At 30.2% G+C, this 96,576-nt stretch carries 91 protein-coding genes and 1 tRNA gene (1 of these 92 cut by a window edge); 36 read left to right on the top strand and 56 right to left on the bottom strand.

Annotated elements, in window-relative coordinates; genetic code table 11:
* Positions 1-444: 444 nt before the first annotated feature.
* Positions 445-930: a hypothetical protein gene (locus ABDX67_RS12370; RefSeq protein ID WP_347175347.1), complete on the bottom strand. Its 486-nt coding sequence runs from the start codon at positions 928-930 to the stop codon at positions 445-447.
* A 30-nt stretch (positions 931-960) separates the two neighbouring features.
* A complete protein-coding gene (locus ABDX67_RS12365) occupies positions 961-3,195 on the bottom strand; it encodes an endonuclease MutS2 (protein WP_347175346.1) in 2,235 nt (744 codons plus the stop codon).
* Positions 3,196-3,295: 100 nt separating this feature from the next.
* On the opposite strand from ABDX67_RS12365, the gene ABDX67_RS12360 reads away from it, so the two are divergent.
* Positions 3,296-3,961, top strand: a complete 666-nt coding sequence (locus tag ABDX67_RS12360; protein WP_347175345.1) for a uracil-DNA glycosylase — start codon at positions 3,296-3,298, stop codon at positions 3,959-3,961.
* A gap of 272 nt (positions 3,962-4,233) precedes the next feature.
* Here the strand turns inward: ABDX67_RS12360 and ABDX67_RS12355 are convergent, their stop codons facing one another.
* The 11 genes from ABDX67_RS12355 to rlmD form a co-directional block, all read right to left on the bottom strand.
* A complete protein-coding gene (locus tag ABDX67_RS12355; protein ID WP_347175344.1) occupies positions 4,234-4,398 on the bottom strand; it encodes a hypothetical protein in 165 nt (54 codons plus the stop codon).
* Positions 4,399-4,430: 32 nt separating this feature from the next.
* Positions 4,431-5,291 carry a substrate-binding domain-containing protein gene (locus tag ABDX67_RS12350; RefSeq protein WP_347175343.1) on the bottom strand — a complete coding sequence of 287 codons (861 nt, stop codon included), beginning with the start codon at positions 5,289-5,291 and terminating at the stop codon, positions 4,431-4,433.
* Positions 5,292-6,158, bottom strand: a complete 867-nt coding sequence (locus tag ABDX67_RS12345; protein WP_347175342.1) for a nucleoside phosphorylase — start codon at positions 6,156-6,158, stop codon at positions 5,292-5,294. It lies immediately after the preceding gene.
* The gene (locus tag ABDX67_RS12340; RefSeq protein ID WP_347175341.1) at positions 6,155-7,102 is read right to left on the bottom strand and encodes a DUF1835 domain-containing protein; all 948 of its coding nucleotides are present in this window, start codon (positions 7,100-7,102) and stop codon (positions 6,155-6,157) included. Before ABDX67_RS12340 ends, ABDX67_RS12345 begins: the two co-directional genes overlap by 4 nt.
* A 60-nt stretch (positions 7,103-7,162) precedes the next feature.
* A complete protein-coding gene (locus ABDX67_RS12335) occupies positions 7,163-7,486 on the bottom strand; it encodes a translation initiation factor (RefSeq protein ID WP_347175340.1) in 324 nt (107 codons plus the stop codon).
* Positions 7,487-7,556: 70 nt separating this feature from the next.
* On the bottom strand, positions 7,557-8,504 hold the full coding sequence (locus tag ABDX67_RS12330; RefSeq protein WP_347175339.1) for an isopenicillin N synthase family dioxygenase: 948 nt from the start codon (positions 8,502-8,504) through the stop codon (positions 7,557-7,559).
* A gap of 59 nt (positions 8,505-8,563) precedes the next feature.
* A complete protein-coding gene (locus ABDX67_RS12325; protein ID WP_347175338.1) occupies positions 8,564-9,250 on the bottom strand; it encodes a DUF6048 family protein in 687 nt (228 codons plus the stop codon).
* Positions 9,231-9,713: a DUF6452 family protein gene (locus ABDX67_RS12320; RefSeq protein WP_347175337.1), complete on the bottom strand. Its 483-nt coding sequence runs from the start codon at positions 9,711-9,713 to the stop codon at positions 9,231-9,233. The genes ABDX67_RS12325 and ABDX67_RS12320 overlap by 20 nt, the downstream gene beginning before the upstream one ends.
* A gap of 180 nt (positions 9,714-9,893) precedes the next feature.
* Positions 9,894-10,196, bottom strand: a complete 303-nt coding sequence (locus ABDX67_RS12315; protein WP_347175336.1) for a type II toxin-antitoxin system RelE/ParE family toxin — start codon at positions 10,194-10,196, stop codon at positions 9,894-9,896.
* A gap of 1 nt (position 10,197) precedes the next feature.
* A complete protein-coding gene (locus ABDX67_RS12310) occupies positions 10,198-10,422 on the bottom strand; it encodes a type II toxin-antitoxin system ParD family antitoxin (protein ID WP_347175335.1) in 225 nt (74 codons plus the stop codon).
* 63 nt (positions 10,423-10,485) lie between these two features.
* The gene (rlmD, locus tag ABDX67_RS12305; protein WP_347175334.1) at positions 10,486-11,937 is read right to left on the bottom strand and encodes a 23S rRNA (uracil(1939)-C(5))-methyltransferase RlmD; all 1,452 of its coding nucleotides are present in this window, start codon (positions 11,935-11,937) and stop codon (positions 10,486-10,488) included.
* 142 nt (positions 11,938-12,079) lie between these two features.
* Between rlmD and ABDX67_RS12300 the strand changes: the two genes are divergently transcribed.
* The 3 genes from ABDX67_RS12300 to rocD all read left to right on the top strand — a co-directional run bounded on the left by ABDX67_RS12300 (position 12,080) and on the right by rocD (position 14,462).
* Entirely contained in the window at positions 12,080-12,643 is a 564-nt protein-coding gene (locus ABDX67_RS12300; RefSeq protein WP_347175333.1) for an RNA polymerase sigma factor, read from the top strand.
* Complete coding sequence (locus tag ABDX67_RS12295) at positions 12,633-13,010, top strand: DUF6768 family protein (RefSeq protein WP_347175332.1); 378 nt, start codon at positions 12,633-12,635, stop codon at positions 13,008-13,010. Before ABDX67_RS12300 ends, ABDX67_RS12295 begins: the two co-directional genes overlap by 11 nt.
* Positions 13,011-13,223: 213 nt before the next feature.
* Positions 13,224-14,462, top strand: a complete 1,239-nt coding sequence (gene rocD / locus ABDX67_RS12290; RefSeq protein ID WP_347175331.1) for an ornithine--oxo-acid transaminase — start codon at positions 13,224-13,226, stop codon at positions 14,460-14,462.
* A gap of 57 nt (positions 14,463-14,519) precedes the next feature.
* On the opposite strand, the gene ABDX67_RS12285 is transcribed toward rocD, so the two are convergent.
* The 4 genes from ABDX67_RS12285 to ABDX67_RS12270 form a co-directional block, all read right to left on the bottom strand.
* The gene (locus tag ABDX67_RS12285) at positions 14,520-14,843 is read right to left on the bottom strand and encodes a CCC motif membrane protein (RefSeq protein WP_347175330.1); all 324 of its coding nucleotides are present in this window, start codon (positions 14,841-14,843) and stop codon (positions 14,520-14,522) included.
* Between the two features lie 14 nt (positions 14,844-14,857).
* Complete coding sequence (locus ABDX67_RS12280; protein WP_347175329.1) at positions 14,858-15,163, bottom strand: DUF2752 domain-containing protein; 306 nt, start codon at positions 15,161-15,163, stop codon at positions 14,858-14,860.
* A gap of 4 nt (positions 15,164-15,167) precedes the next feature.
* A complete protein-coding gene (locus tag ABDX67_RS12275) occupies positions 15,168-17,678 on the bottom strand; it encodes an AsmA family protein (RefSeq protein WP_347175328.1) in 2,511 nt (836 codons plus the stop codon).
* A gap of 86 nt (positions 17,679-17,764) precedes the next feature.
* Positions 17,765-18,088, bottom strand: coding sequence for a YbaB/EbfC family nucleoid-associated protein (locus ABDX67_RS12270; protein WP_347175327.1), 324 nt, complete (start codon positions 18,086-18,088; stop codon positions 17,765-17,767).
* Between the two features lie 64 nt (positions 18,089-18,152).
* On the opposite strand from ABDX67_RS12270, the gene ABDX67_RS12265 reads away from it, so the two are divergent.
* The 3 genes from ABDX67_RS12265 to capB all read left to right on the top strand — a co-directional run bounded on the left by ABDX67_RS12265 (position 18,153) and on the right by capB (position 22,653).
* On the top strand, positions 18,153-20,318 hold the full coding sequence (locus ABDX67_RS12265; RefSeq protein WP_430438132.1) for a S9 family peptidase: 2,166 nt from the start codon (positions 18,153-18,155) through the stop codon (positions 20,316-20,318).
* On the top strand, positions 20,318-21,316 hold the full coding sequence (capA, locus tag ABDX67_RS12260) for a cysteate synthase (RefSeq protein ID WP_347175325.1): 999 nt from the start codon (positions 20,318-20,320) through the stop codon (positions 21,314-21,316). Before ABDX67_RS12265 ends, capA begins: the two co-directional genes overlap by 1 nt.
* Positions 21,317-21,399: 83 nt before the next feature.
* A complete protein-coding gene (gene capB, locus ABDX67_RS12255) occupies positions 21,400-22,653 on the top strand; it encodes a cysteate-C-fatty acyltransferase (protein WP_347175324.1) in 1,254 nt (417 codons plus the stop codon).
* A gap of 29 nt (positions 22,654-22,682) precedes the next feature.
* On the opposite strand, the gene ABDX67_RS12250 is transcribed toward capB, so the two are convergent.
* The gene (locus ABDX67_RS12250; protein ID WP_347175323.1) at positions 22,683-23,201 is read right to left on the bottom strand and encodes a hypothetical protein; all 519 of its coding nucleotides are present in this window, start codon (positions 23,199-23,201) and stop codon (positions 22,683-22,685) included.
* Positions 23,202-23,319: 118 nt separating this feature from the next.
* On the opposite strand from ABDX67_RS12250, the gene lplA reads away from it, so the two are divergent.
* Complete coding sequence (lplA, locus tag ABDX67_RS12245; protein WP_347175322.1) at positions 23,320-24,330, top strand: lipoate--protein ligase; 1,011 nt, start codon at positions 23,320-23,322, stop codon at positions 24,328-24,330.
* A gap of 32 nt (positions 24,331-24,362) precedes the next feature.
* Positions 24,363-25,337 (top strand): hypothetical protein, encoded by a 975-nt coding sequence (locus ABDX67_RS12240; protein ID WP_347175321.1) that lies wholly within the window; start codon positions 24,363-24,365, stop codon positions 25,335-25,337.
* Between the two features lie 119 nt (positions 25,338-25,456).
* Here ABDX67_RS12240 and ABDX67_RS12235 read toward each other — a convergent pair whose 3' ends face one another.
* From ABDX67_RS12235 to ABDX67_RS12225, 3 genes are all read right to left on the bottom strand, one after another.
* Positions 25,457-26,161, bottom strand: coding sequence for a hypothetical protein (locus ABDX67_RS12235; RefSeq protein WP_347175320.1), 705 nt, complete (start codon positions 26,159-26,161; stop codon positions 25,457-25,459).
* Between the two features lie 176 nt (positions 26,162-26,337).
* Complete coding sequence (locus tag ABDX67_RS12230; protein ID WP_347175319.1) at positions 26,338-28,185, bottom strand: DEAD/DEAH box helicase; 1,848 nt, start codon at positions 28,183-28,185, stop codon at positions 26,338-26,340.
* 168 nt (positions 28,186-28,353) lie between these two features.
* Complete coding sequence (locus ABDX67_RS12225; RefSeq protein WP_347175318.1) at positions 28,354-29,745, bottom strand: TlpA family protein disulfide reductase; 1,392 nt, start codon at positions 29,743-29,745, stop codon at positions 28,354-28,356.
* 216 nt (positions 29,746-29,961) lie between these two features.
* On the opposite strand from ABDX67_RS12225, the gene ABDX67_RS12220 reads away from it, so the two are divergent.
* On the top strand, positions 29,962-31,581 hold the full coding sequence (locus ABDX67_RS12220) for an ABC-F family ATP-binding cassette domain-containing protein (protein ID WP_347175317.1): 1,620 nt from the start codon (positions 29,962-29,964) through the stop codon (positions 31,579-31,581).
* Between the two features lie 117 nt (positions 31,582-31,698).
* Here the strand turns inward: ABDX67_RS12220 and ABDX67_RS12215 are convergent, their stop codons facing one another.
* A complete protein-coding gene (locus tag ABDX67_RS12215) occupies positions 31,699-32,640 on the bottom strand; it encodes a hydrogen peroxide-inducible genes activator (protein WP_347175316.1) in 942 nt (313 codons plus the stop codon).
* A 106-nt stretch (positions 32,641-32,746) separates the two neighbouring features.
* Here ABDX67_RS12215 and ABDX67_RS12210 point away from each other — a divergent pair, with 106 nt between their 5' ends.
* Positions 32,747-33,220 carry a Dps family protein gene (locus ABDX67_RS12210; protein ID WP_347175315.1) on the top strand — a complete coding sequence of 158 codons (474 nt, stop codon included), beginning with the start codon at positions 32,747-32,749 and terminating at the stop codon, positions 33,218-33,220.
* 65 nt (positions 33,221-33,285) lie between these two features.
* Here the strand turns inward: ABDX67_RS12210 and ABDX67_RS12205 are convergent, their stop codons facing one another.
* From ABDX67_RS12205 to ABDX67_RS12195, 3 genes are all read right to left on the bottom strand, one after another.
* Positions 33,286-34,092: a lysophospholipid acyltransferase family protein gene (locus ABDX67_RS12205; RefSeq protein ID WP_347175314.1), complete on the bottom strand. Its 807-nt coding sequence runs from the start codon at positions 34,090-34,092 to the stop codon at positions 33,286-33,288.
* Between the two features lie 65 nt (positions 34,093-34,157).
* A complete protein-coding gene (locus ABDX67_RS12200) occupies positions 34,158-34,784 on the bottom strand; it encodes an NUDIX hydrolase (protein ID WP_347175313.1) in 627 nt (208 codons plus the stop codon).
* A complete protein-coding gene (locus ABDX67_RS12195) occupies positions 34,784-35,098 on the bottom strand; it encodes a DUF6787 family protein (RefSeq protein WP_347175312.1) in 315 nt (104 codons plus the stop codon). Before ABDX67_RS12195 ends, ABDX67_RS12200 begins: the two co-directional genes overlap by 1 nt.
* A 143-nt stretch (positions 35,099-35,241) precedes the next feature.
* Here ABDX67_RS12195 and ABDX67_RS12190 point away from each other — a divergent pair, with 143 nt between their 5' ends.
* From ABDX67_RS12190 to ABDX67_RS12170, 5 genes are read left to right on the top strand one after another with little or no spacing between them, the layout of a single operon-like run.
* Positions 35,242-36,549: a dicarboxylate/amino acid:cation symporter gene (locus tag ABDX67_RS12190; protein ID WP_347175311.1), complete on the top strand. Its 1,308-nt coding sequence runs from the start codon at positions 35,242-35,244 to the stop codon at positions 36,547-36,549.
* 23 nt (positions 36,550-36,572) lie between these two features.
* On the top strand, positions 36,573-37,607 hold the full coding sequence (gene gshB, locus ABDX67_RS12185; protein WP_347175310.1) for a glutathione synthase: 1,035 nt from the start codon (positions 36,573-36,575) through the stop codon (positions 37,605-37,607).
* A 5-nt stretch (positions 37,608-37,612) separates the two neighbouring features.
* Positions 37,613-38,455, top strand: coding sequence for a sulfurtransferase (locus ABDX67_RS12180; RefSeq protein WP_347175309.1), 843 nt, complete (start codon positions 37,613-37,615; stop codon positions 38,453-38,455).
* A 4-nt stretch (positions 38,456-38,459) separates the two neighbouring features.
* The gene (locus ABDX67_RS12175; protein WP_347175308.1) at positions 38,460-39,290 is read left to right on the top strand and encodes an N-formylglutamate amidohydrolase; all 831 of its coding nucleotides are present in this window, start codon (positions 38,460-38,462) and stop codon (positions 39,288-39,290) included.
* A 29-nt stretch (positions 39,291-39,319) separates the two neighbouring features.
* Positions 39,320-40,480: a peptidase MATCAP family protein gene (locus tag ABDX67_RS12170; RefSeq protein ID WP_347175307.1), complete on the top strand. Its 1,161-nt coding sequence runs from the start codon at positions 39,320-39,322 to the stop codon at positions 40,478-40,480.
* Here ABDX67_RS12170 and arsB read toward each other — a convergent pair whose 3' ends face one another.
* The 6 genes from arsB to ABDX67_RS12140 all read right to left on the bottom strand — a co-directional run bounded on the left by arsB (position 40,481) and on the right by ABDX67_RS12140 (position 44,589).
* Entirely contained in the window at positions 40,481-41,518 is a 1,038-nt protein-coding gene (arsB, locus tag ABDX67_RS12165; protein WP_347175306.1) for an ACR3 family arsenite efflux transporter, read from the bottom strand.
* A 1-nt stretch (position 41,519) separates the two neighbouring features.
* A complete protein-coding gene (locus ABDX67_RS12160) occupies positions 41,520-42,137 on the bottom strand; it encodes a low molecular weight phosphatase family protein (RefSeq protein ID WP_347175305.1) in 618 nt (205 codons plus the stop codon).
* A gap of 16 nt (positions 42,138-42,153) precedes the next feature.
* The gene (locus ABDX67_RS12155) at positions 42,154-43,041 is read right to left on the bottom strand and encodes an arsenite methyltransferase (RefSeq protein WP_347175304.1); all 888 of its coding nucleotides are present in this window, start codon (positions 43,039-43,041) and stop codon (positions 42,154-42,156) included.
* 32 nt (positions 43,042-43,073) lie between these two features.
* Entirely contained in the window at positions 43,074-43,406 is a 333-nt protein-coding gene (locus ABDX67_RS12150) for an ArsR/SmtB family transcription factor (protein WP_347175303.1), read from the bottom strand.
* Positions 43,407-43,483: 77 nt separating this feature from the next.
* On the bottom strand, positions 43,484-44,131 hold the full coding sequence (locus tag ABDX67_RS12145) for an HAD family hydrolase (protein WP_347175302.1): 648 nt from the start codon (positions 44,129-44,131) through the stop codon (positions 43,484-43,486).
* 32 nt (positions 44,132-44,163) lie between these two features.
* Entirely contained in the window at positions 44,164-44,589 is a 426-nt protein-coding gene (locus tag ABDX67_RS12140) for a thiol-disulfide oxidoreductase DCC family protein (protein ID WP_347175301.1), read from the bottom strand.
* 203 nt (positions 44,590-44,792) lie between these two features.
* On the opposite strand from ABDX67_RS12140, the gene ABDX67_RS12135 reads away from it, so the two are divergent.
* From ABDX67_RS12135 to ABDX67_RS12120, 4 genes are read left to right on the top strand one after another with little or no spacing between them, the layout of a single operon-like run.
* Complete coding sequence (locus ABDX67_RS12135) at positions 44,793-45,485, top strand: ABC transporter ATP-binding protein (protein WP_347175300.1); 693 nt, start codon at positions 44,793-44,795, stop codon at positions 45,483-45,485.
* A 3-nt stretch (positions 45,486-45,488) separates the two neighbouring features.
* On the top strand, positions 45,489-46,721 hold the full coding sequence (locus ABDX67_RS12130; RefSeq protein WP_347175299.1) for an ABC transporter permease: 1,233 nt from the start codon (positions 45,489-45,491) through the stop codon (positions 46,719-46,721).
* A gap of 1 nt (position 46,722) precedes the next feature.
* Positions 46,723-47,967, top strand: coding sequence for an ABC transporter permease (locus ABDX67_RS12125; RefSeq protein ID WP_347175298.1), 1,245 nt, complete (start codon positions 46,723-46,725; stop codon positions 47,965-47,967).
* Between the two features lie 13 nt (positions 47,968-47,980).
* Complete coding sequence (locus tag ABDX67_RS12120) at positions 47,981-49,096, top strand: efflux RND transporter periplasmic adaptor subunit (protein WP_347175297.1); 1,116 nt, start codon at positions 47,981-47,983, stop codon at positions 49,094-49,096.
* Positions 49,097-49,352: 256 nt separating this feature from the next.
* Here the strand turns inward: ABDX67_RS12120 and ABDX67_RS12115 are convergent, their stop codons facing one another.
* The 6 genes from ABDX67_RS12115 to ABDX67_RS12090 form a co-directional block, all read right to left on the bottom strand.
* Positions 49,353-49,568, bottom strand: a complete 216-nt coding sequence (locus ABDX67_RS12115; RefSeq protein ID WP_347175296.1) for a hypothetical protein — start codon at positions 49,566-49,568, stop codon at positions 49,353-49,355.
* 3 nt (positions 49,569-49,571) lie between these two features.
* The gene (locus tag ABDX67_RS12110; protein ID WP_347175295.1) at positions 49,572-49,976 is read right to left on the bottom strand and encodes a hypothetical protein; all 405 of its coding nucleotides are present in this window, start codon (positions 49,974-49,976) and stop codon (positions 49,572-49,574) included.
* Positions 49,977-49,981: 5 nt separating this feature from the next.
* A complete protein-coding gene (locus tag ABDX67_RS12105; protein ID WP_347175294.1) occupies positions 49,982-51,436 on the bottom strand; it encodes a zinc metalloprotease in 1,455 nt (484 codons plus the stop codon).
* A 73-nt stretch (positions 51,437-51,509) separates the two neighbouring features.
* A complete protein-coding gene (locus ABDX67_RS12100; RefSeq protein WP_347175293.1) occupies positions 51,510-52,154 on the bottom strand; it encodes an acyloxyacyl hydrolase in 645 nt (214 codons plus the stop codon).
* 2 nt (positions 52,155-52,156) lie between these two features.
* Entirely contained in the window at positions 52,157-53,044 is an 888-nt protein-coding gene (locus ABDX67_RS12095; RefSeq protein WP_347175292.1) for a 3-hydroxyacyl-CoA dehydrogenase family protein, read from the bottom strand.
* 322 nt (positions 53,045-53,366) lie between these two features.
* Positions 53,367-54,326 (bottom strand): Gfo/Idh/MocA family protein, encoded by a 960-nt coding sequence (locus ABDX67_RS12090; RefSeq protein ID WP_347175291.1) that lies wholly within the window; start codon positions 54,324-54,326, stop codon positions 53,367-53,369.
* Between the two features lie 135 nt (positions 54,327-54,461).
* Between ABDX67_RS12090 and ABDX67_RS12085 the strand changes: the two genes are divergently transcribed.
* The gene (locus ABDX67_RS12085) at positions 54,462-55,103 is read left to right on the top strand and encodes a protein-L-isoaspartate(D-aspartate) O-methyltransferase (RefSeq protein ID WP_347175290.1); all 642 of its coding nucleotides are present in this window, start codon (positions 54,462-54,464) and stop codon (positions 55,101-55,103) included.
* On the opposite strand, the gene ABDX67_RS12080 is transcribed toward ABDX67_RS12085, so the two are convergent.
* The 3 genes from ABDX67_RS12080 to ABDX67_RS12070 form a co-directional block, all read right to left on the bottom strand.
* Positions 55,100-55,525 (bottom strand): DUF2147 domain-containing protein, encoded by a 426-nt coding sequence (locus ABDX67_RS12080; protein WP_347175289.1) that lies wholly within the window; start codon positions 55,523-55,525, stop codon positions 55,100-55,102. The genes ABDX67_RS12085 and ABDX67_RS12080 overlap by 4 nt on opposite strands.
* Positions 55,526-56,053: a KdsC family phosphatase gene (locus tag ABDX67_RS12075; RefSeq protein ID WP_347175288.1), complete on the bottom strand. Its 528-nt coding sequence runs from the start codon at positions 56,051-56,053 to the stop codon at positions 55,526-55,528.
* Between the two features lie 84 nt (positions 56,054-56,137).
* Positions 56,138-56,839: a Rossmann-like and DUF2520 domain-containing protein gene (locus ABDX67_RS12070; protein WP_347175287.1), complete on the bottom strand. Its 702-nt coding sequence runs from the start codon at positions 56,837-56,839 to the stop codon at positions 56,138-56,140.
* 180 nt (positions 56,840-57,019) lie between these two features.
* Here ABDX67_RS12070 and ABDX67_RS12065 point away from each other — a divergent pair, with 180 nt between their 5' ends.
* The 6 genes from ABDX67_RS12065 to ABDX67_RS12040 all read left to right on the top strand — a co-directional run bounded on the left by ABDX67_RS12065 (position 57,020) and on the right by ABDX67_RS12040 (position 62,205).
* Positions 57,020-58,429: an MATE family efflux transporter gene (locus ABDX67_RS12065; protein WP_347175286.1), complete on the top strand. Its 1,410-nt coding sequence runs from the start codon at positions 57,020-57,022 to the stop codon at positions 58,427-58,429.
* 36 nt (positions 58,430-58,465) lie between these two features.
* Positions 58,466-59,620: a trans-sulfuration enzyme family protein gene (locus ABDX67_RS12060; RefSeq protein ID WP_347175285.1), complete on the top strand. Its 1,155-nt coding sequence runs from the start codon at positions 58,466-58,468 to the stop codon at positions 59,618-59,620.
* Positions 59,621-59,624: 4 nt separating this feature from the next.
* A complete protein-coding gene (locus ABDX67_RS12055) occupies positions 59,625-60,209 on the top strand; it encodes a TMEM175 family protein (RefSeq protein WP_347175284.1) in 585 nt (194 codons plus the stop codon).
* Entirely contained in the window at positions 60,206-60,922 is a 717-nt protein-coding gene (bshB1, locus tag ABDX67_RS12050; RefSeq protein ID WP_347175283.1) for a bacillithiol biosynthesis deacetylase BshB1, read from the top strand. Before ABDX67_RS12055 ends, bshB1 begins: the two co-directional genes overlap by 4 nt.
* A 55-nt stretch (positions 60,923-60,977) precedes the next feature.
* Positions 60,978-61,053: transfer RNA gene (locus ABDX67_RS12045), tRNA-His, on the top strand.
* A gap of 222 nt (positions 61,054-61,275) precedes the next feature.
* Positions 61,276-62,205 (top strand): threonine/serine dehydratase family protein, encoded by a 930-nt coding sequence (locus ABDX67_RS12040; RefSeq protein ID WP_347175282.1) that lies wholly within the window; start codon positions 61,276-61,278, stop codon positions 62,203-62,205.
* Here the strand turns inward: ABDX67_RS12040 and ABDX67_RS12035 are convergent, their stop codons facing one another.
* The 3 genes from ABDX67_RS12035 to ABDX67_RS12025 are packed head-to-tail and all read right to left on the bottom strand — an operon-like array spanning position 62,206 to position 66,563.
* A complete protein-coding gene (locus tag ABDX67_RS12035) occupies positions 62,206-62,955 on the bottom strand; it encodes a LytR/AlgR family response regulator transcription factor (RefSeq protein WP_347175281.1) in 750 nt (249 codons plus the stop codon). It lies immediately after the preceding gene.
* The gene (locus tag ABDX67_RS12030) at positions 62,956-63,801 is read right to left on the bottom strand and encodes a metallophosphoesterase (protein ID WP_347175280.1); all 846 of its coding nucleotides are present in this window, start codon (positions 63,799-63,801) and stop codon (positions 62,956-62,958) included.
* 5 nt (positions 63,802-63,806) lie between these two features.
* Positions 63,807-66,563: a sensor histidine kinase gene (locus ABDX67_RS12025; protein WP_347175279.1), complete on the bottom strand. Its 2,757-nt coding sequence runs from the start codon at positions 66,561-66,563 to the stop codon at positions 63,807-63,809.
* Between the two features lie 125 nt (positions 66,564-66,688).
* Between ABDX67_RS12025 and ABDX67_RS12020 the strand changes: the two genes are divergently transcribed.
* Positions 66,689-69,823 carry a S41 family peptidase gene (locus tag ABDX67_RS12020; protein WP_347175278.1) on the top strand — a complete coding sequence of 1,045 codons (3,135 nt, stop codon included), beginning with the start codon at positions 66,689-66,691 and terminating at the stop codon, positions 69,821-69,823.
* A 51-nt stretch (positions 69,824-69,874) separates the two neighbouring features.
* On the opposite strand, the gene ABDX67_RS12015 is transcribed toward ABDX67_RS12020, so the two are convergent.
* The 3 genes from ABDX67_RS12015 to uvrA all read right to left on the bottom strand — a co-directional run bounded on the left by ABDX67_RS12015 (position 69,875) and on the right by uvrA (position 75,033).
* Positions 69,875-70,948 (bottom strand): hypothetical protein, encoded by a 1,074-nt coding sequence (locus ABDX67_RS12015; protein ID WP_347175277.1) that lies wholly within the window; start codon positions 70,946-70,948, stop codon positions 69,875-69,877.
* A 119-nt stretch (positions 70,949-71,067) separates the two neighbouring features.
* Positions 71,068-72,165: a MauE/DoxX family redox-associated membrane protein gene (locus ABDX67_RS12010; RefSeq protein WP_347175276.1), complete on the bottom strand. Its 1,098-nt coding sequence runs from the start codon at positions 72,163-72,165 to the stop codon at positions 71,068-71,070.
* Between the two features lie 75 nt (positions 72,166-72,240).
* Positions 72,241-75,033 carry an excinuclease ABC subunit UvrA gene (gene uvrA, locus ABDX67_RS12005; RefSeq protein WP_347175275.1) on the bottom strand — a complete coding sequence of 931 codons (2,793 nt, stop codon included), beginning with the start codon at positions 75,031-75,033 and terminating at the stop codon, positions 72,241-72,243.
* Positions 75,034-75,250: 217 nt separating this feature from the next.
* Here uvrA and ABDX67_RS12000 point away from each other — a divergent pair, with 217 nt between their 5' ends.
* Entirely contained in the window at positions 75,251-75,835 is a 585-nt protein-coding gene (locus tag ABDX67_RS12000) for an RNA polymerase sigma factor (RefSeq protein ID WP_347175348.1), read from the top strand.
* Between the two features lie 58 nt (positions 75,836-75,893).
* A complete protein-coding gene (locus tag ABDX67_RS11995; RefSeq protein ID WP_347175274.1) occupies positions 75,894-76,037 on the top strand; it encodes a hypothetical protein in 144 nt (47 codons plus the stop codon).
* 106 nt (positions 76,038-76,143) lie between these two features.
* On the opposite strand, the gene ABDX67_RS11990 is transcribed toward ABDX67_RS11995, so the two are convergent.
* Positions 76,144-76,812: an endonuclease III domain-containing protein gene (locus ABDX67_RS11990; RefSeq protein WP_347175273.1), complete on the bottom strand. Its 669-nt coding sequence runs from the start codon at positions 76,810-76,812 to the stop codon at positions 76,144-76,146.
* A gap of 117 nt (positions 76,813-76,929) precedes the next feature.
* Between ABDX67_RS11990 and bcp the strand changes: the two genes are divergently transcribed.
* Positions 76,930-77,382 (top strand): thioredoxin-dependent thiol peroxidase, encoded by a 453-nt coding sequence (bcp, locus tag ABDX67_RS11985; protein WP_347175272.1) that lies wholly within the window; start codon positions 76,930-76,932, stop codon positions 77,380-77,382.
* On the opposite strand, the gene ABDX67_RS11980 is transcribed toward bcp, so the two are convergent.
* The gene (locus ABDX67_RS11980; protein ID WP_347175271.1) at positions 77,379-78,005 is read right to left on the bottom strand and encodes a response regulator transcription factor; all 627 of its coding nucleotides are present in this window, start codon (positions 78,003-78,005) and stop codon (positions 77,379-77,381) included. The genes bcp and ABDX67_RS11980 overlap by 4 nt on opposite strands.
* A complete protein-coding gene (locus tag ABDX67_RS11975) occupies positions 77,998-79,818 on the bottom strand; it encodes a sensor histidine kinase (protein ID WP_347175270.1) in 1,821 nt (606 codons plus the stop codon). The genes ABDX67_RS11980 and ABDX67_RS11975 overlap by 8 nt, the downstream gene beginning before the upstream one ends.
* 187 nt (positions 79,819-80,005) lie before the next feature.
* Here ABDX67_RS11975 and ABDX67_RS11970 point away from each other — a divergent pair, with 187 nt between their 5' ends.
* Positions 80,006-85,477, top strand: a complete 5,472-nt coding sequence (locus ABDX67_RS11970) for a T9SS type A sorting domain-containing protein (protein ID WP_347175269.1) — start codon at positions 80,006-80,008, stop codon at positions 85,475-85,477.
* Between the two features lie 240 nt (positions 85,478-85,717).
* Here the strand turns inward: ABDX67_RS11970 and ABDX67_RS11965 are convergent, their stop codons facing one another.
* The 4 genes from ABDX67_RS11965 to ABDX67_RS11950 form a co-directional block, all read right to left on the bottom strand.
* A complete protein-coding gene (locus tag ABDX67_RS11965; RefSeq protein ID WP_183490593.1) occupies positions 85,718-86,521 on the bottom strand; it encodes a DUF6090 family protein in 804 nt (267 codons plus the stop codon).
* A 136-nt stretch (positions 86,522-86,657) separates the two neighbouring features.
* Positions 86,658-87,356 carry an SGNH/GDSL hydrolase family protein gene (locus ABDX67_RS11960; protein WP_347175268.1) on the bottom strand — a complete coding sequence of 233 codons (699 nt, stop codon included), beginning with the start codon at positions 87,354-87,356 and terminating at the stop codon, positions 86,658-86,660.
* An 11-nt stretch (positions 87,357-87,367) separates the two neighbouring features.
* The gene (locus ABDX67_RS11955; protein WP_347175267.1) at positions 87,368-89,815 is read right to left on the bottom strand and encodes a TonB-dependent receptor; all 2,448 of its coding nucleotides are present in this window, start codon (positions 89,813-89,815) and stop codon (positions 87,368-87,370) included.
* A 26-nt stretch (positions 89,816-89,841) separates the two neighbouring features.
* On the bottom strand, positions 89,842-91,539 hold the full coding sequence (locus ABDX67_RS11950; RefSeq protein WP_347175266.1) for a M23 family metallopeptidase: 1,698 nt from the start codon (positions 91,537-91,539) through the stop codon (positions 89,842-89,844).
* Between the two features lie 168 nt (positions 91,540-91,707).
* Here ABDX67_RS11950 and ABDX67_RS11945 point away from each other — a divergent pair, with 168 nt between their 5' ends.
* The 3 genes from ABDX67_RS11945 (at position 91,708) to rny (ending at position 94,105) form a co-directional block, all read left to right on the top strand.
* Positions 91,708-91,998 (top strand): hypothetical protein, encoded by a 291-nt coding sequence (locus ABDX67_RS11945; RefSeq protein WP_347175265.1) that lies wholly within the window; start codon positions 91,708-91,710, stop codon positions 91,996-91,998.
* Between the two features lie 15 nt (positions 91,999-92,013).
* Positions 92,014-92,307, top strand: a complete 294-nt coding sequence (locus ABDX67_RS11940; RefSeq protein ID WP_347175264.1) for a cell division protein ZapA — start codon at positions 92,014-92,016, stop codon at positions 92,305-92,307.
* A 229-nt stretch (positions 92,308-92,536) separates the two neighbouring features.
* The gene (rny, locus tag ABDX67_RS11935; protein ID WP_347175263.1) at positions 92,537-94,105 is read left to right on the top strand and encodes a ribonuclease Y; all 1,569 of its coding nucleotides are present in this window, start codon (positions 92,537-92,539) and stop codon (positions 94,103-94,105) included.
* Between the two features lie 153 nt (positions 94,106-94,258).
* Here the strand turns inward: rny and xerD are convergent, their stop codons facing one another.
* Positions 94,259-95,167: a site-specific tyrosine recombinase XerD gene (xerD, locus tag ABDX67_RS11930; protein ID WP_347175262.1), complete on the bottom strand. Its 909-nt coding sequence runs from the start codon at positions 95,165-95,167 to the stop codon at positions 94,259-94,261.
* A gap of 42 nt (positions 95,168-95,209) precedes the next feature.
* Between xerD and aroQ the strand changes: the two genes are divergently transcribed.
* Positions 95,210-95,623: a type II 3-dehydroquinate dehydratase gene (aroQ, locus tag ABDX67_RS11925; protein WP_347175261.1), complete on the top strand. Its 414-nt coding sequence runs from the start codon at positions 95,210-95,212 to the stop codon at positions 95,621-95,623.
* Here the strand turns inward: aroQ and ABDX67_RS11920 are convergent.
* The gene (locus ABDX67_RS11920; RefSeq protein WP_347175260.1) at positions 95,618-96,079 is read right to left on the bottom strand and encodes a GNAT family N-acetyltransferase; all 462 of its coding nucleotides are present in this window, start codon (positions 96,077-96,079) and stop codon (positions 95,618-95,620) included. The genes aroQ and ABDX67_RS11920 overlap by 6 nt on opposite strands.
* Positions 96,080-96,082: 3 nt before the next feature.
* On the bottom strand, positions 96,083-96,576 hold the final stretch of the coding sequence (gene ftcD, locus ABDX67_RS11915) for a glutamate formimidoyltransferase (protein ID WP_347175259.1). Its footprint extends 1,201 nt past the window's final position; 494 of the gene's 1,695 nt are visible here — the last part of the coding sequence; the start codon falls outside the window, past its right edge — the gene reads right to left on this strand; its stop codon occupies positions 96,083-96,085.

The raw sequence follows: 96,576 nt of genomic DNA, 5'->3' as shown, positions 1-96,576 counted from the left end.
TGCTCCATCAATAGAATAACCATTATTAAATTCAATATAATTTTCATTGACATTATAAATTTTAATGTCAATTATCGTTTGATTTTTTATGTTTTCTTCCATCTCTGCAATTTTCGCTAACGTGATTTCGTATATGACCGAGTCTTAATTAGTTATATACGAAGTTGATAGGCAATATGCCTTCGGCACGTACTTTTCCGCTTCAAAAAAGAAGCTGTACAAAGCCCTATATTCCCTATCAACGCAAATGCCTACGTCATTAGTTTTAACCTTGTTATACGGCATACTGCCTACAACTACGATTAAAACGAATGTCTAAAGGCTAACGTGCCTTTTGAGCAAGCTCAACGCCACTCGCCTTAACCTTTTGCGTTAGCGAAGTTCGTTTTTTATATTGGTAAAATCAATAAGTAAAAACACTTGTTTTATCAATTACAAAGCAAATCATTTTACTTTATAAACAATTTTATCGTTACACTCGGTCGTTTCTTTTTTTCTAAAATAGCTAATGTTCCGTTCGTCGCCTTCACTTTTTATTGAGTAACTATTTTTGCAGTAAATATTTATGTAACGTGTTTTCTCTAAATATTTGTTGTTGTCTTTCTTCTTATATTTATAAAAATAAACATTCAATTTCTTTCCCCAAATACCTTCAAAAACAGGTGTGTCTCCATAAAATTCGGTAAAAGTTCCGTCTTCATAAAACTCAATAAAAATTCTAGAATCATTATGATTATTACTAAACCATTTGTCTTTTCTTGTAAAAGTAGTTCCTGTCCATTGATCTATTACAGAAGTTAATGCTTCTGTCTTATACATTTGCCAATGACCAACAATTTCATTTTCTACAACAAAATCATCGTTTTTTGTACAAGAGGATAAGTTAAATAAGAATACTAAAAGTAGGCTACGTAGAAAGTGTTTTTTCATTGTTTTTTTTAGAATTATAAATATAGCAAATTATTTTTTAGCTTTTTCAACCAATTCTAATTGCTCAACTTTGGCTTTTGTAGTAAATATACCATAATTGATAAACACGTTTTTCTTCTCAATTTTATCAATAGTTCCAACTGCGTTCCCGTCTAATAAACGCACACGGTCGTTTACTTTAAAAAGATAATCTGCTTTTGCTTTTGCGATTTTTGTTGCTTCAATTTTCTTTTCTTTACGTACTTCAACTACTTTTTTTAGTACTTCTTTTTCTACTTTTTTAATAGTTTCTTGTTTTTTCTCAGCAACAACTTTAGCCGTTTTCTTTTCTGATTTGGTCTTAGGTTTCGCTGGGTTTTTCTTTAAGTATTTAGTTTTTTCAGCTGCAATCCATTTTTGCAACTCGGCGTTAAACTTCTTTTTATTGTTAGTCTGTAAATAATGATTTAAGAGTTCATTTACTTTTCTACCAATAGTTAGCATTTTCTGATTGCTATCATACAACTCTTGAAAGTCAGCTAGTTTATCTTGCACTTTTTGTTCTTTTTCTTGCAAACTATCAACATGTTCTTTTCCTTTTGAAACTTGTTTTTCTAGGTTGTCAGAATTTTTTTGCAAGCGATTGCGCTCTTTTTGTAGTTTAGAAATGGTTTTATCTAATCGGATTTTCTCTGTCTCAACTCGTTTTTTTGCTTGGTTGATTAAACTAAACGGAATGCCATTTTTCTGCGCAACTTCAAAAGTAAAAGAGCTTCCTGCTTGTCCAACATACAATTTATACAAAGGTTCTAAAGTACGTTCGTTAAACTGCATATTTGCGTTGGTTACATTCTCTAATTCGTTTGCCAACACTTTTAAATTAGAATAATGTGTGGTAATAACTCCAAATGCTTTTTTATTGTAAAATTCTTCTAAAAAAATTTCTGCCAAAGCACCACCTAATTCAGGATCAGAACCCGTTCCAAATTCATCAATTAGAAACAAGGTGTTTTTATTACATTTTCGTAAAAAATTACGCATGTTTTTTAAACGATAACTATAGGTGCTTAATTGATTTTCTATGGATTGGTTGTCACCAATATCTGTAAGAATTGTATTAAAAATATAAGTTTCGCTACGTTCATCAACCGGAATTAACAAACCACTTTGCAACATTACTTGTAATAAACCAATGGTTTTTAAGGTAATACTTTTTCCTCCAGCATTTGGGCCAGAAATTACAATTATTTGTTGATTCTCATTTAAAATGATGGATTGTGGAACCGTTTCAATCTTTTTTTCTTGATTCTTTTTCCAAAGAATTGGATGATATGCTTTTTTAAAATCTATCTTCTTTTCAGAAGTTATTTTTGGTAAAATTGCATCTAAACTTTTACCATATTTTGCTTTTGCAGCAATAACGTCTAAATGCGTTAAATAGTGTAAATACAAATGTAATAACGGAACAAAAGGTTTAATTTCTGCTGCTAACTTTTTTAATATTCTGGTAACTTCTTGCTGTTCTTCGTAGGTTAAATTTTGTAATTCTCGATCGTAATTTAGTGTTGCTTGCGGAGCGATATAAACAATATTTCCAGATTTTGAAGATCCTAAAAAGTTTCCTTTTACTTTACGTCTATGCATTGCTAATACAGCCAAAACTCTGTGATTGTCAACAACCGATTCTCTAATGTCATCTAAAAATCCAGCAGCAGCATATTTGCTTAAATCTCTTGTAAAACTTTCGCCAATTTTACCACGAATTTTAGCAATCTCTTTTCTAATTTCTTTTAATTGTGGCGATGCAGTATTGGCAACTTCTCCGTAAGAAGTTATAATCTTATTAATGGCATTTATAATTGCTGGCGTATATTCAATTTCTTGACTAATACTTTGTATGGTAGTGAAATAAGTTTCAAATTTTGTAAAGAATTTTAGTAATTCATTTACCGTTTCAGAAACGGTGGCAATTTTTAAAAACGCACTTGCTTCTAAAAAACTATTTTCAATATTTAACGTAAATATTTCTTTAGAAATATCTTCAAAACCATGATTCGGAATTTTATTCTCACTAATAAATGATGATAAATATTCGTTTACCAAATATAATTCTTGCTGCAATAATTCCGCATCTTCAATAGGTTTGATGCCTAGAACTTCGGATTTTCCTAATTCAGAAATACAATATTCCGCTACATGTTGTAAAACTGTAGGAAACTCTAAATCTTGCAATGTTTTTTCTGAAATATTCTTAGCCAAACTAGTATCTTTGATTTTCGCTGTCATTCCTACAAAAGTAGAAGAATCTTACAATACAGATCTCTCAACTCCGCTAGAGATGACATTTAATTAAATGAACAAACAACGAAAGCAAAAATAAGAAAGTATGCATCTAAATATATCGGATTCTTGGAAAAATATTTTACAAACAGAATTTGGGAAACCGTATTTTATTAACCTAATTGATTTTGTGAAATCAGAATATCAAAATTCTACTTGTTATCCTGAAAAAAAGGACATTTTTGCTGCTTTTAAAGCGTGTTCTTTTAATGCTATAAAAGTGGTGATAATCGGTCAAGATCCATATCACGATGTCGGTCAAGCAAATGGTTTGTGTTTTTCTGTTCATGATGGAATTAAACATCCGCCATCATTACAAAATATTTTTAAAGAATTAGCAACTGATTTACAAATTCCAATTCCAGTTTCAGGAGATTTATCTCGTTGGGCAGCACAAGGCGTTTTGTTATTAAATGCAACATTAACTGTTAGGGCACACGAAGCAGGAAGTCATCAAAAACAAGGTTGGGAAACATTTACAAATGCTGTAATTTCAAAAATATCGGAAGAAAAAGAAAATGTCGTTTTTTTACTTTGGGGCGGATTTGCACAAAAAAAAGGTAAAAAAATTGATAAGAAAAAGCATTATGTGTTAACATCTGGACATCCATCGCCATTAAGTGCTAATCGAGGTTATTGGTTTGGTAACAAGCATTTTACTAAAACAAATAAAATTTTAGAAAATTTAGGAACTTCAAAAATTGATTGGTAATTTTAATATTTACATACCTTTTGTGTGAAGTTTCAGAAATATTTTCAACTTATTAACATATGTTAATAGTTTTGAGCTTAAAGTAATGTATTTTGAGTAGTTAGATATTCCCTAAAATGTCTAATGAATTACCCTCAATTTAATTTATTTAAAAAAGACTTATCATAAAAGGTGAGTCTTTTTTTTTGTTTGCTATAAAAGATAAAAACATTTTAGAAATAAAAAAAATCCGCTATAAAAGCGGATTTATTGAATTTGAATAAGACAGTCAACTACTTAACCGTTGCTTCTGCAACAATGGTTGTTTGTTGAAAGTTTTGTTGAGTTTGTTTCGTTGATGTGTTTTCAGCTAAACCACAGCTTGCTGATGTACTTCTACAAGAAGTGATACTCAGAATTCCTAATGTACAAATTGCAATAAATACTACTTTTTTCATTTCGAACTAATTTTGAACTAAAATTTAAAAGTTTAAATGTACATATTTTTAATGAACTTTGAAGCATCAATCTTCGAGTCTATAACGTTAAAGGCAATCATTTTATTTTGTATATCTTCAATTAATTCTTCAGAAATTGGTTTTTCACTTTCCCATTCTGTAATTGACAACCATTTTTGAACATCTTCTAACTTTTGTTGATATCGTATAGAAAGTATTGAATCGATATTTTCTATGGTTTTAAAAGTTGCTGTTTTAGAATTGATACAATCTAAAATTACTTTAATTTCTTCTGGATAATTCTCTAGAATTTCATCTCTAACTGCAATTACAAAACACGGCCATGGAGTAGGGCAATTTCCAATCCTTCTAAAAGTATTTTCATCAACTAAAGGTTTTGTGGTAAAATGTTCCCACATAAAATAATCTGCTTCACCATTTGTAAGTGTTTCAATTCCGCCTTCTAAATCGCCAACAACTTTAAATTGTAATTTGTTAATATCCCAACCATTATTATAAGCGTTTACAATTGCCATTAAATGCGAACCAGAACCAAATCTACTGATAGCAATTGTAGCATTTTCTAAATCAGAAATGTGCTGAAAAGTAGAATTGTTTGCAACATGAATTCCCCAAACTAACGGACTTTTAACAAAGGTTTGTACAATTTTAGACGGATTTCCTTCTCCAATATCTTTGATAATTCCTTCTGTTAAAATTATGGCAATATCAATATCAGAATTCCGAAGAGCAGCATTCATTTGTCCAGTGCCACCAGGAAAATCTTTCCAACGTAAATTGATGTTGTGTTTCGTGTATTCTTTATTTTTTAGCGTTAAATACCAAGGATAATTAAAATGTTCTGGAACACCGCCAATTGTTAGGTTTATCATTTATTCTACCAATTTTTCCAACGTATACAAAATCAAATCATCAACAACTTTTCCGTAATCTTTACTAAAAGTTCCGTTAGCTCTGTTTGCAATAATTGCATTCATAGAACATGCATTGTGTCCTAATAATTTTGACAAACCATAAATTGCTGATGTTTCCATTTCTAAATTGGTAACTCTAATACCGTTGTAGTTAAAACAATCAATTTTAGAATTTAAATCTGGATCTTGAATTGCCAAACGTAAAACCCTTCCTTGAGGTCCGTAAAAACCAACAGCCGTTGCAGTAAAACCGATTTTAATAATATCACTAACTAGTTTTTTTTCTAATTCAGCACTGTTATTTACAACATAAGGTCTTGCTTTTCTTGGCGACCAATTTGTATGTAAAATAAAAGCATCTTCAATTTCTTTTTCTAGAATATTTTCACAATCGTAAGAGTGTATCATTCCATCGAAACCTAAACCGTATTTTGCAAGCACAAAACTATCAACAGGAATATCAGATTGCAAAGAACCAGAAGTACCAATTCTTACAATATTTAGTTTTGTGTGATTTGGTTTTATGGTTCTTGTTTTTAAATCAATATTCACCAAAGCGTCTAATTCATTAATAACAATATCAATATTATCTGGTCCAATTCCGGTTGAAATAACCGTCAAACGTTTTCCTTTATAAAAACCAGTTGACGTTTTAAACTCTCGTTTTTGTGTTGTAAATTCTACAGAATCAAAATGGTTTGTAATTTTATCTACGCGATCTTGATCACCTACAAAAATAATATCTGTAGCAATGTTTTCTGGAAGTAAGTTTAAATGATAAACGCTTCCATTTGGGTTTAAAATCAGTTCTGATTCTTGTATCATAAAGAGGTAATTTTCAATAACTTTTGTGTTGAGTTATCGTATAAGAAATTGTATTTTTTTGCGCCACCTAAAAACGAAAAATCATCTCGCATATTGGCATAAGTATTTAATACTTGTTGTTGGACTTTTACACCTGTTTTGTTCAGTTTTACAGGAGAAAAAGAAGAAAAATAATCTTTTAAATCTGTTATTTGTTTTTTGTATTGAAGATCACCAAAACCATATTGATTTTCTTGTTTTAAAACAGCATTAATTAATTCTTCTTGCGAATTTAATTTAGAACTTACAGCAATATCTAGAATACTATTTTCAACTTTATTTAGCCCGTTTCCAATTGAAGGAAAACGTTGTAAATGCGCTAATAAACTATCCATTAAATAAGTAAAAGTTGTGTTTTGTTGATATTGATACAAGTTTTGTAATTTTATTGGATTGTTAGAACAATACAATTGCCAAACATAATCTGCATATGCAATATCGTCTATAGTTAATTCTATTTTGTTTTTATAATGTTCTTTAAGTTGATTTTCTGATAATTCTGATAAACCGTGTAACTTGCTACTTCCTTTAATTTTGCCGCTACAAACCAATGATATTTTTCTGCCTTTTCTATATCGTTTTAACCAACTGATAACGGCAATCATGTTTATTTGACAAAACAAATCGTACTCAAACCACAAAACAATTTCTTCTTGCGATTTTTGATTACATAAGTTTCTATATTCTTTTAGCGTTAAATCTATAAATTGCTTTTTGGTAACTTTATAAGATTGTTTTAAAAACTCGAATCTAGCTTTCCAAAAATGTTCGCTACCAACATGTACATTCGTTTTACCTTCACACAACATTTCTCTCCATGTAATAAAATCACCTTTAAAGTTTAACTTTTTTAAATAATCGGTTGTACTATCACCATTTGTGATGTGTAAAATTGAAGTTTTCATAATTAAAAAACGAAGCTAAGTTTTATTTATTTTTTAGTTGCTATACTTTAACGTTTTGTGTTAACCACCAACGCGTTTTACCTTAAATCCTTTATCCTTTAACATCGTCATTATTCTATCTCTATAATCACCTTGAATAATAATTTTTTCATCTTTAAAACTTCCACCTACAGACAGTTTGGTTTTAATTTCTTTAGCTAATATTTTGAAGTCTGATGTTGCTCCTGTATAGCCTTCTAAAATAGTAATTGGTTTTCCTTTTCGTTTTTCATATTTACAAATTATTGGGTCGTCTTGTAACCAAATAGTTGATTTTTCTTTCACTTTTTCTTTCACTTCTTCGTGCTCAGGAAATAAGTTTTTAAGTTGATCTTTTAAATCCATTTTTTCAGTATTCAGTATTCAGTCTTAGTTGGCAGTCAGTCTTATACTGAAAACTGCAACTGTAAACTGTTTACTTCTTTAATCCTAATTCTTTTAAACGTTCATCTAAAAATTCGCCAGCTGTAATATCATCAAACTGTTTTGGGTTTTCAGCATCAATACAATTCTCTAATACATCTAATTTCATATCGCTAATTGGATGCATAAAAAATGGAACTGAATAACGTGATGTTCCCCACATTTCTTTTGGCGGATTTGTAACTCTGTGAATAGTTGATTTTAGCTTGTTATTAGAATGACGCGATAACATATCGCCAACATTTATCATCAATTCATCTGGTTCTGCAACAGCGTCAATCCAATCTCCATTATGATTTTGTACTTGCAATCCTTTTCCTTGCGCGCCCATTAATAAGGTAATTAAATTAATGTCTCCATGAGCTGCAGCTCTTTCTGCTCCTTTTGGCTCCGTTTTTATTGGCGGATAATGAATTGGACGTAAAATACTATTTCCGTTTTTGATATAATTATCAAAATAGGTTTCTTCTAATCCTAAATGTAATGACAAAGAACGCAATACAAATTTTGCGGTTTTTTCTAACATTTGATAGGTTTGTTTACCAACTTCATTAAACTTTGGTAATTCTTCTACAGTAACATTTGCTGGGTATTCTTTTGCATATTTAGAATCTCTATCTACATATTGACCAAAATGCCAAAACTCTTTTAAATCTCCTTCTTTTTTACCTTTTGCAGATTCTTTACCAAAAGAAACATATCCTCGCTGACCACCAATTCCTGGGATTTCGTATTTCTCTTTTACTTCTGTAGGTAAATCAAAGAAGTTTTTAATTTCAGTATATAAATCATCAACTAATTTATCGTCTAAAAAATGACCTTTTAATGCAACAAAACCTATGTTTTCGTATGCATGTCCAATTTCTTTTATAAACTGTTGTTTTCTTTGAGGATCATCCGATAAAAAATCGGCCAAATTTACGCTAGGTATTTTGTTCATTTTTAATAAATTTTAATAAAGGAAGATAAAGTTACTAAAAACAAGTAATAAAATTGGTATTACTTGCTAATAAATGGAATTGTATAAGAAATGGTATAATTAAAACCAAAGCCAGTTTCTGTATCAAAAACCCTGTTAAACCCTGGAACATAGAGTGTTTTAAAATTTGTTGGATGCTCTAAACTCAACATTATTTTATAAGAAAAACTAAAACCTAAAAACAAGTTTTTAAAGGTTTCTACTTTTATACCCAATACAAATTCTGTCCAATGTGCATTTAAACCTTTTGTTGTTAAAGGAGTTGAAATTATATTTCCAGCAAAATAATCACTTCCTGTGTTAGATTTATAACTGTTTAAGGTTTGCTCAAAAGCACTTGTTGCATATCTAAATCCAACAAAGATTTCGTTATTCATATCTAGCCAATTGTCATACGCATTGTAATTTATTCCGATTTTATAAAAAGACCCTTTTGATGTTGAATTTGTGTAGTCTTCTACAGTAATTTCTTCTTGAGCTCCAAATTCAGTTGCAATGTACCAGTTTTTAGAAATTCTGTAATCTGCAACAAATTCTATTCCGCTAGAATTAGAATCAATCATTCCCATAATTGGTTTGCTGATGTCAATTCCTAAACGTAATCCGTAAGCAGTTTTATTAGAAACAGAATCGATGACTTGTTTTTCTTGCCCAAAATTACTTAGCGAAGTAAGTATCAAACAAAAACTAATGAAATATTTGAACATGCGCGCTTGTTTGAGTATCAATTATTGTTAAAGAAGTTGGCGTAAAGGATTGAATCCAACCATTCGTAGAAGTTATTGTTACGTTGTTAAAAATGGTTTTAAAACCACAAGAACGCGAAACGTATTCTTCTGTTGTTGTGTAATTTATAGTAAAAGTATCGGTAATGTCATTTGCGGTATTCCCATCAATTTTATTCATTTTAAAATGATAAATAGTTTGAGTTGCATTAACATTTAAAGGAATTGCAATAGAATCTAGAGAAACACTTATATAGTTTGAAATCGTGTCTTTTCCATCTGCCCAAATAGACAATCGTTCTGCATTTTTTAGTGTAGCTGGATTTGCAGCATCGTATAAACGCAATACTAGTTTAGGAGTTGTTGGTAACAAACAAATATCATCTTTTTCGCAAGCGCTGAAAATAAGCAGACTTAAAAGAAGAATAAAAATGTTTTTTTTCATATTGATAAAATTCAATCTCAAAAGTAAGTATTTTCTTTTGTAAGCAACGTTAAAATACAGCTATTATTTTTCAAATAAAATCACAGTTTTATATGAAAAGAGCACTGAAATTGTTTTACTAAACTATTTTTTTTGCAATGTTTTTTGATGTAATTCTTATTTTTGCAGAATCTAAAATAATTATTTTAAATGTTTTGGCATATCTCTGCTGCTATGTAAAACTCTAATAATAATTAATTTATTTGTATCAATTTTATAAAAGATAATATGTTTTTGAATAGGGAAGCTAAAAATATTCTCTTTAATTTCATTTCTTAATCTACCTAAATTTGGCTGTTTACATAATTGAAAAAATACACCTTCAATAGTTGATAAATATAGTATTGCTTGATCTTGGTTGTGTCTTTTTTCTGTGTAATCAAAGATGTCTTCTAAATCAGTATCTGCATCATTAGTTAATTCATAGTTTGTGATAGTAATCATACTATTTATTACGTTTCGATGCTATAATTTCCTGAACCGATCGTTTGCTAATTCCACTTTCAAGCCCTTTTTCAATCTCTGCTTTTAAGTCATTTATAACTTTATTCCTATAAATTGTATGAAGACGTAACGCATCTCTAATAACTTCACTATTATTTTGATATTCTCCAGACTTTACTTGAGTAGTTATGTATTCTTCCTGTTGCTTTGTAAAACTAATATTCATAATTATCTTCTTTTAAAATATAAATATATAGATTTTATCCATATTTAGCAATTATGGACATAATTATTTTTCAAATAACACCACAGTTTCTATATGAGAAGTATGCGGAAATTGATCTACCAAACTAATTTTTTTAATTTGATAACCAGCTTCTCTTAATAATTCTGTGTCTCTTGCTTGTGTTGCCGGATTACAAGAAACATATACCATTCTGTCTGCATTTAAGTTGATGATTTTTTGTAATGTTTTAGGTGCAATTCCTACTCTTGCAGGATCTAAAATAATGGTTTTTATTTTTCCTTTATATGCTGGATGTGCTGTTAAAAATTTACCAACATCAGCAGCATAAAATTGTAACCCGTTAATGTTATTTCTTTTGGCATTTTCTTTTGCGTCTTCAATTGCAGACGCAACAATATCTACACCAACAATTTTTGCGTTTTCACTTTTAGAAGCAACAATTTGTCCGATGGTTCCGGTTCCACAAAATAAATCCATAACCACAGTATTGTCAACTTTTGATTTGTCTTCTAACACATATTCTACCACTTTGCTGTATAATTTTTCTGCACATTTCGGATTCGTTTGAAAGAAACTTTTCATGCTGATTTCAAAGTTTAATCCTAATAACTCTTCAACAATTTTGTCTTTTCCGTACACCAATTCTAAACTACCAGAAGTTGCAATGGTTCTGTCGCCAGTTTCGTCGTTTATGGTATGTAATAATCCGGCAAGTCTATTGCCAAATAATTCAATTAAAAATGCTGCAAATTTTTGTAAGTCGAATTTCTCTAGTTCTGGTGAAGTAGTTACTAAATTGAATAATAATTCGTTGGTTTTATATGATTTTCGAACTACAAAATAGCGAAAGAAACCTTCTCTTTTTGGTCCGTGCCAAGGTTGTAAACCTGTGTCTTCACAATATTTTCTGATTAACTTTAAGTTGTCTTCTACTTGTGCATCAAACAAGCCAGAATCTTTTTCTAAATTGTCTCCCATCCACCAAACTCCACGTCTTTTAAAACCTAACGTAAACTCGTCTTTATCGTGCTTTGCAACTCTATCATAACCAATTGCAGAAAAACCATATTCCATTTTATTTCTGTAATGAAACACATTTGGTGATGTAATAAATTCGTCAAATAAATCTTCAATATTTTCTACTTTCCCTATTCGTTTAAATAAAGATAAGGTGCTTTCTTTTTTATATTGATGTTGTAAATCGATTGGTAATTTGATATAAGGTGCGCCCGGAATATCTTGAAACGGAACTTCAACTTCGTTTTCTGACAGTTCTAAAACATCTATCAATTTAGCTTCAGCATATTTTTTGCTCGATTTCTGAATTTGAACTTTTACCACTTGTCCAGGTAAAGTATTCGGAACAAAAACAACAAAACTACCTTCTTCAGATTTTATTCTTGCAATTCCTTTTCCGCCAAAGGCATAATCTTCGATTTTTAATTCTAAAACCTGATTTCTCTTCACAAATTTATTTCGTTCTCTACGTGGCATTTGATGTGTTTTATGGTTCGCAAAATTAGGAAAAGATATGGTTTCAATTGATTAAAAACTGATATAAATTAGAATATATCCGTACTTTTAAATAAAAAATGAACCTTTTCTCAAATTGTACGTCTATAAGATGTAATTAATTATGAAGGATACAAATAATTTATCAGATTGTGAATTGGTATTGTCGTATCAATCAGGAAATACAGCAGCACTTTCTGGTTTGGTTAAAAAGTGGCACGTTCAGTTTTGTAAACTCGCTTATTGGTATGTAAAAGATGCAGATGTTGCTAAAGATATTGCACAAGAAAGTTGGGTGATTATTTTTAAAAAACTAGACACTTTAAAGAATCCGAAGCAATTTAAAAGTTGGAGTATTAGTATTGTAAATAGAAAAGCAATTGATTGGATTAGAGCAAATAAAAGAGAAAGCAATAAACTGAATACTTTTTATGATGAAAAAGACAAAAACATAAATATTGATAAATCTGAAGATAATAAAACAAAATTGTTATCCATTTTAAAAATGGAAATTGATGCATTGCCAGTAAATCAAAAAATGATTATCAAATTATTTTACACAGAAAACTATTCGTTGAAACAAATAAGTGAAGTCTTAGAAATTTCAGTTGGTACCGCAAAATCGAGATTGTTTCACGCAAGAGAAAAATTAAAAAAATCATTAAAACAAAGAACTTATGAAGAATAACACAGAAGAAATAGACAAATTAATAAAAGAAACACTTACGCAGGAAGAAGCAAAATTTTACGATGAATTAGAACAACAAAATATTTTTGAAATGATTATTGGATTGTTTCAAGGGAAAAATAAATGGATTATGTATCTAATGAATTTTATGACCTTAATTTTCTTCGGATTGTTTGTGTATTGCACCGTTCAGTTTTTTAATACAACAGAAACAAATGAACTTATTAAATGGGGCGTTGGCGGATTGGTATTCTTATTTGGAGTTAGCATGTTAAAGATTTTTGCATGGATGCAAATGGATAAAAATGCAATTCTTAGAGAACTAAAACGATTAGAATTGTTGATTAGTTCCACTTCAACAAAATAGAAAACTCTAAAATAAAACTTCATAGATTATTATTAATCTGTGAGGTTTTTAAATTGTGCTTCGTTTTACTTAATAATTTTTATTTCAAAATATAATTTTACTACTTTTGTAAAACTTCGGGGATGATTTCTTTCCCACGCTGAATTTTCGAAACTTTCGAAAGGATAAAGGTAGATAAGGAATGGTTATTATATAAATTTAAAATTATTAAAAATGGCTGTTTTAGACCAATTAACTTCGCAACAAGCGATCGAATTAGAAAACAAGTATGGAGCTCACAACTATCATCCACTTCCTGTGGTGTTGAGTAGAGGAGAAGGCGTATATGTTTGGGACGTAGAAGGTAAAAAATATTACGATTTTTTATCAGCGTATTCTGCAGTAAACCAAGGGCATTGTCATCCAAAAATTGTTGGTGCAATGGTGCAACAAGCACAAACATTAACATTAACTTCTAGAGCATTTTATAACGACATGCTTGGTAAGTATGAAAAATTTGCAACAGAATTGTTTGGTTTTGACAAGTTATTACCAATGAATACTGGTGCAGAAGCTGTAGAAACAGCATTGAAAATCTCTAGAAAATGGGCATACGAAGTAAAAGGAATTGCAGAAAATGAAGCACAAATTATTGTTTGTGAAAATAATTTTCACGGAAGAACAACCACCATTATTTCTTTTTCAAACGACCCTGTAGCACGTAAAAATTTCGGTCCATATACTGATGGATTTATCAAAATAGAATATGATAATTTACAAGCTTTAGAAGAAGTTTTAAATTCTAGCAAAAATATTGCAGCATTTTTAGTTGAACCAATTCAAGGTGAAGCAGGCGTTTACGTTCCTTCTGAAGGGTATTTAACCAAAGCAAAAGCATTGTGTGCAAAACACAATGTATTGTTTATTGCTGATGAAGTACAAACAGGAATTGCAAGAACAGGTAAAATGTTAGCGGTAGATCACGAAAATGTAAAACCAGATATTTTAATTCTTGGAAAAGCACTTTCTGGCGGAGCGTATCCTGTATCAGCTGTATTAGCAAATGACAACATTATGAATGTTATTAAACCAGGAAATCACGGTTCTACTTTTGGAGGAAATCCAGTTGCAGCTGCTGTTGCAATTGCTGCGTTAGAAGTTGTAAGAGAAGAAAATTTAGCAGAAAATGCTGAACGTTTAGGACAAATTTTTAGAGCAGAAATGTCAGAATTTGCAAATCAAAACGATCTGGTAAAAATGGCAAGAGGAAAAGGATTGTTAAATGCTATTTTAATTAACGATACAGAAGATAGTTCAACTGCTTGGGATATTTGTATCAAATTAAGAGATAACGGATTGTTAGCAAAACCAACTCATGGAAACATCATTCGTTTTGCGCCACCTTTGGTAATGAATGAAGAACAATTAAGAGATTGTATTGCTATTATTAAGAAAACTATTTCTGAGTTTTAGAAAAAAGTATTCAAGTTTATATATTAAAAAAGCCTGCATTTGCAGGCTTTTTTAATTTTAAAGTTCTAACATTCTTTCTTGGAATAGTTGCGGGTCTTGCAATGCAGCCCAACCAAAAGCAGAAATAAGAATTATAATCATTATTAGATATAATGCATTTAAAATAATACCAATAATCCCTAAAATTTTTCCAGTATTCGCATTAGAATATCCTGTGTAATTTTCTGGAGCTTCTAAGTATATTTTTTTAGCTTTATTTGCTAAAACTACTGCTGCAATTCCTAAAGGTAATCCTATGATTCCATAACAACAGCAAGTAACAATAGATACGATTCCTAAAATAAGTGAAGTTGTTGCATTTGGTAATTTTTGTCTTTCCATAATGTATTAATTGGTTAAAATAATTGATTCATTTTTATAAAATAGCTAATCACAATGATTAAAATATTTAATGAGGCTAAAGTAATAATAATTTTTCTTCCGTTTTTGAATTTATATTTCCAATGTACTATTGCAAAAATAGCAAGAATTAAGATTGTATAAATTGCAGGATACATTTTAAAAGCTTCAACAAAATCGCCTTTTATTAAATATAAAAATGAACGCTGAAAACCACAACCTAAACAATCTACTCCAAAGAGTTTTTTGTTTAAGCAAGGAAGCATATAATCTTCTGTTTGAAGTATGAGTTTAGTTAACAATTGGTTAGTTTTTATTGTTTTTTAATAAATTATTTAACAAGCCTTTTCCTTTATTAATTAAGTTGTTTTTTTGTTGTTCTATCAAATTGTCAACTAGTTTTTTTGTTGCTTGTTTTAAATCTGTTTTAATTGCAGGATTTTTAAAATTACCCGAGACATCAATATTTACAGGAACGTTTTTTATTTCTTTAGCATCTTTATCCGACAATTTACTCAAATAACCAACAACTTCCTTTCCTAAATATTTTGCAGGAATTTCCGCTTTAACATCATAGTTCATTGTTTGATCAAAACCATGTGTTCCAGAAATTGAATATACAATGTCTTTGTGTTTTAATTGAAATGGTTTTATCGTTACTTTACTGTCTTTAAAAGCGATGTAGGTTTTTACATCATCTAAACTTAGTTTTTCAAAATCTAAAAAATTTGCTTGCGCATTTAAACTCGATAATAATTTCGATTTATCGGCATTTATTTTACTATCAACCAATTGTCCAAATAAATTTCCTGTTAATTTAGACAGATCTGGCGTCATATTATTCTTTAAAAATCCAGACAACTCTATCGTTGCATTTAACTTTCCATCAATAGTGTTTGCAATCGGAGCGATGGCAGAAAGCATTTCAATTTGAGAAAACGAATTCGAAATATTTAATTTATCCAAGCCTAAATTCATGTTAAAAGTCGGTGTGTTTTCTTTTGTAGAAACAATTCCTGATAAAAGAATATTTCCACCGAAAAGATTCATTTTTAGCTTGTCAAGATTTACTTTTTCATCTTTCACAATCAAATTACCTGATACATCAGACAAAGTTAAATTGTCGTAGCGAACTTCTTTTGCTTTTGCATTGATTGTGCAATCTAAAAAAGACGGAATTTTAATTGCTTCAATCGTTTTCTTTTCTTTAGTAACAACAGTTGTTGGCGATAAAAAATCTGATACCTCTATATAATTTGATTCCAAATTAAAAGCACCTTTTAATACTTGATTCTGAAATAAAAATCCATAAAAATTATCTAATGCTCCTTTAATTTGAAGATCAGATTTTCCTGTTTTAGCATCAAACTGATTCAGCTGTATTTTACTCGTTGTAAAAGCAATTGTTGCTTTGTCAATTAAAAAAGGTTTGGCAACTTCTTTTCCTTCATATTTAAAATTGCTAAGACTAATATTTCCTGAGTTTTTAATATTTTGATAATTTCCTTTTTCAACAGAATTCATATCAAAAACTGTTGTAACATTAGCTTTTAAAATTCCTAAAAGTTGTTTTTCTAACTTTATGGGATAGGCTTTTGCAATATTTTCTAAATTGATTGTTCCGTTTGCAGTTAAGCTAATTTTTGGGTTTTTATGGATGTTTTTTACGTTTCCTTTTGCATTAAAAACATCTTCATCTATGCGAAACGACAAATCATTTACAGTAACATAGGTATCGTTTATCTGACCAGTTTTATTACTGATTGTAGCATTTATATTGATGTTTTTTACCGTTTTTGGTAAATTATCATATTTGAATAATGAATTTTTTGAATTGAATGAAATATCAAAAGTCGGAATTGTATTTTCAGAATACGTTCCTTTTAAAATCCCGTTGATATCAAAATCACCTTCCGTTTTAACTGCATCTAAGTTTCCAGCATATTGAGCCGGAATTAAACCTAACATGTTTTTAAACGAAGAAGTTGGCGTTTTAAAATTGATATCGTACAACTGTCCCGTTTCTACTAACTGAATAGATCCGTCAAATTCTAAAGGCAATTGATTGATAAAACCTTTATTTTCTTTAAATGTAAAAATGTTGTTTTTTAAATCGATTCCTAAAACGGCATCTAAAGAAATAGCAATAGCATTCAAGTAATTTGTTCCGTTTACATCCGCAGAAAGATTTGCTTTCGAAGTTGTTTTTAAATCTAAAATGTCTTTGTTAAAATTGCCTTTTCCAGAATGCACAATATTGCTAATTCTAATCTTAGAATTAGAAGCTTTATCACTATAATTTACCTCTAAATTAGCAACAGCATATTCCTCAATATTTAAAGAAAAAGGTTCGCTTTTTGTTGAAGTAGTTGCTGTTGTAGCTTCTTTTGCAATGTCAAAATTTTTGTTTCCATTTTTATCAAAAATGATGTTTAAAAAACTTTTATCAAGATAAAAACTTTTGATATCCATAGCTTCAGAAGCATCTTTAAATAATTCTCCAATATTCATTTTTAAATGAATTTCGGATGCATAAAAAAGTGTGTCGCCTTTAAAAGGTGCGTTGTTTAAAATATGCAATTTAGAAATGGATAAATTAGCCAACGGAAAACTTCTTAATAAACTTAGATCTACATCATCAAATGATACAGTTGCATTTACTTTTTCGTTAATGCTTTTTGTAATTATTGCATTTATTTTATCTTTAAATAAATACGGAGCACTTGCTAATAAAAGGATTAGAAGTAAAACAATTCCAAAAAACCACTTTGCAATTTTTTTAATGACGGATGTCGATTTCGTTTTTTTCTTATTCATGTTTTTTGTTTGTGTATCAATATTGATAACAAGGATTTGTACTAATTTATTACATATTAATAGGATTAATATGTAAAAGAACTGTTTTATTTAAATAAATCCATTCCAGGAATATTTGGCATTCCACTTTTAGCAGCAACAGCTAATTCTTGTTCGTTTATTTCAGTTGCTTTTTTAATGGCGTTATTTAATGTAACAATTAAATAATCTTCTAATTCTTCAGCATTGTTGAGTAAACTATCGTCAATTTTAATCGCTTTTAGCTCTCTATTTGCTGTAACTGTAACTTGTATTTTTCCGTTTGATGAGGTTTCATCAATCAACACATAATTTAAACGAGTTTTTGTTTCTTCAACTTTTTGTTGTGCTTCTTTTAATTTACTCATCATACCAGACATATCTCCAAACATAATTCTCTAATTTAATATTTCACGCAAATTTACTACTTTAACAGCAAGAAAAAAATTTATAAAAATGAAGAGGATATTGTTTTACACTACAGCATTTAGCCTTATTTTTGCAAGCGCTTGTAAAAACGATTCCATGAATACGAAAGATATTACACCACCAATAGCAGATAAAATTCCTGCAGAAATTGAAACGCACGGTGATATTAGAATTGACAATTATTTTTGGATGCGTTTGTCTGATGAGCAAAAAAATGCTAAAGTAAAAGACGAACAAACTACTAAAGTTCTCGATTATTTAAACGCAGAAAACGATTATTACGATCAAATAACGTCTCATACAAACAATTTTCAAACATCTTTATTCGAAGAAATGAAAGCTCGAATTAAAGAAGATGACGAATCTGTTCCGTATAAAAAGAACGGCTATTTTTACATTACAAAATTTGAAAAAGGTCAACAATATCCAGTTTTTACTCGTAAAAAAGGATCTTTAGATGCTAATGAAGAATTGTTATTTGATGTAAATGAATTAGCAAGAGGTCACGAATATTTTCAATTAGGCGGATTAAACATCAGTCCAAATAATGAACTGGCAGCTTTTTCTGTTGACACAGTTAGTAGAAGACAATATGTGCTTCATGTTAAAAATTTAAAAACAGGAGAAATTTATAAAGATGCAATTACCAACACAAATGGTGGTTCGGTTTGGGCAAACGATAATAAAACCTTGTTTTATACCAAAAAAGATCCTGTTTCTTTAAGAAGTTATAAAATTTACAAACATGTTTTAGGAACTGATGCATCTGAAGATGTAGAGATTTTTCATGAAAGTGATGATACTTTCAGCACTTTTGTAACCAAATCAAAATCAAACAAATACATCATCATTAGTTCGTATAGTACGGTTTCTTCCGAATATCAATTTTTAGACGCAGATACACCAAATAATACGCCTCAAATCATTCAGAAAAGAGAGCGTAATCTAGAATACGATATTGCACATTATAAGAATCATTTTTACATAAGAACTAATAAAGACGGAGCAACAAACTTTAAGTTGATGAAAACTCCGGTTACAAAAACATCACAAGAAAATTGGATAGATGTAATTCCGCACAGAGAAGATACTTTGCTAGAAGACATGTCTATTTATAAAGAATATTTGGTTTTAGAAGAACGCACAAATGGCTTGAACAATGTAAGAATTATGCGTTGGGACAATACCAAAGATTATTATTTACCTTTTGATGAGGAAACGTATTCGGTTGGCGTTTATGCGAATCCAGATTTTGACACGAATATAATTCGTTATTCATACAATTCAATGACAACACCTAGTTCTGTGATTGATTTTAACATGGATGACAAATCAAAAGAAATCAAAAAAGAACAAGAAGTTCTTGGTGGTACATTTGATAAAAAAAATTACACAAGCAAACGTATTTGGGTACCAGCAAGAGATGGCAAAAAAGTAGCTGTTTCTTTGGTGTACAGAAAAGATACAAAACTAAATGAAGATACTCCGCTGTTATTATATGCCTATGGCTCTTACGGCGCAACGGTTCCAGACGGATTTAGCACAGTGCGATTAAGTTTGTTAGACAGAGGATTTGTGTACGCTTTAGCACACATTAGAGGAAGCGAATATTTAGGAAGAAATTGGTACGAAGACGGAAAGTTATTACACAAGAAAAATACTTTTAACGATTTTGTAGATTGCTCTAAGTTTTTAATTGTAAACAACTATACATCAGCAAAACACTTATACGCAATGGGCGGATCTGCTGGCGGATTGTTAATGGGAGCAATTGTAAATATGAACCCAGAATTGTACAACGGAATTATAGCGCAAGTTCCTTTTGTAGATGTAATTTCTACGATGTTAGATGAAAGTATTCCGTTAACAACCGGAGAATTTGACGAATGGGGAAATCCGAAGGATAAAGAATATTACGAGTACATAAAAAGTTACTCGCCTTATGATCAAGTTAAAGCAAAAGCATATCCAAATATGTTAATTACAACTGGTTATTGGGATAGTCAAGTACAATATTGGGAACCTGCAAAATGGGTTGCAAAATTAAGAGAATACAAAACAGATGATAACATTTTGTTATTAAATACAAACATGGAAGCTGGTCATGGCGGAGCATCAGGAAGATTTAATGCTTTAAAAGAAGTTGCCAAAGAATATGCGTTTATGTTAGATTTAGAGAATAAAACTGAATAATGACAAGGAATCAAGAAACAAATAAAAACATCTTAGAACTTGTTGGACAAACGCCAATGGTTCAATTAAACAACATTACAAATCATTTAAAAGGTTCTTATTTTGCAAAATTAGAATCATTCAATCCTGGCCATTCTGCAAAAGACCGAATAGCAACGTATATTATAGAAAATGCAGAAAAAAAAGGGATTTTAAAACCAGGAAATACTATTGTAGAAACAACTTCTGGTAATACAGGTTTTTCGTTGGCAATGATTTCTATGGTAAAAGGCTACAAATGTATTTTGGCAGTAAGTTCTAAAACATCACAAGATAAAATAGACATGTTAAAAATAATGGGAGCAGAAGTGCATTTATGTCCAGCAAATGTTGCTGCAGACGATCCTCGTTCGTATTATGAAGTCGCAAAAAGAATCCATAAAGAAACTCCGAATTCAATTTACATCAATCAATATTTTAACGAATTAAATAGCGAAGCACATTACCATTCTACAGGTCCAGAAATTTGGAAACAAACCGAAGGAAAAGTAACGCATGTTGTTGTGGCAAGCGGAACAGGAGGAACGATTTCTGGAATAGGAAGATATTTAAAAGAACAAAATACTGCTATCAAAGTTTTAGGAGTTGATGCCTATGGATCAATTTTAAAAGGATTTCACGAAACAGGAGAAATTGATGAAGATGATATTTATCCCTATAGAATAGAAGGTTTGGGTAAAAATTTAATTCCGACTGCAACCGATTTTGATATTATTGATGACTACGAAAAAGTCACAGATAAAGAAGCTGCACTTAAAGCAAGAGAAATTATTATTAAAGAAGGCATTTTTGCAGGTTATACAAGCGGCGCTGTAATGCAAGCTGCAATTCAGTATAACGATAAAAATATGTTTGTAGAAAACAGCATTATTGTATTGGTTTTTCCAGATCATGGTTCTAGATATATGAATAAAATTTACAGTGATTCTTGGATGCATCAACAAGGATTTTTAGAGTAGCTGTTGTTATATAGATGCATTTTAATTTGATTTAATGCCAAAAAAGCGGTTAATTTGCACTCTCAATTTTGAAGATAAAAAACATGACGAAAGATTTATTTGAAAGAATAAAAGGTGATAAAGGACCATTAGGAAAATGGGCCGATAAAGCGGAAGGATACTATGTTTTTCCTAAGTTAGAAGGACCCATTTCTAACAGAATGTTTTTTAACGGAAAGAAAGTTATTACGTGGAGTATTAACGATTATTTAGGATTGGCTAATCACCCAGAAGTTTTAAAAGTTGATGGAGAAGCTGCAATGGAGCACGGAATGGCGTATCCGATGGGCGCAAGAATGATGTCTGGTCATACTATTTTTCACGAACAATTAGAAAAAGAATGTGCAGAATTTGTTGAAAAAGAAGCTGCTTATCTGGTAAACTTTGGGTATCAAGGAATGGTTTCTGCAATTGATGCATTAGTTACTAAAAACGATATTATTGTTTACGATATGGATACGCACGCTTGTATTATTGACGGTGTACGTTTACATGCAGGAAAACGTTTTGTATACAAACACAACGACATGGAAAGTTTTGAAAAAAACTTACAACGTGCAACTAAAATGGCTGAAACAACCGGAGGCGGAATTTTAGTGATTTCTGAAGGTGTTTTTGGAATGCGTGGTGAGCAAGGTCGTTTAAAAGAAATTGTTGCTTTAAAAGAAAAATACAGCTTCCGTTTATTAGTTGATGATGCGCATGGTTTTGGTACCTTGGGTAAAGACGGAAAAGGAACTGGATTTGAACAAGGTGTTCAAGACGGAATTGACGTTTATTTTGCCACTTTTGCAAAATCGATGGCAGGAATCGGAGCTTTCTTTGCGGCCGATAAAGATATTATACAGTATTTACAATACAATATGCGTTCTCAAATGTTTGCAAAATCATTACCAATGGCAATGGTTAAAGGAGCATTAAAACGTTTAGATATGTTGCGTACAATGCCAGAATTAAAAACAAAACTTTGGGAAAACACCAATGCTTTACAAAGTGGTTTAAGAGATGCTGGTTTTGATTTAGGAACTACACAAACCTGTATAACACCAGTGTTTTTAAAAGGAGAAATTCCTGAAGCAATGGCAATGGTAAATGATTTACGTGAAAATTACGGAATCTTTTGTTCTATTGTTGTGTATCCAGTAATTCCAAAAGGATTGATTATCCTAAGATTAATTCCAACTGCAACACACACACAAGACGATATTGACGAAACCATTGCGGCTTTTTCTGGAATTAGAACTAAATTAGAAAACGGAACCTACAAAAAGATTGCTGCTTCTATTATGGAAGAATAGTTTTTCTATAGCTTTTATTTTTTAATTACTTAATTGTTTGTAAGTCTTATAATTTCGTCTAAATCATAACCTGCTCTTGTCATAGCTCGTCTTGCAGCTTCTATTGCAATTGGTGCAGGATTAGGAGGATGAACAGGAACTTCTTTTGTAGCGGCAAGTTGCTTTAAAATTTCTAGAGTTTGATTACTAGTCAATGTTTCACAAATTTCGTACAATCCTCCAGGTTTTTCTTCTTCTACATCATGTTTTGCTAATACATATTGTATCACTTTTATTAGAGATAGCGTTGGAGGAGGAACTAGTAAAGCCGTAATTGCTCCATGATCTAGTCTAAATTTTGGAAGGAGTTTTTGCATTACAGCTGGATTTACTTTTTTAGCTGCCGGGAAAAATATTTTTTCCTCCATTTTAATATGTCGTAATATTTGAGTTCGAAATTGATGATAATACTTCATGTCAATTTCATTTGGGTTTTCAACGGCTTTTTTTAATAATCCATCAATTCGGTGATGATCTTTTGTGAAAAACTGATGTATAGGTTTGTTCATTTGGTTCTTAAATTGCTGTATATTTTCGACATAAAGTTACTTAATCTTTTTAAAAAGGACTAATTTGTCCGTTAAATAATTCTTAACTTTGTTCCTTTAAATTTAAACTTTTCTACACATGATTTTTATAGAAAATGAAGGAAATACCAATCCAAGATTAAATCTTGCTTTGGAAGAATATGTACTTCGAAATTTTGATAAACAATCTGATTATTTATTGTTTTATATCAACGAACCTTCTATCATTATTGGTAGAAGTCAAAATACCTTAGAAGAAATCAACCACGAATATGTAGAGGAAAACAAACTTCATGTAGTGCGTAGAATTTCTGGAGGTGGAGCAGTTTATCATGATAAAGGAAACCTAAATTTTAGTTTTATCACCAATCACGATGTTAAAAGTTTAAACAATTTTAAAAAATTTACAGAACCGGTCATCAGTTCACTTTCAAAAATTGGAGTAGAAGCAGAGCTGATAGGTAGAAATGACATTCTAGTAGATGATAAAAAAATTTCTGGAACCGCTCAATTTTCTACAGGAAAAAGAATGGTAAGTCATGGAACTCTTTTATTTGACACAGATCTTAATGAAGTTGGCAATGCACTTCAAGTAAAAATGAGTAAAATCATTTCTAAAGGACACAAATCTGTTCGTAGCCGCGTTGCAAATATTAGCGAATATCTTAACAATCCGATGAAAATAGAAGAATTTAGAGCACTTTTATTAGAAGGTTTGTATGCAGAAAGAGAAGCTTTTGAAACCTATCATTTAACGGAAGAAGAATGGAAAGCTGTCCATCAATTAAAAGAAGAAAAATACGATTCTTGGGATTGGAATTATGGTCGTTCACCAAAGTTTAACATCCAACGAAGCAAACGTTTTCCTGTGGGAGAAATTGATGTAAGAATGTTTGTAGAGAAAGGATATTTAACAGAAATTAAAATTTTTGGTGATTTCTTCGGAAAAGAACCATTAGAAACTATAGAAAATCTTTTAATTGGCGTTGCGTACGATAAAGAAGAAATTACAAAAAAGTTAGCCGACATCAATTTAGAAGACTATTTTGGAAACATTACAAAATCAGAATTTATAGAGTTGTTATATGGCGCTGATGAGGTAAAAGAATAAGTATCTTTGCAAAAAAATAAATCCAAAAAATTATGTCCCAATCACTTTATAACCCCTTTAAAGAATTGATTTTTGACGAACATTTCTGTTTTCTAACAGGAGTTTTAACAACCGAAAGCATGACCGTTTTTCCGCAATGGTTGATGGATCATTTTAAATTTGGTGATGAAAAAATTGAGATGATGGACAAAGCAAAATCATATCATTACGAAGATCTTAGATTGCCATGTTCTGTTGAAGTAAAAAATGCTTTCGAAGCACTAGATGTTAAGATTAAGGCCGCATATAAAAAAGGTTTTGAAGGAATGGACGCATTGGATGAGGAACTACTTTTTCAATGGACAGGCAGAATGGTGTATGGCTTGTTGTATTACGAAATGATTTACGAAAGAGATACACAACTTGCGCAAGACAAAGAATTTGCCGTTGCTGATATTCTTAAAGAGCGTTTTGGAAATTTCCATTTAATGTTGCAATCTGTTGTAAAACCGATTTCTTTTGTTGGACAAAAACCGTGGAGTATTGCGGTTTTTCCGCTTAAATATTCTTCGGATATTTTTAGCTATCGCGACGATCCTATCAATTTAATGTTTTCATTTGGAGTAAATGGTTTTGGTTTTATTGCCTGTTTGCAAGACAACGGAATTCTCGGAGAAAAGCACAAAGAAATTCTCGATAAAATGAAAGGACACGTGTTGCATCCTGTGCAGTTTGAAGAATTATATGCACGCTTTCATTATTCAGATTATATCTTACAACACCAACCAGAATATAACGTTGAAATCATCGAAGAACACATTAGCATAGCAATTAAAAACAACGAAGTGCAACCTGTTTTTGGGTTTTGGGATGAAAATATATTTGCGCAATTGCTTTCTAATTATTGGCAAGTGTACGGAATAGAAAAAGAAGATATTATCCAATTTCAAAAGCCGCCAGTGAGTTTTCTTGAAAATCCGTATTCTAAGGATTTTATACAACCAGAAGCTATTAGTTTGCCTTTTTAAGAAACGTGTTTAAGTATGATTTTTTACGTTTGATAAATATATACTGAAAATAAAATCCGAGTGGATTTTCATATGTAGGAGAGAATCAGCCATTAATTATGCACGGTGTTAGCTGTAGTTTATTTTATGCTTTTTAATTTTTCGATGAATTTTTCAATTGTTTCATTATTCATTCTTATTGCTAATTTAGCGGTTATTTCATCTAATCTCTTCTCATCGAATTCATATAAATCTTTGTCAATTTTATCGGATAATGATAATATGAATTTATATGGGCTATTCTCAATACGATTATAAAAATCAATTAAACTTTTATAAGTTATTTCCGTTTGACCACAAAGTTCTCTTATATTTTTGGTTTTATCATTTATAATATTCCGAGAATGCTTTATCGAATTATTTAATTCTCGTAATTCATTAATTTCTTGAAAATCATCAATTTCATTAATAGTAATTCTCTTTGTTTTCAAATATTCTTTAACAAATTCCCATTTGAATAATTTACTTTCCTTGACACCTTGATAAGATGCTCGAATTAAGAATTTTAAATGTGTATCAAAATGCTTATAAGCGTAAATTATTTTCATTTCTGCGATTGCAAAAAGTTCCTTTTCAAGGAAATAGATATTCATTCCACAATCTCCTTTTTCAATGCCTAAAAGATTATCTTTTTTTATATTTAAATCAATTAATTCTTTTTCAAGTTTTAGAATGATTTTATCATTTACACTATCATAATGATTATTTTCAAGATTTAAGAAGAATGTCTGTAATCCCATTCTATTCAATTCCCTTTTTTGGTAATATGTTTCTTTATCTTTCAATTTTGGTCGTAATTACACACAACTCGTTATAAAGTAATTAAAGTTCTCATTATCAATTTTTACAACACAAATAAAACAAGCTGCCTTTTTGTTTAGCAACTCAAATATAACAAAATAAAGGCATAAAAAAAGCGCATCCAAGATGGATGCGCTTTTGTAGTATCGTTTACACTATTTTATCTTTCTCTACGTCTTCTTCCGAAACCGCCAGATTTTCTGTCTGCAGAACCTCTATCTGGTCTGTCTCCGCCAGCTCTTGGTTTACGATCTGAAGAACCGCTTCTTCTTGGAGAAGATGAATTCCTGTCGCTACGTTTTCTTCCAAATCCACCACCATCAGATTTTGGTGATCTTCTTCCGCTTCTATTTCCACCACGACCTCTTCCGCCGCCAGAACGTTCTTTCTTTGTAATTTCTATATTTACGCCACGTCCGTTAAATTCTGGATCGTTTTCTTCAAAAGCACTCAATGTTTGTCCTTCAAAGTTTTTATCCAATTCAAAGAAAGAAAAAGTGTCTAAAATATCAATGGCACCAATTTCTATATTGTCTGTTATACGTTGGTCGTTAATTAAACCAATTAATCGAGCAGGATTTAAATCGTCTTTTCTACCTAAGTTGATAAAGAAACGCGTCATGTTTTCGTCTCTTGGTCTTCCTCTTCCGCCAGAATCCCTAGCATCTCCTCTAGTTGCTGCTAAATTATTTAAATCTTTAGCATTTTCGTAGTATTCTAAAAAAGTATTGAATTCTAAAGAAACAAATTTCTGAATTAACTGTTCTCTGTCTAAACCTTCTAATTTTTCGTAAATGCTTGGTAAAAATTCTTCAATTTGACTGGTATTTACTTCTGCATTTTGCACTTTATCAATTAAATGCATTAATTGATTTTGACAAATTTCTTTTCCGCTAGGAATATTCGCTTGCACAAATTTCTTATTGATAATTCTTTCAATTGGGCGTAATTTTCCTTTTTCTTTATTGTTAACCAACGCAATCGAAACTCCTTTTTTACCAGCTCTACCAGTTCTTCCAGATCTGTGTGTGTAGTTTTCTATTTGGTCTGGTAATTTATGGTTGATAACGTGTGTTAATTCTGTAACATCCAAACCACGCGCCGCAACATCTGTTGCTACTAAAATTTGAATACTTTTCTTTCTAAATTTATCCATCACACCATCTCGTTGTCCTTGCGATAAATCTCCGTGCAACGCATCTGCGCTATAACCATCTTTTATTAAGTTGTTTGCAACTTCTTGTGTTTCTCTACGAGTTCTACAAAAAACAATTGCGTAAATGTCTGTATTTACATCGGCAATTCTTTTTAATGCTTCGTATCGTGTACGTTCGTTAACTACATAATATTCGTGACTAACATCATCAGAACCTTCGTTTTTTTGCCCAGAAGTAATTTCTATCGGTTTGGTCATGTAGTTTTTTGCAATCGCTTCAACTTCTCTTGGAAAAGTTGCAGAAAATAACAAGGTTTGTTTTTTAGCCGGAGTTGCTTCTAAAACTTTGTCTAATTCATCTTTAAAACCCATGTTTAACATTTCATCGGCTTCGTCTAAAACGATCCAACGAATGTTTCCTAATTTTAATGCTCTACGATTAATTAAATCTACTGTTCTACCAGGAGTTCCAACTACAATTTGAGAACCTTTTTTTAAAGAACGAATTTGTTCTTCAATATTTGCTCCTCCATAAACAGTTGTAGTTCTTACACCTTTTATATATTTAGCAAACTCTTCAATGTTTTTACCAATCTGAACTGCTAGTTCTCTTGTTGGAGATAAAATGATTGCTTGTGTGTCTTTACTATTTACATCTAATTGCTGTAAAATTGGTAAACTAAAAGCAGCAGTTTTACCAGTTCCGGTTTGTGCAAATGCTTTTAAATCTTGTGTGGATGCAATTACTTGTGGAATTGCTTTTTCTTGAATTACTGTAGGGTTTTCATAACCCAAATCTGTTAGCGCTTTAGAGATTTCTTCTCTAAGCCCCAACTCTAAAAATGTTGACATGCTGTGAACAATTGTGAACTCACAGACGCCAGTATCTGTAAACTCGGTTTATAAACGCTTTAGAATTTGTTACTTATTAAACTGGGTAACAACTATCTAATCTTCTTAATTCTTATAATTAAGAGCGTGCAAAGGTACGTTAAATAATATGAATTAACCTAAGAAGGTTTAGTCTTTCTGTAAAGTCTTTAACTGCTTGTGGATTCTAGAACTACTGATAGAAGCATATCCGTTAACAATCTTACCTTTTTTATTTAACAATAAAACTCTTGGCAGTTGGCTTGTTAAAAATTCGTTTGCTTCGCTTTCTGAGTCGATAAAAAATTGTTGTTTGATGTCGATTCCTTTAATAGGTATTTCATTTGCAGAGGAAGAAGAAATTTTTACACCAATAAAATTAAGTTTTGGAAACTCTTTTGATAGGTAATTAATTCTTGATGATAAATACTCGCCACTGATGTAATTAGGATTCCAAAGGTAAATTACACTGTTTTTATTTTTTGTTAACTTTTTGATGTTGTGTTTTGCATTGGTAAAATCTAACACATCAAATGCAGGTAATAAACTTCCAGAATGTAAACTTTTTACATCGTTTATTAAACGCTGAATTTCCTTTTTATCCTCAATATCAGTGCTTAATTTAAAATACGTATAAAACGCTTCTTTATTAATACTACAAGTAGATTTGTCTAAAAAATCATTCACAACCATTTGTCGTAAAAAAGTATTTTTTAATTTCTCACTAGTAATACTTTCATCAATAGTATTTAATAATGCAACCGTAAATTCGTTTGATTTATTTGATAAACCTTTTGCATACACATTATTATAAAATCTATTTACAATGTATTGAGTATATGAACGTAAATACATTAAATCGCTATTGTTTAAGTCGATATTATTTCTGTAAGAATAAAAATCTGTATCTAATTTAGGAAAACCATCAGTTTTATTGATGTCTCTATATTTTGCGGGATATCTTTCAAATCTATTATAAATAGGATATTTAGCAACAATTTCTAAAATTTTAGAATAGTTTTCTGGTAATTCGGTTTGTCTAGCTTTAAAGTCATCAATTTTTACCTGTCTTAAATGCAATAAAGAATCTATTTTAGCTTTAAAGTCAGATGGTTCTAAGCCATAAAAAGAATAAATACGATGATTGTAGCGTTCTTTTTCATTATCTAAAAAACAATCAATTAAGATGTTGTTTTTTTCTGCACCAAAACCACTAAAAACTAAAGATTCATCAAAATCCCACGTATTTAAACGAATAGAAATACTATCCTTTGGTTCAATATAGATATATTGATTTTCGTTACCGTGAATAAAATAGTAGAAACCTTCATTAAAATCTTTAAACGATCCTATAAATTTATCTTCTTTGTCTAAAAATAAACTATCAATAAGTTTATCGTTTTGAAATAGCAGTACAAAATCTGTTTTTGGATGTATAATTTTACCTCCAAAATAAGTTAGATTTTCTTTATTAGAAGTTGTGCAGCTTCCAATTAGAATAAGTGCTACAAGAGAAAAACAATATTTTAAAAATCGATTCATTTATTCATTTTAAACTACAAGCAAAATTACATATACATCTTTCAATAACTTGTTAATACGTTGTTAAAGTATTAAAAAAAGAGCTCCTTTTAAATCTTTCTTTAACTTTTGTAATTTGTACTTTTATAAAAGGCAAGTATTCCATTTTTAAAGCTAAAAACAGCCAAAACTCCCTATAAATTTTATACTTTTGCAAAAATTTAAAATTATAGAAAAATGCTTACAGTTTCAAATTTATCAGTTCAGTTTGGTAAAAGAATATTATTTGATGAAGTAAACACAAAATTTGTTCAAGGAAATTGCTACGGAATTATTGGTGCAAATGGTGCAGGAAAATCTACTTTTCTTAAAATAATATCTGGAGAACAAGAACCAACTTCTGGGCATGTACATTTAGAGCCCGGAAAAAGAATGTCGGTTTTGTCTCAAGATCACTTTGCTTTTGATGAAATTCCGGTGTTAGAAACTGTAATTATGGGAAACAAAGAATTGTTTGCCATCAAAAAAGAAATGGATGCTTTGTATGCTGATTATACAGATGAAAATGCTGAAAAAATTGGTGAATTACAAGTAAGATTTGAGGAAATGAATGGTTGGAATGCAGATTCTGATGCTGCAGCAATGTTGTCTAACCTAGGAATTAAGGAGGATTTACATTATACGTTGATGAAAGATTTGGACGGAAAACAAAAAGTACGTGTGTTATTAGCACAAGCAATTTTTGGAAATCCAGATGTATTAATTATGGATGAGCCAACAAACGACTTAGATTTTGAAACCATTAATTGGTTAGAAAATTTCTTAGCAAATTACGAAAATACAGTAATTGTTGTTTCACACGATAGACACTTTTTAGATGCAGTTTGTACTCATATTTCTGACATTGATTTTGGTAAAATAAATAACTATTCAGGTAACTATACTTTTTGGTACGAATCTAGTCAGTTAGCTGCAAAACAAAGAGCGCAACAAAACAAAAAAGCAGAAGATAAAAAGAAAGAATTAGAAGAATTTATTCGTCGTTTTTCGGCAAACGTTGCAAAATCTAAACAGGCAACTTCTCGTAAAAAAATGATTGAGAAATTAAATGTTGATGATATTAAACCATCGAGCAGACGTTATCCTGCAATTATTTTTAAAAGCGAACGTGAAGCTGGAGACCAAATTTTAAATGTAGAAGGATTAGCGAAAAAGTTTGAAGGAGAATATTTGTTTAGCGATGTTCATATCAACCTAAATAAAGGCGATAAAGTTGCTATTATTTCTAAAAACTCTAGAGCTGTTACTGCTTTTTATCAAATTTTAAACGGAAAAGAAAAAGCAGATGCAGGTTCTTTTGATTGGGGAGTAACCACAACACAATCTTATTTACCGCTAGAAAATGCTGAGTATTTTACAAATGCAGAATTAGATTTGGTAGATTGGTTACGTCAATATGCACAAACAGAAGAAGAAAGAGAAGAAGTTTTTCTAAGAGGATTTTTAGGGAAAATGATTTTTAGTGGAGAAGAAGCATTAAAGAAATGTAACGTATTGTCTGGTGGAGAAAAAGTACGTTGTATGTTATCAAAAATGATGATGACAAGAGCAAATATTTTAATGTTAGATGAACCAACAAACCACTTAGACTTAGAATCGATTCAGGCTTTAAATAATTCGTTAATTAATTTTAAAGGAACTGTGTTGTTTTCTACACACGATCATGAGTTTGCACAAACAGTTGCAAATAGAATTATAGAAATTACTCCAAAAGGTGTAATTGATAGATATGCTACTTTCGATGATTATTTATCTGATCCAAAAATTAAAGAGCAACGAGAAAAAATGTATTTATAAAACAAAAAAAAGGAAGTTAATTAGCTTCCTTTTTTTATACTTATTTTTTAAATGTCACCTCGAGCGGAGTCGAGAGGTTTTATGAGTTCTCGACTCAGCTCGAACAGACAGGAATATTTATTTCTTTTGCAACGGACTAATAATTTTTACATCAGAAAAAGAAATAGCACCTCTAACAATTCCATCAATCGTTGTTTTTAGCGCTTCAATTAATTGCATTTTTAATTGCGATTTATGATAAATTAAACTGACTTCTCTAGCTGGTGGCGGACTTGTAAATTCGCGCAAATGACTTTTATCCACATCGTTTAAATCTAACGTATGTAAATAAGGAAGCAATGTCATTCCTAAACCTTCTTTAGTTAATTTGATAAGTGTATCAAAACTTCCGCTTGCCAATTGAAACGATTTTTTATTGTCTGCTTTGTATGTTCTACATAAATTGATAACACTTTCTTTAAAACAATGTCCGTCTTCTAACAACAAAATATCATCCATTTCTAACTCATCTGTATTGATTACTTTTTCTTTAAAAAGACGATGATTCTCTGGAATTAAACCTACAAAAGGTTCGTAATATAAAGGGCGTTCTTTAATGGCTTCGTTTTCTAACGGAGTGGCAGCAATTGCAGCATCAATATGTCCGTCTGTTAATTTTCGTATAATTTCTTCGGTAGTTAACTCTTCAATAATCAATTTTACTTTCGGATATTTTTTAGTAAAATTATTTAAGAACATCGGCAATAAGGTTGGCATAATTGTAGGAATAATTCCTAATTTAAATTCGCCGCCAATAAACCCTTTTTGCTGATGCACAATATCTGTAATTCTATTACTTTCATCTACTATAATTTTTGCTTGTTCTACAATTTTCTTTCCAATATCTGTCAACTCAATTGGTTTTGTAGATCGATTAAATATTTTAGCACTTAATTCGTCTTCTAGTTTTTGTATTTGCATGCTTAAAGTTGGTTGGGTAACAAAACTATGTTCAGCAGCGATTGTGAAATTCTGATATTCTGCCACAGAAAGCACGTATTTTAATTGTGTAATTGTCATTTCATCAATATTTTTGATAAAGATATTAAAACTATCAATTAAACTTATGGTTTTTAACTAAAATCTTATTGTAACTTTGATTTGAACATAAAAAAACACACTAAAAATGAATAAAACAGTATTAGGATTAGACAAAAAAGAAACAAAAGATTTGGTGAATGAATTAAATGTTTTGTTGGCTAACTTTCAAGTATATTATCAAAGTTTAAGAGGTTTACATTGGAATATTAAAGGGAAAAATTTCTTTGAATTACATGTAAAGTTTGAAGAGTTGTATGACGATTCTCAAATAAAAATTGATATGATTGCAGAACGAATATTAACTTTACAAGGAAGACCATTACATACTTTTAGCGAGTATACTTCTTTAGCAACAGTTCCTGTAGCTAAAGATATTTCTAACGATAGAGAAGCAGTAGAAGTAGTTGTAAATTCACTTAAAGAGTTGTTAAAAATAGAACGAGTAATTTTAGATAATTCTGGTGATGCAAATGACGAAGGAACAAATGCTATGATGAGTGATTTTATTGCAGAACAAGAAAAAACTATTTGGATGATGAACTCTTGGTTGGGAAAATAATTAAGTTTCAGTTATCAGTTATCAATATATATTGATAACTGATAATTTTTTCATTGTATTTTAAATTAACTCCAAAACTCACGTTTCTTGTTTAATTCTTCTTCTTGTTTTGCGTATTCTTCTGGTGTTAATACTTTTAAAAATGAAGGATGTTGTTCAATAGCAAGCTCAATTTTACTAACAATATCTGCTACAGATTCATTTTCATAGTCTATTTCTAAAGGTTCTTTAATAACCATAGATTGCAACACATTTCGTTTTTTTATAGCCAAACCTTTTTTATCAAAAGAGCGTCTAAAACCGTCAATAACCACAGGTACAACTACAGGTTTATACGTTTTAATTAGATGGGCAGTTCCTCTTCTAATGGGTTTAAAAGGCGTTGTTGTTCCTTGAGGAAATGTAATTACCCAACCATCATTTAAAGCTTTACCAATATTAGAAATATCAGAATTTTTTACTTGTCTGTTTACATTTTGTCCATTACTTCTCCAAGTTCTTTCTATTGAAACAGAACCAGCATACGCAAATATTTTAGGTAATAAACCAGAGCGCATGGTTTCGCCAGCGGCAACATAGTAAATATTTAACTTAGGTTGCCAGATATAACCAATGTTTTTAATATTATTATCTCTACCTTTTAAAGCAGCATTAAATACATGAAACATAGCAGTTACATCTGCAAAATACGTTTGATGATTAGAAACAAACAGCACGTTGTTTTCAGGTAAATCTCTTATAATTTCTGAACCTTCAATTTGTAAGTTGTTAAATCGTCTATATCTACCATGAGAAACGGCAGCAAAAATTCTAATAATCCATTTTTTCACAAACAGAATATGTCCAAAAGGATTTCTTTTGAATAGAGGCATTAATAGTTGGTTTTAATTTTACTAGTTAGTTACTTGCTAAAATACAAAAGAATATAGTAACACAGCTATTTTAATAATTCTTTAATTTCATTTAAAATCATAGCTGTTGCTCCCCAAACGATGTAATTATTTAGTTTAAAGCAAGGTACGTCAATATTTTTAGCGTAAGAAGTTGTAATATTTATTGTTGTTATGTTAGCATCGTCTAAAAGATCTTTTAGTAAAACATCAAAAGCAACCTCTACTTCATAATTTGTTTTAAAATCAGGTTTTTCTTCAGTAAATGCAATAAAAGGAGTCGCTAAAAAATTACTTGGCGGAATGTAGACATCGGTTATTTCTCTTACAACAGTAATGTTTTCTTTTAAAACGCCAACTTCTTCAAATGTTTCTCTTAAAGCAGTTTCTTTTAAGTTTTTATCCGATTTTTCTATTTTGCCGCCTGGAAAACTAATTTGAGCAGAATGTGTTCCTTTATAGCTAGCTCTTTGAGTTAGTAAAAAACAAGTTTCTCCTTTTTGATTAGGATAAAACAATGCTAAAACAGCCGCTTTCTTTGGGTTACTAGCAGCAATTTTTTTTGCATTATAGCTTAAACGCATTTTTGGAGCCAATCTAAACTGAGATTCCAATCCACCAATTTTTGCAGTTTGTATATGGTTTATTGAATTTATAAATGAAGTAAATTTCACTAGTTTCCTACATTTTTAAAACATCTTTTAAATCCAATTTTACTTAACATCTTTTTTTCAAAAGCCCAGAAAAAAGCAAACTGACCAAAAAGCCAACCATAAAAAACAATTAAGACTTGATAAAACGGAAAAATCAATAAAATTCGTAAAGGTCTATATATCCAAGGGTTTGTAGTTGCTTGTTCTAAACCAATAAGATTTAAAATAGGTTTTGCAATATATAAAGATGTAAATCCTGTTATAGAAAATACCAATAAAATGACAAAAACTTGCCAATTTGAAGTTAAACCCCAACGTTTTTTTAATTTTTCCATTTTTAAAAAATATGCAGCAAAAATACAACATGATTCTAGTTATTTAAAATTTAAACGAGTTGATTTCTAAAATAACGCTAAGAAATTTGGATGGAGGATTTTATTTTTTTTACCTTTCAAAACTTTAATTATAATTTTATTAAATGAAAAAATTAGCACTACACTGGAGAATACTATTAGGAATGTTGTTAGGAGTTATTTTTGCTCTGATTATGACAAACTTTGATTTTGGAAAAGATTTTATAAAAGATTGGATAAAACCATTTGGAACCATCTTTATCAATTCACTAAAACTAATTGCAATTCCGCTTATTCTAGCAGCACTAATTAAAGGAGTTTCGGATTTAAAAGATATTTCTAAGCTTTCTAAAATGGGAGGAAGAACTATTGGTATTTATATTGTTACTACTGTAATTGCTGTTTCTATTGGGTTAATGTTGGTTAATATTATTAATCCTGGAAAACAAATTACCGAATCTACAAGAACAGAAATGGTAGAAAGTTATAGTACAGATACCACAAAATATAAAGAGGAAGCTGCTAAACAAAAACAAGATGGACCTTTACAAGCTTTAGTTGATTTAGTACCAGAAAATATTTTTGCTGCAGCAACAAGTAATAGAAATATGTTACAAGTAATCTTTTTTGCAATGTTTTTTGGAATTGGATTGATCTTAATTCCTGAAGAAAAAGGAGAAACTGTAAAGAAATTTTTCGACGGATTTAACGAAGTCATTCTTAAAATGGTAGATTTAATAATGTTAGCTGCGCCATACGGAGTATTTGCTTTGTTGGCTGCTTTGGTTGTAGAATCGCCAAGTTTAGATTTATTTAAAGCATTAGGTTGGTATGCAATTACAGTTGTTGGTGGTTTAATGTTAATGATTGTAGTTTACAATATATTAGTTCTTGTTTTTACAAAAAAATCTCCAAGTTTTTTTATGAAAGCGATGGCACCAGCACAATTACTAGCATTTTCAACAAGTTCAAGTGCTGCAACTCTTCCGGTTACAATGGAAAGAGTTACAGAACATATTGGAGTAGAAGAAGAAGTAGCAAGTTTTGTTTTACCAATCGGAGCCACAATTAATATGGATGGAACAAGTTTATATCAAGCGGTTGCAGCTGTATTTATCGCTCAAGCATTTGGAATGGACTTAACTTTTGGAACTCAATTAGGAATTATTGCCACTGCAACGTTAGCATCAATTGGTTCTGCTGCTGTTCCAGGAGCAGGAATGGTAATGTTAGTTGGAGTTTTAGGTTATGCCGGAATTCCGGAAGCTGGTTTAGCATTAATTTTTGCAGTTGATAGACCGTTAGATATGTGTAGAACAATTGTAAACGTTACTGGAGATGCTGCTGTTTCAATGTTAGTTGCAAAATCTGTTGGTAAATTAGGTGAACCAAATATCCAAAATTGGGATGACAATTACGATGCGGTTAAATAAGTTAGAACCTTTAATTTTATAGAATGAATATTTGTTTTTTAATGTATCCTTGGGAAGATATTAAATCTCCTGAAAATGATACTTCGCTAGCGATCATTCACGAATGTGCAAAAAGAGGTCATGGTGTTGCTATTTGTACACCTGCCAATTTAACAATTAGAAATAGTGTTACAAATGCGTTTTGTACTATTATAAACAGAATGGATAAAATTCCTACAAATCTTAAATCATTTTATAATAAAGCTACAACAAGAGAAGAAATGCTTCCGTTAGCTGGTTTTGATGCTATTTTTATGAGAGCAGAACCGCCTTTAGATCCATTAATGTTAAACTTTTTGGATTCTGTTAAAGATGATGTCTTTATTATCAATTCTGTTCAAGGAATGCGAGAAGCAAATAATAAATTGTACACAGCAGTTTTTGAAGATCCAAATAATGAAATAATTCCTGTTACACATGTTTCAAAAAACAAAGATTATTTAGTCAAAATGATTGAAGAATCTGATTCTGATAAAATGATTCTAAAACCATTAAACGGTTTTGGTGGTTCTGGAGTTATTTTAATCGAAAAAGCGGCAATGGGAAACATCAATTCTTTATTAGATTTTTATATCAATAAAGGCGATGGAACATCAGATTATGTAATTTTACAAGAATATATAGAAGGGGCTGAATTAGGTGATGTTAGGATTTTATTATTAAATGGTTTACCAATCGGAGCAATGAGAAGAGTTCCTGGAGAAAAAGATCATCGTTCTAATGTTTCTGCGGGCGGAAGTATTCAAAAGCACAAACTAACAAAACAAGAAAAAGCACTTTGCGAAAAAATTGGACCAAAATTAGTAAAAGATGGTTTGTATTTTGTCGGAATTGATGTAATTGGTGGTAAACTAGTTGAGGTTAATGTTATGAGTCCGGGCGGTGTTACCTATATAAATAAAGTATATAAATTAAAACTTCAAGAAAAAGTTGTTGATTTCTTAGAAAGCAAAATTTTAGAAAAAAATGCAGCTTTTAGAAGAATGACTGATTTAAAAAATAAAGTAGAACAAGCTTAAAATTAATGGGTAATTTATTACAAATAGAAAAACCATTGGTTTCTGTAAATTGGTTGTATCAACATAAAGATGCAACCAATTTAGTAGTTTTAGATGGTACTATTCCTAAAGTTTCTCAAATAAATAATAGTGTAGAAAACCAAATTCCTGCAGCTCTTTTTTTTGACATTAAAAAAGTGTTTTCTATACAAGGTGCTGCTTTTCCAAATACGGCAATCAAACCAAATGATTTTGAACGAGAAGCTAGAAAATTAGGAATCAATAAAGATTCTTGCATAGTGGTTTATGATACGCATGGTATTTATTCTTCGCCAAGAGTTTGGTGGTTATTTAAATCGATGGGTTTTAACAATATTGCTGTTTTAGATGGTGGATTTCCAGCTTGGAAAAAAGCAAATTATCCAACAGAAAAAAAACAAAATCACATGGTTGAAATTGGTGATTTTGAAGTAAGGTATCAACCAGAAAAAATAGTTACTTCTGATGTTGTTTTAGAATCTGTTTTTAACAGAAACAAACAAATTGTTGATGCTCGTTCTTCAGGAAGATTTCATGCAACAGAATTAGAACCAAGAAAAGAAATAAGAAGCGGTCACATACCGACTTCTACTAATTTACCGTTTACTTCACTTTTAAACAATTTGGAATTTAAAAATCAAGAAGAATTAAAGCAAGAATTTCAAAAAATAAATCCTGAAAACAAAGAATTAATCTTTTCTTGTGGTTCAGGAATTACGGCTTGTATTTTAGCTTTGGGAGCAGAAATTGCAGGTTTTAAAGAAGTCTCTGTGTATGACGGATCATGGACAGAATGGGGAAGTTTAGCACATTTACCAATTGAAAAATAGCGAGATGTTAAAATTATCTATTGAAGAAATTATTCAGAAAATTCAGCAAGAAGAAATATTTGAAGCTGTTTCTAGCGACTATTCGTTTACCATAAAAATTGATGCATATGTTTATTATGCTTGTGGTGCTATTCACGACGGACATCAATTTAGAAAAGAATTATGGGAAAATTGTTTGCATACAGCATACGAACGTTGGTTTGAAGAAGATCCGGCAACGAAAGAAATGATTCAATCACATCCAATTGTAATTGCAGGAATGGATTCTAGATTTGAATACGATTTAAATCGTGCGCCAGAAACTGCAATTTATGATGATGCTTGGGGAAAACAATTGTGGAAAGCTGAATTGCCACAAGAAATGAAATTAAAAAGCCTTCAAAAACACACAAATTTTTATAAAGTTGTAGATGCTTTAATTTCTAAATTAGAAGAAAAATTTGGAGTTTGTGTTGTGTACGATATGCATTCATACAATTGGAAACGCTGGAGTAGAGAAGTGCCAACGTGGAATTTAGGAACTGGAAATGTTGATGAAAATCGTTTTGGAAAAGAAATAGAATCTTGGAGATTAATTTTAGAAAAAACGCCATTACCAAACGGAATTAAATCAACTTCAAAAATTAATGATACGTTTCAAGGAAATGGATATTTCTTAAAATATATTACTCAAAATTTCGAGAATACATTAGTGTTGGCAACAGAAATAGCAAAAATTTATTGCGATGAATTAAAGCAAATTATGTATCCAGAAGTTGTTTCTGCAGTAGAAAATTATTTAAAAATCGAATTAAAAAACCATGCAGAAACTTTTTATAAAGCACATAAATTGTAAATTTGTTGTTTCTTTTTAGATATTGAGTAATGATGAATGATACGCAAGTAAAAAACAAAACACTTTTTGAGATTGACAATCACATAGATGAGCTTGTAAAAAAAATTGAGCTCTTAAATTATGTGAATCCAACTAATATTGAATCTGAAAAAGAAAAGTTCTTCAATTCCAAATATTTAACAGATCCAAAGTTTAAATATCCGAAAAGAGATTTTGATAAATTTAAGCTTCACAAAGAGTTTTTTGCACAGTCAATTCATAAAATTGAAGACGAACGTTTAAGAGATTTGTATGAAGATATTATCTATTTTTATTCAGGTTTAATTCAATGTATAGAAACTATTGGCAAAGGTAAAAAGTTTTACTACAATAGCTTGCATTCTTTTGGAACACCAACTGAACAAGATGTTGAAAATGCAAAATTTATTCTTCATTTTGATAGTGAAGACATTAATTCTGATATTTTTAAACCAAAATATACAGCCAAAGAATCTGAACATTTTTTTAGAGAGTATTCTAAGAAATACGACTTTTCGTATGAGATAAAAAACTCATCAACTATGGGAGCAGTTGCGATGGTTTCTAATAGTATAAAAGCGTTGGTTTTGAATAACAATCATGTGTTTTCTGATAATGAAATAAATGTTTTAACTAACCATGAAATTGGTGTTCACATGGTAACAACTATGAACGGTTTATTGCATCCGTTAAAAATATTTTCTCACGGTTTCCCAAATAATGAAGAAACTCAAGAAGGTTTAGCAGTTTTTAGCGAATATATGTCTGGAAATTTAACAGTAAAACGTTTAAAAGAATTGGCATACAGAGTGTTGGCTGTAGATAGTTTGGCAAAAGGATATTCTTTTTCTAGGACATTTAGAATGTTGCATAACGATTATGATTTAGGAAGAGAAGAAGCTTTTTATATTTCGATACGTGCACACAGGGGTGGAGGTTTTACCAAAGATTACTTGTATTTAACGGGTTTAAAAAAGATTTATAGTTATCATAAAAATGATAAAGATTTAAGTTTATTGTTAACAGGAAAAGTATCGTTAGAATATGTTGATGATATTCAATATATGATTGACAACGGTTATGCTGTAAAATCAAAACACATTACAGATTCGTATTTAAAAAATAAAAATACCAGTAAAACGGTAGACTTTATTTTAGAGAGTTTAAAATAGTTATTTGTAATATTTTTTTCGCAGCCAAAACGAAACTCTAACCAATATAATTAATGCAGGAACTTCTACTAAAGGACCAATAACTCCTGCAAAAGCTTGTCCAGAATTCAGACCGAAAACAGCAATTGCAACTGCAATTGCTAATTCAAAATTATTTCCTGCTGCTGTAAAGGCAACAGAAGCTGTTTTATCGTAGGTAGCTCCCATTGCTTTTGTGACGAAAAAACCTATGATAAACATTAAAATAAAATAAATCAATAGCGGAATGGCAATGATTAAAACATCCATTGGAATTTCTACAATCAATTCTCCTTTTAAAGAAAACATGACAACAATAGTAAATAATAAAGCAATTAAGGTAATTGGAGAAATGGTCGAAATAAATGTTTCAGTATACCATTTTTCACCTTTTAGTTTTACCAAAATTAATCTGCTCAAAATTCCTAAAGCAAACGGAATTCCTAAATAAATAGCAACACTTTCCGCAACTGTATTTATAGAAATATCAACGATGGCTCCATCAAACCCAAAATAGGGCGGAAGCACGGTAATAAATATCCAAGCGTAAAAAGAATATGCAAATACTTGAAAAATACTATTTAATGCGACTAAACCTGCGCCATATTCACTGCTTCCCTCAGCCAAATCATTCCAAACCAACACCATTGCAATACAACGAGCTAAACCAATTAAAATGAGTCCAACCATGTATTCTGGATAGTCTTGTAAAAATGTAATTGCCAACACAAACATTAAAACAGGACCAATTACCCAATTTAATAATAATGAAATTGATAAAATTTTTGTGTTTCTAAAAACTTTTGGCAATAAAGCGTAATTAACTTTTGCTAAAGGTGGATACATCATTAAAATCAATCCAATTGCAATGGGAATATTGGTAGTTCCGCTATTAAATGAGTTGATGATGTTTGGAAAAGTAGGAATAAAATATCCAATTCCAACTCCAAAAGCCATTGCGATAAAAATCCACAATGTTAGGTAACGATCAAGAAAACTTAGTTTTTTAGTAGTTGGCATATTATGAGTTTATTTGAGTAAAAACAAAGTACATTTCTGTAGCAATTTGTATACTTCTTTCATTGTATTTTTCTTTCAGGATAGAAGTGTTATCATATTCTTTTGGATCATCAAACGGAATTGAAATTCTTTTTTCTGCTCCGACAACAAACGGACAACCTTCATCAGCTTGTGAACACGTCATAATTGCTGCAAATGCTGATTTTGGATTAAAATCAGAATCCAATGTTTTTGAAAAACCAATAATTGGTGCAGCTTCTTTTGAAAAAGAAATGTTGTAAACAGGATTTTTATTTTCAGTTTCCTTTGTGATTTTAAAACCTGAGTTTTTCAATGTTTCAACAATCATTGGAAAAAGAGCTGTTGTTTCTGTTCCTGCAGAATAACAATGCACATTTTTAACATTCAAATAATACGAAATTGTTTGTGCCCACACTTGTGCTAAGTGACTTCTACGAGAATTATGAGTACAAATAAAATTTAAACGAACTTCTTTATTTTCAACCTTTTTAGTTTTAATAAATTCAATTAAAGGTTGTAAAACTTCTTTTCGTTTACTTGAAATTTCATCAACATTTAATGTTGAAATAACTGTTTTGATAGTTTTAAAAATGTGCATTCTAGTAATCAATTAATTAACAACAACTTGTGTTTGGAGTGCAACAGTTTGAAGCTTCTATTTCAGAAAGACTTACTTTTGGTTTTTTGTTTGTTGTTCCTGGTTTTTCAGCATATACTGTTATACTAAAAATTCCGGTTGTTCCTTTATTAAAATTGGTAACTTCTTCATCACTTAAATATTTACTTAGAATATCATCAGGAATTGTAATTGGTTTTTCTTTCTGAATGATGATGTTTTGAAAACCGTTATTTTCAATCATTTGTAAATAATCTGCTCTTTGAATGGCCCCAGCAACACAACCTGCATACATTTCTGCATCTTCTTTTAAAGATTCTGGTAGATTTCCAATTAAAACAATATCAGAAATACTAAAATGTCCACCAGGTTTTAAAACTCTAAAAACTTCACTAATTACTTTTTGCTTGTTGGGAACTAAATTTAAAACACAATTACTTACAATGACATTAGCAATAGCATCACTAACTGGCATTTGGTCAATATCTCCTTCTCTAAACTCTACATTATTAATCCCAAGTTTATTGGCATTTTCTCTTGCCTTTTGAATCATAATTGGTGTAAAATCAATTCCAATTACTTTTCCTTCTGCACCAGTTTCATGCCTTGCAACAAAACAATCATTTCCTGCACCAGAACCTAAATCGATTACTGTATCACCTTTGTAAATTTTTGCAAACTGAGTTGGTAATCCGCAACCTAAACCTAAATCTGCATCTTCAATATATCCTTCGGTTTCAGAATAATCATCCATCATAATATTATATACTTTGTTTGATGGAGTAGTTGCACCACAACAAGATGCAGCATTTTCAGTTTTTCCCTGTTCTGCAATTTTTGCGTAACGTTCTTTAACGATATTTTTTAATTCTTGCTCATTATTCATTGTATGTGTTTTTATAATTTTTTATTTGTTTTTTAACAACAGTTTTCATTTTCTGTACTATCTTGATTTAAAAATTGAAACATAATTTCTTTCATCTTTTTCCAATTTTCTGAATGAATACAATAACAAACACTTGTTCCTTCTACATTCCCTTTTATCAACCCTAAATTTTTTAATTCTTTTAAGTGTTGAGATATTGTTGGTTGTGCCAATTTTATTTCGGTTACTAAATCACCACAAACACAAGCATCAATTTTAAATAAGTGTTGTAAAATTGCTACCCTTGCTGGATGACCAAATGCTTTTGCAAACAAGGCTATTTCATTTTGTTGATCTGTAAATATTTCTGTTTTTGTAATTCCCATTTATCTATGTATTTATACATTGCAATATTACGATTAATAATAATGCAATCAAACATTTTTTTATTTTTTTTAAAAAATTAAATGAACTCTTTTAATTCACTAAAGTCAGTAATTACTTTATCAGCATTTTCTAAGGTTTGATCTGCAGCTAACGGGTTTCTATATCCAAATACAAAGATGCCAGCGTCATTTGCTGCTTTTACGCCATTATCAGAATCTTCAATAACAATGCAGTTTTCTCTCGGAGTATTTCCTAATATAGCTGCTTTTTCAAAAATTTCTGGATGTGGTTTTGATTCTTTTAAATCGGCTCCACTTATTTTAGCCGTAAAATATTGATTTAAATCAAAGCGATTAAAAACACGATCAATATTAACCATGGCAGAAGAAGAGGCTAAAATTAAGGTGATTTCTTTCTCATAAAAATATTTGATGATGTCTTCTACACCTTTTACCAAATGTAATGTTGGGTCGTTTTCAAAAAAATTAACATAACGCTTTCTTTTTTGCAAAACCAATTCATTTGGGTCTTCATTTAAATTAAAATGCGCAATTAATCTTTGAAATGCATTGATGGTTGATGAACCTGTTAAGGTCTTATACAATTCTTCAGAAACATTTAATCCTAAAGAGATAAAGGTTTCGTAATAGGCTTTTTTATGGAGCAATTCAGAATCGATGATAACTCCATCCATATCAAAAATTACACATTTAATTTCTTTCATTTTACTTGCTTAGATGGTGCGAAAATACATTTTTATTCTAAAAACTTACTTTTTAATTCAGGAGTTGGTATCATGCAGCTCTCTTTTTTGCCAAACCATTTATAACGATTTTTTGCAATATAATCATAAAAGAAATCTCTAAACGCTTTTGGTAAAATCCAAAAAATTTGAAAAAGCATCCAGAATCTGCCAAAATGTTTTGCAATTTTTAAAGCTGCACTAGATTTACTATAATAGTTGTCTTTAGAAGTAACTAAAATAATAGAATCGGTTTTTTTTGTATCAATCTTAAAATGATTTGTTATTTGTTTTCCAATTTCTGATTGTAGAGAAGCAAATAAAAATAGATTTTGAGTATCTTTTTTTATAATTTTTAAAACAGAAGCATTACAAAAGTTGCAAACTCCGTCAAAAAGTACTAGTTGCTTATTTTTTAGGAGTTTATCAAGTAGATCCATCAGAAAAAATTATAATTAAAAAATTATCTTTTACAAATTTCCATAAAATTTATGAATTTCATGTAACAAATTTTGTTTTAAGACGTCAGATACACAGAAGTAATTAAAGAAATAGAAATGTTCGGTTAGATTAACCTTTAACATAACATTAATAGCTTTAAAAAAGCACAGTAATTACTTTCGCTAAAAATGAACTAATTAAGATGATAGAAATTAAAAAGCTACACAAATCTTATCCGATCGGAAAAGATTCATTGCATGTTTTAAAAGGGATTGATTTGCATATTAAAGAAGGTGAATTTGTTTCAATTATGGGATCTTCTGGTTCAGGAAAATCTACATTATTAAATATTGTTGGTCTTTTAGATGAACACGATGATGGAGAATACTTTTTAAATGGTCAGTTGATTAAGAACTTGAACGAAAAAAAAGCAGCAATTTTAAGAAATAAATTTCTAGGATTTGTTTTTCAATCATTTAATTTAATTTCATATAAAACAGCATTAGAAAACGTTGCATTGCCATTATATTATAAAGGAATTCCTAGAAAAGAACGTTTAAAAACGGCAATGGAATATTTAGATAAAGTAGAATTAAAAGATTGGGCAAATCATTTACCAAATGAATTATCTGGTGGACAAAAACAACGTGTGGCAATTGCAAGAGCATTGGTAACACAACCAAAAGTTGTTTTAGCTGATGAACCAACAGGAGCTTTAGATTCTACAACTACAGATAATGTTATGGATTTGCTAAGAGATATTAATAATGAAGGAATGACTGTTTTTGTAATTACGCATGAAGAAGAAGTTGCTGCACAAACCAAAAGAGTTGTTAGGTTAAAGGATGGTGTTATTATTAGTGACGAATTAACTAATCAAGCAAAAGCTGTATAATTTATGTTTGATTTAGATCGTTGGAGAGAAATTTTTCAAAGCATTAGTAAAAACAAATTACGTTCTGTAATGTCTGGATTTACCGTAGCTTTTGCAATCTTACTTTTTACATTGTTATTTGGTATTGTAAGTGGACTTAGTAATACTTTTAAAGATGCATTTGCTGATGATGCTGCAAACTTTATGTCTGTTAGAGTATGGAAAACAACCAAACCTTATAAAGGTTTACAAACAGGCAGAAGAATTCAATTAAAAAATAAAGATTTTAATTTTGTTAAAGATGAATATGATGCTAAAATTCAGCACTTAACAGCTAGAGTTAATAGAAATGTAAATATATCGTATAAAAACAAACAAGATAACTATAGCTTACAAGCAGTACATCCAGATCATCAGTTTTTAGAAAAAACTATTATTGAAGAAGGTAGATACATTAATGATAGAGATTTAAGAGAAAGAGCAAAAGTTATTGTTATTGGTCGTTTGGTTAAACAAGATTTATTTGGAGAAAAACCAGCACTAAGCAAGCGCATAAATGTTAGTGGAATATCATATCAAATTATTGGTATTTTTTCTGACGAAGGTGGAGATAACGAAGAACGTAAAACTTTTATGCCTGTAACTACTGCTCAAATGATTTATGGTAATAATGATAATATTAGTCAGATTGTTATTGGTTACAATCCGGATTTGAGCTTAGATGAAGCTATTGCGTTTGGAAATAAAATGGAACGTGATTTAAGAAAACAGTTAGATATCCACCCCGATGACCAAAGTGCTTTATCAATTCAAAATATGGCAGAAGCAAATCAAGGTGTTGGTGTTTTTGTAATAGCATTATACTTTATTGTAATTTTTATTGGTTCTGGAACATTAATAGCAGGAATCATTGGAATTAGTAATATTATGATTTTTGTAATTAAAGAACGTACCAAAGAATTTGGAATTCGTAAAGCTTTAGGAGCAAAACCATCATCAATTGTTGGTATGGTTGTGCAAGAATCAGTTTTAATAACAACTATTGCAGGTTATTTAGGACTTTTGCTAGGAACATATATTTTAACTTTAATAGGAGACAGTTTAGAAAAAGATTATTTTATAAAAGACCCAAGTGTAAGTCCAGGAATTGTAATAGGAGCAACTATTGTTTTGATTTTATCAGGATTGATTGCTGCTTATGTTCCGGCCAAAAGAGCAGCGAAAATTAAACCAATTGTAGCATTAAGAGCAGATTAAGATGAAATTTTTATTTGATTCAGATACATGGCAAGAAATTTACGGAAGTATCCGTAAAAATAAAATGCGTACAGCAATTACAATTATTGGTGTTTTATGGGGAATCTTCTTGTTGGTTGTATTGTTAGGAGCGGCAAGAGGAATAGAAAATAATTTTAATAAAATATTTGGAAGTTTTGCTACTAATAGTGTTTTTGTTTGGACACAAGCCACTGACACACCATTTAAAGGATTTCAAAAAAATAGAAGATTTAGTTTAACCTTAAGAGATGTTGAGATTTTAAAAAGTGAGTACAGCAATGAAATCAAGTTATTAGCTCCAAGAAATCAAACATCTAATTTAATTATTAAAGGATTTAAAACTGGTACTTTTCAGGTTAGTGGAGATTACCCAGTATTAGACAAAATTCAGAAAAAAGATTTAATGTACGGTCGTTTTTTAAACGAAAATGATATTTTATCCTACGCAAAAGTTTGTGTAATTTCTGAAGAAATGTACAAGCAATTATTTGAGAAAAATGAGTTTCCGATTGGTCAACTTGTTAAGATAAATAGTATCAATTACAAAGTTGTTGGGGTTTATAAACGATCAAACGGAATTAGTTTTGATGGCGATTCTGCCTACATTCCGTTTACTACTTTTCAAAAAGTATACAATACAGGAAATAAAATTGATTGGATGATGATTACTGCCAATGAAGGAATTGACATTGAGCAAATGGAAACAGATGTTTTATTAACCTTAAAAAATCTACACAAAGTACATCCAGAAGATAAAAGAGCATTTGGTAGTGTTAATCTTGGTGTAGAAATTGGAAAAGTAACAGGGTTTTTATCTGGAATGCAATTTTTAACATGGTTTGTTGGTATTGCAACACTAATTGCAGGAGTTTTTGCTATTGGTAATATCTTATTAATTACAGTTAAAGAACGCACAAAAGAAATCGGAATTAGGCGCGCACTTGGTGCAACACCAGTTAGTGTAAGAAGACAGATTGTATTAGAATCAATATTTTTAACTACAGTTGCAGGAATGTTAGGAATTGTCTTTGGAGCATTAGTCTTATTTGGATTGGATAAATTGGTAGGAAATGGAGATGATGCAGTATTGATAAATCCAACAGTAAATATCCCAATTATTTTAATAGCATTTTTAACATTAGCTGTATTAGGAACTTTAATAGGATTAATACCAGCATATATGGCAACAATAGTAAAACCAATAGAAGCATTAAGAGAAGAATAAACAAATAACAATTATGAGTAAAAGAGCAAAAATTATTTTAGCAATTATAGCAGTATGTTTTATAGCTGCACTTATTTGGTTCGGTAAAAAGAACAAAACAAATATTATAGAATTTGAAACTGAAACAGCTTTCACTACTACAATTGTTAAAAAAACTGTAGCAACTGGTAAAGTTGTACCGTTAGAAGAAGTAGAAATTAAGCCTCAAATTACAGGAATTATTGACGAAGTTTTTGTGTTAGAAGGAGCAATTGTAAAAACAGGAGATTTAATTGCAACAGTTAGAGTTGTACCAAATATAGCTTCTCTAAACAGCGCTACAGGTAGAGTTAAATCTGCAAAATTAAGTTATAACAACGCAAAAATTTCTTACGATAGAAATAAGAACTTACTGAATAAAGGTGTAATTTCTCGTCAAGAATTCGAAACTACAGAATTGAGTTTCAACAACGCAAAGTTAAATTTAGCGAATGCTGAATCTGATTTAGAAATTATTAGAAAAGGTTCTACTTCTGGATTAGGAAAAACAACAAATACAAACATTAGAGCTACAGCATCTGGTATGATTTTGGAGATTCCTGTTAAAAAAGGTTACCAAGTTACACAAACAAACGACTTTAATGCTGGTACTACAATTGCAAGTATTGCAGACATGACAAAAATGATTTTTGAAGGTAAAGTTGATGAGTCTGAAGTTAGTAAACTAATTGTTGGTACAGAAATTGAGGTTTCTTTAGGAGCGATTGAAGGAAAGAAATTTCCTGCAAAATTAAATTTTGTTGCACCAAAAGGAACAGAAGAAGGAGGAGCAGTACAGTTTAAAATTAAAGCAGATGTTACCTTAGATAAAAACAATTTTATTAGAGCTGGTTATAGTGCAAATGCTGATATTGTTTTAGAAAAGAAAGAAAATATTTTAGCAATTAAAGAAGCATTATTACGTTTCGATAAAAAAACAGAAGAACCTTATGTTGAAGTAAAAGTTGGAGATAAATTTGAAAAGAGAACTGTAAAATTAGGAACTTCTGATGGTGTAAATGTTGAAGTACTTTCAGGAATTACTAAAGAAGATCAAATTAAAATTTGGAATAAAGCTTCTAAGAAAGATGATGAAAATAAAAATGACTAATTCTTAAATTAGTATAAATAAAAAGAGGAAATTTCGAAAGAAGTTTCCTCTTTTTATTTTTGATATTATCTTTTTAATCTGAATTCCTTACATACCTTCTCCAAAATCCATCAGCGTCAGTATCTCCATAAATTTCTAAATTATTATTATCAATAAATATATACCCAGCTTCTCTTCCATTTGTGATAATTTTGTTATTATTTATATCAGTACTAAAAGAATAAATACCATTAGGTTTAGGCTTAAATGTTATTGATTAATCATTAATAATTTTTAAAAAGCCATCCTTTTGAAACTCCCAAATAATTTTCCTTTCGTCAAATTTTAAGGAAGGTATAAATGTTGCACCTAAAGTATATTCTACTAAACTCCATTTCCCATAAAAACGAGAATCTTTAGTGTCTTCAATTTCATTTTTTGTACATGAAAAAAATAAAATAGTAAAGCTTAAAAAAAGAGATAGTTTTTTCATGTTTTAATCTGAATACCTTACAAATCTGTACCATGGGCCATCAGAAGCCATGTCTCCAAAAATTTCAAGATTGTTTTCACTTGTGAATTTAAAACCAAAAGCAAAGTCATTAATTATAAATTGATTAATGGTATTATTACTATATGTTGTATATGGAAATACTCCATTACGCCTAGGGATTACCTTAATTCCTGGAGCATTTGTCACTATAAAACTATCATCATCTTTAAACTCCCAAATTATTTTGCCTTCATCATATTTTAATGGAGGAATATAAGTTGCTCCTAAAGTATATTCCACTAAACTCCATTTCCCATAAAAACGACTGTCTTTAGTATCTTCAATTTCATTTTTTGTACATGAAAAGAATAAAATAGTAAAACTTAAAAAGAATGCTAATTTTTTCATAATAGTTATTTTTCAATTTTAGTATATCCTTGCCCACCACTTGGAAATTGTGTAACATAGTAATTAGTACTCAACCATTCTCCACAACCACATTCATTAGATCTTCTGGCTTTTACAGTGATATAACCAGTAATATAAGGTTTAATTTTAACTTGTGAACTACCATTTTGACCTTGGATTAAAGAATAATTGACAGACCATTCCCAATTTGGCTCACTACTTGAATATTGAGGAATCCACATTGGTGTCCAATTGTTTAAATACAAACCACCACTTATATTCCCTGGATATGGATGAATTCCAATAACTCCATTACTATACCCAAAAGGTACGCCAACATCAAAATTAATCATCTCTAATTCTATACCATTAACAGTTGCTTTTACAAAGCCAGAACCAAAAGAGCTCGAAGTTAAGGCTCTAATAGTGATAGCATTATTAGAACTCGAAACAATTTCTACGTTATCAGATTTTTCCCATACAGTAGTATAACTAGAAGCGTTGTATTTATTATTTATTGTTACAGTTTTTGTGTTAGTATTACACAGCCTATCTGTAATGGTGGTTGCATAGCTAAACGGAGTACAGGTATCAGAAGACACATGTTTTAAATGAGCAAGGTTTAATAATGCTTCTCGCATTCGTTTTCCTTGAAGAGGAGAAAAACGAGTTCTGCAACCATATCCGGCATACGACATAATCAATGTTCCATCCGGCTCATACTTATCTCCAACAGGATCTTCTTTGTACTCAGCCCAAGTACAAGTTACATTATCTATTGGAGTTATAAAATACGGATCAGCTGGTGTATCAGCAATATAATCACCACAATTCTCTCTATTTACTTGTGAACCATTTACATATTCTGTACATTGATTTGGGTCACTTCCTGTAGAGCTATTCTCAGTAACCGTACCATGAAAAGTATGGTATAAATTTAAAACATGCCCAATTTCGTGCGAAACAGTATGGGTTCTTACCAATGGACCCGAAACCCATACTTCCGTATTTTTTCCAATTCCGATTGATTTTCCAGCTCTAAAATGATAATTATCGTCAAACAAGTAAATATCAATACCATCTTCATTATTATTAATTTCAAAAACATCAGTTGTTTTTTCCCAAACTTCATTACCATAAATAGCATTGTTTTTAATGATATCAATAGTATTGTCCCAATTAAAAAAAATATTGTGTGGATTAAAGGCTTCATTTATTAGTCGAAAAGCTTCGTTGGCATCATCTGTGGTTTTTCCGCCAGAACCATCACTTTTTTTAATAATATGAAAATAGACTTTTACACAAAATGTATCATTAGCCGTAGATTCTATTACGGGGTTTAACATTTCATAAATTTCTAACTCAGTTTTAGTATTAGAAGGTGTTAGGCATTCTTCTGTCTGAGACAGTACAAAGTTGCTAATAAACAATACGACAAGGAAAGTGATTTTTGTTTTCATAATTCATAGATTTTAATTTTCTTTTTTATAAATATATAAAAAAGAATTGAATTACAATGTAACTAAAACAAAATCAATGATTTAAAAAAGAAAATCCAATACCAATATTAAAAATGTTATAACCACTATTTGGCATTTGAAAATTAAAATTTGAAACATGTCCAACTCCGCCAAAAAACTGAATAGAAATTTTCTCGTTAAACTGATAATCCAATCCTAAATTTCCATTTTCTATAAAAGTAAAACCTTTTGCTAGTCGCTCTGTTTCTGTATCAATAAAGCTAAATCCTAAACTAGCTTGTAAAAAAACACTTAGGTTTTTATAGAGTTGTTGCTTTGCCTCTAAACTAAATTCTATTGCAGTTATTGTTAGATTTTTTAACTGTGTAAATCGTTGTCGTTTTTCGAGATAATTGTCTTCTTCAGGTCTTACAAATTGTTCATTATACAATTGGTGTTTTACAAATTGAATTTGAGGTTGAACAACTAAAGAAATTTCAATTGTTTTGAGTTTTGTTATTGGAAAGTATAATTGTCCTTTTAGGGTATTTGTTCTGTAGAAATAATCGGCATCATCAAACAAAAAGTTGTTTTCGTTTCCTTGCGATACTTGTATTCCGTATTTAGTTATAGTAAAAAAACTCTTAGTTGATTTTTGTCCGTAAGATTTGGCAATCAAACAAACAAAAATCAAAAATATAAAGAGTTTTTGTTTCATTATTAAGCAAATTGCTTTGCTACTTTTTCAGCGCGTCTGTTTTCAGAATAATCATAAAAGCCTTCGCCAGATTTAACGCCTAATTTCCCAGCTCTAACCATATTAACTAATAACGGACAAGGAGCGTATTTTGGGTTTTTAAACCCGTCGTACAATACATTTAAGATGGATAAACAAACATCCAATCCAATAAAATCTGCCAATTGCAAAGGGCCCATCGGATGCGCCATTCCTAACATCATTACTGTATCAATTTCTTTAACTCCAGCAACATCGTTGTACAATGTTTCAATAGATTCATTAATCATCGGCATTAAAATTCTGTTGGCAACAAAACCAGGATAATCGTTTACTTCTACCGGAATTTTATTGATTTTTTTTGTCAAATCAACAGTAAATTGCATCACTTCATCAGAAGTATTATAACCTCTAATAATCTCTACCAATTTCATAATTGGCACTGGGTTCATAAAATGCATTCCGATTACTTGTGCTGGTCTTTTTGTTACCGCAGCAATTTGAGTAATAGAAATCGAAGAAGTATTTGTTGCTAGAATTGTATCTTCTGGACAAACTTCATCTAATTCTCTAAAAATATTTAATTTTAAATCTACATTTTCTGTAGCAGCTTCCACAACCAAACTAGCATATTGAACTCCTTCTTTGATAGAAGTGTAAGTGGTAATATTATTTAATGTATTGTTTTTATCAGCTTCAGAAATTTTTTCTTTGGCAACCATTCTATCTAAATTCTTGGTAATAGTTGCAATTCCTTTTGCCAAAGCAGTTTCAGAAATGTCTATTAATTGCACTTGAAACCCAAATTGAGCAAAAGTATGTGCAATTCCATTTCCCATTGTTCCTGATCCAATTACAGCGATGTTTTTCATGTATGTATTATTTAAAAATTTGTTATTCAAAGATTAAAAATACTCTTGGAGTTTTTCAGTTTTTCAATCTTTTAATCTTTTATTTTTTTTTGGGCGTTTTAACGGGCTTTACGTTTCAATCTTTTTTTGTTTTGTCATTGCGAAGAAAGTTTTTACTTTCTGTAATAATCTCTTTATTATTAAGAGATTACTTCGTCATACTTCCTCGTAATGACGTAATGTTTCAAAAAAAGGATTTCCACTACAATCCCTAACGCGCTTGTTTATTTTATTATTTGCAAAAACGATAAACTTTGTCACTTTTAGACTTTACAACTTCCTTTTAAAAACAATCAATAATTCGTTGAGCAATTCGCAAAGCTTCGGTTCCTTGTGACAAAGAAACAATCGGAGTTGTATCATTATTAATCGCATCAGCAAACGATTCTAATTCGTCTAAAATGGCGTTATTTTCTTTTACTTCCGGATTGTCAAAATAAATTTGTTTTTTAACACCTTCTGCATTTTGTAAAATCATGGCAAACTCATCTGGAGTTTCTGGAACATCTTTCATACGAACTACTTCTGATTTTTTCTCTAAAAAATCAACTGAAATATAAGCATCTTTTTGAAAGAATCTCGATTTACGCATATTCTTCATTGAAATTCTACTTGCTGTTAAATTGGCAACACAACCATTTTCAAATTCGATTCTTGCATTGGCAATATCAGGCGTTTCACTAATTACCGAAACACCACTTGCGTGCACATTTTTTACAGGCGATTTTACAACACTTAAAATAATATCAATATCATGAATCATTAAATCCAATACCACCGGAACATCTGTTCCTCTTGGATTAAATTCTGCCAAACGATGCGTTTCTATAAACATAGGCGATTCGATCATATCTTTTACCGCAGTAAAAGCAGGATTAAAACGTTCTACATGACCAACTTGTCCACGAACATGTTTCTGACTTGCTAATGTTCTTATTGCTTCTGCTTCTAAAACTGTTTTTGTAATTGGTTTTTCAATAAAAATATGACAACCTTTTTCTATGGCTAATTTTGCACATTCGAAATGTGATAAAGTCGGAGTTACAATATCGATGACATCAACTTCGTCAATTAAACTTTCTACAGAATCAAACAATGTATACCCAAATTCTTCGGCAACTTTTTGTGCATTTTCTGTAAAAGGATCGTAAAAACCTACTAATTCGTATTTATCTGATTGTTGTAATAAGCGAAGATGAATTTTCCCTAAATGGCCAGCGCCAAGAACACCTACTTTTAGCATATACATATGGTTTTGTGTTAAATGTTGATTTTCAGCAAAGAAAAAAGCCAAAAATAAATCGTTAACAAAGATACACTTTTATAGCAATTTTTTTAGATTTATTACTACTTTTAGAACTCCAAACTAAAGATAGAATTGAAAGATACACATAAACATCAAGGACTTAGAAAACAGTTAGCTAACGTGTTAGAAGCAAAAGGAATTACCGATAAAAACGTGTTAGATGCTGTGTGCAAAATTCCACGACATTTGTTTATTGATTCTAGTTTCGAGGCGCATGCATATCAAGATAAAGCATTTCCGATTGCTGCCGAGCAAACCATTTCTCAACCTTATACAGTTGCATTTCAATCGCAAACTTTAGCAATAAAACCAGGAGATAAAGTCTTAGAAATCGGAACAGGTTCGGGGTATCAAACTGCCGTTTTATTAGAAATGAAAGCTGAAGTATATTCAATTGAGCGTCAAAAAGAATTGTTTAAAAAAACCTCTTTATTCTTGCCAAAATTAGGATACAGAGCTAAAAAACTTATTTTTGGTGATGGTTATAAAGGTTTACCAGAAGTGGCTCCTTTTGATAAAATTATTGTAACGGCTGGCGCGCCTTTTGTTCCGAAACCTTTATTGAGTCAGTTAAAAGTGGGAGGAAAGTTATTAATTCCTGTCGGAGAATCCACACAAATAATGACGTTGTTTATCAGAAAATCAGCCAAAGAATTTGAAAAACACGAATTAGGAGATTTTGCTTTTGTACCAATGTTAGAAGAGAAGAATTAATTTTTTACTCGATACCAATATGCAGTTCTACCAAAAACTGAAAAACCAATATAACCACGAAGTTTCATCGTATCATTATCTTTTAACGTAATGTAGCATTTGTATACTTTTCCATTTTTTGGATCTAAAACTTTTCCGCCAGACCATTCGTTGCCATCTTTTTTTAACCCATTGATAATAACCAATCCTTTTATTGGTTTATTTTTGTTTTCTCCTTTGCAATTTTCACAAACAGCATTTTTTGTTTTTGGGTCTAAAAGCTGAATAATCTTCCCGTAGAATTTACCATTCTCTTGATAAATTTCAATAATAGATTCATCTTTATTGGTTTCCTCATCTACAGATTTCCATTTCCCTAAAATAGATTGCGAATAGGCAATTGTAGTAAATAACAAGAAAAAAAGAAAAATAATTTTTTTCATTTAATCGTATTTCGCATCAAAATTTCCATCCCATTTTCCTTGAACGCGTAATATTTGCTCGATGATATCACGTACACAACCTTCGCCACCTTTTTTGTAGGAAATGTATTTTGAAATTCCTTGAATTTCTGGAGCAGCATCATTAGGGCAACACGGCATTCCAACTAATTTCATTACTGGATAATCTGGAATATCATCGCCCATATACAATACGTTTTCTGGTTGTAAATTGTATTTTTCAACCAATTCGCTGTATTGTTTTATTTTATCATGTGCGCCTAAATAAATATCTTTAATTCCCAAGCCTTTTAAACGAGTTCTTACACCTTCGTTATTTCCACCAGAAATGATACATACATTTAAACCAGCATCAACAGCCGTTTTTAATGCATAGCCATCTTTAATATTCATGTGTCTTACCAATTCTCCATTCGGAAAAACGGTAACCATACCGTTTGTTAAAACGCCATCAACATCAAAAATTAACGTGTTTATTTGAGATAGATATTCTTTATAACTTTTTTCCATATTTTAATTAAATTTGTCTGTTCGAGCGGAGTCGAGAACTTATATAACCTCTCGACTCCGCTCGAGGAGACATTTTATTTTAATTTATTCAATTGAGTTTTGAATTGACTTTGTAAGCAATTCATAAATTTTTTGCTGCTGCAAATTTAAATTTTCTAAATGATTTTGTATCGTTTGCACATCGTTTCTTTTAGCTGGACCTGTTTGGGCATCTTTTGGTAAAATTGACTGAATTTTCTTTGCAGTTTCTTCGATTAGTGGATATAAAAATTCAAAAGGAACGTTATTTTTCTCACAAATATCACTCGCAATTGTATACATATGATTGGTAAAATTATTAACAAAAACAGCCGCAACATGTAATTTTTTACGTTGTTCTGAATCAATTTGATAGATTTTATTTCCAATTGATTTTGCTACATTTTCTAACAAAATAAAATCCTCTTTATGTGAAGTTTCTAGACAAAACGGAATCTCATTAAAATTGATGATTGCATTTTTTGTAAACGATTGCAACGGATAAAAAACACCTTTTCTGTTTCCTGCAATTGCATTGATGTCAACTGCACCAGAAGTGTGAACAATCAAACCATTTCTATTTTTAATTTCTTGAGAAACTTGCTGAATTGCATCATCAGAAACCGCAATAATAGTCACGTCAGAACTAGTAATAGTCGATAATTTTCTAGAATTAAATTGCGTCACACTAATATTTGCTGCTTTAGAAAAAGCAGTGTATAAATGCGTTGCCACGTTTCCGCTACCAAGAATTGCTACTGAAATCATAGATAGCGAAGATATTGAAATTAATTTTCAACAATTAGATAATTAAAAATATTTTTGCATATTTGTAGCCTTATGATTGTTTAAATAGACTTCAGTTTTGTCGTTTCTTACACGACCCAAAATTATCAGTATTGAAATTCCTTCAACGCTGTTTTCATATATATATTTAAAAAATAAAAAATGTCAAAAGACAATCAAACTTCAATAAAAAATATTTTTCAACTTTTTATAGACGCCGTTAGCGGAAAAGAACAAGATTTTACAACAGGAAGCATTAGAAAAGCAGTTTTTTTATTATCCATTCCGATGATTTTAGAAATGCTGATGGAATCAATATTTGCTTTGGTTGATATTATCTACGTTTCTCAAGTTAGTGTAAATGCTGTGGCAACCATTGGTTTAACAGAATCTGTAATTACCTTAGTATACGCAGTCGCCATCGGATTGAGTATGGCAGCAACTGCTGTTGTAGCAAGAAGAATTGGAGAAAAAGATGCTGTTGGAGCAAATCAAGCTGCCATACAAGTGATCATTTTAGGAGTAGCTATCGCGATGATAATTAGTGTTATCGGAATTATTTATCCGAAGGAAATCCTTGCTTTAATGGGCGCAGAACCTGATTTAATTGAAGAAGGTTTTGGGTACACAAAAATTTTATTAGGAGGAAACATTACCATTATGTTACTGTTTTTAATCAACGCTATTTTTAGAGGCGCAGGAAATGCTTCGATTGCAATGTGGACGTTGATTTTATCAAACGGATTAAACATTATTTTAGATCCAATTTTTATCTTCGGATTTGGTCCGATTCCTGCTTATGGAGTAGAAGGAGCAGCAATTGCAACAACAATTGGTAGAGGAACTGCTGTGGTTTGGCAATTAATTGCGTTGTTTTATGGATTTGGAAAAATTAAAATTGCCGTAAAAGATGTGGTAATTCGAATTTCTGTAATGATTAATTTGATCAAAGTTTCTTTAGGCGGAATTGGTCAGTTTTTAATCGGAACTTCTAGTTGGGTTTTCTTAATGAGAATCATGTCAGAATTTGGTAGTGAAGTGTTAGCAGGTTACACAATTGCAATTCGAATAATGATGTTTACTTTAATGCCAGCTTGGGGAATGAGCAATGCAGCAGCAACATTAGTGGGTCAAAACCTTGGAGCAAAAAAACCAGACAGAGCAGAAAAATCAGTTTGGAAAACTAGTAAATATGCAGCATATTTTATGGGATTTGTTTCCATTATTTATATGGTTTTTGCCTCTACTTTTTTAAGTTGGTTTAGCGATAATCCTGAAGTGGTAAAAAACGGAGCTTTATGTTTACAAATTATTGCAGCAGGTTATGTTTTTTATGCATATGGAATGGTTGTGATTCAATCTTTTAATGGTTCTGGAGATACAAAAACACCAACCTATATTAATTTTGTTTGCTTTTGGTTGTTTCAATTACCGTTTGCTTACATTGTTGCAATTACCTTTGAAGCTGGTCCTATTGGTGTATTTTTATCCATTACAATTGCAGAAATCTTAATAGCAATCATCGGAATTTGGTTCTTTAAAAAAGGAAAGTGGAAAACGGTACAAGTGTAATTGTTTTCTTAATTTAGCTAAACTAATTTTTACACAATGAAGAAAAATAACAACTTAGGAATCAATACCATTTGCACACACATTGGAGAAGTTAAAGACGAGCAATTTAAAGGCGCAATTTCGCCAATTTATATGTCAACTTCTTATGAGTTTGATAATGTGGATGTAAAACGATATCCACGTTATTTCAACACACCAAATCAAGAAATGTTATGCAAGAAAATTGCAGCCTTAGAAAAAACGGAGAACGCTTTGATTTTCGGATCTGGAATGGCGGCTGTTAGTACAACCTTGTTAGCTTTTTTACACAAAGGAGATCATATCGTACTTCAGCATACATTGTATGGAGGTACTTATAACTTTGTTGTTGAGGAGTTTGATAAATTCGGAATTGAATATTCATTTACCAAAGATTTATCCATCGAATCTTTTCAAAAAGAAATCAGAAAAAATACAAAGGTATTGTATATTGAAACTCCGTCCAATCCACTTTTAACGATAACTGACATGCAATTGGTTGCTAGCTTGGCAAAGCAAAACGGCATAGTAACGATGATTGACAATACGTTTGCATCGCCTATAAATCAGACTCCAATTGATTTCGGAATTGATATTATGTTGCACTCTGCAACAAAATATATGGGCGGACATTCAGATATTTTAGCCGGAGCAGTTGCTGCTTCTAATGAACATATTGATAAAATTTGGAACATTGCAAAAAACTTAGGCGGAAGTTTAAGTGATTTTACCGTTTGGATGTTAGAGCGTAGTTTAAAAACGATGAATTTGCGTGTAAAACGCCAAAGTAAAAATGCGTTGAAAATGGCAAAATATTTGGATAAAAATGAATCAGTTGCCAACGTATATTATCCAGGATTAAAAACGCATTCAGATTATAAACTAGCAAAAAAGCAAATGAAATATTTTGGAGGTATGTTGTCTTTTGAATTGAAAGAAAACATCAATGCAATGGATTTTATGAATAATTTATCGCTGATAAAACCATCGATGAGTTTAGCTGGTGTTGAAAGCACGATGTTAAGTCCAACTCAAACTTCCCATGCATTATTATCTCCAGAAGAAAGAGAAAATCAAGGAATAAAAGACGGATTGATTCGTTTTTCAGTCGGAATTGAAGAAACAAAAGATTTAATTGATGATATTGAACAAGCAATTTTAAAAGTAAAATAAAACGATGGTTAAAGGAAGATTAGAGGCTTTTACAGATGGCGTTTTAGCCATTATTATTACCATAATGGTGTTAGAGTTGAAAGTGCCACATGGCGGAGAGTTTAAAGATTTACAACCGTTGTTTCCTGTTTTTGGTAGTTATGTTCTAAGTTTTATCTATGTTGCCATTTATTGGAATAATCATCATCATATGATGCAAACCGTAAAACATGTTACCGGTAAAATTATTTGGGCAAACATGCATTTATTATTCTGGTTGTCTTTAATTCCGTTTGTTACTGGTTGGATGGGAGAAAATAATTTTACAACTGCTACTGTATTTTCTTATGGAATTGTTCTACTCGGAGCAGCAATTGCTTATTTTATATTACAAAGTTTAATTATAAAAAGTCAAGGTAAAACATCAATTTTAGCAAAAGCGTTAGGTAAAGATTATAAAGGAAAAGCTTCACTAGTTTTATATATTATTGGTATTGTTTCCTCTTTTTTTAATATTTGGATAAGTGGAGTTATTTTTATCCTCGTAGCTATTATGTGGTTAATTCCTGATCGTAGAATTGAAAAAGCACTTAAAAAAGAAGAAAAATGAAATTAGATATATTAGCGTTTGGTGCACATCCAGACGATGTTGAATTAGGTTGTGGGGCAACAATTGCTAAAGAAATTTCTTTAGGAAAAAAAATCGGAATTGTAGATTTAACACGTGGTGAGTTAGGAACCCGTGGTTCTGCGGATTTAAGAGATAAAGAAGCTGCAAATGCGGCAAAAATATTAGGAGTTTCGGTTCGTGAGAATTTGGGTTTTGCAGATGGATTTTTTATCAACGATAAACAACATCAATTAGAAATCATAAAAATGATTCGTAAATACCGACCAGAAATGGTGTTGTGTAATGCGGTTGATGACCGTCATATTGATCATCCAAAAGGAAGTAAATTGGTTTCTGATGCGTGTTTTTTAAGCGGATTGATGAAAATAGAAACGGAATTGAACGGAGAAAATCAACAAAAATGGCGACCAAAACTAGTATGTCATTATATCCAATGGAAAAATAGTGAACCTGATTTTGTGGTTGATGTAACTGGTTTTATAAATGCGAAAATTGAATCTGTAAGAGCGTATAGCTCACAGTTTTTTGACCCAAAAAGTAAAGAGCCAGAAACGCCAATTACAAGTAAAAACTTTACTGATAGTATAGAATACAGAGCCAAAGATTTAGGGAGATTAATTGGCGTAGAATACGCAGAAGGTTTTACCACAGAACGTTACGTTGCTGTAGAAAATTTAGGAAAATTAATTTAGGTTTTCTTTTGTTGTAAATTAAAAAATGAATTATATTTGCACCCGCAAGTTACATGGTGGTTGTAGCTCAGTTGGTTAGAGTATCGGTTTGTGGTACCGAGGGTCGCGGGTTCGAATCCCGTCTTCCACCCAAAAGCAAAAGCTTCTCTTTTTTAGAGGAGCTTTTTTGTATGTTACATTTATGAAGAAAAGGGATGAGAAGTTTATCTTGAGCGGAGTCGAAAGGAATCCCGTCTTCCACCCAAAAGCAAAACCTTTTCAGAAATGAAAAGGTTTTTTTGTGCTTCAATTTTTTATTCTTTCATCATATTTTATAGTTCTTATTTTTTACATTTGGATAAATACTTATTTCTATGCAACATTTATTGAACGTTTATAAACGAATACAACCACACATTCACAAAACTCCAGTATTACAATCAAGATTATTAAACGAAGCAACAGGTGCACACGTATTTTTAAAATGTGAAAACTTTCAAAAAACGGGATCTTATAAAACTAGAGGAGCAAGCAATGCTATTTTAAATTTAACTGAAGCACATAGAAGTAAAGGTGTTTTAACACATTCTTCTGGAAATTTTGCACAAGCATTATCTTTAGCCGCTAAAAACTTAGGTGTAAAAGCTTATATTGTAATGCCTTCTTCAGCTCCAGAAATTAAAAGAAAAGCTGCGTTAGATTATGGCGGAATCATAACAATCAGCGGACCAACTTTGGCAGAAAGAGAAATGGCTTCAAAGAAGATTGAAAAAGAAACTGGAGCAACTTTTATTCATCCTTCTAATGATATTGATGTAATTGACGGACAAGGAACTGCATGTTATGAATTGCTTCAATCAGCATCAGATTTTGATTATATCATTGCGCCAATTGGCGGCGGCGGTTTAATTGCAGGAACTTGTTTATTTGCAAATGCTTTTTCTCCATCTACAAAAGTAATCGGAGCAGAACCTTTTGAGGTTGACGATGCGTATCGTTCATTAAAAAGCGGTAAAATAGAAACCAATGAAACAACAAATACGGTTGCAGACGGATTGAAAACACAACTAGGAAATCATAACTTTCCAATCATTTTAAAACATGTAGACCAAGTAATTAGAGTTACTGAAGATGAAATTATCTCGGCCATGCGTTTTGTTTGGGAACGCATGAAAATCACGATTGAACCTTCTAGTGCAGTTGCTGTTGCCGCAGTTTTTAAAGAACCAATATTGTTTAAAAATAAAAAAATTGGTGTTATTATTTCTGGTGGAAATGTAGATGTTAGCAAATTACCTTTTTAACTAAAATTGATGAAGTGCTTCAATAACTTCTGCTCGCTTACGAACAGAAACAGGAACCGAACTTTTATCTTTTAAAACCAAATATCCACCATCAGATTTTATAAATTCTTTGATGTATTTGGTATTTACCAAATGACTTTGATGCACGCGTAAGAAAGAATTGTCTTTTAACAAATCGGCATAAAACTTTAAGGTTTTGGTAACCATAATTTTTGTGCCATTTTCAAAATAAAAAGTGGTGTAATTATTATCAGATTTACATCGAATAATTTCATCCAAAGAAACCACTACAATTTTATCTAAGGTGTGTAATGATATTTTTTTTGGCAATTGATTTGGAGTAGCAATAGATTCTTGCAAGACTGATAATTGCTCATTTTTTGGCTGTATTTGATGCATTGCTTTATCAATTGCATTTTTCAAATCTTCATCAGAATAGGGTTTTAAAATATAATCAATGGCGGCAAATTTAAATGCTCTGATGGCAAACTCGTCACTTGCTGTTACAAAGATAATTTTTGAGCTTAAATTCGGAATGATTTCTAATAAGTCAAATCCTGTTCCGTCTCCCAACATAATGTCTAGAAACAAAATGTCTGGTTGCTTTTTTTGTAAGATTTTAGCAGCAGAAACCACACTATTTGCTGTGCCAATAATTTTTATGATTGGATGACTGTTAGAAATATCTTGTGCTAACATTTCTAATGCTTGCGGCATATCATCTACTAAAATGGCTGTTTGTTGTTGCATTTATAAGAGTTTTTCTAATTCAAAAATGGTGATTTCCGGTCTAACATTAAAACGAACTTGCCAAAGATGTCCTAAAGCTCTATTGATATACAAAGTTCTTCCGTCATTTAAATCTATTTTTCCAGAGGAATATCTTTTGTTTTTTACTGGTAAAATTAGCGGATCTAAAAATGGAGGTTTTACTTGTCCGCCATGCGTATGACCAGATAAAATCCAACCTTTATAATTATTCCAAATAGCTAAATCGCAAACATCTGGATTGTGGCATAAAACCAAATTTGCATTATTATGATCTATTTGATTCATTATTTTCTGCGGATAAAAATTCAATCCCCAATAATCATCCAATCCAACAATATGCAATCCGTTGATGTTTTTTTGTTCATTATTTAAAATTGATATTCCAGAATTTTCAAGAATAGCAGTAATTTCATTTGCAACTTCTTGTTCTGACCAATTCTTTCCATAATCATGATTTCCGAGTATTCCTACTGTTCCTAGTTTACCTTTTACAGCTTTATTTAAAACTTCCTTTAGTTGCGTAAATTGTTCTTTATTTTCATAAGAAACATAATCACCAGTATAAACCACAAAATCTGGATTTAATTTCTGAGCTTTTTGAAATGAATCAATAATGTATTGATAATCAAAACGATTGCCAACATGAATATCGCTAATCTGCATCAATGTTTTACCAACTAAATGATCTGGTAAGTTTTTAATAGGCATTTTTTTATTTACAAATTCTAACCAAAAAGGTTCAATTTGCCAAGAATAAATTCCGCTAAGAAATGCGGCACCTAAAGCACCAAAAAATGATTTTTTAATAAATTTTCTTCTTTTCATAGTTATTAATAATCTGTTTTTAACGGAATTTTAAATTCAACTTTTGTTCCAATTACATAACTGTTTTTAGCGAGTTCTTTGATTTCTAATGTACTCGTTTTTGATAAATTTTCTATCCGTTCTTTGGTTACTTTTAAAGCAATAGAAGTATGCTTTGAAGCTGCTTTTGCTTTTTTTGATTGCTCAATTCCGATTCCGTTATCAATAATTGTACAAACTAAATGATTGTTTTTTGTTCTAAAATGGATTGATACTCTTCCGTTTACATTTTTAAAACCATGTTTGATGCTGTTTTCTACAAAAGGTTGTACTAACATTGGAGGAATCAAAATTTCTTCTGTTGCAATATTATCAACTTCGGTTGTAATTGTGTACTCGAAATTTCCGTTCATTTTTTGTTCTAAATCTAGATAATTCTTTAGCGTTTCAATTTCTTCAGAAAGATTGATTTCTTCTTTTCTAGAATTCTGTAAAAGTGAACGTAATAAGGTTGCAAACTGACTAATTGTAATGTTTAATTCTTTTGTATTTCCGTTGTTTCCAAATGCTTTAATTCCGTTTAAAACATTAAAAATAAAATGCGGATTCATTTGTAATTGTAAGGCTTTTTGCTCTAAAGTAATTAAATGATTTTCTAAGGTTAGTTTTTCAATTTTTTGTTGATTTTTTAATTGTTTTCTTCTAAAGAAAGAGAAAATAATTAAGAAGAAAATCAATATTACTAATGCAATAATTCCGGCAATAAACCACGTTTTTTGATACAAAGGTTTATCTATAAAAAAGGTAAAAACTGTTGGTTCGCTTTCAAATTTTGATGCATTTCTAGATCTTACAGAAAAGGTGTAATTCCCTGATGTTAAGTTTGCAAAATTGATTGAATTATTCGATGTCCAAGAGCTTTTAGTTTCATTTAAAGTATACTGATATTCAACTCTTTTCGGTTGATTGATATCCACCGTTTTAAAGCTAAATGAAATATTATTTTGCGCTGGAGAAAGTTGTAAAACGGCATTTTTAAATTGCTTTTGAATACTATCAATAGATTGATTTGAAACTTCGATGTTTTCAAAATGAATCGTTGGTTTTATAAGCGTTTTTTTGTTTTCGTTTGGTGTATATCTTGTAATTCCATTTTTTGTTCCAAACCAAAGATTTCCAAATTGGTCTTCTAAAGAAGTGTTTTTTGTGGTTTCAATTCCGATAAAACCATCATTTGCATTGTAATGTGTCGATTTTGAAATTTTATTGTTTTGAAATTCAATTTTATCAACACCTTTTTCTGAACCAATCCATAATTGATTTTTTGCATCAACCATTAATTGATAACTATTTTTTGAACTTAAAAATTCACCTTTTATCGGTTTTGGAGAATTCAATTTCGGAATTGTGGTTTTCCAAATCCCGTTTCCTAAAGTTCCGATATACAAATAATCAGCAGAAAAAGACAAACTACTAATTGTGGTGTTTTTATTTAGAAATCTTGAATAATGAGTTACTGTATTGTTGGCAATAAAACCGATATCGCCTTGTAAAGTTCCGTACCAAATCTTATTATTATGGAGCAGAGAAGTAGTTATCAATTGATTTTTTAATCCGTTGTTTTGATTGAAAACAGAAATGCTTTCTACAAAATTTTGCTGAAAATTATAGGCTAATTTTAGGATTCCAATTTTTTCTGAAACCAACCAAACTGTATTATTTTCAATGATAATATTTTGAATATTATTGGTTGACAAACCATTCTCTGAGTGTAATCTTTCGATGTCAAAGCCTGAAAAGTTTAAAGAATCATTGGATTTTCTAAAAATATAAACTCCTTTGTTTTGTGAACCAAACCAAAGATTGTCATCACTGTCTGATTTAATTGCTGTTGTTTTAAAATTGTTTTTTCTAACAAACCGAATTCCTAAACTATCAATTGTAAATAAGTTTCTATTTGTATCAGTAAACCAAATGCTATTGTTCTTTTGATGAACTGCAGTAATTTCTTTAATAGCTTGATTTTCTATAGTATTAAAATGCTTAAAATTACTAGAAGCGGATTTGTAAACGCCATTTTCGTTGGTTAATAACCAGGTATTTTGCTGTCTATCTGTAAAGGTTTTATGTGTGATTAATTTTATTGAGTTATCAATTTCTAAATTATTTATGATTAATTTTTGTTCATTAAAATTTGCTTCAAATTCTTTTAAAGAACTAGCCTTAATTTTTGATTTTGTATTTAATGTTGTTGATTTCCAGATTTTATTTGAAGTCTTTATCCAGTAGAAATAGTTTTTATATTGGATGTCTAACACATTAGATAAATCAATTTTTAAATCAATTTGTATTGGAGTTACATACTCTTTTTTAAATTGATAAACGCCTTGATTTGTTGCTAAATAAAGTTTTTTATCAAGCCAAATTAACTTATTGATTTTTGGCGTTTTAAAATTTGTAATCTTGTTTTTAGTTTTAATGGACAAACCATTATTTGTACCAATAAACAAACTGTCTTTGTGTATGTAAAAGGAATTTACAAAATTAGAAAGTAAACCGTATTCTTGACTAAAAACTTCAAAATCATTTCCGTCAAAACGAGCAATTCCGCCACCTTGAGTTGCAAACCAAATATATCCAACAGCATCTTGAACTGCATCAGTTACATCAGATTGTGGCAATCCGTTTGCAATTGAGTAGTTTTTAAAATTTACTTTTTGAGCATTAATCGTTATTGCAAAAAGGAAACAAAACAAGAAAAGTGTGAGTCTAAAAAAAGGCATTATTACAGTACTTGAACACACTAAAATAAACATTTATTGTGCCATAAAATTATTTTAACATTTTAAGAAGAAAGATAGTATTTATTATTTAGTAAATTCACATTTTAAAACTAAACTTTAGAATTATGAAATCTTTTATGAGTGCATTTTTATTGCTTTTTTCTGTAGCAATATATTCGCAAAACGGAACCGTACATTTTACTTTAAAACCAACTTTAACTCCAGACGCTTCGAATGTAATTTTTAGTTACGAAGGCGATTTATGGAAAGTTTCTTCAAATGGAGGAGAAGCATTTCGATTAACGGCTATGGATGGAGTAGAAACAGATCCAAGTGTTTCTCCAGACGGAAAATGGTTGGCTTTTACGAGTAATCAATACGGAAATAATGATGTTTATATTATGCCGTTAAATGGAGGAAAAATTAAGCAATTAACTTTTCATCAAAGTAACGATGCAGTTTCTTCTTGGAGTTGGGATAGTAAGTCTATTAATTTTACATCAAACAGGTTTAATTCGATGACAAATTATGCTGTTCATATTGATGGTGGAACACCAAAAAGAACTTTTGAACATTATTTTAATACGGTTCATAATGTTGTTGAGCATCCAAAAACGGGAGATATTTATTTTAATGAATCTTGGGAAAGTTCAAGGTTTACACATAGAAAAAGATATAAAGGAGATTACAATCCAGATATAAAATCGTACAATAAGAAAACAAAAAAATACACACAACACACCACATATAGAGGAAAAGATTTTGCCGCTACAATTGATAAAAACGGAAAAGTTTATTTTCAATCTGATGAATATAAAGGAGAATACAATTTATATACGTTCGAAAACGGAACTAAAAAAAGATTGACGAATTTTTCTACATCAATCATGTGGCCAAAAGTAAGTGCGAACGGTAAAAAAGTAGTTTTTAGAAAAGATTATCAATTGTATGTGTATGATGTTGATAGAAAATCTTCGAAAAAACTAAAAATTGATATCAATAATAATTCTACAACACAACAAGAGCAATCTTTTGATGTTAAAGGAAATATCACCTTTTTTGATGTTTCTGAAGACGGAAAAAAAATGGCATTTGTTTCTAGAGGAAAATTATTTGTTTCTGATGTTGAAGGGAAGTTTGTGAAAGAAATTGAAACAAATCCTAAAGAAGCTGTTAAAGAAGTAAAATGGTTAAAAGATAATAGCTCTTTAATATTTTCTAGATCTGTAAACGGTTATTATAATTGGTTTGTAACAAGTGCAAATGGTGCATTTAAAACCAAACAAGTAACAAAATCAAAAGAAAATAACAGACAACTTACATTAAATAACGACAGAACAAAGGGTGTGTATTTAAGCGGAAGAAATGGTTTGCACATTATTGATTTAAACAATTATAAATCTGAAGTAGTTGTAAAAGATGAATTTTGGGCCTTTTATAGCTCTAATCCTTATTTTTCTCCAGACGGAAAACACATTTTGTACAGCGCACGAAGAGATTTTGAAGAAGATGTTTTTGTGTATACAATTGCTACAAAAAAATCGGTAAACTTAACAAAAACAAAGGTTTCTGAATCTGATCCACATTGGTCTCCAGACGGAAGATATGTTTATTTTTCGTCAGAAAGAACGGCACCAAGTTTTCCAAGCGGAGGAAATGGAGCTTCTAAAGTGTATCAAATGGCTTTAGACAAATACGAAAAACCATTTAAGATTGATAAAGTAAATGAGTTGTTTGTAGAAAAAAGCAAAGATAAAAAAGATGCTAAAGATAAAAAGGAAGAAATTGAACCAATTGTAATAAACGAAAAAGGTTTAATGGACAGGTTAACAGCAATTAGCCCAAGATTTGGTGGTCAAGGAAATATTTCGATTATAAAAGACGGCGCAAAAACACATGTAATTTATATCTCTAATCATGATCAAGGAAGAAATAAATTATGGAAAACAACAATTGAGCCTTTTGAAAATAATAAAACAGTAAAATTAAGCGATTCTCCAACTTTTGGATATCAACTAGTAAGTGCTGGTAAAAAGCATTATTTATTATCAAGAGGAAATATCAGCTCAATCAATTTAGGAGCTAATAAGTTAAAAGCAATTGCAATCAATCATAGCTTCAATAAATCATTATCTGATGAGTTTGAGCAAATGTATTACGAAGCTTGGGCAGGAATGGAAGAGAGTTTTTATGATGAAAATTTCCATGGAGAAAATTGGCAAAAGCTAAGAGATTCTTACGCAGAATTTTTACCAAAGGTTTCTAGTAGAGCAAATTTACGTTTAATTTTTAACGACATGTTAGGAGAATTAAATACTTCTCACTTTGGATTTAATTCTTTCGGGAAAGAAGAACAAGTTTTTTACGGATCACAAACATTAGCAACAGGAATTTTATTTGATAATGAAAATCCATACACAATTGAAAGAATAGTTTCTGAAAGTCCAACCGATGTTAGAGGTAAAAACCTTAGAAAAGGAGACAAATTAATTGCAGTAAATGGTAAAAAAGTAAACACAAAAAACAATAGAGAATCGTATTTTACAAACCCGAAATTTGCATCAGAAATTAGCTTGACTTTTTCTAGAAACGGTTCAGAGTTCGATGTAAATATTCATCCAACGAGTTACAGAGCAATTAGCACTTTATTGTATGATGAATGGCAAGATGAAAATCAATCTTATGTAGATAAAAAATCCAACAACAAGATTGCTTATGTGCACATGAAAAATATGTCTGGTGGCGAATTGACAAAGTTTTATCACGATTTAGTTAGTGATGAAGCTTATAAAGAAGGTTTAATTTTAGATTTACGTTTTAATACTGGTGGAAATGTACACGATGCCGTTTTAAACTTCTTAAGACAAAAACAATATTTAAATTGGAAATACAGAGAAGGAAAATTAACAAGTCAATCTAACTTTAGTTATGGCGATAAACCAATTGTATTGTTGATCAACGAGCAATCATTATCTGATGCAGAAATGACTGCAGCAGGATTTAAAGAACTTGGAATGGGAACAATTGTTGGAACAGAAACGTATAGATGGATTATTTTTACAACAAGTGGTTCTTTAGTAGACGGTTCTAGTTATCGTTTGCCAGTTTGGGGTTGTTATACTTTAGACGGAAAAGATTTAGAATTAACAGGAGTTTCGCCAGATGTGTATGTTGGTAAAAACTTTAAAGACAGATTAGAGAATAAAACTCCGCAATTAGACAAAGCGATTGATATTATTTTAAAGAAATTAAAGAAGTAATATTTAGATTAAAATGATAAAGGCTGTTCAATTTGAACAGCCTTTTTTTGTTTAGTTTACGTTGTACAAACGCAAGTTATCAATTTCTGGTTCTACGTGTTGTAAATCTCCGTAAGGTTTAATGATTGGTTTTAAAACACATAATACAGTTGTAATTCCTTTAATAATTAATTTGTCTTCTTTTTCAACAGTTTTCCATCTAAACTTTTCAATCGGAATGTTGTAACTTTTAAATTCGTTTAAAAGATTTTCATCAGCTTCAATAAAATCCATAATAGCGTCTTGAGAAGTTAAAGTAGGAATTCCGTTATCAGAATCTGTATAATCTACTTCGATTTTTATTGGAAGATTAAATTGTGTTGTAAACGGATCTCCAACATAACGCTCACTTTCATTATACAAAGTTTCTAACCAATCAATATCTTCTTGCGGATATTTTTTAGCAAATGCTTTTGACAAATCTACTTTTCCTGGAGAATGTGCCGTTGGATAAAATCCGTAGAAAGGTTTAGCTAAATGATATTTAGAAAACTCACCACCAAAAACTGTGTAAAACGGAGTAGCAACAATATTTGGTTGTTTGTTGCTGCTAAAAACAGTTTTCATAGCTTCAATTAAATTGGTGTTATTTGCCAAAGCCGGAACATGGAAAACAACATTTGTGTCATCTGCAATTCCTTTTTCTACTTTTGGAAGTTCATTATTTAGTAAAGCGTTTCTTAGTGTATTTTCATTAACAATTTCCCCGTTTATTGCTGTTTCTAAATGCATTCCTTTCCAAGGATTATTTTCGCTTACAATATGAATGTCAGAATACAATCTGTCATCATAATTGTTGTTTAACCAAGAAATGATTTCTTGTAGCGAAAAAGCTTCTGTGATGACTTCAAATTGTTTTTCTTCAAAATACATTTTTGCACTTGTGTAATAATTTGAATGTTCAGAATCTACTCCGGTAATAAAAACGATAGCTTCTCTGTAAATTGGAACTTCTCTAATTTCTTCAGCAAGTACTGTTGGAGTGATGGTTGCAGTTGTTTTCTTTTTTCTGTTACAACTAGTAAAAGAAATACTTAAAGCTAGCAAAACGATTGCGATAACTTTTGTGTTTACGATTTTTTTCATGATACTTAGGTTTTAGATTAATAATTATGGTTAATCAAATCTAGTATCAGAAAGCAGTTAAATTTGGTGCGTTTTAGAATTCGTAAGAAAGTAATTAGAATTCGTAAGTAAACAAGTTTTTATTTATTATAAACTACCAATTTTGTTGGATTTTTAATTGTGGTTTCATCCGCAAAAGACAAAATATATTGTTCTACTTTCTTTACAACTCTTGGTTGTGGATAGAGTAGTACTTTGTTAATATCTCCAGCCCATTCGTTTAAATATAAAACGGTCATGTGTTCGTTTGTTCTGTAATATTTCTGTACATTTTCTGGTAGTTTATCTTTTAGAGAATCATCAATCTGAACGTAGTAATAATCTAATTTAGAGGTAAAAAAACTAAAGGACAACAAATGATCCCAACCACCAAATAAATTGCTAAAAGGCAAGATGAATGTGAAGATGAAAATCAATCCTTTTTGATATGAAATAGAAGCTGTAAAAATCTCAGTAAACGAAGTTGTTTTTAACGTCCAGAAGATAATTAACACACTTAAAATATTTTGTAGATTCCACGGAATTACGTTAAAACCATATCCTAAATACAACAACATTACAATAATAATTGAATGCATCAATACAATTCCGTAAATGCCTAATTTTCTTGTTTTATTTGATAAAATAAAAATTCCTAAAATGGCTTCTAACCACGGAACAGCATAGGTAAATGCTAACAATAATTTCTCAGGAATAAAACTAAAATGCTTTAGTAAAGCGTGCATCCATTGTTCGTAGAAAATTCCGTTTAATTTTTGTACTCCGCTCCAAAAATAAGTCGCAACAAAAATTAATATAATGGTAAATAATAATTTTTTAGCTTCTGTGTTTTTAGGATAAATTACAATTGCAAAAATGGTCAAAAAACTTTGATAAAAATACGGTTGCAACCTGTTCTGATCTACAAAAGCTAAGTAAACATACAGTAACAAAACAAACCAACCTAAGAAACGTTTAGGTTTAAAAATATAGACAACTTGACTTACAAAAAAGATCCCTGCAAAAATCGAGTCAAACGGAGAACTCGGAATTGGAATCCAATCAAATAACGGAATCACAGGAAAGTTTTTGTCTGTAATCCAAAGTTCTGGAGCGTACAACATCATTGACAATACAGATAGAATTGCAAGAATTCTAACCGCGTTTACTTTTTGATGATCTGTTAAGTTTGTTATCACTTTTTAAAACTTTATGTCAGTTCGAGCGGAGTCGAGAACTAATAAAAAACCTCTCGACTCCGCTCGAGGAGACATCTAAAATACTAATTTCTCTTTTAAATATTTTGAAGTGTACGATTTTTTATTCAAAATTAATTCTTCTGGTATTCCTTGAAAGATTAGATTTCCTCCTTTTTTTCCGCCTTCTAAACCTAAATCAATAATGTAATCGGCACATTTTATCAATTCTATATTGTGTTCAATTACAATAATAGAATGTCCGCGTTCAATTAAGGCGTTAAACGACGCTAATAATTTTTTAATATCATGGAAATGCAAACCAGTTGTTGGTTCATCAAAAATAAATAACGCTTTGTCTTTTGTGTTTCCTTTCACTAAAAACGACGCCAATTTAATTCGCTGCGCTTCTCCGCCAGAAAGTGTAGAAGAAGATTGTCCTAATTGTACATAACCTAAACCAACATCTTGCAACGGTTTTAATTTCTGAACGATTTTTGTTTGCTCATTTTCTGTAAAAAATGTAACAGCATCATCAATTGTTGACGTTAAAATATCATCAATAGATTTTCCATCAAAAGTAATTTCTAAGACTTCTTTTTTGAAGCGTTTTCCGTTGCACGCATCGCATTCTAAATGCACATCTGCCATAAATTGCATTTCAATAGTAACTTCTCCATCTCCTTTACAAACCTCGCATCGTCCGCCTTCAACATTAAAAGAAAAATGTTTTGGTTTGTAATTTCTAATTTTCGCCAACTTCTGATTCGAAAATAAATTTCGGATATCATCATAGGCTTTTATATAGGTTACAGGATTTGAGCGAGACGAGCGCCCAATAGGATTTTGATCGATAAATTCGATGTGTTTTAAATTCTCAAAAGAACCTTTTATTTCTGTAAATTGACCTAATTTATCTCCGTAACCAAACAGTTTTTTTTGCATTGCTGGATACAAAATCTTTTTAACTAAGGTGCTTTTTCCGCTTCCAGAAACTCCAGTAATTACGGTTAGATTGTTCAATGGAAAAGTAACATCAATATTTTTTAGATTGTGTTCTCTTGCGCCGATCACTTCAATAAAATTGGTAGATTTTCTTCGAGTTTTAGGAACTTCAATTTTTAATTTTTCATTCAAATATTGAGCAGTTAAAGAATCGGATTTTAAAATATCTTTAAAGTTTCCTTCGGCTACAACATTTCCTCCAAAAGTTCCTGCTTCTGGACCAATATCAATAATATAATCTGCAATTTTCATGATGTCTTCATCATGTTCAACTACAATAACTGTATTACCTAAATCGCGCAAATCTTGCAAAACTCCAATCAAACGTTCTGTATCTTTTGGATGCAAACCAATACTTGGTTCATCTAAAATGTACATTGAACCAACTAAAGAGCTTCCCAATGAAGTTGCTAAATTGATACGCTGACTTTCTCCACCAGAAAGTGTGTTTGAAGTTCTGTTTAAGGTTAAATAACTCAAACCAACGTTCAATAGAAACTGCAATCTGTTATTGATTTCTGTCAACAAACGTTTTCCTATTTTTAATTCTTGATTATTTAGGTTGATGTTCTTAAAAAATTCTGCTAATTCATCAATGGGTAACGTAACCAAATCAGAAATTGTTTTGTGATCAATTTTCACATAATTGGTTTCTTTTCGCAAGCGTTTTCCGTTACATTCTGTACATTTTGTTTTTCCTCGATATCGAGAAAGCATTACTCTATTCTGAATTTTATAACTTTTTTCTTCTAATTTTTTAAAGAAATGATTGATTCCGTCAAATTTTTTGTTTCCAGTCCAAACCAATTCTTTTTGTTTTTCTGTTAACTCAAACCAAGGTTTGTGAATCGGAATGTCAAAATCGATGGCGTTATGCACTAAATCGTCTTTGTATTTTCTGAAAGATTCAGATTTAAAAGGAACAATCGCATCTTCGTAAATTGATAAACCTGTATTTTGAATCACCAATTCTTCATCAATTCCGATAACATTTCCGTAACCTTCGCAAGATGGACAAGCTCCGTATGGATTATTAAAACTGAACAAATGTGTGTTTGGCTCTAAAAATGTAATTCCGTCTAACTCAAATTTATTGCTAAATTCAACTGTTTTATTTGTATTTAAATTTTCTAAAAAACAGGTTCCTTTTCCTTCAAAAAAAGCAGTCTGAATAGCATCTGCCAATCTGTTGTAAAAATCTTCATCATCTTTTAAAATAATTCGGTCTACCACCAATTGCAAGGTTTCTTCTTTATAAGCGTCAAAAGGAAAATCTTCAATTCTTAAAATTGAATCGCTCATTTTAATTCTTGCATAACCTTGTTGAGAAAAAATATTCAACAGTGTTTTTAAATCTCTTGTTTTGTCTAAAAAAACAGGAGCTAACAATAATAATTTTGAACCAATTTCATAGGTTTTTACATGCTTGATAACATCTGCTACCGTATCTTTTTTTACTTCTTTATTAGAAATAGGCGAATAAGTTTTACCAACTCTGGCAAACAACAACTTCATATAATCGTAAATCTCTGTTGATGTGCCAACGGTAGATCTTGGGTTTGTAGCATTTACTTTTTGTTCAATAGCAATTGCAGGTGCAATTCCTTTGATGTACTCTACTTTAGGTTTGTGTAGTTTTCCTAAAAACTGACGCGCATACGAAGACAAACTTTCTACATAACGTCGTTGTCCTTCAGCATACAACGTATCAAAAGCTAAAGATGATTTTCCTGAACCAGATAAACCAGTAATTACAACTAATTTATTACGAGGAATAACAACATCTATATTTTTTAAATTGTGCAAACTTGCACCTTTAATAATGATATTTTCTTTCGGATTTACGCTGTTTAAATCTAACTTCATTTGTAAAAAAAGTAAGCGTTAAAAATACCATTTTTTAAGAGAAGAAAAAGAGAATTTTCATTTAAAAAATAGCAACTTATTTGTTTTTGTAAAATATTATCATCATATTTGAATCATTAATTCACTAAAAATCACGTGCGTATAGTTTAAAATTACTTTAACTGTTTATAAACAATAGGAACCAGAAGGCAAACTTGCTTTCTAAAAGTAATTTATGATGCGTGATAACAGAACCCCAGATAGCAATTTAGTTAGCGATTACATTAATGGTAATGAATATGCTCTTGAAATTTTAATTAAGAGACATCAACAACGTTTATTTAGCTTTATTTATAGTAAAGTTAAAAACCGTGATATTACCGAAGATATTTTTCAAGACACATTTATTAAAGTAATTAGAACATTAAAGAAAGGAAACTATAACGAAGAAGGTAAGTTTTTACCTTGGGTTATGCGAATTTCTCATAATCTTGTGATCGATTATTTTAGAAAATCGAATCGAATGCCAAAATTCAGAAATACAGACGAGTTTGATATTTTTTCTGTTTTGGGTGATGATGTGTTAAATGCAGAAAGAAAAATTATCAAAGAGCAAATTCATGCAGATGTTAGAGAACTAATAAATGAATTGCCAGAAGAACAAAAACAAGTATTGGTAATGCGTATGTATAATGATATGAGTTTTAACGAAATATCTGAAAATACAGGCGTTAGTATTAATACTGCGTTAGGTAGAATGCGATATGCATTAATTAATTTAAGAAAGCTAATAGAAAAAAATAAAATAATTTTGGTGAACTAATAATAAAAGTAAAAAAGTATCGTTATGTGATTAACAATCAAGTATTAAAACACATTATATGATGCAACTTTACTCTAAAAAGTCTCCCGATTTTAGGGAGCAGCCAAAACAAGAAACAATTCAATTTTTAATTAATTTTTCTAAATCATTAAAAGTAATTAAAACAGGACCAGACCAAGTTATTGAATTGGATTTGAATTAAGAGGGAAAAGCCTTAACTACCAGAGTTGAGGCTTTTTTGATGCCATATTTTTGTTCAAATATTTTGCAAAACAGAAATTAAACATAATTTTATTTTCTAAATTTATTTAGATTCTAGTCTTGTCTCTGTTTTTGTAATATTCATCTAAAACAGCTTGTCGTCCAATAGTTTTTGTGATGATGTCTTTTTCTAAATCCCAACCACGAGCTGGAGAATATTCGCGTCCATACCAAATAATTTGTAAATGCAAGTCGTTCCACAATTCTTTTGGAAACAATCGCTTTGCATCCTTTTCTGTTTGTGTAACGTTTTTTCCGTTGGATAAATTCCAACGATACATCAATCTGTGAATATGTGTATCAACCGGAAAAGCGGGAACACCAAAAGCTTGACTCATAACAACACTTGCTGTTTTGTGTCCAACTGCTGGTAATTCTTCCAATCCTTCAAAACTTTGCGGAACTTCTCCGTTGTATTTTTCAATCAAAATTTTAGACAAACCGTAAATGCCTTTGCTTTTCATTGGCGATAAACCACACGGACGAATAATTGCCTTAATCTCTTCTACCGTCATTTTTACCATATCAAACGGATTATCTGCTTTAGCGAACAAAATTGGCGTGATTTTATTCACACGAACATCGGTACATTGTGCAGACAATAACACCGCAATTAACAAAGTATACGGATCTTTATGATCTAACGGAATCGGAATTTCTGGATAGGTTTCTTGAAGTGTGTCAATTACAAATTGTACTTTTTCTTGTTTATTCATTTAAATGAGTTGCAAAGTTTAAGAGTTTCAAAGTTACAAAGTTAAAATTGAAATGAATTTTAATGTATCCTAAAAATTACTTTGCTACTTTGTATCTTTGTTACTAAACTACAAAAAATGACCACACTAAAAATAGGAGACAACGCACCAAATTTCGAATCGATAGATGAAAAAGGAAACATTGTAAAATTGTCTGATTATAAAGGGAGAAAATTAGTTTTGTTCTTTTATCCAAAAGCAAGTACACCAGGTTGTACTGCCGAAGCGTGCGATTTAAGAGATAATTACCAAACATTTTTAGCAAAAGGTTATGCGATTATAGGGGCTAGTGCAGACTCTGCCAAACGCCAACAAAATTGGATAAATAAACACGATTTACCTTTTCCATTATTAGCAGATGAAGATAAAACGGTTATCAACGCTTTTGGAGTTTGGGGACCAAAGAAATTTATGGGACGCGAATATGACGGAATTCACAGAACTACTTTTGTAATTGATGAAAACGGAATTATAGAAGACGTGATTACGAAAGTGAAAACGAAAGTACACGCTTCTCAAATTTTAGATTAAGCAACAATTAATCCTTTTTGAATTCCGAATTTAATCAATTCGGGTGTGTTTTTTGTGTTTGTAATTTCAAAAAGATCTCTTTTATGAGATTTTAAAGCACTTTCTGTAATGTTTAAAATTACGGCAAGTTCTTTTTCTTTTTTATCTGAATGTTGATATAATGCTTCTAAAATTTCTAATTTTCTTTTTGTAAACACTAAATTATCAATAGTAACTTTAGATGATTTGCTAGTGTTACCATTTGTATTTGTTATAGCACATTCTAAAATTACATCTTTAAAGCTGGTAAAATCAGTATCTTTTCCAATAAAAACATCAACACCATTTTCTAGAGCTTTGTCTTTTATATAATTATTGTTCATTGTTGTTAATGCAATGATTTTAAATGGTTTATTGGTGTTTCTTATTTCGGAGATAAAATCTAAAGAACTATTTCCATTAAAATTTACATCTAAAATTAATACATCTAATGGGTGATTTTTTGTAAAGTTAATTACTTCTTTAATTGTACAAAAGGTTGCAACAATATTGAGTTCTGAATGCGTATTAAGACTGCCTTTTAATGCTTCGCAAAAAAAACGATTGTCGTCTGCAATAACAACGTTTAGTTTTCTTTTATTCATCTATAGGAATACTAATTTTAATTTCTGTGCCTTTATTTTTCTCAGTTTCTATAGTAATTTTTCCGTTAATATCTTTTACGCGTTTTTCTATATTACTTAAACCGTAAGAGTTTTTAGCAATATTACTTTTATCAAAACCAATGCCATTATCACTAATTTTTAAAAGAATGTTTTTATTGTTTTCTTGCGATAAATTAATATTGATTTCTGATGCATTTGCATGTTTAATTGCGTTTGTAGTAAGTTCTGAAATTATACGATACAAATGCACACATTTTTTTTGAGAAAATTGTGTATTGTCAATAGAAAATTGATGTTGAATGCTGTTGCTATTTGTAAGTTGATTTAGCTTGTCAAAGAAATCAATTAAACTCTCAATAAAGTTTTCAGAATTTATTTTCGGTGCATATAAACTGTTTAATAAATAGCGATATTCTTTATAAAATGCATCTAAAATTTCCTGTATTTTTTCTGGTGTATTTTCTGCTTTTGTTAATAAACGAAGTTTTAAAGCTTCTAAATATCCACCAAAACTATCGTGTACATTTCCTAATAATTTATTGCGTTCTTGCTGTTGCATATTTAAAACAGAGTCTTGAAAATCACTACGCAATGTCAAGTTTTCATTTTTTAAACTAATTGCTAAAAACTCTGACTTTACTAATTGACTAATAATATAAAATAAAATTAAAGCTGTTTCTATTGCAATGGTAATGTAAAAATGATTGTCAATAAAAAAATAGGATGCTAACGATAAATCTAAACCAGGATTGCTATATAAAAAACGTATGTAAATAAGTAGTGTAGCTAAAAAACCAATACTTAAATAAAAAGGAATTACTTTTTTTCTAATCAAAATTAAATGCCCAATAATTATAAAAAATACCATAATTCTTTGTGGTAGCCATAAAAATATTTTTGGTAAATAAATGTCATTTACTAAAATAAACGAAAGCAAAATGATAACGCTTAAAAAATAAAAGCCTGTTATATATTTAAAAGCTTTTCTAATGTATTTAGTTTCTTTTGTAAACGGATAAAAAGAAATGTAAAACATACCAATACAAGCAGCACCAATGCTTTGAAACAATAATCTTTTTACAGAATGTTCTGTTGGAGTAGAGAAGATTTGAAGTTGTAAATCTATTCCGTGACTATTAATTAAATCAAAAGCAAAAGCAAAAACATAACCAGCATACCATAATAAACTATATTGTTTTTTTACAATAAATAAAGATGAAATAGCAACAAGCATTGCTAAGAAAAAAGCAAGTAGTAAGGCAATAATTGTACTGTCTTTTTGTGTGTATTTTATAAATTCTGAACTATTGAAAAGTAATAATTTTAAACTTGTAGCTCTTTTAGTGTCTCTCACTTTCACAAAAACATGTGTAGTTGTGTTCGTTTGGTTTAATTTCCATGTTGGAAACCTATATTCTGAGTTATAATCTTTGCTATTATTTAAATCTAAAGCATTTAATTCTTTAATTGTATTGTTGTAATATAAATACACTTTACCATATTCTAAAAACGGACTCCAAATAGAAAAGTATTTATCTTCATTTAAGTTGTCTATTTTAAAATGAAACCAAGATGTAGGTAAGTCTTTTAAATTAAAGATAATTTTATTCTCCATGGCAATATTAAAATCGCCTTTTTTATATAATTTAATTACATCGTTTATAGATAAAGAATCATTTTTTTGATTTAAAAAAGTAACGGATTTATATAATTCCTGCGAAGCATCATTCTTTGTAGAAGAACAAGAAATGAGAATAAAAACTAGAAAAATAAGACTTAAAAATTTATTCATTAAGGGCTTAAAATAATATAAAACTAAGGTAGCTTTTTTTTTGAAAAATAGAAAGCTACTTTTTGTTAAATATTTAGATTTAATTGTAATATGTTAAAGTTTAAATCCCATACTAAAGTATGGTGTTTAAGTTGGCCTTTCATTTTAATTTTGTTGTAATCCCCAATTTTACTTAAACATTATTATTATGAAGACAAAATTACTTTTACTATGCTCAGTTTTTTTAACACTGAGTACATTTTCTCAAGAAACAATAACCATTCCGGATGGAAACTTTGAGCAAGCTTTAATAGATTTAGGTTTTGATACTAATGGGTTAAATGGAAACATTTTGAAAACCGATGCCGAAGCAATTGATAGTTTAAAAATTTCTGATCCTGTTAACAATGCCTTATTACCAAATGTTTCTTCAAAAATTTCTGATTTAACAGGAATTGAAGCGATGACAAATTTAGTTTCTTTAGAAGCTGGGGTAAATGCAATTTCTTCTATAAATCTTTCTAAAAACACAGCGCTAACAAACCTGTTTGTAAATGAAAATCAGTTAACAGCCATAGATGTTTCTGCAAATACAGCATTAGAACGTTTTGGAATTATGCGAAATCAGTTTACTACAATTGATGTAAGTATGCTAACAAATTTAAAAGAATTATATTTTCATGAAAATGCGTTAACAACAATAGATCTATCTAATAATGTGCAATTATGGCATGTTAGATTGTATAATAACCAACTAACTTCTATAGATGTTAGTGCATTAACTTTATTACAAGATTTAAGAGTTGCTAATAATCAATTAACTTCTTTGGATGTTTCTGCAAACACCAATTTATTTGCTTTTAGTTGTAATGATAATTTACTAACTACGTTAAATGTTAAGAATGGTAATAATGCTAATTTTACGTATTTCGATTCAAGAAATAATCCAAACTTAAATTGTGTTCAAGTAGATGATGTTACTCACGCTACTAGTTATTGGGCAAATATTGATGGGCAAACAAGTTTTAATACAGATTGTGTAAATCCTGTAGTTTCTATACCAGACACAAACTTTGAGCAAGCTTTAATAGATTTAGGTTTTGATACTAATGGATTAAACGGAAACATTTTAAAAACCGATGCAGAAGCAATTACAGAGTTAAAATTAGAAAATACAGCAGATAATAGTACGTTACCAAATGTTTCAGCTAAAATTATGAGCCTTAGCGGAATTGAAGCAATGATAAACTTAACGTATTTAGATGTATATAATAATAGTTTAACTGGAGTAGATGTATCTAAAAATACAAAATTAGTTACATTATATATAGGAGCTAATCAGCTAACAGGTTTAGATATTTCTAAGAATTTAGATTTAAAGAAGTTATATGCAAGTGAAAATAATATTGAAGCTTTTGATGCAAGTAATAATACTAAATTAGAAGTTTTAGATTTAAATCAGCAAGCAAATAAATTATCGTCTTTAAATATTGTTGGTGCAACTGCTTTACGACAATTATATTTATGGAAAAACGAATTAGGAAGCATTGATTTAAGCAGTTTACCAAGTTTAGAAGAATTTGGAACCAGCGATAGCGAATTAACAGCTTTAGATGTTTCAAATAATGTATTGCTTAAAAAGCTTTGGGCAATAAATAATAAACTAACAGCTATTGATTTATCTAAAAATAAAGCTTTGTTAAGTTTATATTTAAGAGCAAATCAATTAACAACTATTGATGTTTCTAACAATACCGATTTAGAATATTTAGAAGTTCCAGAAAATCAATTAACAACTATTGATGTTTCTAAAAATACATTATTAGAGCGTTTGTATTTACACACAAATCAAATTACAGCTATTGATGTTACTAATAATCCGTTGTTAGAAAGATTGTATTTGTACGAAAATAAATTAATAACAATTGATGTAACAAAAAATCCGTTATTAAAAATTCTTTGGTTAGAAAACAACCAACTTACTTCTGTAGATTTAAGTAATAATCCAAATATTGATAATTTAGCAATGGGTACAAATCCGTTAACAACTTTAGATGTTTCTAATCAAGTTGCAATGCGAGTTTTAACCACAGAAAAAACACAAATTTCTTCGATAGATTTATCGGCAAACACAAAATTACAACAACTTTGGGTTGCAGAAAATCCTAATTTAACAGCGTTAGATTTAAGTAATAATCAAAAAATCTGGAATTTAGGTGCTAATGCAACTGGAATTACAGAATTAGATTTATCTAAGCAAAAAATTAAACATTTACACGGACAAGATAACTCTGCGTTAACTAAAATAAATTTAGCAAGTGGATTTAATGGTTTGGTAGAAACCATGAATTTAACAGGAAACACCAATTTAACTTGTGTGCAAGTAGATGATGTTAATTACGCAACTATTAATTGGACGAATGTTGATAGCGCTTCAATTTTTAATACAGATTGTGGATACAATCAACCAGATTTAGTAACCATTACAGACACAAATTTTGAACAAGCCTTAATCGATTTAGGTTTTGATACTAATGGTTTAAACGGAAATATTTTAAAAACCGATGCCGAAGCAATTACAGAGTTAAATGTTGCTTCAAAAAATATTGCCAATTTATCAGGAATTGAAGCAATGATTAATCTAACAAAACTAATAGCAAATGGTAATGCTTTAACAGCAATAAATGTAACAACATTATCAAATTTAACTTGGTTGTATGTGCAAGATAATCAGATCATAACATTAAATGTTTCAAGCAATTTACAATTAGATAGATTGTATATGTGGAACAATAAAGTAGCCACAATAGATCTTTCTTTAAACGTAGCATTAACAAGGTTTTATGCAGATACAAACTACTTTACAAATGTAGATTTATCTAAAAACGTAAACTTAATCAATGTTGCAATAGCAAATCAGCAATCGGCAAATAAATTAACTAGTATAGATGTTTCAACTTTAACAAATTTAAGTTATTTGTCATTAGAAAATAATGCTTTAACAGCAATAGATTTAAGTAAAAACACAGCGTTAACCAACGTAATAATTTTTAAAAACCAGTTAACAGCTTTTGATATTTCTAACAACACCAACTTAAAATATTTATGGTTTGGTGGAGATGAAGATGATTTAGGAGGCGATAATGAAACTAACAGATTATCAAGTTTAGATGTAACTAATAATCCGCTATTAAAAGAAATAATTATTGCTGGAACACAAAATGTTTCGAGTTTAGATCTTAGTAATAATAAAGACTTGTATTTATTAAACGCAAATAGAAATAATATTTCAAATTTAAATGTTAATGCAAATACAAAATTATCTGTTTTGGCTTTTGGTGATAATCCAATTTCAAATATTGATTTAACTTCTAATACAGAACTAGTTGAGTTATATGCTTGGGATGTAAGCGGTTTAACAAGTTTAGATTTATCTAAAAACACAAGTTTAAAGTCGGTACAAGTTTCTGGAACATCGTTAGTAGAATTAGATTTAGGATTGCAACCAATTATAAAATTGCATGCATCTAACATGCCAGAATTAACAAAGTTAAATTTAAAAAACACCAACAATGTTAATGTTAACGAAATGTTTTTAGAAAACAATTCAAAATTAACTTGTATTCAGGTTGATGATGTTTCGTATGCAACATCAAATTGGACAAATATTACAGACAATTCAGTTTTTAATGCAGATTGTGGATTTACAACTTCGGCAGCAGTTGTGTACATTCCGGATGCAAATATGAAAAATGCTTTGTTAGCAGATCCGTTTATCAATTCAAATGGCGATAATGAAATTCAAGTGTACGAAGCAGAAGCAATACATGATGATATTACAAGAGGAAACGATTTAGATATTACAGATTTAACAGGAATTGAAGCGTTTATCAACATTACTGGTTTAAACCTAAAAGGAAATAATTTAACAACGGTAGATTTATCTAAAAACACCAAGTTAAAATGGGTAAATTTAGAAGGAAACAAATTAGCATCAGTAGATTTTACTGCAAACACAATGCTTGAAGCAATTTATGTTGGGAACAATAATTTAACCGCTTTAGATGTAAGTATGTTGCCAAATCTAAAAACTATTTATGCGTTTCAAAATAAAATTACTGCAATAAATGTTTCTCAAAACAAAAATTTAGAAACATTATGGTTAAGCGAAAACGAATTATCTGCCATAGATTTATCTGCTAATACAGAATTAAAACAAATCAATTTAGATTGGAACTATAACATTTCTGCAATCGATTTTACAAACAACACAAAATTATGGAGAGTTCATTTATGGAAATTAAAACTAACTTCTATAGATGTTTCTATGTTGCCAGAGTTAGCACGTTTTTATATATCAGAAAACAGTATTACTGCTTTAGATATTACTAAAAATACCAAATTAACAGATTTTAGAGCAAGTAAAAATCCTTTAACATCGTTAGATGTTTCTAAAAACATATTGTTAGAAAGAATTGATATTGAAGATTGTGATATTTCTCAATTTGATGTTAGTAAAAACATCAACCTTAAAAGGCTTTGGATACAAGAAAATGGCTTAAACGGAATCGATATTTCTACCAATACTTTGTTAGAAGAATTTATAGCAAGCCATAATAATATTGTAAATGTAGATATTTCTAATAACTATTATATCAAGAAATTATTACTAGATGATAATTCTTTGGAGCGTGCATATCTTAAAAACGATTACAATTCAGCAATTACAGAATTTAATATTAAAGATAACGCAAATTTAAGTTGTATTGCGGTAGATAATGCAACTTGGTCAACAGCAAATTGGACAAATGTAGATGCTGGTGCATCGTTTAGTTTAGATTGTTCTGCAGAATGGGAAGTTTATACAACAGATACAAATTTAAACTCAGCAATTGTTGTAATTCCTGGGTTAGATGATGATGGCGATGGTGTTATAACTTACGAAGAAGCACAAGCTTTTACGGGCGATTTAGATTTAAGCGGGAAAGGAATTACCGATGCAACAGGTTTAGAAGCTTTTACAAACGCCAGAAGTATTAACATTTCTGGAAACGATATTACAGATATTAATAAGTTGTTAAACGGAACTAATGTGGTAATTTCTTCAAGGGAAACTAAACAGAAACAGTATAAAAGTAGAGCTGCAATTACAGGTTTACAAACGCTTGATGTAAGTAATAACAAAATAGAAAGTATCGATTTAAGTAAGTTAACGTCTTTAAATACGTTAACAACCTTAAATGTTTCTAACAATAAACTAACGAGCTTAAAAATTAATAATGGACATAACAATACACTTACAACTCTTGATGCAACAGGAAACGCAAACCTAACTTGTATTCAAGTTGATAATGTAACAAACGCAACAAATGCTGCTGGTTGGACAAAAGATGCAACAGCAAATTATAGCGAAAGTTGTACAACTGTTTTATCGGTTGATGATGCCTTTTTATCAAAAGCATTAAGATTGTATCCAAATCCAGTTAATACTATTTTAAATATTGAAATAAGTAATCAAATAGAAATTAAAAAAGTGCAATTATTTAATATTGTGGGGAAATTACTAATAGAAAAAGAAGGTGTAAATCAATTAAATGTAAATCAATTACCAAGCGGAATTTATTTACTTAAAGTTGAAACAGACAAAGGGAGAATTGTAAAGAAAATAATGAAGAAGTAAACTTACTTCCATAGTAATAAAAACAGCGTACCAATGGTATGCTGTTTTTTATGCTAAAGTTTTAGGTTTCGCTAACGGTTTTGTATATGATACGTTGCGTGTTTTAGCATGTAATTTAGCAAATAAAAACCTAATAGAAAATCCGTGAGGATTTTCGTAAGTAGGCGAGTACTAGCAATGGATTATATACGTTGTTGTGCTTTCGTTATTTAATTAATTTGTTTGATTTTACGAAAGACCTTAATCATCGGCTCTGTTCTCTATTTCCAATGCAATTAAATCATTTAATTCTCTGACATCGCTTTCTAATTTTTTGAAAGCACTTAATTGTCTATGGTAATTATCGCTTAATACGTCTAAATTATTCATAACAAGTTTGTTATCAATCATATTTGATATAGAGTTTTTCAAAGCGCTCATTGCGTTTTCAAAATCTTTTTTAGCGAATTTTATATCTACATATTCAGAAAAAACAGGACTTAAAGGCGCAAAATCTTTGGCATTATAAAGACCTTCTGAATGCTGCATAATACGTTTGTGAGTAGTTTCAGATGTTTTGTCCCAATTTATTATCGACGTATAATTATTGTTCAATGCAATTAGTTTTATTTTAATGGAATCATTTTTTATGATGTCTAAATTCCCACTACTCAACATTTCTGAAAATGTGTCTTGTGTTGGATTAATATTATTCCACGTTACAGCGAATTTCAAATTCTCTGCTAATTTTATATAGTCAATGGTATCTTTTTGTTTATTAAAATTAAGAGCTATTGTATTTTGTATATGCTGCACTTGAGTTTTACGTCTTGTGTGAGTGTCTTTCCATAGAATTTCGTTTTTATTTAAATCAACTAATAATCGTTTTAAGTAACTTATTTCAACTTTTCGTTGTTTACTTCTTTCATTGCTGTTGTTAATTTGCAATGCTATTAGTATTCCAATAACAACAAGAATGATTTCTCCAACTGCATAAATCAAATACTTACTGAATTTATTTTCAGAGAGTAATTTTTGTCTAATTTTTCTAAAGAATTTTATCATTGGTTAGCGGTTGGTTATAATGAAGCACAACTAAACGAATATGATTCCGTTTTAATGAATTATATTCAGTGTTAGCGAAGTTATCGAAAAATACGTTTAGAAACAAGCTAAATTAATAGCTAAAGATGTTTGTTTTTTAAAATTGATTAGCAATTTGAAAGCAAAACTCTAAAGAACTAAAATCTAGTTTTCTTGTGTTATCTATTTTTGAAGGTAAAAGTCCTATAAGTTTTTTCAGAAAAACACTTGCAGTTAAAAGAGTGCCTAGGGAATTTGGATGACTACCATCTTTAGTATATAATTTAATTGATGGTTGTTTTTTCTTTGCAAGCTTCCATGCTTCTCCAACCAAAACAGCAACTCCATTGTTTTGTTCAGCAGCTTCTTTGTAAACATTTGTAATTATTTTTTGAGTTTCAGGAGCTTTTTCTCTTGACCAAGTTGTAAAAAAATAAGGTTTAGCTCCTTTCTTCTTTATCAAATCACTTAGCTTTTTTGAATAGAAATGAAACTCTTGTTTATTGGATAAAGTTCCCATACTTTGTTCTTGTAAAACAACAATATCAAAGTCTCCATTTTTAATTAATTCCTTTGTTTTTAAACCACGTTCATTGTTGTAATGATATTTTAATCTTGCACCACCAATTGCACTCATTCTTGTTTTAATAAATGTGGATGAGTTTTTAGAAAGGTCAGAAACCATTTTTGGTAAATTTGAATAATACGTATAACTATTTCCTACAAAAAGCACTTTTAAAGTATCTTTTTGAGCAAAAGAAATTATACTATTTAGCCATAGAAAAGTAAACAGAAAAAACTTAAAAACATGTTTCATATATCTACAATTTAAAACTGCACTCCAATTTTAAAATTCAACACTCTTCCTGTCATGTAATTCGGAATTCCGTACATGGTTTTAGAATACACATCTCTTACCCAAGTATTGGTAATCGAATTGTTAATATCAAACAAATTAAACAATTCCAATCCGGCAGTTAATTCTTTAAAATTACGAAGCCAGCCAGAAGTTGCTTTTTTGTTTTTATCCACAAAAATGTAAGAAACGCCTAAATCTGCACGTTTATAAGCACCTAATCTACTTTGAAATTTATAGACATCCGCATAACTTGGAGAACCTCCAGGAACGCCAGAATTGTACACCAAGTTTAAATACGCTTTTAAATCTGGTAAATTTGGCACATAATCTTGAAACAAGATTCCCAATTTAAAACGTTGGTCTGTTGGTCTGTCAATAAAACCTTTATCGTCAATATTTTCTTGTGTTTTTAGCAAACCTAAACTAATCCAACTTTCGTTTCCAGGAACAAATTCTCCGTTTAACCGAATATCGATTCCTGTTGCGTACGCAGTGGCGTTGTTTTTTGCTTGATAACGAATCCGAACATTATCTACCGTGTACGGATTTACATTGCTTAAATGTTTGTAATAAATTTCTGTAGTTAATTTAAAAGGGCGTTCCCAGAGTGTAAAACTATAATCGTTTCCAAGAACTGCATGAATCGATTGTTGCGCTTTTACTTCTGGATGAATTCCTCCCAAATTGTCTTTCAATTCTTTGTAAAATGGTGGTTGATAATACAATCCGCCAGAAATACGAAACAACATGTCTTTTTCCCAATCTGGTTTGATGGCAAATTGTGCTCTCGGGCTAAATATAAAATGACTTTCTGATGCGATTCCGTTTGCTTTTACAGACCAATTCTGAAAACGCATTCCGACATTGTACCAAATTTGATGTTCGTTCCAGAAATCTTTTCTGCTGAATTGCGCAAAACCAGAAACACGATTGATTGTTACATTATTTGTTGCTCTAATGCTTTGATACGGTTGCAATGCGCCTTGATATGGATCGTAAGGTTGATCATTTATAGAATGATGTGGCGGACGAATGGAAAATCCAACAGAATCAATTACTTCCCATTCTATAATTCGGTCTTTAATATCTTCTACTTGATATTTAATTCCGACTTCCAATTGATTGTTGTCCTTTTTGTAAATTCCTTTCAATTGCAAATTGGTAATTAAAGCATCTAAATCGTTTCTTGCATGATTTAATTGTGAGCCAATTCCAGTAGAAAATTCTACTTCTCCAAAATTTTCAGAACCTAAATTGCCATCAACTTCGCCTAAATTGTACGAAGCCAAAATATCAAAATATTCTTCTTCTTGCGTGTTATACATTGATACTGTCGCATTTAATGTAATTTCTTCGTTGAGTTTGTAATCCGCTTTAAAAGCGCCAAAACTTGTAATGTATTTATCTTTTTCTTGTCCGCTGTAAAAAACAATCAATTCAATTGGATCTAGCAACGTTCCAAAACGAGTTCTACGAGAAATAGGAGTATAGTTGTAATTGTTTAGCGAAAAATTTCCTAAAAAATCTACATTTAATTTATCATTTATCTGATAACTTGCAAATGCTTGAACATCTGTAAAACTTGGTTTGTAATTGGTTTCTATTTGTTTGCTATTTACAAACAAACTGTTGTTTCTGTGACGTAAACCAATAAGTGCGCTTCCTTTTTTATTGTTGGTTTGTCCTTCTATAGTTGCGCTTGCACCAACCAAACTCAATGCTACTTGTGTTTTAAATTCTGTTGGTATTCTGTACGTAATATCTAAAACCGATGACAATTTATCGCCATATTTTGCTTGAAATCCACCAGCAGAAAAATGAATATTCTGCACCATATTAGAATTGATAAAACTCAAACCTTCTTGTTGACCAGAACGCACTAAAAACGGTCTGTAAACTTCAATTCCGTTTACATACACAAGGTTTTCATCAAAATTTCCACCTCTAACATTGTATTGCGTGCTTAATTCGTTGTTATTATTTACACCAGGCAACGTCATTAATAAATTTTCTACGCCAGCATTTACGCCCGGCAATCGTTTTACTTTAGCAGCATCAATGGATTTTATTCCTTTTGCTGCATTTTTATTGTTTTTGATAACAACTTCGTTTAGCTCATTATTTAAAGCAGTTAGAATAGGCGAGTAGGTAAGTACTCTTTTGCTTCGTAAAGTAATTTTTTTGGTGTGCTTTAAGTAAGAAACATGACTAAATACAACTTCTATTGTTTTCAGAATCGGAATTGTTAGTTCGTAATAGCCTTTTGCATCGGTTGTGGTTCCGGTATTTAAATACGTAACTGCAACATCTTTAATTGGCGAATTTTGTTTGTTGATAACAACACCTTTTAGAGTTGTGGTATTTTGTCCAAGAATCGAAAACGGTAGTATTAAAATAAGAAGGAAAAGTTTTTTCACTAAAATGTTTTGTTTAAAACGCTAATTTATTCTTTTTTATAGAACGTAGCATTAAGTGTATTCGTATTTCCAACATTATCTTCTACAACTATTTCTAATTGATGTTTGGCGCCAACTAATTTTTTATCTTTAAAATGATACACAATTTGCTTCTTCTTTAAGTTGTATTCCATCAAAATCCATTCGCCATCTAAAGTAGCAGTGTACGATTTTATTCCAGATATTTTATCATCAATTTTTACAATAATTTTATTCTGATTTGTAATCCATTGACCACTTTTAAAGTTGATTAATTTTATTGCAGGATTCTGTTTATCAAATAATAAAGTGTATTTACCTAAAGTTTTTGTTGTAGTGTAGAATTTATCATTTTTCTTTCTTGTATTTTGATAAGAAGGATATTTTTTGTTATTAACATTTGCAATATATAGTTGACTTTTTTCATCTTCTGTGTATTTAGAAACATCAAAAGTTAAGGTATAACTTTTATCTAACGGAATTCTTGGATTGTGAATTTCTGCAATATTATTTTCAACGTTAAAATCTAAATACACATCATTATAAAAAGTGTTTTTTGGAAACGCAATACTAACGCCGTTTTGCTCAAACTTATGGAATTTGTTAGCTATAATTTTATATGCAGTTGTGTCTTTTGCTTGTCTAAATACAACATTACTTTCAACACCTTTTATCGGAATTCTAACTGTAGTTTTATTGCCAACAAAATCTGACGCAATAATTTCTACTTTATAATTAAACCCGTTTTTTATGTTTACAGTTCCGTTATTTAGCAATGATTTATAAATTTTTAATTTATTTGATTTCTCTTTAAACGTTTTCTGAAACTTGTTTTTAAAACGAGCGTAATTATCATAATCAATCAACAAATTAATATATTTACTTTCTGCAAAAGAAAAAGTTTCAAGAACGTGATGATACACTTGATGCCCATTTACTTTCATTTCTAAACTGTAAATTCCGTTTTTATTATTAGCGCCGTTTAATTGGTCGTACACTTGAACACCAAATCCAATTGGGCCTTTAGCATTTATTCTATTTGTTGTGTATGTGTTATTTCCGATAGATTTAAACGACAACAACGATTTTTTTACTGATTTATTGATTCGAGTAGAATCTGACAACGGATACACAAATATACCTTTAAGCTTTGGAGCGATGGTGTCTTTAACTTTAACGCCAAACAATAACGGATTGATAATTTTTTCTGTTTTTGTATCTCTAATTTCGTAATGTAAATGCGGAGCAACAAATCCGCCAGTACTTCCAGAATACGCAACTACTTGCCCTTTTTTTACAGGAATTTCTCCTTTTTTAGGAAAAATATTACCAGTTTCGTAGTTTTTCTTTTTGTATTGAATTGACTTTACGTATTCTTCAATTCCGTCACCAAATTTACTAAGATGTGCGTACACAGAAGTGTAACCATTTGGATGCGTTATATAAATTACTTTGCCGTATCCCCAAAGCGCCACTTTAATTCTAGAAACATAACCATCTGCAACGGCATACACTTTTAAACCTTCTTTTCGTTGCGTTTTAATGTCTATTCCAGCATGAAAGTGGTTTGTTCTAAGTTCACCAAATGTTCCAGCCAAAATAGTTTTAATGTCTAAAGGATTTCTAAAATCTTTAGTAGGATACTTTTTTTGCCCAAAAAATAATGAAGTTGTAAAGAGGAATATAAATACAAATACTGGTCTCAAATCTCAATTTTTAGCTAAAATAGTAAAAATATAAAGCAGACAAAAGTCAAAATTTTAGAATGCTAATTAACAGCAGTTTAGAAATTAATAGTTAAAAAGAGTCTATTTTTTTGTGTTTTAGGTTTCAGAATGTTAACTTTGTTGTTATAGTTTTGATTCAGAAAATTGATGAGTAAAACACTAGAAGCAATTCATTTACTAGAAGATAGGTTAAAAACACTTTTAGCTAATTATGAATTTTTAAAAGAAGAAAACGAAATTCTTCTTCAAAATGTTGGTAAATTACAACTTCAAATAAATAGGAATCAGCAAACGATAGAAGATCAAAATCAAAAATTTGAACTTTTAAAAATTGCAAAAACTATTGATGGCAGTAACGATAGTACAAGAGAAACAAAACTCAAAATAAATGCTTTAATTCGAGAAATCGATAAATGTATTGTTCAATTAAGCGAATAAAAAAGTTCATTAACAGTGTCAGGAAAATTAAAAATTAATGTAGTAATTGCAGGAAGAACGTATCCTTTAAGTGTTAAAAATACACAAGAAGAAGAAGGAATGAGAAAAGCTGCAGCTAATATTAATCACTTAATTTCTTTGTACGAACAAAATTATGCAGTTAATGACAAACAAGATGTCTTGGCAATGTGTGCCTTGCGTTTTGCATCACAATTAGAAATTTCGTCTATTGATAAAAATGATAATACAGATAAAGCTTTACAAAAAATAAATAAACTAAATGAAATGTTACAATCTCATTTAGATTAAGTTCATTAAAATAGAATTACAATACACTGCCTACGTTAGTATAAGTTTATTAAACTCAACACTATTCAATTATGAAGGATGAGTCATAATTGTAAAAGCAAGCCACAAGTTCTGAATTTATTTTCAGTTTCTAAATGGATCCTTGATCAATTAGTTAATCCTATAAATGCCATAATGGAGTTTAAAAAAACCACTGATGTAGGCTTTTTTTATATATAAATAGAAAATTATGGATGGAATGATACTTCCTGCTTTGTTGGGAATTTTTATAGGAGTTGCTATAGGGTTTATAATTGCGAAAGCTCTTGAAAAATCTAAAGGGAAAAAGCTTTTAAATAGTACAAAAAAAGAAGCAACTTCAATACTTAAACAAGCCAATATTGATGCAGAATCACTAAAGAAAGATAAAATATTACAAGCAAAAGAAAAGTTTATAGAACTAAAATCTGAGCATGAAAAAGTAATATTATCTAGAGAAAAGAAAATATCTGAAGTAGAAAAGAGAATTCGCGATAGAGAATCTCAAATAGCCTCAGAAGTTGATAAAACAAAAAGATTAAACAAATCTTTAGAGCAAAAAGAAGCCGATTTTACCTATAAGTTAGATTTTTTAGAAAAGAAAGAAAGTGACTTAAACAAGATGCATCATAGACAAGTTGATATGCTTGAGCAAATTTCTGGATTATCTGCAGAAGAAGCTAAAAAAGAATTAGTAAGCACTTTAAAAGAGCAAGCTAAAGCTGATGCAATGGCTTTTATTCAGAACTCAATTGAAGAAGCAAAACTGACCGCAGAACAAGACGCTAGAAAAGTTGTACTTAGTACAATTCAACGAGTTGGAGTAGAACAAGCAGTAGAAAACTGTGTTTCTGTTTTTAACTTAGAATCAGACGATGTTAAAGGTAGAATTATTGGTAGAGAAGGAAGAAATATTAGGGCAATTGAAGCTGCAACAGGAGTTGAGATTATTGTTGATGACACACCAGAAGCAATTATTTTATCGTGTTTTGATCCAGTAAGAAGAGAAATTGCACGTTTGTCTTTACACAAATTAGTTACCGACGGAAGAATTCATCCTGCGAGAATTGAAGAAGTTGTAAAAAAGACAGAAAATCAAATTACACAAGAAATTATAGAAGTTGGTAAACGTACTGTTATCGATTTAGGAATAAATGGATTACATCCAGAGTTAATTAAAACTGTTGGACGAATGAAATATCGTTCTTCTTACGGACAAAATTTATTACAACACTCAAGAGAAGTTGCTAATTTATGTGGAATTATGGCTTCAGAAATGGGTTTAAATGCTAAAATGGCAAAACGCGCTGGTTTATTGCATGATATAGGAAAAGTGCCAGATGCAGAAAGCGAATTGCCACATGCTTTATTAGGAATGCAATGGGCAGAAAAATATGGAGAAAAACCAGAAGTTTGTAACGCAATTGGAGCGCATCATGACGAGATAGAAATGAAAAGTTTATTGTCTCCGATTGTACAAGTTTGTGATGCAATTTCTGGCGCAAGACCAGGAGCAAGAAGACAAGTATTGGATTCTTATATTCAGCGTTTAAAAGATTTAGAAGAAATAGCATTCGGATTTAATGGTGTTCAAAAAGCATATGCAATTCAGGCTGGACGTGAATTGCGTGTTATGGTAGAAAGTGCTAAAGTAAATGATGAAAAAGCTGCGGAATTATCTTTTGGAATTTCACAAAAAATTCAAAATGACATGACTTATCCAGGTCAAGTTAAAGTTACAGTAATTAGAGAAACAAGAGCTGTAAACGTAGCAAAGTAAATCCTCCTCTAACTCCTCCAAAGGAGGAGAACACTCAAATAAATAAGATATATATTGAATTTCCTGCTAAATTATTGGCAGGATTTTTTTTAAATACCATTTTCGGTATGAGTTTCTTCCCTTTGGGAAGATTAAGATGGGATTTGGAGAAGATTAGGATGGGTTGTTTTTCCTTGGATGAAATTTTTCTACCACATTTTTTAAATACGATTTATCTAAATGTACATAAATTTCTGTAGTTGTAATACTTTCATGCCCAAGCATTTGTTGTATTGCTCTTAAATCTGCACCGCCTTCTAGTAAATGTGTAGCAAATGAATGACGCAATGTATGTGGCCCAATTTTTTTATTCAAATTGATTTTAATTGCCAAATTTTTAATAATCATAAAAATCATTTGACGAGATAAACCTTTTCCTCTTCTGTTTAAAAACAGCGTATCTTCAAATCCTTTTTGAGGAGAAATATGACTTCTGATGTCTTTGATGTAAAAAAGAATATATTTCTGAGTGTTATAGTTTATGGGCGTGTAGCGTTCTTTATTTCCTTTTCCGAGTACTTTTACAAAGCCTTCTTCAAAAAATAAATCAGAAATTTTTAGAGAAATTACTTCGCTAACTCGTAAACCACAACTGTAAATGGTTTCTAAAATAGTTCTGTTTCGTTCTCCTTGTGGATGACTTAAATCAATAGCATTTATTAAATCATTTATTTCATTTACCGATAAAGTATCGGGTAATTTTCTTCCAATTTTTGGAGTTTCAATCAAATCTGTGGGATTGTCAGAACGATAATCTTCAAAAATTAAATAATCAAAAAAATTACGCAAACCAGAAATCACTCTTGATTGTGTTGTTGGTTTTACTTGTTTTGCGATTTCATAAATAAAACGTTGAATGATTCTAATATCAATTTTAATTGGAGAAACCGTAATTTCATTTTCTTCCAAGAAATACATCAATTTTTGAATATCACGCCTGTAACTATCAATCGTGTTTTTAGAAAGACCTCTTTCTATTTTTAAAAACAATTGATAATCTTTAAGTGCGTTTTGCCATTTCATTAGCTAAAAATAAAGTTTATATTTACAACTTTAAAACATTTTATGAAACTAATCATTATAAACGGACCAAACTTAAATTTATTAGGAAAAAGAGAGCCAGAAATTTATGGTTCTGAAACTTTTGAAGCTATTTTTAAAAATCTACAAAATAAATATCAAAAAATAGAATTGTTATATTTTCAATCAAATATAGAAGGTGAAATAATTGATAAATTACACGAAGTTGGTTTTAATTATGATGGGATTATATTAAACGCGGCTGCTTACACACATACATCAGTCGGAATTGGAGACGCAGTAAAAGGTATTGAAACTCCAGTTGTAGAAGTACATATTTCTAATGTTCATGCAAGAGAAGAGTTTAGACATATAAGTTTTATTGCACCAAATGCAAAAGGTGTAATTTCTGGATTTGGAATTAAAAGTTACGAATTAGCAATTGAAAGTTTTTTATAATTCTAATTTCATCTTAATATTTGCTCTTTCGTAATAAACATCTTTTTCTAACTCCACTTCTTTAAATCCTACTTTTTTATATAAAGAAATTGCTGGTTCTAAAATTCTATTAGAATACAACATAATATTTTTCCAACCTTTATTTTTAGAAAAATCGATACAATAATCCATGAGTTGTTGCCCAATTTTTTGTCCGTGATATTTTGGTAGCACCGCCATTTTACTCAACTCAAAGCATTCTTTTTTGTTGATTAATGCAACAGTACCTACAATTTTATTCTTGTAAGTTGCAAAAAAAATAAAGCCTCCTTTATCAATAATATATTCTTGTGGATTGCTCAAAACTTTTTTGTCATAAGGTTCTACATAAAAGTATTTTTGCAGCCATTCTACATTTAAATCATAAAAAATCTTTACAAATTTTTCTTCAAAAGGAATGATAGAAATTTTTATCATGTATTAAATTTTTGCATCTACAATTGCCATCATTTCTTGTTCTAGAGCAATTGCTTTATCATAAATATTTTTTGCGTCAGAAAGAATTTTGTCAGCAAACTCTTTATCTTTTATATCTTTAGCATTGATACGAACATTAAAATATGCCCCAATAACTGCGGTTCTTGCGCATAAAGCTCCAACTCCAGCATCAGATAACGAGTTTTGCAATCCGTTTTTCGCCATTTCTAACATTACTTCCATAGAACTACATGCAGTTTCCATCACTTTAAACGGAATTTCAGTTGCATATTTTGTAGCGTCTTCAATTGCTTTCTTTCTGATGATTATTTCTTCTTCTGTTGATTTTGGTAATCTGAATCCGTCGATAATTTTATTAAAAGCATTGGTGTCTTCATCAACTAAAAACAACAAATCATTTTTATATTTCTGACCTTTTTCTGCCCAATTAGAAAAGTATTTCCATTGATCATCCCAACCAGGTTTGTGCGCAGATA

This window comes from Polaribacter uvawellassae (assembly GCF_039748955.1).
In the GTDB taxonomy this organism is placed as follows: Bacteria; Bacteroidota; Bacteroidia; order Flavobacteriales; family Flavobacteriaceae; genus Polaribacter; species Polaribacter uvawellassae.
The sequence above is the reverse complement of the archived record's forward strand: the minus strand, read 5'-3'. Positions and strand labels throughout refer to the sequence as shown.

Coding starts and splice junctions, on each gene's coding strand:
- ABDX67_RS12370 (WP_347175347.1), bottom strand. CDS start 930: ATGAAAAAACACTTTCTACGTAGCCTACTTTTAGTATTCTTATTTAAC.
- ABDX67_RS12365 (WP_347175346.1), bottom strand. CDS start 3,195: ATGACAGCGAAAATCAAAGATACTAGTTTGGCTAAGAATATTTCAGAA.
- ABDX67_RS12360 (WP_347175345.1), top strand. CDS start 3,296: ATGCATCTAAATATATCGGATTCTTGGAAAAATATTTTACAAACAGAA.
- ABDX67_RS12355 (WP_347175344.1), bottom strand. CDS start 4,398: ATGAAAAAAGTAGTATTTATTGCAATTTGTACATTAGGAATTCTGAGT.
- ABDX67_RS12350 (WP_347175343.1), bottom strand. CDS start 5,291: ATGATAAACCTAACAATTGGCGGTGTTCCAGAACATTTTAATTATCCT.
- ABDX67_RS12345 (WP_347175342.1), bottom strand. CDS start 6,158: ATGATACAAGAATCAGAACTGATTTTAAACCCAAATGGAAGCGTTTAT.
- ABDX67_RS12340 (WP_347175341.1), bottom strand. CDS start 7,102: ATGAAAACTTCAATTTTACACATCACAAATGGTGATAGTACAACCGAT.
- ABDX67_RS12335 (WP_347175340.1), bottom strand. CDS start 7,486: ATGGATTTAAAAGATCAACTTAAAAACTTATTTCCTGAGCACGAAGAA.
- ABDX67_RS12330 (WP_347175339.1), bottom strand. CDS start 8,504: ATGAACAAAATACCTAGCGTAAATTTGGCCGATTTTTTATCGGATGAT.
- ABDX67_RS12325 (WP_347175338.1), bottom strand. CDS start 9,250: ATGTTCAAATATTTCATTAGTTTTTGTTTGATACTTACTTCGCTAAGT.
- ABDX67_RS12320 (WP_347175337.1), bottom strand. CDS start 9,713: ATGAAAAAAAACATTTTTATTCTTCTTTTAAGTCTGCTTATTTTCAGC.
- ABDX67_RS12315 (WP_347175336.1), bottom strand. CDS start 10,196: ATGATTACTATCACAAACTATGAATTAACTAATGATGCAGATACTGAT.
- ABDX67_RS12310 (WP_347175335.1), bottom strand. CDS start 10,422: ATGAATATTAGTTTTACAAAGCAACAGGAAGAATACATAACTACTCAA.
- rlmD (WP_347175334.1), bottom strand. CDS start 11,937: ATGCCACGTAGAGAACGAAATAAATTTGTGAAGAGAAATCAGGTTTTA.
- ABDX67_RS12300 (WP_347175333.1), top strand. CDS start 12,080: ATGAAGGATACAAATAATTTATCAGATTGTGAATTGGTATTGTCGTAT.
- ABDX67_RS12295 (WP_347175332.1), top strand. CDS start 12,633: ATGAAGAATAACACAGAAGAAATAGACAAATTAATAAAAGAAACACTT.
- rocD (WP_347175331.1), top strand. CDS start 13,224: ATGGCTGTTTTAGACCAATTAACTTCGCAACAAGCGATCGAATTAGAA.
- ABDX67_RS12285 (WP_347175330.1), bottom strand. CDS start 14,843: ATGGAAAGACAAAAATTACCAAATGCAACAACTTCACTTATTTTAGGA.
- ABDX67_RS12275 (WP_347175328.1), bottom strand. CDS start 17,678: ATGAATAAGAAAAAAACGAAATCGACATCCGTCATTAAAAAAATTGCA.
- ABDX67_RS12270 (WP_347175327.1), bottom strand. CDS start 18,088: ATGTTTGGAGATATGTCTGGTATGATGAGTAAATTAAAAGAAGCACAA.
- ABDX67_RS12265 (WP_430438132.1), top strand. CDS start 18,153: ATGAAGAGGATATTGTTTTACACTACAGCATTTAGCCTTATTTTTGCA.
- capA (WP_347175325.1), top strand. CDS start 20,318: ATGACAAGGAATCAAGAAACAAATAAAAACATCTTAGAACTTGTTGGA.
- capB (WP_347175324.1), top strand. CDS start 21,400: ATGACGAAAGATTTATTTGAAAGAATAAAAGGTGATAAAGGACCATTA.
- ABDX67_RS12250 (WP_347175323.1), bottom strand. CDS start 23,201: ATGAACAAACCTATACATCAGTTTTTCACAAAAGATCATCACCGAATT.
- lplA (WP_347175322.1), top strand. CDS start 23,320: ATGATTTTTATAGAAAATGAAGGAAATACCAATCCAAGATTAAATCTT.
- ABDX67_RS12240 (WP_347175321.1), top strand. CDS start 24,363: ATGTCCCAATCACTTTATAACCCCTTTAAAGAATTGATTTTTGACGAA.
- ABDX67_RS12230 (WP_347175319.1), bottom strand. CDS start 28,185: ATGTCAACATTTTTAGAGTTGGGGCTTAGAGAAGAAATCTCTAAAGCG.
- ABDX67_RS12225 (WP_347175318.1), bottom strand. CDS start 29,745: ATGAATCGATTTTTAAAATATTGTTTTTCTCTTGTAGCACTTATTCTA.
- ABDX67_RS12220 (WP_347175317.1), top strand. CDS start 29,962: ATGCTTACAGTTTCAAATTTATCAGTTCAGTTTGGTAAAAGAATATTA.
- ABDX67_RS12215 (WP_347175316.1), bottom strand. CDS start 32,640: ATGACAATTACACAATTAAAATACGTGCTTTCTGTGGCAGAATATCAG.
- ABDX67_RS12210 (WP_347175315.1), top strand. CDS start 32,747: ATGAATAAAACAGTATTAGGATTAGACAAAAAAGAAACAAAAGATTTG.
- ABDX67_RS12205 (WP_347175314.1), bottom strand. CDS start 34,092: ATGCCTCTATTCAAAAGAAATCCTTTTGGACATATTCTGTTTGTGAAA.
- ABDX67_RS12195 (WP_347175312.1), bottom strand. CDS start 35,098: ATGGAAAAATTAAAAAAACGTTGGGGTTTAACTTCAAATTGGCAAGTT.
- ABDX67_RS12190 (WP_347175311.1), top strand. CDS start 35,242: ATGAAAAAATTAGCACTACACTGGAGAATACTATTAGGAATGTTGTTA.
- gshB (WP_347175310.1), top strand. CDS start 36,573: ATGAATATTTGTTTTTTAATGTATCCTTGGGAAGATATTAAATCTCCT.
- ABDX67_RS12180 (WP_347175309.1), top strand. CDS start 37,613: ATGGGTAATTTATTACAAATAGAAAAACCATTGGTTTCTGTAAATTGG.
- ABDX67_RS12175 (WP_347175308.1), top strand. CDS start 38,460: ATGTTAAAATTATCTATTGAAGAAATTATTCAGAAAATTCAGCAAGAA.
- ABDX67_RS12170 (WP_347175307.1), top strand. CDS start 39,320: ATGATGAATGATACGCAAGTAAAAAACAAAACACTTTTTGAGATTGAC.
- arsB (WP_347175306.1), bottom strand. CDS start 41,518: ATGCCAACTACTAAAAAACTAAGTTTTCTTGATCGTTACCTAACATTG.
- ABDX67_RS12160 (WP_347175305.1), bottom strand. CDS start 42,137: ATGCACATTTTTAAAACTATCAAAACAGTTATTTCAACATTAAATGTT.
- ABDX67_RS12155 (WP_347175304.1), bottom strand. CDS start 43,041: ATGAATAATGAGCAAGAATTAAAAAATATCGTTAAAGAACGTTACGCA.
- ABDX67_RS12150 (WP_347175303.1), bottom strand. CDS start 43,406: ATGGGAATTACAAAAACAGAAATATTTACAGATCAACAAAATGAAATA.
- ABDX67_RS12145 (WP_347175302.1), bottom strand. CDS start 44,131: ATGAAAGAAATTAAATGTGTAATTTTTGATATGGATGGAGTTATCATC.
- ABDX67_RS12140 (WP_347175301.1), bottom strand. CDS start 44,589: ATGGATCTACTTGATAAACTCCTAAAAAATAAGCAACTAGTACTTTTT.
- ABDX67_RS12135 (WP_347175300.1), top strand. CDS start 44,793: ATGATAGAAATTAAAAAGCTACACAAATCTTATCCGATCGGAAAAGAT.
- ABDX67_RS12130 (WP_347175299.1), top strand. CDS start 45,489: ATGTTTGATTTAGATCGTTGGAGAGAAATTTTTCAAAGCATTAGTAAA.
- ABDX67_RS12125 (WP_347175298.1), top strand. CDS start 46,723: ATGAAATTTTTATTTGATTCAGATACATGGCAAGAAATTTACGGAAGT.
- ABDX67_RS12120 (WP_347175297.1), top strand. CDS start 47,981: ATGAGTAAAAGAGCAAAAATTATTTTAGCAATTATAGCAGTATGTTTT.
- ABDX67_RS12115 (WP_347175296.1), bottom strand. CDS start 49,568: ATGAAAAAACTATCTCTTTTTTTAAGCTTTACTATTTTATTTTTTTCA.
- ABDX67_RS12110 (WP_347175295.1), bottom strand. CDS start 49,976: ATGAAAAAATTAGCATTCTTTTTAAGTTTTACTATTTTATTCTTTTCA.
- ABDX67_RS12105 (WP_347175294.1), bottom strand. CDS start 51,436: ATGAAAACAAAAATCACTTTCCTTGTCGTATTGTTTATTAGCAACTTT.
- ABDX67_RS12100 (WP_347175293.1), bottom strand. CDS start 52,154: ATGAAACAAAAACTCTTTATATTTTTGATTTTTGTTTGTTTGATTGCC.
- ABDX67_RS12095 (WP_347175292.1), bottom strand. CDS start 53,044: ATGAAAAACATCGCTGTAATTGGATCAGGAACAATGGGAAATGGAATT.
- ABDX67_RS12090 (WP_347175291.1), bottom strand. CDS start 54,326: ATGCTAAAAGTAGGTGTTCTTGGCGCTGGCCATTTAGGGAAAATTCAT.
- ABDX67_RS12080 (WP_347175289.1), bottom strand. CDS start 55,525: ATGAAAAAAATTATTTTTCTTTTTTTCTTGTTATTTACTACAATTGCC.
- ABDX67_RS12075 (WP_347175288.1), bottom strand. CDS start 56,053: ATGGAAAAAAGTTATAAAGAATATCTATCTCAAATAAACACGTTAATT.
- ABDX67_RS12070 (WP_347175287.1), bottom strand. CDS start 56,839: ATGATTTCAGTAGCAATTCTTGGTAGCGGAAACGTGGCAACGCATTTA.
- ABDX67_RS12065 (WP_347175286.1), top strand. CDS start 57,020: ATGTCAAAAGACAATCAAACTTCAATAAAAAATATTTTTCAACTTTTT.
- ABDX67_RS12060 (WP_347175285.1), top strand. CDS start 58,466: ATGAAGAAAAATAACAACTTAGGAATCAATACCATTTGCACACACATT.
- ABDX67_RS12055 (WP_347175284.1), top strand. CDS start 59,625: ATGGTTAAAGGAAGATTAGAGGCTTTTACAGATGGCGTTTTAGCCATT.
- bshB1 (WP_347175283.1), top strand. CDS start 60,206: ATGAAATTAGATATATTAGCGTTTGGTGCACATCCAGACGATGTTGAA.
- ABDX67_RS12040 (WP_347175282.1), top strand. CDS start 61,276: ATGCAACATTTATTGAACGTTTATAAACGAATACAACCACACATTCAC.
- ABDX67_RS12035 (WP_347175281.1), bottom strand. CDS start 62,955: ATGCAACAACAAACAGCCATTTTAGTAGATGATATGCCGCAAGCATTA.
- ABDX67_RS12030 (WP_347175280.1), bottom strand. CDS start 63,801: ATGAAAAGAAGAAAATTTATTAAAAAATCATTTTTTGGTGCTTTAGGT.
- ABDX67_RS12025 (WP_347175279.1), bottom strand. CDS start 66,563: ATGCCTTTTTTTAGACTCACACTTTTCTTGTTTTGTTTCCTTTTTGCA.
- ABDX67_RS12020 (WP_347175278.1), top strand. CDS start 66,689: ATGAAATCTTTTATGAGTGCATTTTTATTGCTTTTTTCTGTAGCAATA.
- ABDX67_RS12015 (WP_347175277.1), bottom strand. CDS start 70,948: ATGAAAAAAATCGTAAACACAAAAGTTATCGCAATCGTTTTGCTAGCT.
- uvrA (WP_347175275.1), bottom strand. CDS start 75,033: ATGAAGTTAGATTTAAACAGCGTAAATCCGAAAGAAAATATCATTATT.
- ABDX67_RS12000 (WP_347175348.1), top strand. CDS start 75,251: ATGCGTGATAACAGAACCCCAGATAGCAATTTAGTTAGCGATTACATT.
- ABDX67_RS11995 (WP_347175274.1), top strand. CDS start 75,894: ATGATGCAACTTTACTCTAAAAAGTCTCCCGATTTTAGGGAGCAGCCA.
- ABDX67_RS11990 (WP_347175273.1), bottom strand. CDS start 76,812: ATGAATAAACAAGAAAAAGTACAATTTGTAATTGACACACTTCAAGAA.
- bcp (WP_347175272.1), top strand. CDS start 76,930: ATGACCACACTAAAAATAGGAGACAACGCACCAAATTTCGAATCGATA.
- ABDX67_RS11980 (WP_347175271.1), bottom strand. CDS start 78,005: ATGAATAAAAGAAAACTAAACGTTGTTATTGCAGACGACAATCGTTTT.
- ABDX67_RS11975 (WP_347175270.1), bottom strand. CDS start 79,818: ATGAATAAATTTTTAAGTCTTATTTTTCTAGTTTTTATTCTCATTTCT.
- ABDX67_RS11970 (WP_347175269.1), top strand. CDS start 80,006: ATGAAGACAAAATTACTTTTACTATGCTCAGTTTTTTTAACACTGAGT.
- ABDX67_RS11965 (WP_183490593.1), bottom strand. CDS start 86,521: ATGATAAAATTCTTTAGAAAAATTAGACAAAAATTACTCTCTGAAAAT.
- ABDX67_RS11960 (WP_347175268.1), bottom strand. CDS start 87,356: ATGAAACATGTTTTTAAGTTTTTTCTGTTTACTTTTCTATGGCTAAAT.
- ABDX67_RS11945 (WP_347175265.1), top strand. CDS start 91,708: ATGAGTAAAACACTAGAAGCAATTCATTTACTAGAAGATAGGTTAAAA.
- rny (WP_347175263.1), top strand. CDS start 92,537: ATGGATGGAATGATACTTCCTGCTTTGTTGGGAATTTTTATAGGAGTT.
- xerD (WP_347175262.1), bottom strand. CDS start 95,167: ATGAAATGGCAAAACGCACTTAAAGATTATCAATTGTTTTTAAAAATA.
- aroQ (WP_347175261.1), top strand. CDS start 95,210: ATGAAACTAATCATTATAAACGGACCAAACTTAAATTTATTAGGAAAA.
- ABDX67_RS11920 (WP_347175260.1), bottom strand. CDS start 96,079: ATGATAAAAATTTCTATCATTCCTTTTGAAGAAAAATTTGTAAAGATT.